This is a genomic window from Nocardia sp. NPDC003726 (genome assembly GCF_053586955.1).
Window position 1 is genome coordinate 112,483 of sequence record NZ_JBSFNF010000010.1, and the last position, 110,055, is coordinate 222,537.

Here is a 110,055-nt window from a genome sequence, read left to right on the forward strand (position 1 = left end):
ACGCCTCGCCGCGCAGCGGGACGGGTGCGCCGGAGCCGTCCATGACCACGCGCTCGACATAGCCGACGTGATAGCCGGTCACCGGCCCGACGATGTCGAGCACCAGGCGGTCGAAGCAGTCGTGCCGCCCGGCGCGGACCCCGGTCAGCGGCGCGAGCGTCCTGGCGCGACTCACCTTGGGTATCGAACCCCAGCCGGAGGCGCATCCAGGGGCGGCGGACGCGGGCGCGGGGGCGATGAACAGACCGGCAAGGGTCACAGCGGAAACGAACAGGAGAAGCAAGCGACGCATGGCCGCACCGCCTTCTGGCACAGGAGGGATTGATGTATTACCTGCATCGGTCCAGGTCGGTGCCTCGTTACCGGCGGTGAGGACGAAAAACGTTGGCTCTCGCGACAACTCGGACACGAGGCGGCTCGCCGTTCGCTGGGTCGCGCCGCGCATTCGCCGTGAACAGTAGGATCGCTGCTGGCGAGGCCTATCCGACCAGGAGGTTCGAGGTTGCCACCCTTTCTCTGGGAGCAGCACTGCTGCCTGCCGCTGTCGCCCGCCGCGCGCATCGGCGATCTCGCGCGCTACCCGGCCGGATCGTATCTGTCGGTGAACGTCGGCTACTCCCGGCAGTCGACCGCCGACTCGATCGCACTGCTGGAGCGATTCCGCCGAGATGCCCTGGCCGACGGCCGGTTCCGTCTGGTCGAGACCGTGGCGGACGTCGGCGCCGCCGACACGATCGCGCTGGCCTTCGATCTGGAGGACGCCGGGCCGCTCGGTGGCGATCTGGACAACGTCGCGCGGTTCTACGGCCTCGGCGTGCGGTCGCTGCTGCCCACCTACAACCACGCCAACGCCGCGGGCTGCGGCTGCCTGGACACCGAGGACACCGGGCTCACCGGTTACGGACGCGATCTGGTCCACGCGCTCAACGAAGCCGGCATGTTCGCCGACGGTTCGCACTGTTCCCGGCGCACCGGCCTGGAGCTGGCCGAGTTGAGCGTCGTCCCGATGATCTACAGCCACGCGAATTTCGCCGCGCTCTGGGACCACCCGCGCAACATCACCGACGACCAAGCGCGGGCCTGCGCCGCCACCGGCGGCGTCATCGGCGTCAACGGCGTCGGCATCTTCCTCGGCCGCAACGCGCCGCACGAGCGCGCCGAGCGCGTCGCGGCGATGGCCCGCCACATCGAGTACGGCGCCGAATTGGTCGGCATCGAGCACATCGGCATCGGCTCGGACTACTCCTTCGACGCCGACGACTTCAACGCCGAACTCCAGCAAAACCCCGACGCCTTCTCCGAGGCCTACACGCAGTGGGGTCCACTCCAATGGACCCCGCCCGAAGACCTCATCGGCCCCTCCGACGTCCCCACCCTCGAAGAGGCCCTCACCGACCGCGGCTTCACCCCCTCCGACCGAGCCGCGATCTTCGGCGGCAACTTCCGCCGCGTCGCCGCCCAGGTCTGGCGCACCGCCTGACCTTCCGCGAGTGGCACATCACCGCGGCGTCTACTCGCGTTTCGCCGCAGCCGTGCGCCGCTCGCGCACAGCGGCGGAGGTCCGGCTCGCGAGGAGTTCGCGGGTGGGTGTGGGCCACGCCTCACCTGGGTGGGGGATGGGTGGGTGAAGTTCCCGGTGCGGAGTTAGGCTCGGGGCGTGACTTCCCACTACGATGTCGTCGTTCTCGGTGCTGGTCCCGGCGGATACGTCGCCGCGATCCGCGCCGCTCAACTCGGCCTGCGAACAGCGATCGTCGAGCAGAAATACTGGGGTGGTGTGTGCCTCAACGTCGGCTGCATCCCGTCCAAGGCGCTGCTGCGCAACGCCGAGCTCGCCCACATCTTCACCAAGGAGGCGAAGACCTTCGGCATCTCCGGTGAGGTGAACTTCGACTTCGGAGTCGCCTTCGACCGCAGCCGCAAGGTCGCCGACGGCCGGGTCAAGGGCGTCCACTTCCTGATGAAGAAGAACAAGATCGACGAGTTCGACGGAAAGGGCACCTTCACCGGCCCGAACTCGCTCTCGGTCGAGCTCACCAAGGGCGGCGCCGAGTCGATCACCTTCGACAACGCGATCATCGCGGCGGGTACCGTCACCAAGCTACTGCCCGGCACCCAGCTCAGCGCCAACGTGGTCACCTACGAGGAGCAGATCCTCACCCGCGAGCTGCCCGGCTCGATCCTCATCGTCGGCGCGGGCGCGATCGGCATGGAGTTCGGCTACGTCCTGAAGAACTACGGCGTCGATGTGCGGATCGTGGAGTTCCTCGACCGCGCGCTGCCGAACGAGGACGCGGACGTCTCCAAGGAGATCACCAAGCAGTACAAGAAGCTCGGCATCACCATCACCACCGGTGCGGCCGTGCAGTCCATCGAAGACGACGGCGCCAAGGTCACCGTCTCGATCAAGGACAACAAGTCCGGCTCGATCGAGACCGTCACCGTGGACAAGGTGCTGCAGGCCGTCGGCTTCGCCCCGCGCGTCGACGGCTACGGCTTGGAGACCACCGGCGTGCAGGTCACCGATCGCGGCGCGATCGGGATCGACGACTACATGCGCACCAACGTGCCGCACATCTACGCGATCGGCGACGTCACCGGCAAGCTGCAGCTCGCGCACGTCGCGGAGGCGCAGGGCGTGGTCGCGGCCGAGACCATCGCGGGAGCGGAGACCGTTCCCCTCGGCGACTACCGCATGATGCCGCGCGCCACCTTCTGCCAGCCGCAGGTCGCCAGCTTCGGCCTGACCGAGCAGCAGGCCCGGGACGAGGGCTACGACGTGAAGGTCGCGACCTTCCCGTTCACCGCCAACGGCAAGGCGCACGGCCTCGGCGACCCGACCGGTTTCGTCAAGCTGATCGCCGACGCCAAGTACGGCGAGCTGATCGGCGGGCACCTCATCGGCCCCGACGTCTCCGAACTGCTGCCCGAGCTGACCCTCGCGCAGAAGTGGGACCTGACGGTCAACGAGCTGACCCGCAACGTGCACACGCACCCGACGCTCAGCGAGGCCCTCCAGGAAGCCTTCCACGGCCTGGCCGGCCACATGATCAACTTCTGATCCTTCGCGGAGAAGGGGCGTGCGGTCGGTGATCGCACGCCCTTTCGGCTGTAGGGCAAGGGTTTCCGCGCCGGTAGGGTCGTCGGCGATCGGCATCGGCGCGAGCGTTCTGCTATACAGCGTGCATGTTTCGCAGGTGGCTGATCGGAAGTGTGCCCGTGCTCGTCGTGGTGGTGCTGCTGGGGACGGGCACCTTCTACCTGATGAAGGCGCGCACCTTCCAGTTGGCCGGTCACGTGGTCAGCCGGGTGGACACCGACGCGCGGGTGGTCGCGCTGACCTTGGACGACGGCCCGTCCGATCGCGCGCCCGAGGTGCTGAAAGTGCTCGCCGACGCGCAGGTTCCGGCCACCTTCTACCTGAACGGACGTGATCTCGCCGAACACCCGGAGTACGGGCGAGCCATCGCCGCGGCGGGCCACGAGATCGGCAACCACACCTATTCACATCGCCGGATGGTCTTCGTCACGCCCGGCACGGTGCGCGACGAAGTGGAGCGCACGGACGCCGAGATCATGAAGACGGGTTACGCGGGCCCGATCACCTTCCGTCCGCCCTACGGCAAGAAGTTGTGGGTGCTGCCGCACTACCTCGCCGAGCACGACCGCGTCACGGTGACCTGGGACGTCGAGCCCGACTCCGGCCGGGCGGACGTCACCGCGGACGACATCGTCGCCGAGACGCTCGGCAAGGTGCGCCCCGGGTCGATCGTTCTGCTGCACGTCATGCACGGCAACGCCGAGCCTTCGATCGCCGCCATCCCGCGCATCGTCGCCGAATTGCGTGCGGCGGGATACCAATTCGTCACGGTGTCGGATTTGATGTCGCGCTGACCGACCGGCCCGCGGACGGTCGTGCGCGGTGCGCGGTGGGCTGAGCAACGGCGCGATTCCACGCAGCGAAAGTCGACCGCGGCGCCGGGCGACGGCCGGTGCGGCGAAGTCGGGGTCGGCTGCGAGCATCGCCTGCACGCGGTGGACGCGATATGGCGTCCGAATCGCCGTACACGACGCGGGCTGGGGGATTGTGCCGGATGTCGACCAGCAGCGCGAGCATCGGCTGCATGGGCGCTGTGGTGCCGGTCGATGGTGCGGCGAAGACACGGCCGCGCAGTATCTTGTCCGGGGCTCGAACGCGGCCTGCTCGGTAGGCGCGTGGTTGGTCAGCCGCTCCCGGACCGGCCGCCGGCGCGACAGGCTGCCGATGTGGCTTCGACTTCTGTTTTGTGCGCGGCAGATGGGCCGATTCCAGGGTGATCGCAGGCGCCGACGGACTCAGGAGCGGTGTTCGTGGCGGAATCCGCTCGGTCAACCGGCGGCTGGGAGCATGCCGTAGGCATGGGTCGGCGTGAACAGCACCAAAGCGCGGCGGTCGGTGACCATCGCGTTGCGGTACTCGTCCCAGTCGGGATGTTCGCCGGTGGCGGTGCGGTAGTAGTCGACGAGCGCGTCGACGGTGGGGTCGTCGGGCGCGGCGGCGACGGGGGTGAGTTCCACCGTGCCTTCGAGCACGGCATAGGCGAAGAAGTCTTCGCGGGTGACGTGCAGCGCCGCCCACGGGTCCCGGACGAGATTGTGATATTTCGCCCGGTCGGCGGTGATGGAGATGCGGATGCGGCCGTCGGCGCCGACGACGTGCAGGACGTTGGACAGTTGCGGGCGTCCGTTGCGGCGGATCGTGGTGAGCACGGACCTGCGGTGGTCGCGGGCGAAATCGACTGCGGCGGCGAGTTCCATGCCCGTGTAACCCGGGGCCGCGTCGCTCTCTTCCCGCGGGCCGGTCAGTCGCGGTGGTAGGCCGCCTGCGCCTCGCGCACCCTCGGCATGTTGGTCTCCAGCACCCGGATGAGCGCCTCCAGACGGTCGGCGACCTCTACGCCCAGGTCGGTGAGGGTGTATTCGACCCGGGGCGGAATGGTCTCCTGCACCTCCCGGTGCACCATTCCGTCGCGTTCCAGTGCTTGCAAGGTCTGCGACAACATGCGTTCGCTCACGCCGTCTACCCGCCGCCGCAAGGCGCTGAACCGGTACGGCCCCTCACGCAGCGCGACCAGCGCCAGGGTGCCCCAGCGGCTGGCGACATTCTGCAGGACCGGTCGCGAGGTGCAGTTCCGGGCGAAGACGTCGGCTTCCAGCGTGGGATCGTCGGCGTCCGCCGAGGCAATGCGCTGGCTGGACATGCCTCGATAGTACCCACCTTGACCAAAGTGGGTCCAGAATGCATAGTGCTTACGAATAGTTAGTACTTGCGAACATGCCGAACTTTGGAGGTAGTCATGACCGTCGCGGTGACCGGAGCCAGCGGGCAGCTGGGCCGACTCGTTGTGGAGTCGCTGTTGAAGGTGGGATCGACACCGGTCGTGGCGATCGTGCGCGACCCGGCGAAGGTGGCCGACCTTGCCGAGCGCGGCGTCGACGTCCGGCAGGCCGACTACGGTGACGCGGACGCGCTGAACCGGGCGCTCGCCGGTGTCGATCGAGTGCTGCTGGTGTCCGGCAACGAGTTCGGCGCGCGAGTCGAGCAGCACGCCAACGTCATCCGCGCGGCGGAGCGAGCCGGGGTGGAATTGCTGGCCTACACCAGCATTCCCGCCGCGACCGGCAATCCGCTCATCCTCGCGCAGGAGCACGCGGGGACCGAAGCGGTGCTCGCCGAATCGACTGTGCCGCACACTCTCCTGCGCAACGGGTGGTACTGGGAGAACTACGTGGGCGGTCTGGCGCACGCGGTGGAGTCGGGTGTGCTGCACGGCGCGGCGGGTGAAGGCCGCGTGGCGGGCGCGGCGCGGGCCGACTACGCCGAAGCCGCCGCCAGAGTGCTCACCACCGACGGCCACGCGGGCCGGGTGTACGAACTGGGCGGCGACGAGCGGCTCACCTATGCCGAACTGGCCGAGGCGATCTCGGAGGCATCGGGCAAGCCGGTGCGCTACGAGAACCTTTCGCAGGCCGATTACGCGGCCGGATTGGTCGCGGCGGGACTGCCCGCCCAGATGGCCGAGGCGCTCGCCGACGCCGACGCCGGTATCGCGCAGGGCGTCCTCGACGTGCGCTCCGGCGACCTGGCGCGCCTGCTCGGCCGCCCGGCGACCCCGGCGGTCGACGTCTTCCGCGCGGCACTCGCCTGATCGGGCGTTCGCCGTCACCCCCCGCGGTGATGGCGTCGACTCCGACGCGGCATCGCGAAGGCCGGGTGTGGTGGCTCATCGCCGCTACACCCGGCCCGTGAATCCGCAGCGCCGAGCCGCTGCGATCACCCGCGACTCACACCCATTGCACCAGTTGGATGATGATCCCGTTCGGGTCGCTCATCTGGAAGTATCGCTCGCCCCACTCCTCGGTTTCGATGGGCGTCACGATCGGCACGCCCTCGGCTCGCAGCCGGCTGTACTCCGCGTCGATGTCGTCGACGACGAAGACGACGAGCAGGCCCTCGCCCGCGCTGCCCGCAGCGCTCTTCGGTTTGAAGCTCGCCAGCCCCGTGCGCAGGTAGATGACGTTCAGTCCGGCGTCGCCGCGGTCGAGCGAGACGAACCCGTCGGCCGACATCTTCTCCTCGAAGCCGAGGTGCTCGATGAGGAACCGCGCCGAGACGGCCGGGTCGGGGACGTTGAGCGAGATGGCGGAAGCGGTGATGTTCATGGGCCCTCCTCGACAGCAAAACTCTGTACTAAGTACATTGTACTGTGTAGAGCATTTAAGGGCGGGCCGCATCATGAGCTGGGTCACATCGATACGATCGGTGGTTCGAGGAGGTGGCGATGGGACAGCCCAAGGAGCGCAGCGGTGCGGGCGACCCGGTGCGCACGCTGGAATTGCTCTGGCGGGTGCGGTCCGAGCCGGGCACGGGCCGTGGGCCGAAACAGCGCAGCAGCGTCGAGGCGGTCGTCGCCGCCGCGATCGAGATCGCCGACGCGGAGGGGCTGGCAGCGGTCACGATGCGCGCGGTCGCCAACCGGCTCGGCCTGACCCCGATGGCCACCTACACGTATGTGCCGGGCAAGTCCGAGCTGATCGACCTGATGCTGGACGCGGTCTACGCGCGGATGGAGCGGGCCGACCTCACGGGTCTGCCATGGCGCGAGCGGGTGGCCCTGATCGCCGCCGAGAATCGCGCCATGCTGGCTCGTCATCCGTGGGTGGCGTATCTGCCGACCACCCGTCCGCCGCTGGGGCCCGGCCTCGCCGCCAAATACGACCACGAACTCGAAGCCTTCGCTGACCTCGGTCTCGACGACGTCGCGATGGACGCCGCCCTGACCTTCGTGCTCGGCTTCGTCACCTCCGTCGCCCGCATCGCCATCGACAGCGCGCGGGCGGCGGCCGACAGCGCCATGTCCGACGAGCAATGGTGGGAGCGCGCCGCGCCGGTTCTGGCGCAGGTCTTCGACGCGCGGCGATACCCGCTCGCCGCGCGCGTCGGCACGGCCGCTGGCCAGGCGCACGACGCCGCCTACAGCGCCGACCACGCCTACGAGTTCGGGCTGACGCTGGTGCTCGACGGACTCGCGCGCCGCATCGAGGGCCCGTCCGCCTAGAGGCGGTCGCGCTGGATCCGCAGGGCGGTGATGGTGGTGGCCAGCCCGTCGTACTGGTTGATCAGCAGCACGATCTCGATCAGGCTGCGCTCGTCGTAGTGCTTCGCCAGTTCGGCCCAGGTGTCGTCGTCGAGATCGCGGGTCTCGACCAACTGGTCCACGGCCGCCAGCAGCGCCCGGTGTTTGTCCGACCACCCCGGCGCATCAGGGCCGGTGCGCAGCCGCTCCAGGATTTCGCTCGTCACCCCCGCGCGGCGGCCGAGCCGGATGTGATGGTCCATTTCGTATTCGCAGCCGCGCAGATGCGCGACCCGGATGATGACCAGCTCGGACTCGTGCCGGGGCAGCCGCCCGCCGGGCATGAGCTTGCCCGAGTAGTGCAGCCAGCCGCGGAACAGACCCTTGGTACGCCCGAGCGTGCTGAACAAATGGGCGTCGTGCGTCCCCGCGGCGCGGGAGAGTACCTGCCAGACAACCCAATTGAGCGCACCGAGTTCCCGGAGCCGTCCGGGCGAGATGCGTGGTTGCAGCGCTGAAACCATGCCGGTTGCCACCTCCGCGTGGTCGTGCGGCCGGCGTCGGTGCCGACCGAGATGAGAGCCTACTTGGCAGTATCCCGTCCGGCGCGCCACCATTCTTTTGCTTTCCAGTGGTTTTCGGCGGGGTACCCCGTCATCATCAGTACCGGTGCGGGTCGCCGCGGCCGCAGCGCGTTTTCCGCGGCGTCAGGTGTGGACAACAGGTCGGCAGGGGAAAAGATGCTGGTGAGGATCAGGCCGGGAGCGGAGCTGTCCGGTGCTGAGCGGGAATTCGTCGCGTGCCTGCGGTCGTATCCGACGACGGGTCTGGCCGTGATCGATCTCGAGGCGGACAACCGGCGTGTCGACGCGGTGGTGTGGACCCCGCGCGGGCTGACCGTGCTGGAGGTGCACGGTTTCCAGCGCAGGCAGAGCGGCATCCTCAGCACCCCGGCCGAAGGACCGTGGAAGATCAGCGACGCGCCGGTGGAACTGGACGACCCGGAGAACGGAAGCCCCGCCGAACGGGTGGAACACGGCATCTACGCGGTCAAGCACATGCTTCAGCGGGCACTGCAAGATCCGGGGCACATCAGCGGCGCGGTCGTGCTCGTCCCGTTCCGCGGCGCGGTGGTGCGCCCGGCGCGCACGAACCTGCGTCCGGGGCTGGACGTGGTGGTCGGGAACGTCACCGACGCGACCGAACTGCGCATCTATCTGGAAGGGTTCTCCGCGGGACCGCGCGACTGGACCGCGGACCGGGTGATCGGCGCGTGCGGCGCGCTCGGTCTGGCGGAACTCGCCCCGTCCCGCGCGGAACTGCTCGAGGCGGGTTTCGAGGAGAACGCGCCGGAGCCGGTCACGACCATTCCCCGCACACCGGCGCCGCGAGTCGCGCCCACGCCGGGGCCCGCGACGAAGAGCCAGGCCTACGCGGGGTGGTCCGTCATCGTGATCGCCGTGGTGGGGGTGCTGTTCGTGCTCGGGGTGATCGCCACCGCGTTGGCGCACGACTCCGCGCAGCCGATCCCGGCGACCGGCACGACGAGTCCCACGCCGTCGCCGCCCGCCTACCGGCCCACCCAGTGCTTCCCGTTCCAGCAGAGCTGCTGACCGGTCAATCCCGCACGGCGCGGCCGAGTTTGGTCAGGCGCATGGCGTGCTGCGCGCGGGCCAGCACGTGCGTGCGCGAGGTGTCGATATGGGCGGTGAGCGTCGCCAGCGCCGCGTCCACCGCGCCGGAGACCAGCTGTTCGGCGATGGCGATGTGCTCGGCGGTCATCGTGGCGATGCGTTCCGGGGTCGGCATGTCCAGCGTGCGCACCGGACGCACCCGGATGTGCACGGCGGTGAGCGCGTCGGCGAGCGCTGCGTTGCCCGCGGCCGCGAGCAGGGTGGTGTGGAACCGTTCGTCGGCGGCCACCAGCGCGGGCCCGGGTTCGGGCGGGTGGTCGCGCAGTGCGCGCCAGGTGTCGAGTTCCGCCCGCACGAGTGCCAGATCGTGCGCGGGCTGCTCGCCGGGGACGGTCACCCGTTGCATGCCCCTGGCCTCCAGCACGAGCCGCAGCTCGTAGAGGTGATCGAGTTCGTCGAGCCGGGGCCGATACGGGTAGAGGCCGTCGGCGAGCCGCTCGACCAGGCCGTCGGCCTGCAATCGGGCCAGCGCCTCGCGCACCGGGGTGCGCGAGACTCCGTACGCCTCGGCGAGGCGTTCTTCGCCGAGCCGTTCGGTGGGCACGATGGCTCCGGTGGCCAGATCCCGGCGCAGCGAGTCGTACACCTGCTCGCGCAACGGAATCCGGCCCCTGTCGCGGGGCACGGCGGCGCTCAGATCGCCATCGCCGAGCGGACCTCGCGCTCGGCGCCGGCGCCACCCGCGCCCGTCGAGGTCACCCGGCCCGATCGCAGCACGTAGTAGCGCTGCGCCGCCTGCAACGCGAAGCCGATGTGCTGTTCGACCAGCAGCACGCTCAGCCCGCCGCGCCGGGTGAGATCGATGATGGTGCGTTCGATCTCGGCGACCACCGACGGCTGGATGCCCTCGGTCGGCTCATCCAGGATGAGCAGCTTGGGCTCGGTGATCAGCGCCCGCGCGATGGCGAGTTGCTGGCGCTGGCCGCCCGACAGCAGGCCCGCCTTGCGGGTGAGCAGTTCGCGCAGCGCGGGGAACAGGTCGAGCGATTCATCGATCAGCGCTTTGCCGCGTTTGCGGCCGTCGGCGACCACTTGCAGATTCTCCGCGGTGGTCAGTTGCGGGAAACTCTGCTGGCCTTGCGGCACGTACGCGATTCCGCGGCGGACCCGGCGCGACGGCGACAGTTTGGTGATGGTCTGCCCGTCGAACTCGATCCGGCCCGACTTCGCGCCGATCAGCCCGACGGCGGTGCGCAGCAGCGTGGTCTTTCCCGCGCCGTTGTGGCCCATGACGGCGACCACGCTGTCGTCGGGGACGGTCACCGAGACACCGTGGATCACCTCGGTGCGGCCGTAGCCGGAGTGGATATCGGTGAGTTCAAGCATCGCTGGCCTCCTTCTGGGCGGATTCCGGACCCGGCGCGATCGACGCGTCCTCCAGTTCGGTCCCGACGGCAGCGGCGGTGCCGAGGTAGACCTCCTGGACCTTCGGGTCCGCCTGCACCTGTTCGACGGTTCCCTCGCTGAGCACGCGGCCCCCGGCGAGGACCGTGACGGAGGTGGCGAAGGCACGCATGAAATCCATGTCGTGCTCGACCACCACGACCACCCGGTCGCCGCCGATGCGGCGCAACAGGTTCCCGGTCTCCTCCCGCTCCTCGGCGCTCATCCCGGCCACCGGTTCGTCCAGCAGCAGCACCGACGCGTTCTGCACCAGCAGCATGCCGATTTCGAGCCATTGCTTCTGCCCGTGTGCGAGTACCCCGGCGGGTTTGTCGCGCAGGTCGGCCAGGCCGGTCGTCTCCAGCGCGTCCTCGATCGCGGGCAGCACGGATTTGCGGCGGCGCAGCATGGTGAGCGCCGAACGGCCCGCGCCCGCGGCGATGTCGAGGTTCTGCAGCACGGTCAACTGCTCGAACACGCTCGCGGTCTGGAACGTTCTTCCGACGCCGAGCCTTGCGATCCGGTGTACCTTCTGGCCGAGCAGTTCCACGCCGGTCTTCTGCGCCGACCCGGTCGCCGGGACCAAGCCGGTGATCGCGTCGATGAGCGTCGTCTTGCCGGCGCCGTTGGGTCCGATGAGGAAGCGCAGATCGCCTTGCAACACCGTCAGATCCACATCGGTGACCGCCTTGAAACCGTCGAAGCTCACCGAGAGGCCGCGGATCTCCAGGTACTCGCTGGACATTCCGGCGTTGCCGCCGAGCTTCGGTTCGTGGGTCGTCTCGGTCATCGCGATTCCACCTTCTCCGTCGCGGGTTCCGGCAGCGTCTCGACCACCGGCGAGGGTGGGGTCGCGCGACGCCTGGTGTCCAGCAAGCCCTTCAGCATCGGCCACAGTCCGGCGAGCCCTGCCGGGACGAAACCGACCACCACGATGAACAGCACGCCTTGCAGATATGTCCACCCCGACGGGAACTCCTCCGACAGCGCTGTCTGCGCCCACGCCACGCCGATCGCGCCGAGCACCGGCCCGAGCAGGGTGGTCCGGCCGCCGATCGCGACACCGATGAGGAACGCGATGGACGGGACGACGCCGATATCGGCGGGGGAGATGATGCCGACGATCGGGGTGAACAGCGCCCCGGCGATGCCGGCGAAGAACGCGGCGACCACGTAGGCGACGATCTTGACGTTCGCCGGGTCGTAACCGAGGAAGCGCACCCGCTCCTCTTGATCGCGCACCGCCACGAGCAATTCCCCGTAGCGGCTGTGCATCAACTGCCGCACCAGCGCGACCACCAGCAGCAGCGCGGCCGCGGCGAAGAAGAACAGCATGCGCCGGTTGACCGGATCCGACAGCTTGAACCCGAAGAACGCGCGGAAATCCGACAGACCGGTGAACCCGCCGATGCTCTGCTGACCCGTGAGCAGGATGGCCAGCGCGGCGGCGAGCGCCTGGCTGAGGATGGCGAAGTAGGCGCCCTTCACCCGGCGCTTGAACACGCCGTAACCCAGCGCGGCGGCGATCAGCGCGGGCAGCACGAGGATGCCCAGCAGCGCCACCGGAGCCGACGCGAACGGCTTCCAGAACGACGGCAACTCGCGAATGCCCGCGATCTCCATGAATTCCGGCACGTCGTTGCCGAGCCTGGCGGCGTCGGCCATCTGCAGATGCATGGCCATGATGTAGGCGCCGACGCCGAAGAAGACGCCTTGGCCCAGAGTGAGCATTCCGCCTCGCCCCCAGGCCAATCCGATGCCGACCGCGACGATCGCGAAGCACAGGAACTTCGCCAGCAGGTTGAGCCGGAAGTCGCTGAGCACGGCGGGCGCGACCGCGAACAACAGGACGGCGGCGACGGCGAATCCGGCCGGCGCGCCGAACGAGGAGCGTACGCGCCACCGTGGTACCAGCGTGGTCATGCCAGGCTCCTTGTCCGGACGGTGAACAGGCCCTGCGGGCGGACCTGCAGGAAGATCACGATGACGACGAAGACGATGACCTTCGCGATGGACGCGGTGGTCGAGTACTCGATGTAGGAATTGAGCAGCCCGAGCGCGAACGCGGCGATCACCGTGCCCTTGATCTGGCCGAGCCCGCCGATGACCACCACGAGGAACGCGTCGATCAGATAGCTCTGGCCGATGGTGGGGCTGGTCGAGCCGATCAGCGTCAGCGCGACGCCGGCCACGCCCGCCAGCCCGGAGCCGATGAAGAACGTGCTGATGTCGGTGAAACGGCTCGAGACGCCAGAGGTTTCGGCCAGGCCGCGATTCTGCACCACCGCGCGGATGCGGCGGCCCAGCGGCGTCGCCTTGAGCACCGCCGCCAGCGCGGTCACCGCGACGACGGCCAGCACGAGGATGAAGATGCGCGTCTTCGGCACCACCGCACCGAGGATCGTGACGCCGCCGCTGAGCCACTCCGGCGCGATCACGTTCTTGGCCGGTGCGCCGAAGATGTCGCGCGCCAGCTGTTGCAGCACCAGCCCGACGCCGAAGGTGACCAGCAGGGTGTCCAGCGGCCGGTCGTACATCCAGCGGATCAGGCCCATCTCCAGCGCGGCCCCGAGCAGGCCGCCGACGAGGAAACCGATCAGTAGCGACACGACGAGCGAGACGCCTGCCGACGAAATAACCTTCTGCACGACATAAGTGGTGTAACAGCCGGCCATGATGAACTCACCGTGCGCCATGTTGATCACGCCCATCTGACCGAAGGTCAGCGACAGACCGAGCGCGGCGAGCAAGAGAATGGATCCCAGACTCAGCCCGGTGAAGAGCTGTCCGATCACAACATCCATGGGGAAAGCTCCTGTGTTCATTGTCCGATGCTGTCCGCGGCCCCCCTCATTACGCTCCGTGTGACCGCCGGGGCGGGCGCTGGGAGCTGGGCCGCGGACAGCCGCGGACTACTTCAGGCCCTTGGCCCAGTCGTAGGACTTCAGGTAGGGGTCCGGCGTCACGGCTTTGCCGGAATCCCACACGGTGTAGATCAGGCCGTCGGGGCGGATTTCGCCGATGCGGGCGGTCTTGGTGATGTGGTGGTTGGAGCCGTCGATGGTGACCAGGCCCTCGGGTGCGTCGAAGCTGACGCCGTCGGCGGCGGCCTGAATGTCCTCGACCTTGAACGACTTCGCCTTCTCGACGGTGTTCTTCCACAGGTAGACCGACGCGTAGGCGGCTTCCATCGGGTCGGAGGTCGGCTTGTCGGCGCCGAAGGCGGCCTTGTAGTCGGCGACGAACTTCCGGTTCACCGGGCTGTCGACGGTCTGGTAGTAGTTCCACGCGGTGAGCTGCCCGGCGATGTGCTGCGCGCCGATGCCCGCCACTTCCTCTTCGGCGATGGACACCGAGACCACCGGCATTTCCGCTGCTTTCAGGCCCGCGTTGCTGTACTCGCGGAAGAACGCGACGTTGGAGTCACCGTTCAGGGTGTTGAACACCGCGCCCGCCTTCGCGGCGCGGACCTTGTTGACGATGGTGGAGAAATCGGTGGAGCCGAGCGGGGTGTAGTCCTCGCCCTTGATCTCGATGCCGTTGGCGGCGGCGTACGCCTTGATCTCGCGATTGGCGGTCTGCGGGAAGACGTAGTCGCTGCCGACCAGGTAGAGGGAGGTGATGCCCTTCTGCTTCAGGTAGTCCAGCGCGGGGACGATCTGCTGGTTGGTGGTCGCGCCGGTGTAGAAGATGTTCTTGCTGTCCTCCAGGCCCTCGTACTGAACCGGGTAGTAGAGCAGTGAGTTCAGGCTCTCGAACTTCGGCTTCATCGCCTTGCGGCTCGACGAGGTCCAGCCGCCGAATACCGCGGCGACGCAGTCGGAGCTGATCAGCTTCTCGGCCTTCTCCGCGAAGGTCTTCGGGTCCGACGCGCCGTCCTCGAGCACCAGCTCGATCTTCTTGCCCAGCACGCCGCCCGCGGCGTTGATCTGGTCGACGGCGAGCTTGGTGGAGTTGGCGACGGTGACCTCGGAGATGGCCATCGTGCCGGACAGGGAGTGCAGAGAACCGACCTTGATCGTGTCCTTGGAGGTGTCGACGCAGGACGCGGCGCCGGAGCCGGTGGTGGAGGCGTCGTCCTTGGCGCCGCAGGCGGTCAGCAACAGGCCGGCGAGCGCGATCGCGGTGGGTACCGTCATCGCTCGCACCAAACGCCCGGAGCGATGGGTGGCACGGAAATCTGGCATGGGGCGAGCCCTCTCCTCATCAGGTGTCGCGGCGGCGTCGGCAGGGCGCCGCATCGAACACCGCCGCCTTCGCCCCGGTCACGGCTGTAGACGGGGCTGTATACAGCGGCTGTATTCGTGATGCGAACGGTAGACAGGAGTTGTTGCGCCGGAATATCTCTCGGTGACAAGTCCGTTTCGTCTGTTTCGCCGGTGTGAACCTTTTCCGTAAACGGACGGTGAACAGTTGTGAGATCCGGGCAAACCCGCTGGCCGGGGCGGATGTGGCTACGGTTGCGTAGCGTCGCCGCGATACGGCACGCTTCGATTCGTATGACGTCTGAACCGTCCCATGCCGCGGCGGCGGGCCGCGGACTCGAGTCGAGGAGGACCAGGTGGGCCACTACAAGGCGAACCTGAGGGATATCGAATTCAACCTGTTCGAAGTGCTCGAACTGGACAAGCTGCTCGATACCGGAGCCTACGGCGACCTCGATTCCGACACCGTCCGGGAAATCCTCTCCGAGGTTCAGCGACTGGCCGAGGGGCCGGTGGCGGACTCCTTCGCCGCGGCCGACCGCGATCCGGTCGCCTACGACGCGACCACCTTCTCGATCACTGTTCCGGAGCCGCTGCGTAAGACCGTCGCCGCCGTGCGGGCCGCGGACTGGAGCAGGCTCGGCATGCCGGAGGGCATGGGCGGCACTCCGGCCCCCGCGGCGCTGGTCTGGGCGGTCGCCGAGATGATCACCTGCGCCAATCCGTCGGCGTCGTTCTTCAACATGGGCCCGGTGATGGCGTCCGTGCTGTACAACGTCGGCACCGAGCAGCAGCGGCGCTGGGCCACGGCCGGCTTCGAGAAGGGCTGGCAGGGCACCATGGTGCTGACCGAGCCCGACGCCGGTTCCGACGTCGGCGCGGGCCGCACCAAGGCGATCCGCCAAGAGGACGGCTCCTGGCACATCGAGGGCGTCAAGCGCTTCATCTCCGGCGCCGAAGTCGGCGACACCGCCGAGAACGTCTTCCATCTGGTGCTCGCCCGCCCCGAGGGCGCGGGACCGGGCACCAAGGGCCTGTCGCTGTTCTACGTGCCGAAGTTCCTGTTCGACCCCGAGACGTTGGAACTCGGCGAGCGCAACGGCGTGTACGTCACCGGGGTGGAGCACAAGATGGGCCTGAAGTCCTCGCCCACCTGCGAGCTGACCTTCGGCGGGCACGGCAGGCCTGCCAAGGGCTGGCTGGTCGGCGAGGTGCACAACGGCATCGCGCAGATGTTCCAGGTGATCGAGAACGCGCGCATGATGGTCGGCGTCAAATCCTCCGGCACCTTGTCGACCGGCTACCTCAACGCGCTGGACTACGCCAAGCAGCGGGTGCAGGGCGCGGACCTGACGCAGATGACCGACAAGGCCGCGCCGCGCGTGCCCATCACCGCCCACCCGGACGTCCGTCGCTCGCTGGCCATGCAGAAGGCGTACGCGGAGGGTTTGCGCGCGGTGTACCTGTACACCGCCGCCCATCAGAACGCCGATGTGGCGCAGCTCGTTTCGGGCGCCGACGCGGAGCTGGCGCACCGGGTGGACGATCTGCTGCTGCCGATCGTCAAGGGCGTCGGCTCGGAGCGGGCCTACCAGTACCTGACCGAGTCGTTGCAAACCTTGGGTGGCTCCGGCTATCTGCAGGACTACCCGATCGAGCAGTACATCCGGGACGCGAAGATCGACTCGCTGTACGAGGGCACCACGGCCATCCAGGCGCAGGACTTCTTCTTCCGCAAGATCATTCGCGACCAAGGCGTGGCGCTCGGCCACGTCAACGCGCGGATCGCGGCGTTCCTGGACGCCAGGACCGGCCGGTTCGACACCGAGCGCGAGCTGCTGCGCACGGCCGCGGAAGACGTCCAGGCGATGGCCGCCTCGCTCACCGGCTTCCTGATGGCCGCGCAGCAGGAGCCCACCGAGTTGTACAAGGTCGGCCTGGGTTCGGTGCGTTTCCTGCTCGCGGTCGGCGATCTGCTCATCGGCTGGCGGCTGCTGGTCCAAGCGGAGATCGCGGCGGCCGCACTGGCCGCAGGCCCCTCGGAGAAGGACCGTGCTTTCTACGCGGGAAAGGTCGCCGTCGCGAGCTTCTTCGCGAAGAACGTGCTGCCGACGCTGAGCGCGGTGCGCGGCATCGTCGCCACGCTGGACAACGACATCATGAACTTGGACGAGGCTGCGTTCTGATTGCAGCGCCTGCGGCGCTGCGAACGGCGCATGCTAGGTCTCGCTTCGCTCGAAAGACGTGGTTCGGTGAGCCGGGCACGTTGGTATACGAAATCAGGGACCAAGTGCGCACCTGGCTCGTGGCGGGTGACGGCGATCAATGCTCGGTAGGAGGTAGGTCAAGGCTGGGGCTCGGGCTGGGACAGGAGTTTGAGCACCACGGGCCGCGACAGTGTGCCGGATACCTGACGGGCGAGCTGATTGGCGCTCGCGCCCGCCGCGTGCGCGGCGCGTAGGGCGGTAGCGAGTTCTTCGCGGGCGGCGTCGGCGGCGGCTTGAGCGTCGCGCAGGCGCTGGGCGGCGCGGTCGACTGCTGACGACTCGTCCTCGTCGGTCAAGTCCTTGACCAGTTCTACCTCGGGGAGGCGTGCTTCCCGTTCGCCGGGAGCCGCGTCGCGGCGCATGGCGGCCCTGGCGAAATCCATCAGGAACGCCCTTGTGGCGTTCCTGTCCTCCGCGGCGGCCTCGCCGAGCAGCAGCTTGGTGGTCTGCGGGACGGCGAGCGACCAGTTGGCCAGGCCGCACAGGGCCAGCAGCAGACGGCCCGCGTCGGCGGAGTCCACGTCGAACTGCTCTTGCGCGCGGTCGAATTTGCGCACGTAGTGCGCGGCGCGCCAGCCGTCGATGTCGTGCGCGTCTGCGCCGCGGTGCAGCGCCTCCCAGAGCATCAGGCGCAGTAGCTGCGGGTTGTCCCGGTGGTAGTCGTACAGCTTGCCGACGTACGCGCCGGGTTCGGTGTCGGCCAGCGGCTTCACCACGTCGATGAACTCGCGCAGCGTGTCGATCAGGATGACGTCGAACAGCTTGTCCTTGCTGCCGAACAGACCGTAGATGCGCTCCTTGTTGACGCCTGCCGCGTCCGCGATCCGGTCCACCCGCGCGCCGGCCAGCCCGTGCTGCGCGAATTCGTCGCGGGCGGCGCGCAGCAGGGCCTGCCTGGTCGCGTCACTGCGTTTCATCGTGGCGGTCATGACGGACACTTTACCATTTCATTAAACCAACTATTTGGTTGACAACTCGGTTCGTCCGGGCCTACCTTCAACCCATGGCAATGCTCACTCTCCAGTCCGCGGCTCCGGTCCGGACGCGCACCCGAGTCGTCTCGCCGCGTGCCCACACCGGGCGCACCGTGCCCTTCTTCGTTCTGGCCGCCCTGCTGGCCACCGGGCAGATGTACGTCCCCATCCCGCTTTTCACCGCAATGCAGGCCGACTGGCACGTCGGTCCCGGCGTGATGACCTGGATCATCAGCGCGTTCGCCTTCGGTTACGCCGGTGGCTTCGTCCTGTTCGGGCCGCTGTCGGATCGCTATGGTCACCGCCGAGTGCTCGTCACCGGCATGCTGGTGGCCGCAGTGGTCACACTGTTGACCGGTTTGGCGGTCAGCGCTCCGCTGGCCGTCGGCCTGCGGGTGGCGCAGGGGCTGGTGGTGGGCTCGATCCCGCCCGCGATCATGGCCTACGTGGCCACCCGCGTCGCTCCCGCGCACCGTTCGGTCGCCACCATGTCCGTGGCCACGTCGTTCCTCGCGGCGACGGTGATCGCGCAGATCGTGTCGCAGTGGATGATCGGCGCGTTCCCGTGGCGCACCGTGTTCGTCGCCTCCGCGATCGGGTTCGCCGTGCTGGCCGTGGTAGTGCGGACCGCGCTGTTGGCCGACGCGCCCACGGATCTGGACAAGCCGCTGCGGCACAGCTACGCCGCGATTCCCGCGGTGTTGCGCATCCGGGCGCTGGTGCCGATGCTGATCGCGGGCGCGATGAGCATGGCGGTGATGGTCGGCGTGTACACCGGCCTCGAGCTGACCGGAGTGGTTCGCGGCTCGGGTGAACTGCTCGCGCTGCGTGCGGGCGCGCTGCCGGTCATGGTGGCGCTTCCCCTGCTCGCGGTGCCGCTGGCCCGGCTGTCCAAGCACGGCCAGATCGTGCTCGGCGGGTTGGTCGCCGCCGCGGCGATGGTGATCGCCACCTTCGAGGGGACGCATCCGGCCGTGCTCGCCGTGCTGCTCGCGGTGCTGGTCGGCGGACTGGGCGTGATCGCTCCCGCGGTGTTGCAGAGCGCGGGCGAACTGGGCGGCGAATCCAGGGCCGCCGCCATGTCGGTCGCGATGTTCTCCTTCTACGTGGGCGCGACGATCGGTCCGCTGGTCGCGGCGACCGCCGCGCCACACGGCTTCGCTGCCCTGGCCTGGACGCTGGCGCTACTGCTCGTCGCAGCGCTGGGGATGACGCTGGTCGGTCTCCGCATGCAACGCAGGGCGCAAGCCGCCTGACCCTGACGTCCGGCCGGTCTCGATGTGGCGAGACCGGCCGGACGTGTCTTCAGGATCGGTCATGTAGCGCGATCACCCTGCCGGTCAGCGGTTCCTGGGCGTCCCAGGCGACGTCGATCTCCACGCCGCGGAACTGCCGAGCCACTTCTCGCAGCATCGCGACAGCGGCTGCCCGCGCCTGGTCTGGCGCGGCATCGGCGGGGACATGTGCCAGACGCCCACAGAGCATTCCACCTCGCGTGTCCTGGACGCTGTGGCGCCAGCCCTCCGGCGTCGCGATCAGCGCTATCGAGGCGGGCATGGGGTAGCGCGGTCCTGCCATGGCGACAACTTACGGAACCCGCGCGGCTACTTCAGCACGTAAGGGGACACGGAACTGCGATGTTCGCTGATGTCGAGCACTTTGCCCAGGGGCGGGAAAGCGCGTTGCGGGCAGTTGGCGCGTTCGCAGACTCGGCAACCCGCGCCGATCGGCGTCGGCTGCACTTCGTCCAAGTCGATGCCGTCGGCGTAGATCACGCGGGCGGCGTGCCGCAATTCGCAGCCGAGGCCGATGGCGAAGGTCTTGCTCGGCTGGCCGAAACGGGTGGCTCGGCGTTCGACCGTGCGCGCCACCCACAGGTATTTGCGGCCGTCGGGCATCTGCGCGATCTGGGTCATGATCTTGCCCGGGTAGGCGAAGGTCTCGTACACGTTCCACAGCGGGCAGGTGCCGCCGCTGGAGGAGAAGTGGAAACCGGTGGCGGACTGGCGCTTGGACATGTTGCCCGCCCGGTCCACCCGCACGAACGAGAACGGCACGCCGCGCAGCGACGGGCGCTGCAACGTGGAGAGCCGGTGGCAGATCGTCTCGTAGCTCTGTGTGAAGAACGCCGACAGTCGTTCGATGTCGTAGCGGAAGTCCTCGGCCACTTCGTGGAAATGCGTGTACGGCAGCACCGTCGCCGCGGCGAAATAGTTGGCCAGCCCCAGCATGGCGAGCTTGCGGGCGTCCTCGGAGGCGAAATTGCCTTCCTCGACGAGCTTTTCCAGCAATTCGCCGCACTCGAAGTAGGCCAGCTCGGCGGCCAGTTTGAACGTTCGCTGCCCGCCGGACAGGTGCGGGGCGATCTCCAGATTGCGGGTCTGCGGGTCGTAGCGGTGCAGCACGCCTTCGCCGAGGTCGATGCGCTCGGTGATCCGCACGTCGTGCGCGCGCAGCATCCTGGCGACCTCGCTGTTGACGTCGCCGCCGTGGAAACGGATGCGCGCGGTGAGCTCCTCCGCGGCGGTGTCCAGCTCGTGGATGTAGTTCTGGCGCTGGTAGAAGTAGTCGCGCACTTCCTCGTGCGGCTTGCTGATCGCGCCGCTGCCCGCGCCGTCGGCGAAGCGGTCTTCGGTGGCGGCGGCCAGCTGGGCGGAGGTGTTGCGGTAGCGGTTGTGCATGTTGACCAGGGCGCGGGCCATGCTCGGGTGCGCCGAGACGATGTCGGCGATCTCCTGGGCGTCGGCCTCGATGCCCAGTTCCTCGTCCATCACGACCTCTTGCAGTTCCGCGATGAGCCGGGTGTCGTCCTGGGCGGAGAAGAAGGTGGCGTCCACGCCGAACACGTCGCTGATCTTCAGCAGCACCGGGACGGTGAGCGGGCGCACGTCGTGCTCGATCTGGTTCAGGTAACTCGCCGAGATCTCCAGCTGCTGGGCCAGCGCGACCTGGCTCAGCCCGCGTTCGGTCCGCAGTTGACGCAGCCGAGCGCCGACATAAGTCTTGGCCATGCGTCCAGTTTATGGGTGCTTTCGCATCCGTGCCAATCAGCGATTAACACTCCTTGCAGACAGGTGTCGTACCCGGCGGCTACCGTCGGCAAGGTGCTGTTCTCGGATGTCGTGCTCGCCTCGGAGACCGTCCGGGCGACCAGGTCGCGCAAGACGAAGATCGCCACGCTGGCCGAGCTGCTGAGCGCGGCCGCGCCGGAGGAGCTGGCGCCCGTGGTCGCCTGGGCGTCCGGCGAGCTGTCGCAGGGGCGGATCGGCACGGGATGGCGCACGCTCATCACGCTCGACCACGCGCCCGCCCCGGCGCCCACGCTCACCGTCTCGGCGGTGGACGCGGCGCTGAGCGAGCTGGCCGTCACCTCCGGCGCCGGTTCGACGGCCAGGCGCAAGCAGTTGCTGGCGGCGCTGTGGTCCGCGGCGACGGAGGACGAGCAGGGCTTCCTGGTGCGCCTGCTCACCGGGGACCTGCGCCAAGGAGCGCTCGCGGCCGTGGTCGCCGAAGCCGTGGCGGTGGCCGCCGACGTGCCGCCCGATCTGGTGCGCCGGGCGTACATGTTGTCGGGGCGGTTGCCGGTCACCGCCGTCGCGGCGCTGTCCGGCGGCGCGGCGGCGCTCGGGGAGTTCCGGCTCGAGGTCGGCCGCCCGATCCAGCCGATGCTGGCCTCTCCCGGTGCGACGCTGGACGAGGCGCTGGTCGAGTCGCACGGCGAAGTGAGCGTCGAGCACAAACTGGACGGCGCCCGCATCCAGGTGCACCGGGACGGCGACCGGGTCCGGATCTTCACCAGGACGTTGCGCGAGATCACCGCGAGCGTTCCCGAACTCGTCGAACTGGTCGCGGGCCTGGACTGCGCCAGCGTGGTGCTGGACGGGGAGACACTGGCGCTCACCGACGCAGGACGGCCGCGCCCGTTCCAGGAGACCATGAGCCGCTTCGCCGAGGTGAGCTCCACCCGGGAGTTGCTGCTGCATCCGTACTTCTTCGACTGCCTGCACCTGGACGGGCGTGACCTGCTCGACGCTCCGCTGTCCGAGCGGCGCGCCGCGCTGACGAAGGTGGCGGGCGAGCACACCATCCCCGCGTTGCTGCGGCCGGATGCCGAAGCGGCGGCGGAATATTTCGACGCCGCGCTGGCCGCGGGGCACGAGGGCGTCATGGTCAAGTCGTTGACCGCGCCGTACGCGGCGGGCAGGCGAGGCCGGGCCTGGCAGAAGATCAAGCCGACGCACACCATCGACCTGATCGTGCTGGGCGCCGAATGGGGCTACGGACGCCGCACGGGTTATCTGTCGAACCTGCACCTCGGCGCGCGCGACCCGGACGGAGGGGAGCCGGTCATGGTGGGCAAGACCTTCAAAGGTCTCACCGACGCTCTGCTGCGATGGCAGACCGAGGAATTCCCCCGTCACGAGCGCTCGCGCGATCAGCACACCGTGTATCTGCGGCCGGAACTCGTCGTGGAGATCGCCTTGGACGGCGTGCAGGTCAGTTCCCGCTACCCCGGTGGTGTCGCGCTGCGTTTCGCGCGGGTCGTGCGGTATCGCCCCGACAAAGAACCCGCCGACGCCGACACCATCGACACCGTGCGTGCGTTGCTGCCGTGATGTGAAGCGCGGTCGCTCCCGCGCCGGGCGCGTGTCGCGCGTGCCACCCGCGTCGAGCCACGGTAGATATGGGCGCGCAAGGTTCCGGATGGCCGCCACAATGCAGTGGTCCGGCCGGTTCGTGCTTCCGGACATGGAATCGGCGGGCGGGCGGGATGATGCGGAAATCACTGTGTGGACGATTTGCCCGGCTGGTGGCGGCGCTGCTGGGCGCTTTGGCGGTGAGTGCGGTCGGCACACCCGCGCAGGCCAATCCGATCGAGCTGTTCCTCACGCCGTCGCGCGAGTACTCCGGGATCCTGCCCACACCGCTGGACGATCCGTTCTACACGCCGCCGCCGGACTTCGAGAGCTTGCCGCCCGGCACGATTCTCGCTTCTCGTGCCGGGGGCACGGGCCTCACCGTGTTCCCGTTGCGGTCGACCGAACTGCTGATCCGGTCCACCGATTCGAAGGACCAGCCGGTGCCCGTGGTCGCGACCTTGCTCGTGCCGCAGGCGCCGTGGACCGGACCGGGGCCGCGGCCGGTGCTGTCGTTCAATGCCGCGATCGACTCGCTCGGACATCGGTGCGCACCGTCTTACAAACTCAGGAACGAGCCGACGGTCGAGTTGTGGGCCGCTCAGATTCCGCTGTCCAAGGGCTATGCCGTGCTCGTGCCCGACCATCAGGGCCCCCGGCAGGCGTACGCGGCGGGACTGATGGCCGGGCACGCGGTGCTCGACTCGATCCGGGCCGTGGTGCACACGCCGGAGTTCGGATTGCGCCCGGATGCGCCGACGGTGGTCACCGGATACTCCGGCGGGGCCATCGCGAGCGGCTGGGCCGCGCAACTGGCCCCGCGATACGCGCCCGAGTTGAATCTGGTGGGGGCGGCGTTCGGCGGCGTCCCGGCCGACTTCGACCTGCTGCTGGCCACCATGAACGGGCGCAACGCCGCGTCCGGAGTGTTCCTCGCCGCGACCCTCGGACTGGCGCGGGAGTATCCCGAACTGCTCGCCTTGATGAACGACGACGGCTGGCGACTGGCCCAGGTCGGCAAAGACCTGTGCATGACCGCGGAGGAGTTCGGCGGAGCCTTCGCGCCGATTCCGGTCCAAGCCCTGACCCATGCCGCCGCGCCCACCGAGTTGCCGATGGTCAGGGAGATCCTGGCCGCCAACCGGCTGGGTGCGAGCGCGCCGACGGTGCCGGTGTTCCTCTATCACGCCACACACGATCCGTGGGTGCCGCTGGCGGGCGCGGAAAAGCTCTACGCGGATTGGTGCGGCGCCGGGACGCCGGTGGACTTCCAGGTCTACTTCGGCGAGCACTTCTCGGTCGGGCTCAGCGGCATCCCGGGCGCGAACTCGTGGATCGATGATCGGTTCGCGGGAAGGCCGGTCGCCGCGCACTGCACCCGATCTCGCTGACCAGGACTGATCAGACTAGTCCATGCAGGTCGCGCGAACTTCCGGTAACCGGCATGGCTGTGCCATCCGGGGGTGCAGCACACTGGAGGCGTGACCGTCGAATTACTGGTTCTCCTGATCGTCATCGTCACGGCGCTCGCATTCGATTTCACCAACGGCTTCCACGACACCGCCAACGCGATGGCGACCTCGATCGCGACCGGCGCGCTGCGGCCTCGGGTGGCTGTCGCGCTCTCGGCGGTGCTGAACCTGGTCGGCGCGTTCCTGTCGGTGGCCGTCGCCGCCACCGTCGCGAAGGGCATCGTGCGGCTCGACGCCGTCGGCGGCCAAGACCTGATCGTCATCGTGTTCGCCGGCCTGGTCGGCGGGATCCTGTGGAACCTGCTCACCTGGCTGTTCGGCCTGCCGTCGAGTTCGTCGCACGCGCTGTTCGGCGGTCTGATCGGTGCGACGCTGGCCGCGCTCGGCTGGGACGGGGTGATCTGGGCGTCCGGGTCGGACGGCGTGCTCACCAAGATCGTGCTGCCCGCGGTGCTCGCGCCCATCGTCGCCGCGCTGGTCTCGGCGATCGGCACCTGGCTGGTGTACCGGATCACCCGCGGCGCCGAACAGGACAAGGTCACCGAGGGGTTCCGCTGGGGTCAGATCGGGTCGGCCTCGCTGGTCTCGCTGGCGCACGGCACGAACGACGCGCAGAAGACGATGGGCGTGATCTTCCTCGCCCTCGTGGCGCACGGGACGCTCACCAAAGACGACGACCTGCCGTTGTGGGTGATGGCCGCGTGCGCCTTCGCCATCGCGGCGGGCACCTACCTCGGCGGCTGGCGGATCATCCGGACGCTGGGCAAGGGCCTGGTCGAGATCGACTCGCCGCAGGGGCTTGCGGCGGAATCCGCCTCGGCCGCGATCATCCTGACTTCCGCCCATTTCGGGTTGCCGCTGTCCACCACGCAGACCGCCACCGGTTCCATCCTCGGCACCGGGCTCGGCAAGGGCGCCGAAGTGCGCTGGGCCGTGATGGGGCGCATGGTGGTCGCATGGTTGCTCACCCTGCCGCTCGCCGCGGTCGCCGGGGCGATCTGCTGGGCCATCGCCCACCTCATCGGCGGGCTGGCCGGTGTGCTCGTGGTCTTCGCCTTGCTGATCGGCTTGTCGGCGTTGATGTACCTGCGGTCGCGGCGCGACCCGGTGCACACCGGCAACGTCAACGAGTGGCCCGGCGAGGGGACCGACCCGCCCGCGGGCGACCCGGCGGCGTCACCGGACCCGAACCGATCCGCTCAGGTGTAGGAGGACCAGGCGTGCACACTCTCGTCACCAATCTGAACGCCCTGTGGAAAGTCACCGTGGCCGGGCTGGTCCTCGGCGCTGGCCTGCCGATGATCTTCTCGATCGGGGTGCGGTTCTGGTCGATGACCGTGACGACCGACGCCGGTACCGGCGCGGTGCGGCGCAACTATCCCGCCCTCGCGGTCGCGCTGGCGTGTTTCGTGCTGGTCGTGGTGGCGATCGTCAGCGGCATCCTGTACACGGCGAAGGCGTTCATCGCAGCGAGATTCGGCATCCATCTGTTCGGGCAGGCGTGAGGAGTAGCCAGCGTGACCGATCCAGTGAAACCAGTTCCGGACCGGCCGAAACTGCTCGGCAAGGTCGTGGGTTGGCTGCGCGCGGGATACCCGCAGGGCGTGCCGCAGTCGGACTACGTGGCCCTGTTCGCCGTGCTGCACCGGCACCTCACCGACTACGAGGTGGTCGCGATCGCCGAGGAGTTGGTCGCATCGAACTCGGGCAGCGAGATCACCCACACCGAGATCGAGCAGGCCATCGCCCGGCTCGCCAAGGAGCAGCCGGACGAGCGTGACGTCGCTCGCGTCGCCTCCCACCTGGCCGCGGGCGGCTGGCCGCTGGCCGATCCGCCGGCCGATTCCGACTGACCGAGCCGCCGCCGATGCCTCCCTTCCTGCACGCGATCATCAGCTGGCTGCGGGTGGGATACCCGGACGGTGTCCCGGAAGCCGACTACATCCCGCTGCTCGCCCTGTTGCGCCGCCGCCTGTCCGATGAGGAGGTGGCCAGGATCGCCGCCGAGCTGGCCGGCTCCGGCGGGGCGGACATCGATCAGACCGACATCCAGGTGATGATCACCAAGATCACCAACGACATGCCGTCCGAAGCCGACGTGGCCAGGGTGCGCGCTCGGGTCGAGGCCAACGCGTGGCCGGGCGAGGACTGATCACGGCTGCTCGCGCGGGCCGCTGAGATAGGGGAGGCGGCGCACGCCCGCCACCACCTCGTAGGCGAGATCCTCATAGCCGAGCGCCAGTTCGGCGAGGCGTTCCCAGGCGTTGTGCACGGCCCATTCCGGCGCGCCGGCGAGGATGTCGTGCGCGCAGGCGGAGAACTGGGCGAGCCGGTCGACCACCATGCCCACGGTCTCGGTGTGCATGTGCGCGCCGCCGTGCGGCGGTGGGGTCTGGGTGGCGACCCAGCGGTCGATGGCGAGCACGAGGCGGGCGCGGTGCCGATCGATGTCGCTACCGAGTTCACGGCGCAGGCGGCGCTGGTGTAATCCCGCGAGAAGGTGCGCGGACTCCAGGACCGGGTGGGCGCGGCGCGGCGCCGTGCGGCAAGCCTGCAGGACGAGTTCTTTGGTCGGCAGTGGTTCCACCGCGTCAACCCCCTGAATCGAATGGTCGCGCCGGGCGCGAACGTCATCGCCGATGCCGCCCGCCCGGACGCGGCAATCGGTACCGAGTGTGCGAAGGCGCGGCGTCCCACGGTGATTCGAGGACGACGAGGCCGACTGCCTCCAGGGCGGTCAGCCCGAAAGGGCGCACCAAGTCCTCCGTCAGCGAAACCATTTCCGCCGCTTGGATAGCCGCCGTCGCCTGCTCGGTGTTCACCATGCGCCCCCGCAGATAGGACACCACCCACGCGTCGTCACTGACCCGCCGCGCTTGATGCGGCGTCCGATCACTCACGATCCACGTGCGGTCGACGACATGCACGGACATCAGAACCCCTCCCCGCCGGAGCGGGGTCTGCCCAGAGCCCCCGCTGTGATGCGCAACACAAGAAGAGTAGGCGCCGGACTGCTGACAGGTCAAGTTGACAGGTCCATTTGACAAACTCGGCCACCTGTGGATGGGGGTACGGTCATCTGCACGAACAGCCGGAGCCGGGAAGGACTCATCGGACGATGGCACCACTCTCGCCCACGGTGGCGCGCTGGGAGCTCATGCTCCGGATCAAGCGCCGCCGCACCGAGTTCGACGTCTCCGCCTCCGTCATCGCCAAGGAACTCGGCTTCACGCTGTCGTACTGGTCGAAGGTGGAGAAGGAACGCGTGCTGGCCGAGGACAAGCTGCGAAAGCTGATGAGCTTGCTCGAATTCGACCAGGATGAGCGCGTGGAAATGTTGCGACTGCGCGACATCGCGAAGCGACGCGGATGGTGGTCGGAGTACGCGGATTTGCTGTCGGACGAGGTGATCCGTCTCTACGGGTTGGAGCACGGGGCGCAGAGTGTTCGGAGTTATACGAGCATATTGATTCCGGGCCTCTTGCAGACCGAGGACTACGCGCGAGCGGTGATCGCCAACGACCGGGCACGGATTCGGCAAGTGGAAATCGATCGCTGGGTAGAGATTCGCATGCGGCGCCAGAGACGGCTGACCGACTCGGAGCCGCTGCAGGTCACGGCGATCATCAACGAGGCGGCGCTGACCCAGCGCACCGGAGGTGCGGCTGTCTTGAAAGGGCAACTGCGCCACCTGCTATCGGTTGCCGAAACGCATGCCGACACGATCGACATCCGGGTCGTACCCTTCGACGCGCCAGGCGGTGTACTGCTCACCGGTGCGTCGTTCCATCTGCTCGGGTTCGACAACGCACTTCTTCCCGATGTGGCGTGGACCGAGACACTGGTCCATCTCGGGGTGACCGAGGAGGCCGAACCGGTGCGTCACCTCGCGACCATGTTCGCCACCACCGCGGTCGAGCACGCGCTCCCGCGGAACGAGTCGATAACGTTGATCGAACGCAGACTCGCCGCGCTGTAGCGTGAACGGCATGGGGCGCGCGCGCAGCTGGTTCAAGTCATCGCATTCGAACGACAGCACCGCATGCGTCGAAGTCTGTTTCGACGGCGGCCGGGTGTTGGTTCGAGACAGCAAGTTTCCTGGTGCGCCGGACGCGTCACCCACGCTGGCGTTCACACCGACCCAGTGGGCGGCATTCACCACGTCGATCCGCACCACCGCCCTCGCCTGACACGTTCTCCCAGCCGACTCTCAGCTTCACTACACCCGAAACACAGCTCCACCGGGAAGAGTGTCTCCGTCGATGCGAAGCGATCCATCGACTGCTTCACCGGTGGACAACTGCCCTGCCCACCACCCCGCTCGGCCGGCGGCGCGCCACCCTCGCACGCGCCGCCGGCCGAGCGCTTTCCGCGAGTGGCACATGGCTGCGGCAAAACGCGAGAAGAGTTCTCCATGGTGTGCCACTCGTCAGATGTCGGCGCCGTGGCGGCGGAGGGCGTCGAGGGCGCGGGTGGTGATGGTGTGGGGGCGGTGGGTCAGGAGGGCGGCGCTTACTCGGATGAGGGTCCAGCCGAGGGATTCGAGGGCGGCGGCGCGGTCGATATCCCAGGCGCGCTGGTCGCGGTCGGCCCAGTGGTGGGCTCCGTCGTATTCGACGGCGACTCGCCATTTGCGCCAGCCCATGTCCAAGCGTGCGAAAGTCATTCCGTCCGGGCCGAGGAGACGAATCTGGGTTTCCGGCGCGGGTAGTCCGGCTCGGCGCAGCAGCAAGCGCGTACGTGTTTCCTGGATGGACTCCGCGCCGCCGTCGATGTAGGGCAGCGCCCGCCGCAGGCTCTTGGCGCCGCGTGCGCGCGGGTGCCGAGCGGCCAGCCGTTCGATGTCCGCGGTGGTCAGCCGGGTCGCGTTGCAGAGGGCGTCGACGACTTCGACCGCTTCATCGAACTCGAGGCGTCGCGCCAGATCGAACGCGGTCCGCGCCGGTGTCGTGCAACGGAACCCGCCAACGGCGCACACTTCGTCGGCCGGAATGGCATCCCGGTATACCAGCACATGCCGTGGCGGCCTGGCACGAGTCGGGAGCACGATTTCAGCGGGCTTGTCGTCCAGCCACAGCGCCCCGTGCAGAGCCGCCGCGGAGAATCCGACCAGAATCCCGGCCCCCTTGGCCCAATGCCCGACCGCCTGCGCCCGACCCCGCGCGTCCAGCCGAACCCCCCTCCGCACATAAACATCCGGAAAAATCCGCTCGAAGTCCTTCCGCAACTCCCAAGCACCCACCACCCCCGCCCTTACCGCCCAACTCCCCGGAAAAACCTCCCCCATGATCTCCCCCATATCCCCATCCTCCCCGCCACCCCCGACAGGTTTCGCGAGTGGCACATGGCTGCGGCGAAACGCGAGAAGAGCTCTCGATGGTGTGCCACTCGTGGCGGGTCAGCCCGCGAGGAGGTGGAGGAAGTGCTCGACTTCCGACTGGATGGCTGTGCGGGCGGGGGTGAGGTATTCGCGGGGGTCGGTGAGGTGGGGCGTGGTGGCGAGGCGGTCGCGGATGGCGGCGGTCATTCGGATGTTGAGGCGGGTGGCGATGTTGACTTTTGTCATGCCGTGTTCTACGGCGGCGCGCAGGCCGTGGTCGGGGACGCCGGAGGAGCCGTGCAGCACCAAGGGGACGGGGACCTTCGCGGCCAAGTGGGCGATGAGGTCGTTGTCGAGTTCGGCGGTGCGGGTGTGCATGGCGTGGGAAGAGCCGACGGCGACCGCGAGCGCGTCGACGCCGGTAGCGCTCACGAATTCGACCGCCTCGTCGGGATCGGTGCGCGCGCCGGGCGCGTGGGCGCCGTCTTTGCCGCCCACTTCGCCGAGTTCGGCTTCGATATGCACGCCGCGCTCATGGCACCAGGCGGTGATCGCGGCGGTGGCGGCGAGGTTGTCGGCGTAATCGAGGGCCGAGCCGTCGTACATGACCGACCGGATGCCGAGATCGACGGCGGCGTGGATCAATTCGGCGCTGGTGGCGTGGTCGAGATGCACCGCGATCGCGGCGGCGCTGTCGGCGGCGATGCGCAGGCAGGCGAGCGCCAGCGGGGCGATGCCACGGTGATGCCGCGCGGTGTTCTCCGACAGTTGCAGCACCACCGGCCTTTCCGCTGCTTCCGCTGCGGCGGCGATCGCCTCGGCGTGCTCGAGGGTTATCACGTTGAACGCGCCGAGTCCGCCGGGTCGGGCGGTGGCGATCAGATCCGGTATCGGGGTCAGCGGCATGGGGTGCCGAGCTCTCGTACCTGGATGGTCGGGGTGAGGCGGGTGCGCAGGCCGCGGTCGATCTCACCGGCCACCGGGACGACCACGGCGGCCGCCGAGGTCGCGACCACGTCGGCGAGCACGGCGGGCCAGTCCGGGCGTGACGCGGAGGCGAGGGCGGCGATCACCGCCGCCACCGCGGCGTCGCCCGCGCCGGTGGGATTTCCGGCGAGCGGTTCGGCGAGCGCCGCCGACCACGCGCCGTCGGCGGTCGCCGCGACGATCCCTTCGGCACCGCGAGTCGCGATCACGGCGCGCACTCCGTTGTCGATCAGCGGCTTCGCGGCGATGACGATGTCGTCGGCGGTCGTCGGCCGGGTGCCGGTGAGGCGCTGCAGTTCGGTCTCGTCCGGGATGAGCACGATCCCTGGCACCTGGGCGGCCAAGCGCAGCGCCTCGCCGTCGACGTCGCAGATGGTCGGCACGTCGGCCGCGATGGCGGTGCGGGCGATCTCGGCGGGCAGCGAGGGCTCGATGCCGCCCGGCAGCGACCCGGAGATGACCAGCCCGGCGATTTCCGGGAGCATGCCCGCCACCCGCACCGACAACTGTTCGGCGGCGTGCGGATTGGAGACCCGCGCGCCGGGCTCCCACAGCGCGGTGGCCGTGCCGTCCTCGGATTCGCTGATCACCACCGTGCGGCGCACCCAGGGCAGCGCGTGCACGAAGTCGACCGGCATCTCCAGTTCGGCGGCGGCCGCGAAGGCGTGGTCGGAGAACCCGGTGGCCCTGGCGTATTTGCCGAGCTGATTCAGCACCCGGGTCACGTTGATGCCCTTGCCGCCGATGCGCTGCTCCACCGACCGGACCCGGTGGGCCTGCCCGCGTTCGAAGCGTTCGACCCGATAGGTCATGTCGTACGCGGGATTCATTGTCACGGTGAGGATCACCTCAACCACTGTCCACGTCTGAGCACCCCGCGCAAGTGGAGATTGTCACTGACTGTCAATATGTCGGCGTGATACCCGGGCCGCAGGTCACCGACGTCGGCGAGCCCGAGCGCGGCGGCCGGAACCGAGGTGGCCGCCAGCACCGCCTCGCGCAGCGGGACGCCGGCGTCGCGCACGGCCCGCGCGACGCATTCCAGCAGCGTGCAGACGCCCCCCGCGATCGACCCGTCGGCGATGCGCGCCACCCCGGCGCGGACGCTCACCTGCTGCGGTCCGAGCTGGTACTCGCCGTCACCGAGTCCGGCCGCCTGCATGGCGTCGGTGACCAGCGCGACTCGTCCCGGCGCGGTCGCGAACGCCAGCGCGGCGAAGCCCGGTTCCACGTGCACGCCGTCGTTGATCAACTCCACGATCACGTCGCCGGCCGCCGCGGCCACCAGCGCGGCGGCGACAGGGCCGGGACGCCGGTGATGCAGCGGCGGCATCCCGTTCGCCAAGTGCGTCACGAGGCGTCCTGCACCATTGGGCGGCAAGGCATCACGGAACGACGCGTAGTCGGTGTCGCTGTGGCCGAGTGCGACCACTACACCGCTGTCGGCCAGCCGCCGCGCGACGGCCGCGTAGCCGGGTCGCTCCGGCGCGAGCGTCATCGCGCGCAGGCGCGTGCCGCCTGCGGCCAACAGTTGGTCGGTCAGGCCGAGATCGGGGTCGCGCAGGTATCGGGGGTCCTGGGCCCCGCAGCGCGCCTCGGACAGGAACGGCCCCTCGATGTGGATACCGCCGAGCACGCCTTCCTCGGCGAGTTCGCGCAAGGCGGCGGTCTGCGCCACCATCTCCGTTGCCGGCCCGGTGACCACGCTCGCCACCACCGTGGTCGAGCCGCGCATGTGGTGGCCTTGCGCCGCCGCCCGCGCGTCCTCGCCGCGCACGGTATCGAACCGGTGCCCGAAACCACCGTGATTGTGAATGTCCACAAGCCCCGGCAGCACGGTTCCCGAAAATGGCGGCTCAGGTAAATCGCGATGTGTCGCACGCCACTGCGCGAACGATCGCACCGCCTCGATCCGGTCCCCGGAAATCAGCACCACGCCGTCGTCCACCGTGACGCTCGCCGAGACGATGCGTCCCCGGATCAACTGGCTGCGTGCTGTCATGTGAATGCCCCTCGTCTCGTGACCCGCGCGGTATGAGCTGAATAGGGATGTCCACCGTTGCCGACCGGGCTCGCCGAGCGACGAACGGTGGTACACCCGCAACGGTCCAGGAGTGGTGCGTCGGATGCGCGACCGCGCCGCGGGTGCCGCGGTTCGATCAGCGACACGCTCGCCGTGACGAGGTGCCGGCGGATCGTCGGCTCGGCGCCCGGTGTCATGCCGACGTTCCACACCGGGCGAGAAGGGCGGCGTCTGCGGGGCGGGTGCGCCCAAGTGATCGAGAACGCTTCCGCTCGCGGCCGATGCGAGGCAATCGTCGCGCGTGGCGGTTGCGCCCGATGTGCGTGCGCGTCGTACCGATCCCCCGCACCTAGCGGAAAAGGCAGCGCCTGCCCACGGGTGCGCCGAAGCAGCCCCGACGGTCTGTGCGAGGCCGTTGTCGTGTGTGCGGGTTCTCTCGATGCGCGTGGCCTCATGTCAACGCCCCGTGGCGAGCGAAGAGGGCGGCGCCTGTCAGGCCCGCGCGTGCGCCGAAGTGGCCGAGGACGACTCGGGGCGCGGGGACCAGGCGGAGGCGGTCGGACAGGGCGCGGTGCAGCGGGTCGGTCAGCGCCGCGCCCGCTCCGGCGAGTCCGCCGCCGAGGACCACCAGTTCGGGGCAGGCCGCGTGGACGATGCCGACCAGGCCGTCGGCGAGCGCGTCGACCGCGTCGGCCACCACGGCAGCCGCGTCGGGGTCGGTGGACATGAGCGCGAAAACCTCTGCCGCGCCGCTGATCTCGCGTCCGGTGCGCCGGGTGTAGGCCCGCGCGATGGCCGCGCCGGAGGCGACCGTCTCCACGCACCCGGTGTTGCCGCAGGGGCAGGGCAATCCGCCCGCGCGCCGCACCGGCACGTGCCCGTACTCGCCGACCTGCCCGTAACCGCTGCGCACCAGCCTCCCGCCGACCGACAGCGTGCCCGAGATGCCGGTGCCGAGAATGACGACGCACACGTTCTCGTGACCTTGCCCGGCGCCGTACCGCCATTCCGCCCAACCGGCGACGGCGACATCGTGCTCGATCAGCGTGGGCAGATTCCAGCGCGCGGGGAAAAAGTCGCCAACGTGCACGTTTCGCCAGCCGACATTGCTGCTGAACACGGCGACGGATCTGGCGGTATCGACGATGCCGGGCAGTACGACTGCCGCGCGACCCACTCGGCGGCGATCGGAGTCAGTTAGTTCCGCGAGCAACCGCTCGCCCAGCTCACCCATGGCATCGAAGGCCGCTGGACCGAGTGGCGTGGCCACCGTCCCCACGGCCAGCGCCGTGCCCGCCGCGTCGGTGATCTCGCCTTTGATGGTGGTGCCGCCGACATCCATGCCGAGCACGAGCGCGTCGTCCGGCAGCGCCGCCGCGCCGGACACGTTCGCGGGTTGCACAGCCGAATGTCGCCGCGTGGTCGTCCGGTTGTCTGGGCGTGCGCGGTCTGTCTCGGTACGGGGTGAGTCGGGCATGTCGGCGGGTCGCTGGGTTGATTCTTGTCGCGTGGTCGTCCGGTCGTCTGGGTGCGCGTAATTCGTTCCGGCACGGCGTGATGCGGGCATGTCGGCGGATCGCCCGGCCGTATCTCGTCGCGTGGTCATCCGGTCGTCCCGGCACGGTCCGTGCCCACGCGGGGTGATCCGGACGCACCCGACTGTTCGGTTCCCATTCTCGGCACAGTAGTTCGTGGCCGCTTCCACGACGGCGCGGTTCGGCCTGCTGCGATGTCGTGCCGCGCCGCGCGCATTCCGGCGGGCGTTCGATAGGTGCCGGTGCGCGTGTGGCGTTGCGGCCAGGGGTGGGGGTCGTGTGGGCGTGCGGTGCGCGTGTGGCGTTGCGGCCAGGGGTCGGGGTCGTGTGGGCGTGCGGTGCGCGTGTGGCGTTGCGGCCAGGGGTGGGGGTCGTGTGGGCGTGCGGTGTGCTTGGGGCGCTGTGGCCAGGGATGGCCGTCGTCCGGACATGCCATGCGGGTGAGCCCCCACGGCGACGGGTCGCCGTCGTGCGGACGTGCCCCGTCGCCGACGGCAGGCGAGTTTTCGCGGAGACCATCGCCGGGCAGCGGAAGCCGCCGGAACAGGGCGGGCCGAGATCCCGGCCCATGCTCACCGCGCGTCCTCGGTCACGACTTCAGAACCACCGAGCGATTCAGGCCGCGCGGGTGGTCGGGGTCCAATCCGAGGTCGGCGGAGCGCAGCAGGCAGAGCCGGTGCACCCGGATCAGGTCCGCCATCGGGTCGATGTCGCGATGTTCCAGATGGGCGCCGGTGGCGGCGACGTCGTCGGCGAAGCCCGGCTCCAGCGGCCCGAACGCCCAGACCGCTCGTCCGGGCGCCGAGATGGCGATCGGGCCGTGGCGGTACTCCGTCGCCGGATACGCCTCCGTCCAGGACTGGCAGGATTCGCGCAGCTTGAGCGCCGCCTCGTCGGCGATGGCCGCCGCGAATCCCATGCCGACGAAACTGATCTGCTCGGCGCGGCGCACCGCGGCCAGCGACACGACGGGGTCCTCGGCGAGCACCGCGCGGGCCTGGGCGATCACGGAGGTGAGGTCATCGCCGAGATGGGTGCGGAGAATGGCCAGGGTGGTCGTCGCGAAGCGGGTCTGCACCACCGACCGCTCATCGACCTGCTCGATGAGGATGGGGTCGCCGAGTTCGAGGACGGGCGTGCCGGGACTGGAGCAGATCACCGCCCGCGGGATGCGCGCCGGGATGCCGCGCATCGCGCGCACCACTTCCGTGGTCGTGCCGGAGCGGCAGATCACCAGGTAGCGGTCGTATTCGCGAGCGCGGACCGCGCTGGCGGGCCACGCGTCGGTGATCCCCTGTCCCGCTCCCTCGCGCAGTGCCGCGATGGCACGAGCCATGAAATATGAGGTGCCGCAGCCGATCACGGCGACGCGCTCGCCCGGCTTCGGCAGCACGGCGCGATGATCCGCGGCGACGGCCGCGGCGCGCGTCCAGTCGTCCGGCTGGGTGGCCACCTCGGCAGCCAGATGCGGCGTGTGGTCGGCAGACGTAGGCACTCCGACAGCTTCACGCCAAGTGATCATTTATGTCAAATATCTGACGAAATCGGTCACATATGATCACAATTCGGACTAGATTGAGCCGCACCGACGGTGCGTCCTCCCATCATCGGCGGCTCCGCTGGCGCCCGGTGGGTAAATCTGAAAGGTTCTGCTCGTGAAAAGACCATTCCACCGCGTGCTTGCCGGACTCGCGATGGTCACCGGCGTCGCGCTGACCCTGTCCTCCTGCGGATTCGGTTCGAAAAGCGGTGCGGACTCGGCCACCACGATCAATTTCCTCGCCCCCGCCTACAGCGACGGCGCCACGGGCACCAAGGCGCTGTGGGACGGCATCATCGCCGAATTCCAGAAGCAGAATCCTGGCATCACCGTCAATCTGCAGATGGAGTCGTGGAACTCGATCAACGACGTGGTGCGCACCAAGCTGCAATCGCAGTCGACCACGCCGGACATCCTCAATATCGACGCCTATGCCAGCTTCGCGGGCGACGGTCTGCTCTACCCGGCCACCGACATCGTCTCCGCGCCGGTCCTGGCCGACATCCAGCCCGCTTTCGCGCAGAACGCTTCGCTGAACGGCACGCAATACGCGCTGCCGCTGTTCGCCTCCACCCGCACCCTGTTCTACAACACCGAACTGTTCGAGAAGGCGGGCATCGCCCGGCCGCCGAAGACCTGGGCCGAACTGACCGACGCGGCGAAGAGGATCCAAGCGCTCGGCGGCGGCGTCTCCGGGTACGGGCTTCCGCTCGGCAGCGAGGAGGCCCAAGGCGAAACCTCCATCTGGACCTTCGGCGCGGGCGGCTCGTGGGCCGACGGCGATCGGATCACCGTGGACACCCCGCAGAACCTCGAAGGGGTGCGGGCCATGCGTGATCTGATCGACGCCGGCGCGACGCAACCGAATCCGGGCGCCACCGACCGCAAGGACGTGCTCAACGCCTTCATCCAGGGCAAGATCGGCATGGTCGAAGCCCTGCCGCCCACCATCGGCCAGATCGCGGCGAAGAATCCGGGCCTGCGCTACGCGACCGCGCCGTCGCCGACCAAGACCGGGAATCCGGTCACGCTCGGGGTGGCCGATCACCTGATGGCGTTCAAGAAGGACGGCGCCAAGGCCGAATCGATCAAGAAGTTCCTCGACTATTTCTACTCGGCGGCGGTGTACGCGGATTTCGTCAAGCACGAGGGATTCATCCCGATCACCCACAGCGCCGCCACCGCCCTCGCCGAGGACCCGGTGACCAAGGCATTCGCCGCCACGCTGCCGGTGGCGCGGTTCTACCCGAGCGACAACCCGAAATGGGCGGTGGCGCAGGGCGTCATCCGTCAGCAGATGGGCACCATCGCACAGGGCGCCGACCCCGCTCAGGTGCTGCAACGGATCCAGGAAGCCACGAAATAAGGTGCGACGCAGAGGAATAACGGCGGCGCTGCCGTGGATCGGGCCGTCGCTGGTCCTGATCGCGGCGGTTGTCGCCTTTCCGGCCTGCTACATGGTGTGGACCAGCACCAGGGATCTCAGCGCCTACGGCCAGGACCGCGGCAGCGCCGGACTGGCCAACTACCGTGCCCTGTTCGCGATCTCGGAACTCGGCTCGGTGCTGGGCCACACGGTGGTCTGGGTGGTCGGCGTCGTGCTGATCACGCTGCTGCTGTCCGCGGCGCTGGCCCAGTTCCTGAACAAGGATTTTCCCGGACGCACCGCGGTGCGGATGGCGATCCTGGTGCCGTGGGCGGCATCGGTTGTGATGACGACCACGATCTTCTACTACCTGCTCGATCCGGACGTGGGCATCGCCAATCGGTTCCTGGTCGACATCGGCCTGCTCGACCGCGGTTACGGCTTCACCAAGCAGCCGACGCAGGCGTTTCTCGTCGCGATGGGCGTGGCGGTGTTCGTCTCGGTGCCGTTCACCACCTACACGATCCTGGCCGGGCTGCAATCCATTCCGGCGGAGATCGAGGAGGCGGGGCGGGTCGACGGGGCGAGCGCGTGGCAGCGCTACCGCCATCTCACCCTGCCGCAGCTGCGTCCGGCGATCGCGGTGGCGACCATCATCAACATCATCAACGTGTTCAACTCGCTGCCGATCCTGCAGGTGATCACCGGCAGCATCGCCGGGTTCTCCGCCGACACCACCACGACGCTGACGTTCAAGCTGATCCGGCAGAACCAGCAGGTCGACACCGCCGCGGCGATGAGCGTGCTGAACTTCGCGCTGATCGCCGTCATCATCGCGATCTACGTGAAACTGGTCCGCCCGGCCGCGGAGACCGACCGATGACGACGCGGACGCGGGTACGCGAGCAGACCACGGTGACGCCGGTCGCTCCGGCGGCGCCAGCGCGACGCCGTTGGGAGCTCACCGCGGTCGGCGTGGTGCTCGCCGCGGTGTTCCTGCTGCCGTTCGTCGTGATGGTGCTCGGTTCGCTGAAGAGCCGCGCCGAGATCCTGCGCATCCCGCCGACGTATCTGCCGCAGTCCTGGCATCCGGACAACTACGCGACGATGTGGGACACCCCCGAGACGCCGCTGCCGTTCAATCTGGTCAGCACGATCGTCATCGCGGTCTGCGCCACCCTCTTGGTGCTGGCCGTGGCGATCCCGGCGGGGTACTACACGGCGCGGCACCGCTTTCCAGGGCGCGCGGTGTTTCTCGGCGTGGTGCTGGTGACCCAGATGTTGCAGCCGACGGTGCTGGTGACCGGGTTGATCCGGGAGTTCTTCGCGCTCGGCATCAACGACACCTGGCTGGCGATGATCCTGGTGAACGCCGCGTTCAACTTGTCCTTCGCGGTGTGGATCCTGCACAGCTTCTTCGCCGCGATCCCGGTGGAGATCGAGGAAGCCGCGATGCTCGACGGACTCGGCCGCGCGCAGATCCTGCTGCGGGTGAGCCTGCCGCTGGTCTGGCCGGGCATCGTCACCGCGACGATCTTCGTCGCGGTGGCGTGCTGGAACGAATTCGCCGCCAGCCTCGTCGTGCTGACCACGCCGGAGAATCAACCGCTGTCGGTGGCGCTGACCAAGTTCGTCGGCCAGTACGACACCGCGTGGCAGTACGTGTTCGCGATCTCCACCGTCGGCATCGTTCCGGTGGTGCTGCTGTTCGCTCTCATCGAGAAGCGACTCGTGGCCGGATTGACCGCGGGCAGCGTGAAATAGCCTGCGAGCACTGGCGGCGCAATCGCCGCGACGCCGGCGTTCGGCGCGCTGCGGCGAGGTAGCCGCGCGGTAGCATCGAACGGTGACACGGCGGGATCACGGACCCAAGGACGGTCGCAGCTACGGCGGGCTGTCCAAGGAGCAGCGGGTTGCCCAGCGGCAGACCCGCCTGATCGACGCCGCCCTCGAACTATTCGGCACCCAGGGTTACGCGGCCACCTCGATCGAGCGCCTCTGCTCGGTGGCGAACGTGTCCACGCGCAGCTTCTACGAGGACATGGGCAGCCGCGAGGCTCTGCTCATCGCCTTGGCGAATCGCATCACCTCCCGCGCGCTGGAATGCGCGCTCACCGCACTCGCCGCCACGCGCAACGAGCCGTTGCCCACCCGCGTGGTGGCGAGTTTCCGCGCGTATCTGGGCGTCACGTGCGCCGACGCCAGGACCGCGCGGGTGCTCTATGTCGAGGTCGTCGGCGTGAGCGCGGCGGTGGAGGAGTGGCGCAGGCAGCAGCGCCGTCTGCTGTCGGCGTTGCTGATCAGCGAGGCCGAACGCGCCGTCGGCCGCGGCGAGACCGGTCCGCGCCGTTTCGATCTGTTCGCGCTGGCCGTGATCGGCGCGGTGACCTCGCTCGCCCAGGAATTGGTGCAGGGCACGGCGCCGGATTCGGTGGTGAGTCTGGACGAGATCTGCGAAGAGATCGCCTACTTCGTGAATTCCGGTCTTTCCCGCACGCGGGGTGATGTTCCCGCGGCGCTTCCGGACCGGCCCATCGTCGAGGCCGATGTGTTCTAGACCGTGCAGGTACCGGCGGTACGGATTTCCGCGGTCGGCGGGTGCGTGTGTTCCTATTGTTCGCGTGTTCACCGAAACAGTGGGGGTCCCGCGCGGCCGGGGCGGTGCGCGATGACCGGACCGACGGACCGTCCGCAACGGTGGAACCGGCTGCTGGAACTGCTCGCCGAATCCGGGCGGCTCTCGGTGGAGGAGGCAGCCGAGCGGCTCGGCGTGTCGGCCGCGACGGTGCGCCGCGATTTCACCGCGCTCGCCGAACAGCAGCTGGCCACCAGGACGCACGGCGGCGTTGTGGCCACCTCGGTGGCCTACGACCTGCCCGCCCGCTACCGGCAGAGCGCGGGCGAGGCCAAGCAGCGCATCGCCGAACACGCCGCGTCGCTGGTCGATCCGTGCGCGGTGGTCGGGATGAACGGGGGCACGACCACCACGGCGGTGGCCAGGGCGCTGGCCGGGCGCACCGACCTCGGGTCGGCCGGTGACGAGCAACTCACCATCGTCACCAACGCGCTGAACATCGCGGGGGAGATGGTGCTGCGGCCGCATGTGCGCACGATCGTCCTCGGCGGCGTGGCCCGGCGGGAGTCCTACGAACTGCACGGCCCGCTGGCCGAACGGGCGCTGGCCGAACTGCGGCTCGACGATCTCGTGCTCGGCGTGAACGCGATCTCCGCCGACGGCGGCGCCCAATGCAGGCACCTCGACGAGGCCGGGGTGACCGCCGAGATGGTGCGGCGCTCCGGCCGGGTGATCGTGGTGGCCACCGGGGACAAGCTCGAACGCACCGCGCTGGCCCGCATCTGCGGCATCGAGCAGGTACGGGTGCTGGTCACCGATACCGGCGCCGATCCGGCCGCGGTGGAGGCGATCCGGGCGGCGGGCGTGCGGGTCGAGGTGGTCTAGCCGGGAACACCGCCCGGCGCGATGTCGACTTCCCGATCTACTTCGCGGTGACCGGCGCCAGCGGTGGCGAGACCTCCGCGGCGGACCGGATGCCGCGTCGCCAGACCAGGTATCCCCAGGCCACGAAGCCCGCGTAGACGAGGTAGAGGGTGGCCGAGGGGTAGTAGCCCGCCCGCACCAGCAGGGGAATGCCGACCAGGTCGACCGCGATCCAGATCAACCAGAACTCGGCCAGACCCCTGGCCATGCCGTAGGTGGCCAGCACCGAGCCGGTGAAGATCCACGCCTCGGCCCACGGGCCGTAGGAACCCAGCCACTCGAAGAGCTGGGCGAAAACCGCCGTGCCCGCGAACATCGCCGCCACGAGCACGACGCGTTCGCGGGTGCTCGCCCAGCGCGGATCGACGCCGCGGTGTTCGAGGGCGGTCCCGCGCGCCGCGTGCCGGTGCCAGCTCCACCAGCCGTACACGCTGACCGCGATGAACATCACCTGGCGTCCGGCCTGCCCGGCCATGTTCAGCTGCTGCGGCGTATGGAACACCCCGCCGACGAACACGGTGAACAGCAAGGCGTTCCCGGCGATGCCGACCGGCCAGGCCCAGACCCGCCGCCGCATGCCGCCGATCGCGGAGGCCAGGCCGAAGCCGTTGCCGATCACCTCGCGCCAGAGGATCTCCGAGCCCGCGATGTGCAGCTTGGCGTCGAGCAGCGTGAGGATCGGGTTCACCTGTCGTGTAACCCGCGGCGGGGCGCATCTCATCCGATCGGATCGCCGCGATCGGAAATGTGCGGTGCGAACCGTAACGATTGCGCAATCCGGCGACGCGATTCGCAATGTCCGTGCAACGGGGTGCTCCTATGGTGGCCGTCATGAGCACGGAGAGCGGTACCGCCGGGGGGACCGGAATTCATCTCAGCGGATTGACCAAGACCTTCCGGGTCGGGCGGAAGACCGTGCAGGCGTTGGCGAGCGTCGATCTGCACACCGAGCGGGGCGCGTTCCTGTCGCTGCTGGGACCGTCCGGCTGCGGCAAGTCGACGGTGCTGCGCATCCTCGCGGGGCTGGAGACGCCGACCGCAGGGACGGCCCTGATCGACGGCGCGACGCCTGCCGAGCTGCGCGGCAGGCACGCGTTCGGCATCGCGTTCCAGGATTCGGCGCTGCTGCCGTGGCGGTCGGTGGCGTCGAATATCGCGCTGCCGCTGCAGGTCGCGGGCATCGCGCCGAAGCACGGGCAGATCGAAGAGCTGATTCGCCTGGTCGGGCTGGATGGCTTCGAGAAGGCCAAGCCCGCGCAGCTGTCGGGCGGTATGCGCCAGCGCGTCTCGATCGCGCGCGCACTGGTGGTCGAGCCGACCGTGCTGCTGCTGGACGAACCGTTCGGCGCGCTCGACGACATGACCAGGCAGCGACTTAATCTCGAGCTGCTGCGGATCTGGACCGAGAAGCCCGCGACGACGCTGATGGTCACCCACGGCATCGCGGAGGCGGTGTTCCTGTCCGACGTGGTGGCCGTGATGAGCCCGCGGCCGGGGCGGATCCTGGAGCTGGTCGACATCGATCTGCCGCGCCCGCGACTGCCGGAGATGATGCGCACACCGGAATTCCACAAACTGCACGACTATCTGTCGGAGCTGCTGTTCGGCACCGCGGGCAAAGGAGGCGTCGCGTGAACGCCGATCAACCGGAACGCTGCCGGCGCCAGGCCAGACCGCGCCGGCAGCGGACGAGCCGCCCGGCCCGGTGGTATCGGTTCGCGCGCTGCGCACGGCGAACGGGGGACACGGCGTGAAGCGTTTCGGCGGTGTGGTCGGCGTGCTGGGGTTGCTCGCGGTGTGGTGGGCTCTCGCGTCGTTCGAGGTCGCGGGCGGCACCATACCCAGCCCATGGAAGGTGCTGCACACCATGTACACCGACGGATGGGACCTGTACGGCCCCAATTTCCGGATCACCGCGCTCGGCGCGTTGCAGGGCTTCGTCTGGGGCAACGGCCTGGCCATCGCGCTGGCCGTCCTGATCGTGCTCGTCCCGCCGATCGAGTCGCTGGCCACTCAATTGGCGATCCTGAGCTATTGCACCCCGTTGCTCGCGCTGGGCCCGATCATTCTGGTGGTGTTCGGCGGACGCACCCCGACGGTCTTCCTGGCCGCGATGTACTGCTTCTTCACGACCATGGTCGGCACCGTCGCCGGGCTGCGCTCGGCCGACCGGACCAGCCTGGAACTGGTGCGCGCCTACGGCGGCGGACGCTGGCAGCAGCTGTACCGGGTGCAAGCGATCTCGGCGCTGCCGAGCACGTTCGCGGCGTTGAAGATCGCCGCGCCGTCGGCCGTGCTCGGCGCGATCATCGGCGAGTACCTCGGCGGCGTCGACAGCGGCATCGGGGTGGCGCTGACCGCCGCGCAGACCTCCTACAACGTGCCGCGCACCTGGGGCATGGCACTGGCCGCCGCGGGCCTGGCCGGACTCGGTTACGCGCTGGTGGCGCTGGCCGCCCGCCTGGCCGCGCCGTGGACCGCCAGGGATGCGCGATGAAGAGTGCGCTGGACTGGATGACGGGGGCCGCCCGATGAAGCTGCTGCGCCGGATCGGGATCTTCCTATTCCCGCTGTGCACCTCGCTGCTGCTGATGCTGGTGATCTGGTACGTCTTCCTGAAGGCGTTCCCGCAGGTCGGCCCGCGGGTCGGCAAGACGCCGGGCGATATCTGGACCTACCTGGTGACCGCGCCCAACGCCGCGACCGCACGGCAGGCGATCCTGGACGACTTGCAGATCACGCTGCGTGACGCGGCCATCGGGTTCGGCGCGGGCATGCTCGCCGCGCTGGTGGTGGCCGCGCTGTTCGTGTCGATCGCCGCGGTGGAGCAGACGTTCCTGCCGGTGGCGATGCTGCTGCGCTCGGTGCCGCTGGTGGCGCTCACGCCGATCATCGTGCTGGTGTTCGGTCGCGGTCTGGCGGGCGTAGCGGTGCTCGCCGCGATCGTCGTGTTCTTCCCCGCGCTGGTCATGATCATGGCGGGATTGCGCGCCGCGCCGCGCCAGGCCCTGGAGCTGGTGACCGCGTACGGCGGGTCGCGCTGGACCGGGTTGCGCATGGTGGCCGTGCCCGCGGCGCTGCCGTCGGTGTTCGCCGCCGCGCGGATCTCGGTGCCCGGCGCGCTGATCGGCGCGTTGCTCGGTGAGTGGCTCGGCAGCGGCACGGGTTTGGGCGCTGCCCTGATCCGAGCGATCCCGACGTTCCAGTACAGCAAGTTGTGGGCTTCGATCGTCGTCGTCACGCTGGTCTCGGTGGTGCTCTACGCGATCGTCGGCGTCGTCGAGAACCTGGTGCTCGCCCGGTTCGGGCCGGAAGCGGGGCGACTCTGACCGAAACGAATTCCTCGCTCGGAACGCCGAAGTAAAGAAAATGAAACGCGCTGCCCTTAGATTCGGCCCATGACACCCGCGCACCGCTCCACGTCCGGGCACCTGAACCGACGCTCGTTCCTCCGTTACTCCGCGTTCGCCGGCGCGGCGCTCGGCGGTGCGGGCGCGCTGGCCGCCTGCGGCGGGAGTTCCGGTGATGCGCCGGGCGGTAGCAGCGCGGACGGCTCGAAATACGGCCGCGTCGCGGTTCAGTTGTCGTGGCTGAAGAACATCGAATTCGCGGGAGAATACTTCGCCGACTCGAAGGGCTATTTCAAGGAGGCCGGTTTCGGTTCGGTCGACCTGATCGCGGGCGGCGCGGCCAGCACGTCGGTGGAGGCCGGATTGGACACCGGGAAGGTGTGGCTCGGCCTGTCCGCGCCGCAGACCACCGCGCCCGCGATCCTGGAGGGCCTGCCCGCCAAGATCGTCGCCACCACCTATCAGAAGAACCCGTTCGCGATCGTGTCCGCCGCGGCGAAACCGATCAAGACGCCCGCGGACATGAAGGGCCGCAAGATCGGTGTGCAGGACACCAACCAGCTGATCTTCAACGCGCTGCTCACCGCCAACGGGATGAAGCCGGGGGATGTCACCGTCGTGCCCGCGCAATTCGACCCGACCCCGCTGGCCAACGGGGAGGTCGACGGGTGGGTCAGCTATGTGACCAACGAGCCGATCACGCTGGCTGCCAAGGGCTTCCCGACCGCCCATTTCTTGTTCGCCGACTACAACCTGCCGCTGGTCGCCGAGACGCTTACGGTCGCACAGTCGACCATCGACAAAGAACGCGACAAGCTGAAGGCGTTCCTCACCGCGGAGATCAAAGGCTGGAAGGACGCGGTGGCGAACCCGGCCGAATCGGCCCGGCTCGCGGTCGAGGTGTACGGCAAGGATCAGAAGCTCGATCTCGCCGAGCAGACGAAAGAGGCTGCCGCACAGAACGATCTGGTGGTCTCGGCGGATACCGCCACCGGCGGCCTGCTCTCGATGACCGATGCGCTGATCGAACAGAACATCGCCGCGCTGCGCGCCGCGAAGATCGACATCAAGGCCGCCCAACTGTTCGACCTGTCCGTCCTGCGCGAGGTGTACGCCGAGAATCCCGGCCTGAAATAGCTACAGTCCCACAGCGGTTTTCGGCGTCATCGGGATTTCACCGCTGTAGGGATCCACCGCTCGCACCGGCTGCGCGGCGCGGGCGGCCAGCAGTTCGGCCGCGATCGCGACGGCCATCTCGGGGGCGGTGCGCGCGCCGATGTCGAAGCCGGCGGGTGAGTGCAGCCGCGACAGCGTCTCCTCGCCGAAACCGCCCGCGCGCAGGTCCTCCATGCGCCGGATGTGCACCTGGCGTGACCCCATGGCGCCGAGATAGCCGAGCTCGGGTAGTCGCAGCGCCACGGTGAGCAGCGGAATCTCGAACGTAGGATCGTGCGACAGCACCACTATGGCCGTGCTGCTGTCGATCTCCCCTGCGGCGGAGAGGATGTTGAGGTAACGGTGCGGCCAGTCGACCACGACCTCGGCGCCGGGAAACGACTCCGGCGTGGCGAAATTCGGGCGGGAATCGCAGATGGTCACCCGGTAGCCGAGCAACTTCGCCTGCACGGTGAGCGCGGCGGCGAAGGAATTGGCGCCGAAGATGATCAGGCGCGGCGGCGGGGCGAACGAGCTGACGAAAACGTCGGAATCGGGTAGCGCCACCAATTCGGTGGCGTGCTTCTTGTCGGTGATCAGGTGCTGGCCGATCAGGTCGGCATCGGAGTTCCACACCACCGTGAACACGGTGACCCTGCGGTGCGCCGCGATCTCGGCGGCGACATCCGGGAACTCCGGGAAGTGTCTTCGGGAGAACGGCTCGGTGAAGACGTCCATCATCCCCTCGCCGTCCAATCCGCCGCCCACGCCGAAGCGGTGCATCGCGCGACGGCCGGTACGCGCTGCCTGCAGCACGGCCTCGTACGCGATGTCCTCCAGCCCGCCTCCGGCGACCGATCCGTAGACGCCCCCGTCCGGGTCGACCAGCATCGCCGAGCCCACCGGTAAGGGCGCGGCGCCCACGGTGCGCACGATGGTGCCGAGTCCGCCGGTACGGCCCGAGTGCCACACCCGCAACAGGTCGTCGACGATGTCCCGCATCAGCTAGCTCCGATCACCGTGCGGTCGTGGCCGGGAAGTCACGATCGACGCCCGTCGCCAAATCGTCGCACGTGACGCACACCATATCGTTTCTGCCGGTCAAATAGGTGCGGGCGCCGGAATCTCCTGAGGCCGATCCGCAAACGGCGTTCCAGTGCTTGTGGGCGATGACAACGGGGTGTCCCGGTGTGTTGTGGAACACGGCACGAGCCAGTCCGCTGGGGGCCGAGAGGGCGGCGGCGAGCACTCGGGCGACCGCGGCGGCGCCGACATCGGGGGTGTCGACCGGCATGATCGCGGCATAGCGGGCAGGGGTGCTCGCGGCGGCGATCAAGCCCGCCCGCAGCGACGCGCTCAGGCCGGTCGCCCAGTCCGCCGCCCACACGTGCCGCACGCCCGGCGGCAGATCGACGATCCGCGGCGTCGGGCCGGTCGCGCCGAGCACGACGATGACCGGGTCGCAGCCGCCGTCGCGCAGCGCGGCGACCGCGGACCGCAGCCAGGCGCCGCCCTCGGCGAGCGCTTTCGGTTTTCCGTAGCGGGCCCCGGCGCCCGCGGCGAGCACGACGCCGGCGCAGGCCGCGACGGCGGAGCGATCAGGGTCGGCCATGCCTAAAAGGTAATACCGGCCGGTCTGCGCCGCACGGGGGGAAACCGGTGGTCAAGGGCGTTTCGTGAGCGACACGCCGAAGGCGATCCCTCCGCTTCCGGTGGCGGCGGCCCCGGTCGTATTCGATGCTGGTCCGATGACGGATCAGCGACGCGGAATCACAGCGTTCGACGCGCTGTCCGACGACGCGGCCTACCGGGCGGTGCTCGGGTGCTGCTCGTCGCCGGACTTCGCGCGGGCGCTGGTCGCGGGCCGTCCGTACGGGAGCGTCGAGGCGCTGCTCGACGCGGCGGACGAGGTGCTGGCGGGGTTGCCGGAATGGGAGCTGGACCGCGCGCTGGCGGGACACCCCAGGATCGGGGAGCGGCCGCATTCCGGTGCCTCCGCGCGGGAGCAGGCCGGGGTGGCGGGCGCGGGCGAGGCGGTGCGCGCGGCGCTCGCCGAGGGCAATCGCGCGTATGAGGAACGGTTCGGGCACGTCTATCTGGTGAGTGCGAGCGGGAAGTCGGGCGAGGAGCTGCTCGCGCTGCTCACCGCCCGGTTGCGCAATGATCCCGAGACCGAAAGGCGGGTAATGCGAACTGAATTGGGCAAGATCAATCGGATCCGGCTGCACGCGCTGCTGGAGCGGTCGTGAGCACGCTGAGCACCCATGTGCTGGACGCGATGCGCGGTGTGCCCGCCGCGGGCGTCACGGTGACGTTGTACCGGCAGGCGCATCGGCTCGATTCGGGCGAAACGGACGCGGACGGCCGGATCGGGGCGTTGGGCGAAGCGCTCGCACCCGCGACCTATCGGTTGGTGTTCGACACCGGCGCCTACTTCGCGGGCCGAGGGGTCGAAACCTTCTATCCCGAGGTGAGCATCGCTTTCGCGGTGCGCGAGGAACGGCACTATCACGTTCCGTTGCTGTTGTCGCCCTTCGCCTTTTCCACCTATCGAGGGAGCTGAGCATGGAATTGACCGGGCCCATCGTGCTGACCGACCACCGCTACGGCAAAGCGGAGAACCGGATCGTCCGGATCCACCGGCGCGGCGCACGGCACGAGATCCGCGATGTGAACGTCTCCACGGTGCTGCGGGGGGATTTCGCCGACGCGTACGTAGCGGGCGACCAAGCGAAGGTCCTGCCCACCGACTCGCAGAAGCAGACGGCCTACGCCTTCGCGAAGCGTCCCGGGCTGCGGGCCATCGAGGACTACGCGCTCGCGCTGGCCGATCATTTCGTCACCGAGATCGAGCCGGTGCGCAGCGCGCGCGTCGAGGTCGACGAATACGCCTGGCAGCGCGTCACCGTCGGCGGTGTGGAGCACGACCACACCTGGGTGCGGCAGGGACCGGAAGTGCGCACGGCGGCGGTCACCGTGGCGGGGAAAGGCGCCGAACGGCAGGCTTGGGTCGTCGGCGGGGTGAAGGACCTGACCATCCTCAAGTCGACCGGCTCGGAGTTCGCCGGCTTCCTGACCGACGAGTTCACCGTGCTCGCGCCGACCAGCGATCGAATGCTGGCCACCGCGCTGGTCGCCGAGTGGCGGTTCGCGAGCAGCACGGGCGTCGACTGGGACGAGGTCTACACCGGCGTGCGGGCGCGGCTGGTGGAGACCTTCGCGACGCTGCACTCCAAGGCCCTGCAGCAGACGCTGTTCGAAATGGGCAAGGCCGCGCTCACCGCCTACCCGGTGCTGGCCGAGATCCGGCTCGCCGCGCCGAACAAGCATCACTTCGACTACGACCTCGGCCGCTTCGGCATCGAGAACCACGGCGAGGTCTATCACGCCGACGACCGTCCCTACGGACTGATCCATGCCACCGTGGCGCGGGCAGACGCGCCGGAAGCGGGTCCCGCGTGGACCAGGTGACCGTCATCGCGGGCTGCGCCGTCGCGACCGTCGACGCCGAGGGGACCGAATACGCCCGCGGACACGTCGTCGTGCGCGGCAACCGGATCGACGCGGTCGGGGCGGGCGATCCGCCCGACCTCGGCCCGGACGCGCGGCGCATCGACGGGCGCGGCTGCCTGCTGACGCCCGGACTGGTGAACACCCACCAGCACCTCTACCAATGGATCACCCGCGGCCTGGCCACCGACCACACCCTGTTCGAATGGCTGAACACGCTCTACCCGGTCTGGGCCGGTATCGACGAGGACGGTGTGCGGGTGGCGGCCACGGGCGCGCTCGCCGCCCTCGCCCGCACGGGATGCACCACCAGCACCGATCACCACTACGTGTTTCCGCGCGACGGCGGTGACCCGCTCGCCGCCGAGATCGAGGCGGCGGCGCGAGTGGGCCTGCGGTTCCATCCCTGTCGCGGCTCGATGGATCTCGGCGCGAGCGCGGGCGGGCTGCCGCCCGACCACTTGGTGGAGCGCCTGGACGACATCCTCACCGCGAGCGCGGCGGCCGTCGCGCGCTGGCATGACCCGTCGCCGGACGCCATGCTGCGGATCGCGCTCGCGCCGTGCTCGCCGTTCTCCGTCACGCCCGACCTGCTGCGCGAGTCGGCGGCGCTGGCCCGCGACACCAAGGTCCGGCTGCACACCCACCTCGCCGAGACCATCGATGAGCAGGACTACTGCCTGGCGACTTTCGGCTGCGCGCCCGCGCAGTACCTGCGGCGGATGGACTGGTTCGGCCCCGACGTCTGGTACGCGCACGCCGTCCACCTGGACGACGACGCGATCGGCGTCATGGCGGCGACCGGCACCGGCGTCGCGCACTGTCCCACGTCGAACGCGCGGCTGGGCGCGGGCGTCGCCCGCGTCGCCGACCTGGTCCGCGCGGGCGTCCCGGTGGGGCTCGGCGTCGACGGGGCGGCGAGCAACGAGGCCGGGTCGATGATCGAGGAACCGCGCCACGCCTTGCTGTGGGCCCGCAACCGGGGCGGACCACACGCGATGACCGTGCGCACCGCCCTGGAACTGGCCACCATGGGCGGCGCGCGGGTGCTCGGCCGCGCCGCCGACATCGGCTCGATCGAGGTGGGCAAACTGGCGGACCTGGCGCTGTGGCGGCTGGACACCGCCGCGCACGCCGGGATCGCGGATCCGGTGACCGCCCTGCTGCTCGGCTCGCCACCACCGCTGGCGGCGTTGCTGGTGAACGGGCGCGAGGTGGTGCGCGACGGCGAGGTCAGGACGGTGGACACGGACGTGGTGGCCGCCGAGGTGAGGCGCGCGCAGGCGGCGCTGCTGGCGAAGGCAGGTTGAGCGACTCGCGCGGGTCGGGTCGAGACCGGAACGCCCGGAGTGGCTCTCAGCGGCGTTTCGGGGGACGCCCGGCGGCGGTGAAGCCGCGTCATCTGTCCGCGTTCCCACTCCGGCCCCCGGCGTGGGCGACTACGAGATCAGCAGCGGGGCGGACGGGGCGAACCTCCCGTTCATCGCCACCGTCCAGGGTGTGGTTGCCGGGCGGGTCACCGACGCTCGCCTCGCTGATCTGGGCGAGGTGTCGAGCCTGGTCAGGCGGGACGAGCAATACTGAAGCAGTGTCGGCTCGGACGGCCCGCCGAGGCGGGAGCCGTGGTGTCGTGAACGGCACCGCCCCACAGTGTGCGGCCGGGACGGCTCCCGCTCGCGGGTGGCCGCCGCGCGGCGAGGTAACAGCCGCGCAATCCGACATGCGTCGCGCGCAATATGGCGGCAACCGACTGGCTCTACGGTGACCGAGAGGCAGGAACGAGGTGAGACGTGGACCTGGACACGATTCGCGAGGTGGTGATCGCGCGCGAGCGCGAAGACCTGGCCGCGCTCGGCGCTTCCACCGCGGTGCTCGCCGGAGGAACCTTCCTGTTCTCCGAGCCGCAGGATCAGCTGCTGCGCTTGGTCGACATCACCGGCCTCGGCTGGCCCGCGTTCGACATCGTGGACGGGGGACTGGACATCGCCGCGACCTGCACCTTGGCCGAGTTCGCCGGCGCAGCGCCCGGCCGTGAGCTGGGGGCCCGGGTATTGCGCGACCCGTGGCCGGGGACCGCGCTGTTCGCCCCGGCCTGCCGGGCGCTGCTGGCCTCGCACAAGATCTGGCGCACCGCGACCGTCGGGGGCAACGTCTGCCTCGCGCTGCCCGCGGGCGCGGTGCTCGGCGCGCTGGCGGCGCTCGACGCGACGGCGCTGGTCTGGGCCGCGGACGGTTCGGATCGGCGAATCCCGTTGCGGGAGTTCGTCCTCGGGCCGGGACGAACGGCGTTGCGGCGCGAAGAAGTGCTGCGCTCGATTCGGGTGCCGCGGTCGAGTCTGCTGGCGCGAACCAGCTTTCGGAAGATCGCGCTCGCCCCGCTCGGCCGGTCCGGCGCCGTCGTCATGGGGCGGCGGGAAGGCAGCGGCCGCAGCGCTGTCACGATCACGGCCGCCACGATCAAGCCCGTCGTCCTGGACTTCGCCGCACCGCCCACCGATGGCGAGATCCGCGATGCCGTGCACACGATCGATCCGGCGCTGTGGTTCGACGATCCGCACGGGTCACCGGAGTGGCGCGGACATGTCGCGGGATTGCTCGCCCGCGAGGTTGCCGCGGAATTGCGGGGTGGTTGATGCGTTTCGAAGTGGACGGCAGGCCCGTCGACATCGAGGCGCGGCCGGGGCAGTGCCTGCGCACCGCGCTGCGGGACGGTGGCGCGCTGGCGGTCAAGAAGGGCTGCGACTCGGGCGACTGCGGGGCCTGCTCGGTGCTGGTGGACGGAATGACGGTGCACTCCTGCGTCTTTCCGGCCTATCGCGCCGCCGGACGATCGGTCACCACCGCCGCCGGACTCGGAACCCCCGAGCACCCGCATCCGGTGCAACGCCGGTTCCTCGCCGAGGCCGCGTTCCAATGCGGGTTCTGCACCGCGGGCATGGTGGTCACGGCGGCGGGGCTCGGGTGTGCCGCCGAAAATCAGGTCGGCGTGCCGGGCGACGAACTCGCCGAGTTGATGAAAGGCAACCTGTGCCGCTGCACGGGTTACCGCGCCATCCGCGCCGCGCTGGGCGAACAGCTCACTCCGGACGATCCCGCCGCCGCCCCCGATCCGGCCGCGGCTGTCGTGGCCCCGGCCGGGCCGCGCATCGTCTCCGGACGCGAACCGTTCACCTTCGACCTGCCGCGACCGGGCGAGGCCGACACCGCGCCGCCGGCCGCCCCGCTGCACATCGCGGTGCTGCGGAGCCCGCACGCCCATGCGCGGATCCGCTCGATCGGCACCGCCGCCGCCGAGGCGCTGCCCGGCGTGCACGCGGTGCTCACCCACGCCGACGCACCGGACACGCCGTTCTCCACCGCACGGCACGAGCTGCGCACCGACGACCCCGACGACACCTACGTGCTCGACCGGACGGTCCGATTCGTAGGACAGCGGGTGGCCGCGGTGGTGGCCGACAGCGTCGCGATCGCCCGCGAAGCGTGCCGTTTGCTGGAGGTCGACTACGAGGTCATGCCCGCGGTGTTCGATCCGCGGGACGCGCTGCGCGCCGACGCGCCGAAACTGCACGGCGACAAACCGGCCTCCGCCCGTATCACCGATCCCGGCCGCAACCTGGCAGCCGAGCTGCACGGCGAGGTCGGCGACGTCGCCGCGGGCCTGGCCGCCGCGGCGCACGTCGTGCGCGGCGTATGGGATTCGCCGCGCGGCCAGCACGTACATCTGGAGACGCACGGCGGGGTCGGCTGGCTCGACGACGCCGGACGCCTGGTCATCCGGTGCAGCACCCAGGTCCCGTTCCTGGTCCGTGACGAACTGTGCCGCCTGTTCGGCCGGTCGCCGGCGCAGGTGCGGGTGTTCACGGCCAGGGTGGGCGGCGGATTCGGCGCGAAACAGGAGCTGCTGGCCGAAGACCTGATCGCGCTGGCCGTGCTGCGCACCGGCAGGCCGGTGCAGTACGAATTCACGCGCTCCGACGAGTTCGTCGCCGCGACCTGCCGTCATCCGATGCGCGTCGAGGTGACAGCCGGGGCCGACGCGCGCGGTGTGCTGACCGCCTTGGCCGTCGACGTGCTCGCCGACACCGGCGCCTACGGCAATCACAGCGGCGGGGTGATGTATCACGGCGTGGGCGAGTCGGTGGAGCTGTACCGCTGTGCCAACAAGCGGGTCGACGCGCGCGCGGTGTACACCAACAACGTTCCTTCCGGAGCGTTCCGCGGCTACGGCCTCGGGCAGGTGATCTTCGCGGTGGAATCGGCTCTGGACGAACTCGCGCACGCGCTCGGCATGGACCCCTTCGAACTGCGCCGCCGCAACGCGGTGGTACCCGGCGACCGGTTCGTCGGCGCGGCGGTGAACGAGAGCGATCTGATGTTCGGCAGCTACGGCCTGGACCAGTGCCTCGACCTCGCCGAACGAGCCCTGCTGCGCGGCAACGACGTGCGCGCGCCCGGCCCGGGGTGGCGGGTGGGCACCGGCATGGCCGCCGCGATGATCGCGACCGTCCCGCCGCGCGGTCACCGATCCACCGCGACAGCCGCGCTGCTGCCCGACGGCCGTTACGAGATCAGGGTCGGCACAGCGGAATTCGGCAACGGCACGACCACGGTGCACGCCCAGCTCGCCGCCACCGCGCTGGAGACCGAGGTGGATCGCATCGTGATCCGGCACGGCGACACCGACCTGGTCGACCACGACACCGGCGCGTTCGGCTCCACCGGCATCGTGGTCGCGGGCAAGGCCGTGTACGCGGCGGCGTGCGCGTTGCGCTCGCGGCTGCTGGCCAGGGCGGCGGAACTGGCGGGCGTCGCGGAGCGGGACTGCGTGCTGAACCACGGCGGCGTGCACTGCGGCGACCGGATGCTCACCGCGGCGGAGCTGCTGACCGGCGGCGACCTCGTCGCGCACGCCGAGCACGGCGGCAGCCCCAGGTCGGTGAGCTTCAACGTGCACGCCTTCCGCGTCGCCGTGCACCCCGAAACGGGGGCGGTGCGCATTCTCCAGTCGATCCAGGCGGCCGACGCCGGCACGGTGCTCAACCCGGCGCAGTGCCGCGGACAGGTAGAGGGCGGCGCGGCGCAGGCCATCGGCACCGCGCTGTACGAGGACATGCGCAGCGCGGACGGGGTGATCGGCGCACAGACCTTGCGGCACTACCACATACCGCAGTTCGCCGACGTGCCGCGCACGGAGGTCTACTTCGCCGAGACGTCCGACGCGCTCGGCCCGCTGGGCGCCAAGTCGATGAGCGAATCGCCGTACAACCCGGTCGCGCCCGCGCTGGCCAACGCGATCCGCGATGCGGTCGGCGTACGGCTGTACCGGCTGCCGATGACCGCGGACCGGGTGTGGGCCGCCTTGCGGGAGAGGGAGTCACGATGACGAAGGTGCCGGAGAACGTCCGCGCCCGGATCGAGGCGCTGCTCGACGGGGTCGACGCCGAGCTGCGCCGCAGGTATCCCGGCTCGAACGGCCGCGCACAACCGATCCACACCGTGTACGTCCCCGCCGACCGCGTCGCCGAGGAGACTCCCGAAGCCTGGGGCGCGGCCGCGGTCGAACTGCTCGACCGCCACCGCGATCTGCTCGGCACGCTCGACGGCACCGATTCGCTGCCCGAGGTGCGCAAACGGCTGGAAGCCGATCCGGTGCAGGACCTGCGCATCGATTTCGAGGACGGCTACGGTCTGCGCGCCGACGCCGAGGAGGACCGCGCGGCCACGGCGGCGGGCGAGGTGCTGGCGGCTTGGGCGCGGCGGTCCGGCGGCCCGGCGAGCAGCGGCATCCGGATGAAGGGTTTGGGCGGCGGTGAACGCCGTCGTGCGCTGCGCACGCTCGACCTCGTGCTGACGGGCGCAGGCGGCGTGCCCGGGGGATTCGTGTTCACCGTGCCGAAGATTCGCGCGGTGCAGCAGGTCACGGCGTTGGTGCAACTGTGCGTCGGGCTGGAACGCGGGTACGGCATCGCGGAGGGCAGCCTGCGCTTCGAGCTACAGATCGAGAGCCCGCAGGCGATCATCGCCGCCGACGGCACCGCTCCGGTGGCCGCCATGCTCGCCGTCGCCGAAGGACGTTGCAGCGCATTGCATTTCGGTACCTACGACTACACCGCCGCCTGTGGCGTCGCCGCGCCGGATCAGGCGCTCGACCACCCGGCCGCCGATCACGCCAAGGCGGTGATGCAAGTCGCGGCCGCGCAGACCGGGGTGTGGGTGTGCGACGGTTCCACCCAGATCGTGCCCGACTCCGACCCGGAGGCGGCGCTGCGCAACCACCACCGATTGGTCGTCCGGGCGTTGCGGCGCGGGTACTACCAGGGCTGGGACATGCATCCGGGTCACCTCGTCACCCGATGGCTGGCCACCTACGACTTCTTCCGCCGGGCGATGGACGTCGCGGTGCCGCGTCTGCGGGACTATCTCGCCCGCCGCGGCGGCGACGTCGTCGACGAGCCCGCCACGGCCGAAGCGCTGGCCGCCACGGTGCTGCGCGGCATCGACTGCGGCGCCCGCCCGGACGCGGGCGCGCCGGAACTCACCGAGCCGGTGCTGCGGGCCTTGGCGGCCCGCGCGCCGCTACCGGAGGCACCGTGACCGTCCATCCGAACGGGGCGATCCCGCACGACACAGGAGGCGCGATGCGCGACCGGGGCGACAACGAGGAGTTCACGCTGCTGCCGGACCTGGCGGTCCGGCCGCTGGGCGGCTCGGTGATCTGGGCGAACGACGAATTCTTCGCGGAGAAGGAGAATTTGATCAATCCGGGTCCCGCCCGGCACCGGCCCTCCGACTTCGGGCACAAAGGGCAGATCTACGACGGCTGGGAGACCCGCAGACATCGCGGGCAGCCCGGCGACGATACGGCGATCGTGCGGCTGGGCGTGCCGGGCGTGATCCGCGGGATCGTGGTGGACACGGCCTGGTTCACGGGCAACTACCCGCCCGCCGTCTCGGTGTCCGCGTTGGAGATCGAGGACTATCCGCCCGCCGAGACCATCGCCGCGCGCGACGATTGGGTGATGCTGGTCGATCGTTCCCCCGTGGCGGGCGACAGCCGCAACCTGTTCACCGTCGAGAACGAGAAGCGCTGGAGCCATGTGAAGCTCACCATGCACCCCGACGGCGGCGTGGCCAGGTTGCGGGTGCACGGAGAGGGCAGGCCCGATCCGCGCCTGTTCGGCCTCGGGCCGCTGGACCTGGCCGCCCTGGAGAACGGCGCGCTGGTGCTGGACTGCTCCAATCGCTTCTACAGCTCACCGAACCAGTTGCTGTATCCCGGCCGGGCCAGGTCCATGGGCGAGGGCTGGGAGACCGCCCGCCGCAGGGACGACGGGAACGACTGGGTGCGCATCCGCCTGGCCGGGCCGGGACTCATCCGGCTCGCCGAACTGGACACGTCGTACTTCCTGGGCAACAGTCCCGGCGCGGCCCGGCTGACCGGTCGCACCAACGACGGCACCGAGTTGGAGTTGTTACCGCGCACCACACTGCAACCCGACACTCGGCACCGGTTTCCGATCGCGCCGATGGCCGCGTCGGTGGAGGAGGTGCGCTTGGACATCTATCCGGACGGCGGCTTGGCGCGGCTGCGCCTCTACGGCGAGCTGGGCGCATGAACGCCGGGGCATCGGCAGGGCATGCGGTCGCGCCTTTTCGGCCGACTCGGCGTTCGAGCGCGTCGGTGCCGCGTGCGGTCGCGGCTTCTCGGCGAATGTGCCGCCCGCCCGTGCGCACATCGGCGGCGCGTGCAGCTGTGCGTTCTCGGTCGACTCGGGGTCTGAGCGCGTGGACGACGGTGTCGCGTGCGGTCGCGTCTGTCCGGCGAGTGCGGCGCTCGATATCGGCGGGGCGTACGGAGCCGTGTGTGCGTGAGGCGCGGCTATGAGGGATTTCGTCGGCTACGGCCCGCGTCCGCCGGACCCGAAGTGGCCGGGGGAGGCGCGGATCGCGGTGCAATTCGTGCTCAACTACGAAGAGGGCGGCGAGAACAACGTCCTCGACGGTGACGAGTTCTCCGAGACGTTCCTGTCGGAGATGACTCCTGCCGAAGCGTTCCCGAACCGCCACATGAGCATGGAATCGCTCTACGAGTACGGCTCACGCGCCGGGTTGTGGCGGGTGCTGCGCGTCTTCGAGCGGCGTGGGCTGCCGCTGACGATCTTCGCGGTCGCCCGCGCTTTGCAACGTAACCCCGAGGCGGTGGCGGCCTTCCGCGAACTCGGCCACGAGATCGCCTGCCACGGGCTGCGCTGGAAGTCCTACCAGCTCACCGACCGCGAGACCGAGCGCGCGCACATGGCCGAGGCGGTGCGTGTGCTGACCGATCTGACCGGCTCGGCGCCGCTGGGCTGGTACACCGGCCGCGACTCGCCGAACACCAGGGAGTTGGTGGTGGAGCACGGCGGCTTCGTCTACGACTCCGACTCCTACGCCGACGACCTGCCCTACTGGGTGCGCGTGCACGACCGCGACCACTTGGTGGTGCCGTACACGCTGGACACCAACGACATGCGCTTCGCCTCGCCCGCCGGTTTCCCCACCGGCGAGCAATTCTTCGCGCACGTCCGCGACGCCTTCGACGTCCTCTACCGCGAAGGCGCCGAAGACACCCCGAAAATGCTCTCCATCGGCCTGCACTGCCGCCTCATCGGCCGCCCCGCCCGCACCGCCGCCCTGGAACGCCTGCTCGACCACATCCAGTCCTACGACCAGGTCTGGATAACCCGCCGCATCGACATAGCCCGCCACTGGCGCACGGTCCACCCACCACCCGCGTCGTCCTGAACGGCCGAAGCCGGACCACCGACAGCGATCGACTTTCCGATGCGCCGGAGGCGGAGACAGCGCAACCCTGAAACTGCGGTCTATGTGCGGGATTCGGTGATTCGTAAGCTTCGTGGCGTCAAGGGCCAAGTGCTGGACCTGGCCCTCGCGCCTTCGCTCAGGAGAACCCATGGCCGCGAAATTCACCGCCACCGTCCTGGTCACCGCCGCTTTGTTGCTGCCGATCGCAGCGACCGCCCCCGCCGCGATCGCCGAGACCCCCAGCACGGGTTCATCCTCCGGCTCCGGCAAAACGGTGAACAACCTGATCTGCTCCATCCGCAGCTACCTCGGCATGGGCGGCTGCGTCTACCTCCCCTGACTCGACCACGAGTGGCACAGGGCCGTGGCGAATCGCGAGAAGCCCTCTCGCTGATGTGCCACTCGTCGCACTGGTCGGGTGGATGTCAGGGCTCGGCGCGGCGTTCGCGGGGGCGTAGGTGGCGGGTGAGGGTCGTGAGGGCGTCGAGGACCTCGCGCAGGGCGGCCGGGTCGTTGTGGGGCAGCGCCGCCGCCACCGCTTCGTCCACGGGGGTTGCCCGCACTTCGGCGACGCGTGGGGAAGGCTGGTCGGCCGCGCGGATCAGGGTGCGCCTGCGGTCGCGTGGGTCGACCGTCGAAGTGGCCGCGCCGGTCTCCTTGAGCCGGGCGACAGCGGTGGATACCGCGCTTTGCGGTAGTCCGGTGCGCGCGGCGATTTCGCCCACGGTGCTGTCGGGGTGTTCGAGGATGTCGCTCGACACCACGAGCACCGGGCGGTGCCCGCCGCCGAGTCCGGCCGTCGGCAACGCCTGCTCGCCGATCTTCATCAACGCCCGGCCCAGCAGGAACAGTTCGACTCCGTCCACGAGTGAACTTTACATCAATCCAGATGTATCAATATTGATGTATCTTAATTGATGGATTAGCCTTCTCTGCATGAACACGATTTCCGCCGGGACGCTCCAGGTCCCCGGAGCCGACCTGTATTACGAAGTGCGCGGCAGCGGTCCGATGCTGCTGATCGCGCAGAGCGGAGAGGGGGACGCGCGGCGCAGCGAAGACCTCGTCGGTCATCTGGAGCGGCGCTTCACCGTCGTCACCTACGACCGACGCGGCCTGTCTCGCAGTGTCCTTCGCGATCCCGTCGCGCCCGCCTCGGTCGCGACGCACGCCGACGACGTCCACCGCCTGCTCTCGGCATTGACCGACGAGCCCGTGGCCATGCTTGGTTGCAGCATGGGCGCGGCCATCGGATTACATCTCGCGGTCGAGCGCCCGGACCGGCTGCACACTGTCATCGCGCACGAGCCCGTCACGCCGTGGCTGCTCGCCGCCGCCGACCGCGCCACCCAACTCGGCGAACTCGAACACTGCGAACAGGTGTTCGCCGAGCGCGGATGGCAGGCGGCGCTCGCCCCGATGGTGCGGACGCTGGGAATAGATCCGCAGAACCAGGACCGCGAACCCGGTGTGACCGCTGCCCCGCTCGGCCCAGAGCGCGCCGCGAACTTCGAATACTTCCTCGGACACGACTTCGCCGCGATCCGCGCCGACCACCTGGACGTCGCGGCCTTGCGGCAATCCCCGGTGCGCATCGTCCCGGCCTGTGGGGAGACCACCCCACGACACGTCTTCGACTACAAAGCCGCCCACGAGTTGGCGGCACTGCGCGGCGTGCCGGTGGTGGAATTCCCCGGCGGGCACAACGGGAACCTGACGCATCCGGCGGGATGGGCCGCGCGCGTCGGCGAAACCCTGTCAAACCACTAGCTCTTGGCGGGATAGAGCCCGCTCGGCTCGTCACATCATGGTGCGGACGGACAGAGCCTTCGGGAGCGCCCCTGGCACATGCCCACGCGCATATCGGCTCAGCGACCGAGCCTGCCGTACGGCACTGGATACCCTGGTTCCGTCCGGCTTCGCCAACCGCGCTCGGTCGGTTCCAGTGCCCGGCCGCTGGCGGCGGGATCCTTCGGCCACGGCTCACGTATGTGAATTTGGATGTCGTCCTGAAGGATTCGCGCCAACTCCATCGCGAATCCCTCGGCCGTGCCGCTGCCCGACTTGGTGGGGTCGAGCGCCGCGGAGGTGCCGGCATCCGGCACACCGATGCACACCCAAGCTTTCGGCACCGGGCGACCGGACTGCACGCCGAATCTCCGCCAGTTCTCGGTGTACTCAGTGCTGATCTGCGTCGAGTACCCCAAGGATTCTCCGATATCAGCGGCCAGCAGCCGGGCGCCTCGGAGCCCTTCGTCTATGTCCACAGTCTCATCGTGCGGTTCTACGGAGTTCCGCGATACGACAGCGGCCCGGACCTGAGAATGCGTGTCCGAGTACGGGCCGGGTGTCGGCGAGCAGGAAGCGTGCTCACTCTGCGAAATCGAACCCACCATCGGTGATGGTTGACGTGAAGGCGTCCCAATCGGAGGGCGTGAAGATCAACGCTGGCCCGGAGGAGTTCTTGGAGTCACGGACACCGACCATGCCCCCGGTGAGATGTGCGACCTCGACGCAGTCTTTGCCAGTGCCGCTGCGACTGCTTTTGAACCACTTCGCCGTCGATAGGTCGGCACTCACGCTCCGTACTCCTCTGCAATTGCCACCAGCAGCGCTCGGGACTCGTCCTCGCTCAGTGCCGCACTCTCGACACTTGACCGCGCGGTCTGGTACTGATCGATCTCGTCGGGTTTGTCCAGGTACAGGGCCCCAGTGTAGCCCTCGACGTAAATAACGGGCGGCTCGGTCAACGACGGGTTCGGGTGTTCGGGAAACTCGAGCAATACAAAGGAACCTGCCTCCAGTCCGAGGTAGGAACCGGCGCTCAGTGGAACGATTCGGATGGATACGTTCGGAAAGCCGCTCAGTTCCGCCAAATGACTGGACTGGGCTGCCATGACCGCAGCGCCACCGATCTGGTGGCGCAACGTCGCCTCGCTCAGTCTCACGTCCAGGCTGAATCGGTCAGGTGGTTCCTGAAGCCGTGCTTGTCGTTTGGTGAGCAACTCTATGTGCCGGTCGATTGCGTCATCGGTCAACGCTGGGATGAAAGCCTTGGCAACGGCACGTCGGTAGTCGGCTGTCTGCACCAAACCTGGCAGCAAGGTCAATTGGAACGACGTGACATGGCAGGCAGCCTGTTCCAGGACGACGAACAAGTCTGTGTTCGCGAACATCGCGTCGCTGTAGGACTGCCACCAGCCCGTCTTGCGTGCCTCTTCCGCCAGCCAGAGCAGCGCTTGCCGGTCGTCGTCACCGGCGTCGTACACGTCGCACAGTGCTCGGATCACCATCTTCTTGACCATGGCGACCTGGCCGTTCTCCAAGCGCCACAACGTTTGTGAACTCATCTCGGAAAGTTTGGCCGCCTTGTCCCTGGTGAGTCCGGCGTGCTCGCGCAGTTCGAGCAGGCGTCGAGCCAGCAGTCTGCGCGGAAGAGTCGTCGTTTGGGCTGCCACGCGAACCCTCATCTTTCGTTAGCAGTGCTATGAAGTCATTCCAGTTGATCTGGAGTGAATCTGTTTGTGTCCAATCATATTGTTATCACTCCATTTTCGGGCGGAATGGTGCTGTACTCGGTGTGCGCCAGGCGGCTGGGGCGCTCGCGGGAATCGCGCCGGTGACGCAGGTCGGACGTATCGCTACGAAAATGCCGGGGGTTATGGATGAACAGGCAAGTCATGGATGTCGGGTCGGGTCTCCGCTCGGCCGCGAGTGGGGAAGAGTCGAAAGCGATCGGGCTCGTTCGCGGTGACGTGTCCGGTGCGGACGCACCGCGGCATGCCGACGCGGTGCAGCGGCATGCTCGCACGCTCGGCTATCAATACGTCTACACGGTTCGTCCACCGGCCGATGTCGATGATCCGATCGGGTACGTGCTCGCGATCGCGGGCGGGCTCGAGATCGAAGTGCTCGTTGTCTTCGATCTCGAGCAGGTGGACAACCGGCCCGCGTTGGTCTGTGATGCGGGGTTCGATCTGGAAACCGTTTGCCCGCAGTGCACCTGGGCGCGGTCGGCGAAGGCTGCGCCGAGGGCCGGAGCGGGGGCGGCGTGATGAATCGACAGGTGATCCTGGCTCCGCCGCGTGTCTGCGCGTCCGCTGATCTCGGGTTGGCGCACCGGCAGATGCAGCGTCACCGTGCCTGCCGGATCGAGCAGTGCGCCTGGAAGTGGGTCGCCTACCGCACGCTGGTGCAGAGCGGCCGGATCGTTCCGCAGCAGTTCAGTCCGCGCGAACGTGCTCATCGTCGCGGTATCGCTTTCCCGCTCGACGACAGCGAGCGTGGACCGGCGCTCGGGGGGACGCCGGACGTGGTGACCTTTCAACAGGTGCTCGACGGGCTCGCGCAGTTGGCGCTGCCTCCGGCGGGCGCGGACAACGGCTGTGTCGCGGAAGGCGAGCGGCCGTGGGCATGTGGCAAATAGTGCACAGCATTCTCGCCGTGGTCGGAGGTGGCGCGTTCGCCGCGGTCGGTGTCGCATGCGTCTGGCCGATCGCCCGACCGCGCCGTCCCGACCGCCCGCGTAATCCCGCCCGTGCCCGTTGTTCCTTGCGGCCGGTGACCTGGCCGGAGGCGTGGACGTGTAGCCGACCGCGGCAAGCCTTCACGCTCGCTGACGCTCATCGCGCGATGCAGTTGCATCGCGACCACGACTGCCCCCGCAAGCGCGCCGCCTTCGCGGCATTGATCGCGGCCGGGCGCATCACGCCGGACTCCGCGCGCCGACCCCGGCTATGGGGATGGTCCGAGGAATCCGACTGACGGCCTTCGGGCGCATGGCGGGTGCTGAGCGGCGGGCATGGCGGGCAGCTGCGGGGTGCGCATGGCGGGTGCTGAGCGGCGGGCATGACGGGCAGCTGCGGAGCGCGCAGGGCGGCTGCCGAGCAGCGGGTATGACGGATAGTTGCGGAGCGCGCAGGGCGGGGTGCTGAGTGGTGGGCGTAGCGGGCAGCTGCGGAGCGCGGATGGCGGTGCCGGGCGGCGGGCATGGCGGGCAGCTGCGGAGCGCGGATGGCGGTGCCGGGCGGCGGGCATGGCGGGCTGCTGCGGAGCGTGGATGGCGGTGCCGGGCAGTGGGCGTGGCGGGCGGCTGCGGAGCGCGCAGGGCGGGCGGAGCAGGCACGCTCCGGGGTTCGGAAACCGAGGAGGCCGGGTGATCGGAGCCGGTGATCGACGCGTGGCATGGACCACAGGAGTTCTGTGAAGGTCCTCACAGTTGGGAATGGCAGCGCCGGGGTAAAGGGGGCCGCTCGCCGATCGCTAACAGTACGAGCGTTACGCTAAAACCCCATGTCAGAGCTACCGGCCGGTAGATTGCACTGCTGCAATTCAAGGGCAAATTTTGCAGGGTTAGCAAAGAGGGTGGAAAACCTAGCTTAGATTCACACTAACAACAGGTAGACGGCTATTTCTTCGTGTGCCATCGTGTGGAAGTACACCCCAAGGGCCTAGCAAGCCTGCAAATCGCCGCTCCAGCAGTACGAGCTGTTTCGTAGCTCGAACCGGGCGGCGGCACCGAACGAAGAAGTGGAGTCACAGATGTCGACCACCGGCACCCCGAGGACCGCCGCGGAAATCCAGAAGGATTGGGACACCAACCCCCGCTGGAAGGGCGTCACCCGTAACTACACCGCGGAGCAGGTGTCGAAGCTCCAGGGCACCGTCGTCGAGGAGCACACCCTCGCCCGCCGCGGCTCGGAGATCCTTTGGGATCTCGTCAACAACGAGGACTACATCAACTCCCTCGGCGCCCTCACCGGCAACCAGGCCGTCCAGCAGGTCCGCGCCGGTCTGAAGGCCATCTACCTGTCGGGTTGGCAGGTCGCCGGTGACGCGAACCTCTCCGGCCACACCTACCCCGACCAGTCGCTGTACCCGGCCAACTCGGTTCCGGCCGTGGTCCGCCGCATCAACAACGCGCTGCTGCGCGCCGACGAGATCGCCAAGATCGAGAACGACACCTCCGTGTCGAACTGGCTGGCCCCCATCGTCGCCGACGCCGAGGCCGGCTTCGGTGGCGCGCTGAACGCCTACGAGCTGCAGAAGGCCATGATCGCCTCCGGCGCCGCCGGTGTGCACTGGGAGGACCAGCTGGCCTCCGAGAAGAAGTGCGGCCACCTGGGCGGCAAGGTGCTGATCCCGACCCAGCAGCACATCCGCACCCTGACCTCCGCGCGTCTGGCCGCCGACGTCGCCGACGTGCCGTCGGTGATCATCGCCCGCACCGACGCCGAGGCCGCCACCCTGATCACCTCGGACGTGGACGAGCGCGACCGTGAGTTCCTGGACGGCACCCGCACCCCCGAGGGCTTCTTCGGTGTGAAGAACGGCATCGAGCCCTGCATCGCGCGTGCCAAGGCCTACGCCCCCTACGCCGACCTGATCTGGATGGAGACCGGCGTGCCGGACCTCGAGGTCGCGCGCAAGTTCGCCGAGGCCGTCCGTGGCGAGTTCCCGGACCAGCTGCTGGCCTACAACTGCTCGCCGTCCTTCAACTGGAAGGCCCACCTGGACGACGCGACCATCGCGAAGTTCCAGCGTGAGCTCGGCGCGATGGGCTTCAAGTTCCAGTTCATCACCCTGGCCGGCTTCCACTCGCTCAACTACGGCATGTTCGACCTGGCCTACGGCTACGCCCGCGAGGGCATGACCGCCTTCGTCGACCTGCAGGAGCGCGAGTTCAAGGCCGCCGCCGAGCGTGGCTTCACCGCCATCAAGCACCAGCGTGAGGTCGGCGCGGGCTACTTCGACACCATCGCCACCACCGTCGACCCGAACACCTCGACGGCCGCGCTGAAGGGCTCGACCGAAGAGGGTCAGTTTCATTAAGCCGCGACTCCGCGCGGCGTGTTCGCGGCCCCTGTGAGTCTCGCGTCCGAGCGTCCGCTGCTCGCGCCTGCGGCGCATGCGCACCGGACACTCGGACGCGAGACGGGCCGCGAACGGCGCTCGATGGCCTCGCGCGTGGGTGGTTGCGTAAGCAGCCGAACTCACGAACCGATGCCCACAACCGGTACTAGCCGAGGGAAGTGAGGTTCCCGACGTGAAAACCGACATTCCTCTACTCCGGTAGGGGTGTACTGCCCTCCCCGCTGAACAGCCCCGGCGGGGAGGGCATCCCTATACCTTGGACCATCGAAGGACGCGCTCACACCGGAGCGAAACCTTCGCAGACCAGCCACCCCAGAGCCAGACAACCCAGCAGGAGCGGGACGTGAGCAGCGAAAAGATCCAACGCGTCGGCATCATCGGCGCCGGCCAGATGGGCGCCGGAATCGCGGAGGTGTGTGCCAGGGCGCACGTCGACGTACTGGTGTACGAGCAGACCCGGGAACTGGCCGCGGCGGGCCGCGCACGCATCCTGCGGTCCCTCGATCGCGGTGTGAGCAGCGGCAAGATCACCGAGCGCGAGCGCGAACAGGCCGCGTGGCGGCTGCGGTTCACCTCCGACCTCGGCGACTTCGCCGACCGCCAGCTGGTGGTCGAGGCGGTGCTCGAGGACGAGAAGGTGAAGACGAGTATCTTCGCCGAACTCGACAAGGTCGTCACCGACCCCTCGGCCGTGCTGGCCTCCAACACCTCATCCATCCCGATCATGAAGATCGCGGTCGCCACGGCGAACCCCGAGCGCGTGGTCGGCATGCACTTCTTCAATCCCGTCCCGGTGCTGCCGCTGGTCGAGCTGGTCACCACGCTCAAGACCAGCGAGTCGGTCTCCGCGCGGGCCGAGGCCTTCGCCGGCGACGTGCTCGGCAAGCAGGTCGTTCGCTCGGCCGACCGCTCCGGTTTCGTCGTCAACGCGCTGCTGGTGCCGTACCTGCTGTCGGCGATCCGCATGGTGGAGTCCGGTTTCGCCACCAAGGAAGACGTCGACAAGGCGATGGTGCTCGGCTGCGCCCACCCGATGGGCCCGCTGGCGCTGACCGACCTTGTCGGCCTGGACACCGTGAAGTCCATCGCCGACTCCATGTACGGCGAATTCAAAGAGCCGCTGTACTCGGCCCCTCCGCTGCTGATGCGCATGGTGGAGGCGGGACTGCTCGGCAAGAAGACCGGCGCGGGCTTCTACCAGTACCGTGCTTGATTTGCAGCGCCTGCGGCGCTGCATGTTCGCGGCCCCTGGGAGTCTCGCGTCCGAGCGTCCGCCGCTCGCGCCTGCGGCGCATGCGCGACGGACACTCGGACGCGAGACGGGCCGCGAACGGTGCTCGTAAGACTCGCACCCGACGGGGCTGAGAATGCGAGCACAACTATCTGCCAGCGGGTGCGCCGCGGCGATGGCTCCCAGCCGGTGGCGCTGTCCGACCTCGACGCGGAGCCGACCAGATCGGTGTCGCCGAGCCGGTGACGGCAATCGGCATAAGCTGCAACAGCCGGGCAATGGCGACGGTTCGGCTGGGTATCCGGAGCGCAGCGCCGGATCGATCCGTCGATCCCGGCAAGGGCCGCGCAGGTGATCGAAAGAAGGTATCCCGCTCATGGTGAACGTGACCGACGGCTACGGGTCGAGCATCCTCGGCTATCCCAGGATCGGGCCGCACCGGGAGCTCAAGCGGGCGCTGGAGGCCTACTGGCACGGTTCGCTCGAGCGCGAGGAGCTGCTCGCGGTCGGCCGGGAGATCCAGGAGACCCAGTTCAACGAGCTGGCCGCCACCGGATTGACCCAGGTGCCCGGCAACACCTTCTCCTTCTACGACCACGTGCTCGACAACGCGCTGCTGTTCGGCGCGGTGCCCAAGCGGTTCGAGCCGTATCGCGAAGGCCTGCATCCACTGGACTTCTACTTCCTGATGGCCCGCGGCCGGCCGGACCTGCCGCCGCTGGAGCTGGTCCGGTTCTTCGGCACGAACTATCACTACCGCCAGCCGGAAGTCGACGCCGACACCGAGTTCTCGCTGCACCCGGAGGCGCTGCTCGACGAATTCGACCGCGCGAAGGCGGTGGGCATCGAGCTGCGGCCGGTGGTCATCGGCCCGGTGTCGCTGCTGCTGCTGTCCAAGGCCGGGCACATCCCCGGTGAGTCCGGCGGATTCGACACGCTGAGCCTGCTGGACAAGCTGCTGCCGGTCTACGAGGAACTGTTCGAGATCCTCGCCAAGCGCGGCGCCACCTGCGTGCAGCTGGACGAGCCCGCGTTCACCAGCGAGCGCACGCCCGCGGAACTGGCCGCGTTCGAGTCGGCCTATCAGCGGCTCGGCAAGGCCCCGCTGCGCCCGCGCATCCTGGTCACCGGACAGTACGGCGACTTCGGCGAGGCGCTGACCATCCTCGCGAGCACGAACATCGAGGCGATCGGCCTCGACCTCGCCAGCCACCGGATGCGCCCGGAGGATCTGGCGCGGGTGCCCGGCATCCGCCGCAAGCGCCTGTACGCGGGCGTGATCAGCGGACGCAACGTCTGGCGCGCCGACCGCTACGTCACGCTGGAATACCTCAACGAGCTGGCGCAGGTGTGCCCCGATCTGGTGGTCTCGACCGGCACCACGCTGCTGCACGTGCCCTACGACCTGCTGGTCGAATACGACCTCGACGGGCACGTCGCCGACCGCCTCGCGTTCGCGAAACAGAAGGTGGGCGAAGTGGTCTCGCTCGCGAAGGCGCTCACCGAAGGCCCCTCGGACAAGTGGCGCAAGCGGCCCACGGAGGTGCACTTCAAGCAGAAGCACGCCGTGCGGCAGCGGGTCTACGCCATCACCTCGGACATGCGCTCGCGGGAGCCCTACGAGGTGCGCCGGGAAGCCCAGCAGCGCAAGCTGAACCTGCCGCCGGTGCCCGCCACCACGCTCGGCTCCTTCCCGCAGACCGCCCGCATCCGCCAGGCGCGCTATGAACTCGGTCAGGGCCGGTTGTCCTACGAGGAGTACCGCAAGCGGATCGAGGCCGAGATCGAGGCCACGATCCGGTTGCAGGAGGACATCGGCCTGGACGTGCTGGTGCACGGCGAGCACGAACGCAACGACATGATCCAGTACTTCGCCGAGCTGCTCGACGGTTTCGCGACCACCCACTTCGGCTGGGTGCAGGTGTACGGCTCCCGCTGCGTGCGGCCGCCGATCATCTACGGCGACGTGTCGCGGCCCGCGCCGATGTCGGTGGACTGGATCACCTACGCGCAGTCGCTCACCGACAAGCCGGTCAAAGGCATGGTCACCGGGCCGGTCACCATGATCGCCCGCTCCTTCGTCCGGCAGGACCAGCCCCTGCACGAGACCGCCGACCAGGTGGCGCTGGCCATCCGCGACGAGGTGGTCGACCTGGAGAAGGCTGGCATCGCGATCATCCAGGTCGACGAGCCCGCGATCCGGGAGATGCTGCCGCTGCGCCCTGAGGGCCGCGCCGAGTACTTGCGCTGGGCGATCGGCGCGTTCCGCCTGGCTACGTCCGGGGTGCAGGCGGAGACCCAGATCCACACGCACATCGGGTATTCCGGCCGCGCCGAGGTGGTCGAGGCGATCGAAGAACTGGACGCCGATGTCACCGCCATCGTCGCGACGCGCTCGATCGACTGGGTGCTGCGGGCGCTGAAGGAGGACTGCGCCACCGGTCACGGACTCAGCCACGGCGTCGGCCCCGGCGTGTACGAGAGCCGGTCCGCGCGGATCCCGGATATCGACGAGCTGGACGAATTGCTCACCGCGGCAGCCGAAGCGGTGACGCCGCAGCGGTTGTGGGCGAATCCGGACGGCGGCCTGAAGACCCGGCACTACTGGCAGCTGGAGCCGTCGCTGCGCAACATGGTCGCGGCGGCGCGTCGCGTCCGCAGGCGCGTGGAGTCCGCCGAGTGAGCTGATCAGAAGGTGCCGAGGGCCGTCTTCGTTCGATCGAACGGGGACGGCCCTCGGCATTTCTTCGGTGCCGATTTCAGTACAGTCCGTACTGTATCGTTGAACTATGGACACCGATGACAGCTGGCCCGACTCTCTGCGCGTCGCTCAGGTCCGTATCGCCCGCCCGACCGACCGGCTCGACGAGGTGGTGCGGTTCTATGTCGAAGGGCTCGGCCTGCGCGAGCTCTACCGCTTCCACGACCACGCGGGCTACGACGGGGTGATGGTCGGATTGCCAGGAGCCGGGTACCACCTGGAATTCACCACGCATGTGCACGGCAGCCCTGGCGACGCGCCGAGCCGGGAGAACCTGCTGGTGCTCTACTTCGCGGGCGAGTCGCACATGTACGACGTCGCACAGCGGCTCGGTGAGTTCGGCGTCGAACCGGTGGAGGCGGAGAATCCGTTCTGGGCCGCCAACGGAGGCTTGACCTTTCCCGATCCGGACGGCTGGCGTGTTGTCCTGATGCCGCGCCCGGTGTTCTGATGGCGGGGCGAACCCGTGACGACCGCATCGACACCGCGGTGCTCGCCGCCGCGCGTGAACTGCTCGACGAGGTGGGATACGCGGACTTGTCCATCGGCCGGGTCGCGGCGAGGGCGGGCCTGCACCGACCGGCGATCTACCGCAGATGGCCGTCGAAGCGGCACCTGGTGGTGGACGTGGTCGCCGGACTGCTCGGCGTGCGACCGACCCCCGACACCGGCGACCTGCGCGCCGACCTGACCGGCGCCATGCGAGATCTGGTTGCGGCCCTGCGCGATACGTCGCTGCACCGGGTGCTGCCCGCGCTGGTCGCCGACCTGTCCGGTGACGAGCGGTTGCGCGCCCATTTCCTGGCCACCGTCTTCGAACCGCGGCGGCAAACCACCGCGACGGCGTTGCGCTCGGCCATCGCGCGCGGCGAAGTGGACCCGGACATCGATCTGGATTTCGTGCTGGACGCGGTCGCCGCGCCGATCTACTACCGGGCGTTGTTCGGGCACCTGCCGCTCACCGACGAACTCGCCGAGCGGTCGGTCGCGGCCGTGCTGCGCGCGATCAGCCGCTGACGGCGGGCAGCGTGCTGAGCGTCGCGAGCACCTCGGTGGCGGCGTCGGCCACCGCGGCGGCCTCGGCCATGGCCAGCGCGGCCGCGGTGGCGGCACGCACGCGCGGCAGCAGCGCCAAGCAGGCCGCGGCGGCGGCGCGGTCGGCCGGGGTGAGCTCGGCGTCGTCCTCGGCGGCGGATTGCCATGCCGCGGTGGCGATCACCTCGTGCAGCCAGTTGAGCAGATCCAGGCGCAGCGGTTGCGGCTCGCGCAGCCAGGCGCGGGCGTAGGTCACGTCGGTGCGCTCGTGCAGCAGGGCGCCGAGCACGACCTCGGCGGCGGGCGCGGTGACGGAGTAGATCGAACCCTGGTGCAGCACGGCGGAGTACAGGAAGACGATCCCGCGCGCCTGCTCCTCGACGACGGCGCTGATCAGGTCGGCGAGCATGGCGGGAGCGTCGCTCGCCGATCCGTGGGCGTGCGCCAGCCCGGCCCAGTCCGTCTCGCGCAGCACGGTCGCCGCGCGTTCGTGGTAGATCGGCGCGAGCGCCGCCGCCGTCCGGACGCGGGCTTCGGCATCCGTCGAATCGAGGGCGCGCTGGAAGGCCGCCAGCGCCACGTCCGGCTCGCCGAGCTGCTCGCTGAACACCCCGATGTCGAAACTGGCCCGCGCGGCCACGGCGGGATCGTCCGCTTCGGCCAAGGACCGGCTGACCTCCCTGGCCCCCGCCAGATCGCCCGCCTCGCTCAGGTGCTGGACCAGGTCGCCCGCGACGATGAGCGACTGCTCCGCCGGCCAGCCGTCGATGACGGTGCGGTAGGCGGCTTTGACGCCGTCCAGGTCGTCGGCGGTGCGCAACAGGTAGGCCAGGTTGGACAGGGCGAGCCGCGCGATGTCGCCGGGGCCCGCGTCGATCGCGTGCTGGTAAGCCAGGCGCGCCGAGTCCGCGTCCCCACGCTTGGCGCGCGAATAACCGAGATTGATCCAGGCCCGCGGCGCCGCGTCGGGATGACCGGATTCGGCGGCGCGCTCGTACATCGCTTCGGCCGCCGCGGTGTCGCCGCGCTCGGCCAGCAGCAGGCCGAGGTTGTAGGCCGCGCGCGGCGCCGCGTCCTCATGGCCCGAGTCGACCGCGACGTGGTAGGCGCCTTCCGCGGCCGGTTTGTCACCCGTCGCGCTGAGCAGCCCGCCGAGCTCGGCGGCGGCCAACGGCGCCCAGTTCGGATGGCCGGAGGCGATGGCGATCTGGAACGCCTCGCGCGCGGCCGCCACGTCGTTGCGCCTGCGGTGCATCTTGCCGAGGTCGAAGGCCAGGTCCGGCGGCCGCTTCAGCATTGTTCCCATCCAGCCTCGGCACCGAGTGGTGCGATCCTTTTCCGAGAAGTTCTACATCGGCGGGCGACCCATGGCTACCCGAGGCGTGGGATACGCCGGGACGACCGGCGGTTCAGTCGCCGAGTTCGGTTGCGAGAGCGCGCAATCCGGCGATCACCTCGTCGGGTGACGGCGCGTGTTCCGGATCGACCAGCCACTGGGCCATGAGACCACCGATCAACGCGTGCAGCACAGCGCCGACGGCGCGGTCGGTCGCCGCGCCTCGGGTCGGGCCGAACAGCTGCCAGAGCTGCTCGCGAGCGTTTTCCTCCGCGATCGCCAGCTCGGCGCGCACCTCGGGGGAGTGCAGCGCCTGCGCCATACCTTCGATATTCGCCGACCAGAGCGGACGGTCCTCGACGAACGAAGCGATGAGCTCGCGCCAGAAGACTTCCAGGCGCGCCGCCGGTGTCACGGGGTCGTCCTGCGGCAACGCCGCGGCGATCCGCTGTACCGCTTCCGCGCTGGATTCGATCATCGCCTGGTTGAGCAGCTTGTCCCTGGTGCCGAAGTGGTAGTTGATCGCGGCCAGGTTGCTGCCGGAGGCGGCGACTATCTCGCGCACGGTCGTGCGCGCGTAGCCGCGCTCGGCCAAGCACCGCTTGGCCGCGGCGAGAAGGTCTTCGCGGGTTCCCACCCCAGCACCTTAGCAAGGGGCCATACGAACGTTTATGACGATCGTTTCAAACATTTGTATGTGACAAGTGTTTGAAACATGCGTATGTTGGGCTCATCCCCGCGAGAAGGAACGAGATGATGACCGATCAGCGCCCCCTGTCCCCCTTCGAAAGCAGCTACTTCGGCTCCGACACCAGAATCGGCAGCATCCCGGTGGGCGGCATGCCGCTGTTCATCGGTTCGACCGTGCGAGGCGACCTCGACGTGTCCGCGCTACGCCGCGTGATCGCCGACTTGGCGGCCGCGCATCCGCTCCTGCGCAGCGAACAGGTGGACGCCGGGGGAGTGCGATGCTTCCGGCGCGACGACTCCTACCGGCCCCGCTTGACGATCACCGAGGGCGGCGAGCCGGAGTACCTGAATTTGCTGAACACGCCGCAGGACTGGACCGGAGGGCTGTTCCACGCGCATCTCCTGCGCGACGGCGAGCACGATCGGATCGTGCTGGCCATCCACCACGGCATCGCCGACGGCAGATCCGCTTTCGCGTTGCTCGCGCAACTGTGGGAGCGGTACACCGCCCAGGTGACGGGTGCGCCCGCACCACACGCGAATCCGGATCAGAGCTTGCCCGAGGCGATGGACACCAGGCTGGCGCGCATCGTCTCCGCCGAGGAGGTCGCCGGGCTGCTCGACCTGATGCGCGCGGGCGCGGAAATGATGACCGCCGATCTCACGCCGCGACAGCTGCCCCATCTCGGTGAGGGCGCGCACCGGCCGAACCGGTTGACGCTGGAGCGCATCGAATTGGACGACATCGAGACCGCCGCGGTGATCGCCGCCGCCCGAGTCCACGGCGTCTCGGTGAACAGCCTCGTCGCGGGAGCGGCATTCGCCGCCTTCCGAGCCCGGCTGCAGCCGTCGGCGGGAGCGCTGCCGATGGTCTGCGGCCACGCGGTCGACGTCCGGGCGGATCTCGTGCCGCCGCTGCCCGCGAGCACCGTGCTCAACTGCGTGTCGGGGGTGGGCACATTCGCGCTCGTCGACGCGGACGCCGACCCGATCGCGCTGGCACACGCGGTGGCGTCGGGCATGCGCGCCTCGGTCGAGCGCAAGGAGGCACTGCTGATGATGCTCGCCGCCCAGCAGGTCGGCGACCCGGCGACCGCCGCACTGCTCTCGGCGCCGAATACCTTCGCCATCTCGAACATCGGCCGCCTGCAGGCCCTTTCGGTTCCGCCGCGGTTGCGGATCGTCCGCAACGACGTCTTCGCGATGGTGGCGGGCATGCCGCCGAAACTCACCGTGTTCACCATCGGCGACCGGATGACCATCCAAGTGGAATACGACACCGCGCGCCACAGCCCGGCGCAGCTGGGCGAAGTACGCCAGGCGCTGATCCGGACCTTGGCTACCGTCCGCGCCGCCTAGCTACGCGCCGACGCACCACCGACAGCTCGTGACTTCAGCGGATCACGCAGGGAGCGCCCGGCCGGGTTCGGCCGGATCATTCGAACGCCACGGCATGCGTCGTCTCACCCGGTCGCGAGTCAGTCCGAGCGGTCGTGACGACCCGCGAAACGAAGCGTCAACTGCCTGGCGAACTTCTTGCGGCGCTTTGGCGAGCCCGTCCGGCGATCGATGTCGGCCTCCACGTCGGCCGGGACGTCGTAGCGGCGGATGTACGCGCCGGAGAACGCCTGCACCGTCGCGGTCACCGGGATGGCGAGCAGCGCGCCCGTCGCGCCGAGTAGCGCGGCGCCCGCCAGCACCGCCCCGAACGCGACGGCCGGGTGCATGTCCAGAGTGGTGGCGGTGATGCGCGGTTGCAGCACATAGTTCTCGAACTGCTGGTAGAGCACGATGAAGCCGAGGATCCACAGCGCGGTGCTCGGCCCGTGCACCAGACCCACGATCACCGGGAGCGCACCGGCGAGATAGGTGCCGACCGTGGGGATGAACTGGGAGACCACGCCGACCCACAGCGCGAGGGCGAACGCCGACGGCACGTCCAGCAGTCGCAGCATGACGTAGTGCGCGAGCGTCGAGGCGAGCGCGAGCAGTCCGCGGGAATAGATGTAGCCGCCGGTCTTGTCCACCGCGATGTCCCAGGCGCGCAGGACGTGCCGCTGCCGCCGTGGCGGCAGGAGCGAGCAGACGGCGGTGCGGATCCGGGGCCCGTCGGCGGCGAAGTAGTAGGTGAACAGCAGGATGCCGAGACCCTGGAACAGCGCCCCGAGAGCGGCCGTGCCGATGCCCCAGACGTTGCCCGCCAACCCGGTGAGATAGCCCTCCAGGGTCGAACTCCAGTCGGTGGCGTACTTCTGGATGTCCGTACTGGACAGATCCTTGTGGAAAGTGTGGTTGATCCAGTCCACGCCCCGGTCGGCGTATTCGGGCGCGTGCTGCACCAACGTGGTGACCTGCTCCACCAGCAGCGCACCGAGCGTCCAGAAGAAGGCGACGACGAGGGCGGTCAGGCCGAGGAATACCAAACCGGTCGCGGGGCCGCGCCGCATGCCGCGCCGCGCCAGCGAATTCACCGCCGGTTCGATCGCGAAAGCCAGGAACAGGGAGACCAGCAGAATCGTCAGCAGGCTCCGCAGTCGCTCGAGCACCCAGAAGGCGGCCAGCAACCCGGTGACCGTCGCGGCGGCGAGCAGGAACGCGCGTGGCAGCCACGGCGGCATGCCGGGTGCGGCGATGGCCGGTTGTGGCGTCTCGTCTTCGTCCTCCGCGGGCACAAGGCCAAGGTACCCACGCCGCGAGCGGTTCGCGGCCAGACACCGCGCGGCCGCGCCGGTGCGGAGAGCGGGCTCACATGGTGGAGACGTCGATGACGAACCGGTAGCGCACGTCGCTGGCCACGACCCGGTCGTAGGCGCCGTCGATCTCGTCGGCGGCGATCAGCTCGATCTCCGCGCCGATGCCGTGCTCGGCGCAGAAGTTCAGCATCTCCTGGGTCTGCGCGATCCCGCCGATCATCGAGCCGGCCAGCGAGCGGCGGTACGCGGCGAGGTTGAACGGCTTGACGCTCATCGGGTGCTCGGGCAGGCCGAGGATCACCAGGGTGCCGTCCAGGTTCAGCAGGCGCAGGTAGTCGTCGATCGGCAGGTTCGCCGAGACCGTGTTGAGGATCAGGTCGAACCGGCCGCGCAGCTCGCGGAAGGTCTGCTTGTCGCTGGTGGCGTAGTAGCCGGTCGCGCCGAAGAGCTTGCCGTCGTCCTGCTTGCTCAGCGAGTGGCTCAGCACGGTGACCTCGGCGCCCATCGCGGCCGCGAGCTTCACCCCGACGTGGCCGAGCCCGCCCATGCCGATGATGGCGACCTTCTTGCCCGGCCCCGCGCCCCAGTGCCGCAGCGGGGAGTACAGCGTGACGCCCGCGCACAGCAGCGGCGCCGCGACGTCCAGACCGATGCCGTCGGGGATGGCGACCACGAAGTTCTCGGTCACCACGATCTGCGTCGAGTAACCGCCGAGCGTGTGCCCGCCGGGCTCGACCGCCGGGTCGACCGGCGTGTTGTAGGTCATGGTCGCGCCCGCGGTGCAGTACTGCTCCTCGTCGGCCAGGCACGGCGCGCAGACGCCGCAGGAATCGACCATGCAACCGACGCCGACGCGATCGCCGACCCGATGCTTGGTCACCGCGGATCCGACCGCGGCGACCACGCCCGCGATCTCGTGACCGGGCACGCAGGGGTAGCGGGTGCGGCCCCACTCGTCGCGCGCGGTGTGGATGTCGGAATGGCAGATACCCGCGAACTTGATGTCGATCAGCACGTCGCGCGGGCCCAGGTCCCTGCGTTGGATCGTGACCTTCTCGAACGAGCCATCGGGAGTGGACAGGGCGTAGGCGGCGGCAGTGCTCATGAGGACATGCCTACCGCCGCATGGGTGCGGTTGCCAACTGTGACACGAAAAGGACACGCTCACGGGCCGTTTTTCCGGCGGGCTGCCCGGTTCGATGATCTTCGGCGCGCGCAGCGGCGACAATGGGTTCGGGAGGTTCGGCCGAGGCGGGAGAGCCATGGACGAAGAACGGCAGCAGTGGATCGGGGCGCGGCGCGCGCCGGGCGGTGGCCGGGTGTTCGTGCTGGTCGTCACGCTCATGATCATGATCGCCGCGTTCCTCGGGTATCGCGGCGATCTCCCCGCCCGCGATCGGACCGGCCCGGCCGGGACGGCGGCCTCGGTCGTGTTCGCTCCGCCCGAGCCGCTCGACGCGGGAGTGGTCACCGCGGCGGTGCGGCCCGCGCTGGTCAACATCAACGCCTCGGCCGAACGATCCGGGCCGGGTGCGGCGGGGTCGGGCATCGTCCTCACCGCCGACGGCGAGGTGCTCACCAGCCATCACGTGGTCAAGGGCGCCGACACCGTGACCGCGACCGATGTGGGCAACGGCAAGGCCTACGACGCGGTGGTGCTCGGCTACGACGCCGAGGCCGACATCGCCCTGCTCGACCTGTCGGCGGCCGACGGGCTGCCGACCGCGACCATCGGCAGTTCCGGCGCGTTGCGGCTGCGTGAGGAGGTGCTCGCCATCGGCAACGCGGGCGGCGCCGGCGGGCCGCCCACCGCGGTGCACGGCCCGCTCACCGACCTGGACAGCGCCATCGTGGCGATCAACGCCGCCGATCTGTCGCGCAAGGCGCTCAACGGGATGCTGGAGGTGGCGGCGGCGGTCACGCCGGGACAGTCCGGCGGAGCCCTGGTCGACCACAAGGCGTCGGTCGTCGGCGTGATCGCCGCGGCGTCGGGCGACGGGGCGCGCACCGCCGACCATCCGGCGAACGGCTACGCGGTGCCGATCGACGCCGCGATGCGAGTGGTCCAGCAGATTCGCTCGGGAACCCCCACCGACACCGTGCACATCGGCCCGACGGCCACGCTCGGCGTGCTCGTCTCCAACGCGCTGCCCGCCGGGACCGGTGCCCGCGTGGACATGGCGATCTACGGCATGCCCGCCTTTGCCGCCGGTCTGGCCGCAGGAGACGTGATCACCTCGCTCGACGACCACACCGTCACCAGCGCCCAGTCGCTGCGCACCGCGCTGAACAGGCGCAAGCCCAACGAGACCGTCCGATTGGGCATCACCGGCGCCGGCGGCGCGCGCACCGTGCCGGTGGCGCTGGTCCAGGGACCGCCGAACTGATCGGTCTCAGACCAGCGACAGCCAGTAGTCCTGGAAGCGCAGGAACACCAGCACCAGCACGACCGCGAAGAACAGCGCGACGATCGTCCAGCGCCACTCGGCGAGCACGCCGAGCGGACCGCGCGAGCGCCCCCACAGCTGGTCGGTGCTCACCGCGAGCAGCGGCGTGATGATCGCCCACACCACCATGCAGTACGGGCACAGCGCGTTGATCCGGTACAGGCTCTGGAAGATCAGCCAGCAGATGAACCCGACGCCGAGCAGGGTGCCCAGCCACATCCCGCCCCAGACCCAGCGCGGGAAGCCGACGCCGGCCACCGACAGCACGCCCAGTGTGACGACGACCGAGAACCCCACGATGCCCATCAGCGGGTTCGGGAACCCGAAGATCGAGGCCTGATCGGTCACCATCACCGACCCGCAGGACAGGATCGGGTTGATGCTGCACGACGGCGTGTAACCGGGATCGGTGAACAGCTTGAACCGTTCCACGGTCAACGCCACCGCGGCCAGCCAGCCGGCCAGCCCGCCGATCAACAGGACCCACGCGGCCCGGGGCCCCGCGGCGATCACTGGCCCGCGGCGGCGCTGATCACGGGTGCGAGGCCGCCTGCGCCGAAGATCTGCTGGCTGGACTCGACCTTCTTGCCGTTCACGAACACCGACGGGGTGGACTGGATGCCGCTGTCCAGCACTTCCTTGGTGCGGGCCTGGACGTACTTGTCGTACTTGTGGTCGGTGATGCACTGGGCGACCGCGTCGTCGGTGTAGCCGGCGCTCTTGGCGATCTGGACCAGCTGATCGTCGGGCAGGCCGGCGCCGCCCTCCGCGGGCTGCTGGGCGTACATCGTCTTCAGCCAGGCCTGGTACTTCGACGGGTCGGCTTCGGCGACGCAGTAGGAGGCGTTGGCCGCGCGCGAGGAGTAGCGCGTGGTGGACGCCTTGTCCAGGAAGGCGATCACGTTGTATTCGACGACCGCGGTGCCGCTGGCGACCGCGTCCTCGAGCACCTGCCCGTTCGCCGCCTCGAACGCCTTGCAGGCGGGGCACTGCAGATCGGCGACGACCCGCACGGTGACCTTCGCGTCCGGCTTGCCGACGCGGACGGCGCCGTTGTCGGTGATCGAGGCGGGCACGGCGCCCGCGGTCGCGGCGATGGACGGGGTGGGTCCTGGATCGTCCTTGCGGTTCTTCTTCACCGCGATGCCGATGCCGATCGCCGCGATCAGCGCGACGAGCACGGCGGCGACGGCCACCTGGATCAAGATCTTGCGGTTGCGGTCGGCGCGTTCCGCCGCCAGCAGCGGGTTCGACTTCCCACCCTGGTTCTTGCTCACCGTGCGCTCACCACGCCTTTCGCTCGCCGGACGGTTTTCCTGCCGCCACGATCGTAGATCCGCCGACCATCTCCCCGGGTGATCGGCCCACAGCCGTCATCATCGTCGGCCTACCTGAGAGATTCCGAAATATCCGGTCCTGCTGCCGCGAACCCGATCCGGCCCCGTTCAGCGCGGCAGGATGCCCATAAGCACGAGCGCGACGGCGTCGCGTGCCAGGTCCGGCGGCAGCTCGCCGTCGAACTGGGTGACGTACAGGTGGACCAGCCCGCCGAGGGCCAGCATGGTCAGCCGGGGATCCACGGTCGCCGCCACGTCGCCGCGTGCGACGGCGCGCCGGACGATCTCTTCGGACGACGCCAGCCGCCGGACCCAGAATTCGCGCCGGATCGCCTCGACGTCGGGATCGGATTCGACGAGCACGCTGCCGCGGATCAGGGCCCGGCCGGACGGCGTGCGCGCGAAGCGGATGAGATCGGTCGTGAACCGCTCCAGATCGCCGCGCAACGACCCGGTGTCCGGCAGCGGGATCTCTTCGGCCACCCGCGACAGCAAGGCGTCCAGCAGCAAGCGGGGCAGCGTCTTCCAGCGGCGGTAGATCGATGTCTCGTGCACGCCCGCGTCGGCGGCGACGTCGGCGACCCGCACGGCGCCGATGCCCGCCGACTCGATCCTGGCCAGGGTCGCGTCCAGCACGGCTTCGCGCAGACGCGCGCCGCGGATCTGCGCGGGGGGCTTACTCACCGGGCGATTATCGCAAGTTTTCTTGCGTTATGTGGCGGCGGCCCTTAGCGTGTGCTATCGCAAGTCGACTTGCGATAGAAGGCGAGAGTGGTATGGACGAGGTGATCGCGCCTTCCGGGCGCTGGCGGGGTGAGGCTCGCGGCGAGGTCGCGGTGTTCCGTGGCATCCCCTACGCGCGGGCCGAGCGATTCGGTGCGCCCGAGCCGGTCGCGCCGCCCGAGGGGGTGTACGACGCGACGCGCCCCTACGCGATCGCGCCGCAGCTGCCGGGACGGCTCGAGAGTGTGATGGGGCGGGCGGACCCGCTCGAGCAGTCGGAGGACTGCCTTGCGGTCACCGTCACCGCACCCGTGGCCGCCGAGCCGGGCGGACGTCCGGTGCTGGTGTGGTTGCACGGTGGCGCCTACCTGGCCGGCAGCGGGCAGTGGAACCTGTACGACGCGGTCCGGTTCGTGGGCGAGACCGGCGTTGTCGTCGTGTCGGTGAGCTACCGGCTCGGCGTGCTGGGTTATCTCCGTGCCCCTGGCGTGTCGGCGGGGAATCTCGGCTTGCTCGACCAGATCGCGGCGCTGCGGTGGGTGCGCGCGCACATCGCCGAATTCGGCGGCGATCCGCGGCGCGTCACCGTGGCGGGACAGTCCGCGGGCGGGCAGTCGGTCGTCGCGCTGCTGGGGATCGCGACGGCACGGTCGCTGTTCGCCGGGGCTGTCGTGCAGAGCGCGCCCTTCGGCATCGGATTCCACAGCCATCGGAGGGCCGAGAGGGTGGGAGCGATGTTCCTCGCCGAACTCGACGCCGATCCCCGCACCGCGTCCCTGCGCGAACTGCTCGCCGCGCAAGGACGCACCGTTCGCCGCTGCGCCGGGCCCGGCGCGCTGAATTCGGCGCCGCCCTTCTTGCCCGTGGCCGACGCGGGACCGCTGCCCGGCGAGCACACCTGGCGAGCAGCGGTGCGCGCCGCCGCCGCCGATCTGCCGGTCCTCCTCGGTTGCACGCAAGAAGAGGCGCGCGCCTTCTACGGTGGCCCGCATCCGGTCTTCGGCAGGCTCCGGCGACTACCGGTGCTCGGAGCCCGGCTGGACTCGGCGGCACAGCGGCTGATCGGGCGAAAGGCGTTCGAGGACGGCATGTTCCGATTCGCCGATGAACTGGCCGGCGCCGGGGCGCGCGTGTACTGCTATCGAATGGGACAGCTGCACCCGGAGAACCCCTACGGCGCCTGCCACTGCATCGATCTGCCGCTGCTGTTCGCCGACGGCGACACCTGGCGCGCCGCCCCGATGCTCGCGCCGCTCACCCCTGCGCAGATCGATGAGCTGGGTGCCGGAACCCGCCGGTACTGGGGTGAATTCGTGCGCACCGGCCGGATCGGCGACACCGGCTGGACGCCGCATCGACCGGGCTCGCGTTTCGTCCGGCACTTGCCATGACCGCGCTCGTGCCGCCGGACGCTAGGCCTGCGCCAGGCGCCACTTCTGGAGTTCGACGTCGAAGGTCGGCGGGGGCCAGTCGAGTTCCAGCCGCTCGAGTGTGGCGATCAGCAGTTCGGTGACGGCGAGGCGGGAGTACCACTTGCGATCGGAGGGCACGACGTGCCATGGCGCGTACTCGGTGGACGTGCGGTCCAGCATCGCCTGGTAGGCGTCCTGATAAGCGGGCCAGAACGCGCGCTCGTCGATGTCGGACGGATCGAACTTCCAGAACTTGTCCGGGCGTTCCAGCCGCTCGGCCAGGCGTCGCTTCTGTTCGTCGAGCGAGACGAACATGGCCACCTTCACCAGCGAGGTGCCCTCGTCGACCAGTTCCCGCTCGAACGCGTTGATCTCGTCGTAGCGCGGCTCCCACACCGTCGGCGGGACCAGATTGTGCACCCGCACCACGAGCACGTCCTCGTAGTGCGAGCGATCGAACACACCGAGCTGGCCCGCGCGCGGCAGCGCCTTGCGGATGCGCCACAGATAGTGATGGCGGCTCTCCTCCGGCGTCGGCACGCCGAACGCGGCGTGGTCGACGCCCTGCGGGTCGACCGAGCCGATGACGTGCCGGACGATGCCGCCCTTGCCCGCGGTGTCCATGCCCTGCAGGATCAGCAGCACGTTGCGCCGGTCGCCGCCGGCTCGGCCGTTGGCGTACAGCTTCTCCTGCAGATCCGACAGCACCTGGGCGCGTTCGGCGAGCAGGGCGACGCCTTCCTTCTTGCCGCCGGTGAACCCCGGCGTCCCTGAGGTGTCCAGCTCGGCCACGCGCAAGCCGTCGGCTCGCAAAGCCTCGGTCGGCGGCACCGTCCACTGCTCGGGCATGGCTCAACAGTAGTTGTCGCGCCCGCCTCACACTTGCGCGAGCCGCAGCAGCTGTGTGGCGAACTCCTCGTCGGACACCGGGGTGAGGGCGAGATCGTGCGCGGTGGTGAGCAAGTAGCGGCCGTCGCCGGTGAAGTCGAGCCAGGTGCGATGGCGGGTGGGCGGGGACATCGGGTTCTCCGGTTCCACCGTGACGGTGATGAAGCCACGCCCGTCCACCGGCTTGCGCAGGACTTGGCGGAACTTCGCCGCGCCGCGATGGCCATTGGTGACGAACGGCTCGGTGCGATCCGCATTCAGCACGGCGTCCTGCGGCTCGCGCATCGGGGCGAGTCTTCCCGGCCGCGCCGGGCCGATGACCTGCACCAGTCGTTCGCCCACGGCACGGGCGTGGCACATCTGTACGGTCACTCGCTGCGGTGTGGCGACCAGAATGCTCGCGTGATTGTGCACCACGGCGGCGAACGCGAGAATCCGTTCGGACTCGGCGCCGTCGCCGTCGCGCGCGAGCGCCGTGCGTTCGCCGGAGACGGTGATGGTGGTCGCGTCGTTGCGCGCGCAGAGCATCAGGGCGGCGGCCAGGTCCGGGTCGGCTTGGCGGGCGAAGCGCTGCGGCAGGCGGAGGGCGTGGTATTCGGACTCGGTCCGCGCCGTGGCCGACGGGACCATGTTGACCGGGTAGGGCCTGCGGTCCAGGCCGGTTTCGTTCGTCCAGACATGCGTGAACTCGTCCGGGCTGAGCACCCATTTCACCGCGTGCCGCCTCCGCGGACGGAATCCGGATCGCCGGGTGCGTTGTCGGAACCTTCGCGCGGCCGGGGGAATCGGGGAACGCGGTCGCCGGTGGCGGGCATGGTCGGGGTGTAGACGTAAGTCATCGTGTCCCGGACATCCGCCTCGATGTCTGCCGCCGCACTGTCGTGTTCCATCCTACGTTTTCCACCGTAAACCGCTTCGGCGGCCGGGTCCGCCAGCGGCCGATACCGCTGCGGCGGCGCGATCGCGCCCCGGACCGTCTGCGCGGCATCGCTATTCAACTCCATCAGCCGGGCGACCGCCCGGCACACGTCGTGCACATCCCCGCCCGCGCGGACGAACTGCCTGGTCGCGCCCACGGCGGCGTCGGCAGCCCGGCCCGACCAGCGCGCGAACTCGCGGTTGGTGGCATCGGAGAAGGCCTGGAACGCGTCGGCCACCGCGGTAGCGTTGGCCTGCCATGCCGCGGCGATGCGGCCGAGCGCCGCCGGGTCGAGCGCCTCGTGCACCAGATCCCAGATCTGCTGATGGGTGTAGGCGCCGAACAGTTCCCGATCCGGCGCGTAGGCGGGATCGGTCGCGTCGTCGGTGAATCCGGCCAGTTCCTGCCGGATGCCGTCGGCGGCGGCGCGTGCCGCGGGGTCTGCCATCCGTCGTCCCCCTCAGTCGGTCCCGGCGCGCGGGTGCGCGCTCACCGGGGCTCCAGATATTCGGCGACCAGCCGCAGCGCGGCCTGATTGGCCGCCTCGGCGTCGGCCAGCCGGTTGGCCGCGGCGAGATACGCGGCCTTGAACAGCAGCGCCGTCTCCTGGAACGCGGCCAGGGTGTCCAGGTATTGCCGTCCCTTCGCGGCGAACCCGCGGGTGAGGCCGTGTCCGGTGGGCAGATCGGGAAAACCGCTCACCTCGGTGACGAGGTGTTCGTCGGCCATCGCGCGGCCCAGATCGTCGACCAGCCGGTCGCACGCGGCGGCGAGATTCTCCGCGACCGCGGTGTCCAGTTCGAACCTCTCGCCCCCACCTGCGCCGATGGCCGCCGCGTACAGCTCTCGCGCCGCCCCCTGCCCGGTATCGGGTACCGCCACCTGGAAGCCCCCTTCCGCTCGGTCCTGTTCGTACCGCGCTGTACTGGCGTCGCACTTTACCGGGCGGTACAGCGCGGCGGACGGCCTCGGTGCGCGCTTGTGCGCAGGCCCCGGCGCCCGGCTCCGCCGTTGTTACACTGACCAGCGGTCCGAGGGGTGGTGTGGGGAAGGCGACCGGTGGCCGGAATCGACGGGGCAGTCCCGAAATATCTACAGATCGCCGAGCATTTGCGGGATCTGATCGAGCGCGGGGAACTGGCTCCCGGCGCCGAGGTGCCGTCGGAGCGCGAACTCGCCGCGCGCTGGCAGGTGGCCAGACCCACCGCTGCCAAGGCGCTGAATGCGCTGCGTCAGCGGGGAATCGTCACGTCCCGGCGTGGGTCGGGCACCTATGTGGCCGAGCGTTCGGCGTTGATGCGGGAGAGCGCGCCCCGATACGGACCCGCGCCCGAAAGCGAATCGGTGACCGTGCTGAGAGCCGAAATGCTGGAAGGGTCGCGGTATGTCACCGAATCGCTCGGCTTACCCGCGTCGAGCGCGGTGTTCACGCTGGAAACAGTGTGCGCGAACGACTCTCGGAACAATCGCCTGATGACCTGTTGGTATCCCGGTGAGCTCGCCGAGGGTGCGCTCGGGTCTGGGCCCGCGTCCGATTCGGGTGGAGTCGCGCGGTATTTGGCAGACGCCATCGGACGCGCCGCCGTGGTGGTGCGCGAGAGCGTCGGCGCCCGGCTGGCCACGGATGACGAGCGGCGCCGTCTCGCGCTGCCGGATCCGGCGGCGGTGCTGGTCGTGCGGCGCACGGTTCTGGACGGACGCGGCGTCGCGCTGGAGTACCGCGAAAGCGTCCACCCACCCGGCCACCCGATCGAGACACGCGAGTATCCGGCCAGGTCAGCGGCCGATTTCCGCCGTTGACACCCCCGCTCCGCAACTGGCATAGTCCACTTGTCGGGAGTGGCGAAGGGTGGGAGGGGCGATGTCCGATCAGTTGACCGTCGGCGGCTGGGTGGTCGTGGGGGAGCAGTGCTCGGTCCGGCTGGCCCCGGTGCCGGGCGGCGACTTGCTGGCCTTCGTCTTCGAAAGCAGCGGAACCGAATTCGAATTGGCCCTGGCCCCGGCGATCCTGCACCGCATGGTGGATCTCGGCGCCGCCTCGTCGGCACGGTGACAGCGCGGGCCGTCACGGCATCCGGAAACCTTGTGCCCGAGACCGCTTTTCGGCTGAGTAGGCAGTGGTTTCAGGCGTCGATGAAAAGGTCGTTGGCCAGCTCGCCCGCGCCCGGCACGACCCGATAGTGGTCCAAGTCGATGCGCCCATGGGAAGCGAGGACTTCCTCGTCCAGCAGCAGCTGGCCGGTGTAGGCGTTCGCGGGGCTGGTCACGATCAGCAAAGCGGCATCCGCGCAGATGAACGGGTTGCGGGACGCGGCGACGGCCTCCGCGCCGCCGAGCAGGTTGCGCACCGCGGCGGTGTCGATCTTCGTGCGCGGCCACAGCGAGTTCACGGCGATGCCGTAGCGCCGGAACTCGTGTGCCAGACCGATGGTCGCCACGCTGACACCGTATTTGGAGACGGTGTAGGCCACCCCGTTGCCCACGTGCTCGGGATTCATGTTCAGGGGCGGGGAGAGGGTGAGGATGTGGGGATTCCGCCCGGCCAGGGCGGAGGCGCGCAGATGCGGCAGCGCCAGCTTGGACAGCAGGAACGGCGCGCGGACATTGACGGCTTGCATGTGGTCGTAGCGCTGCATGCCGATCTGCTCGGCGCCGGTGAGGTCGACCGATCCCGCGTTGTTGACCAGGATGTCGATGCCGCCGAAGCGCTCGGCGATGCGATCGACCGCCTCCGCCATGGCCTTGTCGTCGCGCACATCGGCCACCAGCGGCAGCACGGCGCCGCCCGCCGCCTCCGCCTCCGCGGCGGCGGTGTGAATGGTGCCGGGCAGTTTGGGGTGTGGCTCCTGGGTGCGTGCGATCATCGCGACGTTCGCGCCCTCCGCGGCGAACCTGATCGCGATCGCCAAGCCGATGCCACGGCTGGCGCCGGTCACGACGGCGGTCCTGCCCGCGAGCAGATCCCCGGTCGCCTCTCCTGGAGCGGACGCGGGCGTGGGTAGGGGACTGTTCATGGCTGGGTCCTCTGGCTGGAACTCGATCTTGTCGAGTGAGGCTAGCTGGCATTCGCCGGGCGCGGGGACGGATCGTCGTCCACACGTCGTTCGCCCCAGGAGGAGGCGGCCGCATCCCCGGCGTGCTCGAAGGCTGGTACGCGGCAGCGGTCGAAAGAGCAATCGAATTTTCTGTGTGATCCATGGAACCGGCGATAGTCGGGATGCGTCAGTAACAGTGACGAACTTTTGCCTGGACGTGAACAACGGAGGTGCGATGGCTACCCGGACGGTGCCGCGGCCTCCATTCCCGCCGGCGCTACTCGCCGATCTGCATGCGGGCAATGTGACCGCGGCGCAGCGCGAGCGGTTGTGGCCGATCGTCTCGTGTGATCCAGAAGCGTCGCGGTATCTGCGCGGGCTGGACGAGATCAGCGCCGAGCTGGGTGCGCTGAATCGGGACGAACGCGCCATCCACGCCATGCCGGAGGACGTCACCGCTCGGCTCGCCCGATTCATCGGCACCCTGACGGCGCCCGAGAACGCCACGGTTCATGAGCTGTCGCGTGTCCGTGCGGGCCGATTCCGCCGCGATGGCAGATGTTCCCGTTCCGGCGCGGTTCCCGCGTCCACTGTCGACGAGCGCCGCCGCACCGGGGCGCGCAGGTTCGCCGCGGCAGCCGCGGTGATCGTCACCGTCGCCGCGGCGGGCTCGGTCGTCTCGACGATGGACGGCCGTGACGCCCCTGTCCCCGCCGCGCGTCTCGCCGTCGGCGACGACGAACTCACCGCCACCCTGGCGCTCGGCACGCTGGGCCGCCACACCGTCACCGGCTTCCTGTCCGACCCGGAAGCGTTACGGCGCTGCGTCCGCGCGAACGGGCTCGACCGCGCCGTGCTCGGTTCTGCCGACATCGCGTTCCAGGGTGATGACGCGGTGCTCGTCCTGCTCAACGGTCCGCGCCCGCCCGCCATCACCGTGCTGGTCGTCGGAACCGGCTGCGACACCGGTGCGCCGCAGCGAAAGGTGGTGCGGGACATCGGCTGATCTCGTCGCGGCAGGTCACCTGTGCGCAGCGCACGGCAGCCTGGCCGTAGCGCGGTAGGCTATGACAGTCGTCATGGCCGAGGGAGGAGAAGGGGTGGCCGAAACGCCGCAGGCGCGGGATCGGATGGTGGCGGGCGCGGCCGACATGATCCGCCGCCACGGTTTGAACGCGACCAGCGTGCGGGAACTGGCCAAGCACGCCCAAGCGCCGCTCGGCTCCACCTACCACTACTTTCCCGGCGGCAAAGCGCAACTTGCGGCCGAAGCCGTGCGCTTCGCCGACACCCTGACCGCCCGCGAACTGGCGCAAGGACTGGCGGCCGGACCGGTCACCGGATTGCGGACGTTCGCGGACATGTGGCGAAAGGTGCTGGAAGACAATAATTTTCAGGCCGGATGCCCGGTGCTCGCGGTCTCGATCGAGGCGCAGGGGGATGACGGCGGGCCGCAGCGGGCCGCGGCGGCCGCGTTCGAGAACTGGACCCGGCTGTTCACGCGGTCGTTGCGCGACCAGGGCGCGAGCGCGTCCGACGCCGAGCAGACCGCCACCCTGATCATCGCCGCGGTCGAGGGCGCGGTGGCGATGTGCCGGGTTGAGCGCGGCACCCGCCCGCTCGACCGCACCGTGGACAAGCTCGAATTCCTGATCCGAGCCATCACCGGCGCTCGAGCGCCGCGCCCGAACGCGGCGACCTAGCGTGCGGGTTTCGTCGCGCTGACGTACTGCAGCAGGCGATGGACCCGCTGGTCGATCTCCACCAAACCCTCCTCGGCGAACAAGGCGGGAAAGGTCCGGCCGCCGAACACCCGCAGTCCGCTCAAACCGCCCACCACGCGGCTCACCTCACCGATCGGGTTGGCGGCACGGTGGCTGGTGGTGATGGCGATGCGGCCACCGGGTGCGAGGACGCGGATCATCTCGCGAGCGGCGACGAGCGGGTCCGGGATGAGGTAGAGGGCGCCGAAACAGCAGACCGCGTCGAAGGTTCCGTCCGCGAACGGGAGTCTGCGCGCGTCGCCGCGCAGATATCCGACGCGCGGTCCGGCGTTGTCCGCGACGGCGCGCGCCAGCATCGGCTCGGAGTAGTCCAGGCCGATCGCGTAGCCGTCGCCGGACAGCTTCTCACTCAGGTACCGGGTGAAATTGCCCGGCCCGCAAGCGATGTCGAGCACCTTCTGCGCGCCGCCGAGCCGCAGGGTCGCGACCGCGTCACGCCGGTCGGACGCGGTGGTCCGCCCGCTGGCGAGGTAGAACAGGGCCGGCCGCCACGCTCGCTCGTACACCGCGGCGAGCGCGGGGGCGTTCATCGTCTTCCGTGCGAGATTCACCGGAATGCGTCCCTCAGGCGCGGTCGACGGTGATCGTCATGCCCGCACCGCGCAGCCGCTCGGTGAGCGCGTCGCCCATCGCCGCGGCCGGGGTGAGGATGCCGGCGAGCTCGGGTTGCTTGTCGGTGTCGAATGCCAGGCACAGGCCGCTCTCCCCGAGCAGCACGGCGGTGGCCTGGTAGCCGGGGTCGCCGGAGCCGGAGAAGGTGGCGACGTACTTCGCGCCCGAGGTGGTGTGCGCGAACGTCTTCATGGTGAACCAGCCGCTCTTGCGCGCCTGCTCGCTCGGCCCGGTGCCGGGCTTGGGCAGCACGCGATCGAGCAGTTTGCGGCCCACCGCTGCCCGCGACAGCAGCGCTCCCGCGGTCATGCCCGCCACGATGCCGCCCGCCATGCCCGCCGCGACCAGCGGCGCCATCCGCGACTTGCCCGCGCTCATCACCTCGCGGTAGCGGAAGTTCTTGCCGTACACCCAGCCGAGCAGGCCGTTGGAGCGGCGCACGATCTTGGTGTTGTGCGCGGCCATGACGAATGTGCTCACCCATCCGTCCAGGCTCGGGTCGATGGCGCTCGCTCGCGACAGCGCCTGATCGGACTGGCGGCCGACGTCGGGATCCATCGACTTGTCCGGGCTCAGCGAGTACGGGTGCGACATCACCTTGCCCTTGGCCGGGTCGGCGGCGATCGCCTCCATCATGGCGCGGCCGGAATCGATGGTTCCGCCGCTGACGCCGCCCTTGAGCGAAGCCACCAGCGTGGTGTCGGCCAGCTCGCCGGTGTTGTCCTCGACCGTGCGGCGATAGAGCTGGTACACGCTCAGATCGGACGGGATCGAGTCGTAGCCGCAGGAGTTCACGATCTTCGCGCCCGTGGCGGCGGCCTGTTCGTGGTAGGCGTCGATGGCGTCGCGGATGAACAGCGGCTCGCCGGTGAGGTCGGCGTAATGGGTGCCCGCCTTGGCGCACGCCGCCACCAGCGGCATCCCGTAGCGCAGGTATGGGCCGACCGTGGTGACCACGACCTTGGTGCGCGCCGCCAGCTCGTCCAGCGCCGTCTGGTCGTTCGAGTCGGCCACCACCAAGCCCCACTTCGCGGCCTTCGGGCCGAGACTCTCGCGCACAGCGGTCAACTTGTCCAGCGATCGTCCGGCCAGCGCCATCCGGGCGGATTCCGGCGCGGCCCCGACGAGATATTCCGCGGTCAGCTTGCCGACGAAACCCGTCGCGCCGAAGAGGACCAGGTCGTATTCCCGTGTGTCTGCCATGGTTTTCCGTTCTGCGGTCGTGTCGCCGGGCGGCGGCTACTCGGTGGTCTTCTTGCGCGGCCGTTGCGGCGCGGCGCGGGGACGGTCGGCGAGCCAGGCGTGATGGGCCCGGCCGAGTTCGGTGACCGGTGGTTCGTCGTAGAGCCATTCCCTGGCGATGCGATGCCAGTTCGCGGTGCAACCGAGGTGCCCGAGCATGCCGAAGGTCAGGAAGTCGGCGCGGCGCGAGAAGAGATGCTCCGGCGGCAGATTCTGCTGCTTCATGCCGGTGAACTCGCTGGCTCTCGGATCGACCGCGAGCAGGAAGGCGCCGCTGGCCAGCTCGGGGGTGATGGTCAGTTCCTCGTCCACCAGACACCATTCCGAGGCGGCCAGCACGTATTCCAGGCACTCCTCCGCGCCGATCTCCTGCGGCGAATCGATGACGCCGCGCTTGATCATCAACTCGCGCAGGTCTTCCGCGCGATCTTCGGCGGCGGCCCGCAGGCAGACCAGCTCGAACTGCACGTGCTCGGCATCCATACGGTTGAACAATCCGAAATCCAGGAAGCCGACCCGGCCGTCCGAGGCCAGCAGCACGTTGCCCGGATGCGGATCACCGCAGAATTCGTTGAAGGTGAACAGCGATCCCACGTAGAACCGGTAGATGATCTCGCCGATGCGGTCGCGCTCCGCCTGGGGCAGCTGCCGGATCTCATCGAAGCCCTTGCCCTCCACGTATTCGGTGACCAGCACTCGCGTGGTGGAGAACTCCGGCAGCGAGCGCGGCACGATCACGAACGGATGCCCGGCGTACAGCTCGGCGATCTGCAACTGGGTGGCCGCCTCGGCTCGGTAGTCGAGCTCGGCCTCCATGTTCAGCCGCAGCTCGTCCAGCACCGCGGGCGTCACCCACGGCATCGCGGACTGCAGCACGCGCCGGAACATGGCTAGATTCTTCAGATCCGCGCGCACGGCGGCGTCGATGCCCGGGTACTGCACTTTCACCGCGACCTGGCGGCCGTCGTGTAGTCGGGCCCGGTACACCTGGCCGATCGAGGCGGCGGCGACGGGCTCGGCGTCGAACTCGGCGAAGACCGCGTCGAGCGGCTTGCCGAAATCGTCCTCGATCACCTGGCGCATGGCCGCGAAGGAGACCGTCGGGGCCGCGTTGCGCAGCACGGCCAGGCGTTTCTGGAATCGCTCCCGATGATCCTCGGGCACCAAGTCGAGATCGAGCACCGACATCATCTGCCCGAGCTTCATGGCGACGCCCTTCATGGTGCCCAGCACCGTGACCACCTGCTCGGTGGTGCGGATCATCGACTCCTCGGCCATCTTCGCCCGGACCGCCTCGGATCTGCCCCGCATGGTCAACCGCGTGCGCTGGTTGCGAAGCACCGAACTGGCTGCCACCGCGCCCAGCTTCGTGCCACGAGCAAGCCGAGAGGTCGGTACTTGCTTCGCCATCGAGGTACCTCCGTTGGTGCCGCGGTCGGAGCGACGGACACGCGGGCGGCAGCGTGCGGGACCATGGTGTCCCGCGCGGACCGCCGTCGAGTACGGCGCCGGCGGTGACGCAACACACTCGGCGCACCGCTCGGGTTCAGACTAACCAAGGTTCCGGCAAAGTCGACAGTGCCGGTGAACTTTTGCAAGCGGTCCAGCTAGCACCGGGGGCCGATGGCTCGATTCAGTCTTGGGCGGGCGTCTCGGGGGTGGGCAGCACGTGCGGCTGCGCGTTGAACGCCGCGGGCGAACCGCCTGCCCGGGCCATGCCCTCGATGGCGCTCCAGGCGAGCATGGTGAGGTAGTCGATCACGTCCTCGCGCGACAGCGACTTGTTGGTCGACCACCAGTGCGTGGCCAACTGAATGCCGCCGACCAGCACATACGACGCCAGCGCCGCGCCCTCGGTCGCCACGCCCCGGTCCTTGGCGCGCTCGGTGATGACCGCGCACACCACCTCGGCGAAAAGCTTCTCGAACTCCGCCAGCGAGGACTGGTCGGCCGAGCCGTTGCCCATGATGAAGCGGTAGACCTCGGGGTCCTCGTCGACCGTGCCGACGTACTCGGCCAGCGCGGAGCGCACCAGCTGGTATTCGTCGGCGTCCAGGCTGATCGCGCCGTACACCCGCGGCATCAGCGTGGTTTCGATGAACCGCTGCATGGTCGCGTGGACCAGGTCGTTCTTGTCGGAGAAATAGCGGTAGAGCACGGTCTTGGAGACGCCGATCTCCGCGGCGATCTCGTCCATGCCCGCGTTGCTGCCCCTGGTGCGCACGGCGGCGAGGGTGCCGTCGACCAGTTCCTCGCGGCGATCGATCTTGTGTTGCCGCCACCGGCGCTTGCGGCCGTCCATCCGGCCGCTGCGCACCGCCGACGGTCGCTCGCCGACATCGACAAGGTCTTCGGTGGACAGCGTGGGCTCCCTCGTTCGTAAGTGCTCCGGTGGCTACCAGCTTAGGTCCCCGCTACCCGTGATATGCGCTTTTGAGCCCGGATGCGGTAGGAACCACAGTCCGCAGGCCCGGTGCGTCCGATTTGTGTGAAGTCGCTCGCCCCGCTCGCCACTGCGCCGGGCACAGCAGAATGGGAGGCATGGAGAAAGCTCCCGGCAATACCGCGGTGCTGGACGCCCCTGCCGCGCCTGCCGCCGCGCCCCTCGGCTTCGCCGCCGTGCTCGACGAGGCGGCCAAGCGTCGTGACCTGTGGCGGATGAAGGCGTTCGCCACCGGCCTGCTGGCCATGGCCACCGCGATCTATCTGTTCTGCCGCTGGACCGAATCGCGCGGGGCGGGCGGCGACTGGGTCGGTTACCTGCGGGCCGCCTCGGAGGCGGGCATGGTCGGCGCCCTGGCCGACTGGTTCGCGGTGACCGCACTGTTCCGGCATCCGCTCGGCCTGCCCATCCCGCACACGGCGATCATCCGGCGAAAGAAAGACCAGCTCGGCGCCAGTCTCGGCACCTTCGTGGGCACCAACTTCCTGGCGCCGGAAGTGGTGTCGGCGAAGTTGAGTTCCGCGCAGGTCTCCCTGCGGGTCGGGCGCTGGATGGCCGATCCTGGTCACGCCGCGCGCGTGGCGCAGGAGAGTTCGACGATCCTGCGCGCCGTCGTCGGCGTGCTGCGCGACGAGGACGTGGAGCAGGTCATCGACAACACCATCGTCAAGCGGATCGCCGAGCCGCTGTGGGGTCCGCCGATCGGGCGGGTGCTCGCGGAACTGCTCGCCGACAACCGGCAGCTGGCGCTGCTGGACCTGCTCGCCGAGCGCGCGCACCAGTGGGCCCTCGGATCCCAGGAGACGATCGATCGGATCGTCCTGCGGGACGCGCCGCAGTGGGCGCCGAAATTCGTCAACATCCTGCTTTCCGAACGGATCTACCGGGAACTGGTGGAGTTCACCTGGAAAGTCCGCTCCAACCCGGAGCACGAGGTCCGTCTCGCCGCCAATCGGTTCCTGGAGGAATTCGCCGAGGACCTGCAATTCGACGACGCCATGATCAAAAAGGCCGAGCGGGTCAAGGCGCAGATCATGGGCCGGGAGGAGATCACCGGACTGGCCTCGGCCACGTGGCGCGCGGCGAAGCGGCTGATCCTGGAATCCGCCGACGATCCGAACAGCACGCTGCGGCGCAAGGTCGCCGAGAACGTGCAGCAGCTCGGCGAGCGCCTGCGCGACGACGCGGATATGCGGGCCAAGGTCGACGGCTGGATCGATCGCGGCGCGCGCTACTTGGTGGAAAACTATGCCGGTGAGATCAGCACCCTGGTCACCGACACGGTTGCCCGGTGGGATGCCGATGAAGCGAGCAAGAAGATCGAATTGCAGGTCGGCCGGGATCTGCAATTCATCCGCATCAACGGAACCGTCGTCGGTTCGCTTGCCGGACTGGCGATCTACACGATTTCCCACGTGATGTTCGGCGGTTGATCCGCGGCGTGCGGAACGTTTGCCGAAACTCTGCTAGCAGACTGCTTGCAATAGCTAGCACCCTGACCTAGAATCGAATTCGTACAACCCGCCAGAAGGTGAGTGATGGCTGACCAGCCCGAGGTTTCCGCCGAGTACACCGACAGATCGGACGAGCACTCGTCCGGCGCCGGGGAACGAGGGGGTCGCGTCGTCAGTGCGGCGCACGACATCGGAGGCTTCATCAGGGCGCAGCGAGAAGCCGCGCAAGTCTCGCTGCGTCAGCTCGCCCAGCTGGCGGGGGTGAGCAATCCGTACCTCAGTCAGATCGAGCGCGGACTGCGCAATCCGTCCGCCGAAGTGCTCACGCAGATCGCGAAGGCGCTGCGGGTCTCTTCGGAGGTCTTGTACGTACGGGCTGGCTATCTCGAGCAGCGGCCGCACAGTCCGGTCCGGGACGCACTGCTCGCCGACACGTTCATCAGTGAGCGGCAGAAGCAGGTGCTGCTGGACATCTATGAATCGTTTCGCCGGGAAAACGGAGGAAACGAGGCAGGGGGGGATGTATGGGACAGCGACGTTCCGCGCACGACAACCGAAACTCCGCCACGCCAGGAGAACGAAACACCATGACCGAGAAGAACGCCACCGTCACCAAGCCCTTGCTCGCCACCGTCGGCGCGGGTGACGCCCTCTACACCGCCGTCAACGACGCCTTCGCCCAGGTGCGCGAGCGCGCGGCGGCCACCGAGGTGCAGGCCCGGGTGGAGGAGGCGCGCGAGCGCTTCGCCAACGTTCCCGCCGATGTCCAGGACCGATTCGAGTCGCTGCGCGAGCGGCTGTCGGGTCTGCCGTCGGAACTGCCCGACGACCTCGCCGAGCTGCGCGAGAAGTTCACCGCCGAGGAGCTGCGCGCGCTGGCCGAGAAGTACTACCGGCAGGCGCTCGACCTCTACGCCGACCTCGCCGTCCGCGGTGAGGAGGCCATCGAGCGGCTGCGCGCCAACCAGGTCGTCGATGAGCGGATCGGCAAGGTCGAGACCCTCTACGGCGACGCGGTCAGCCGCGCCGAGGACGTGCTCGAGCGCGTCAACGGGCTGCTCGGCCGCCCGGTCAAGGCCGAGGTCGAGGTCGAGGCCGACGCGGTGGCCGACCCGGCGCCGGTCGTCGAGGCCGAGGTCGTCGAGGTGACCACCGAGGCCACCCCGGCTCCGGTCACCAACGGCGCGCCGAAGAAGGCGCCGGCCAAGAAGGCCGCCACCCCGGTCGCCAAGAAGGCTCCGGCGAAGAAGGCCGCCCCCAAGAAGGCCTGATCCGCCCGCGGCAGAGACGATTCGACGCCCTCGCGCACCCCTGGTGCGCGAGGGCGTTGCTTCTATGATGGGTGGGGTGAATATGGTGCACGGATTGACCGGGATGATCCTGCTGGTGCTGTGGCTGGCGGCGCTCGGTGCGACGATTTTCGCGCTGATCCACGCCGTGCGTCAGCGTCCGGACGCGTTCACCGCGGTTGACAAGCTGACCAAGCCGATCTGGCTGGCGATTCTCGGGGCGGCCGTGCTCGTGCTCCTGCTCTCGCCCGCGGGTCTTGGCCTGCTCTCCTTCGCGGCGATCATCGCCACGGGTGTCTACTTGGCCGATGTGCGGCCCAAGGTGGACGAGGTGCAGCGGGGTCCGCGCTGGTGAGGGTGGAGTTCGCCGACGAGTAAGGGTGCTTGCACTAGCAAGCGGCGCGAATCGGGGTTACTGTATCTAGCAGTAACACAAAGGAGTGTCCGATGCGTGCCATGCTGCCGACCGCGTTGACGAGCTTCCCGGCCCTGCTCCGGAGCTTGCGCGACGCGCACAGCGCCGACCTGCGTTCCCGTACCTACCGGACCGCCGCGTTCAACCCGCCGACCGCGCCTCGCGAGGTGATTCCGGTCCGGGCCGGTGACGGGGCGCGGCTGCGCGTGCACGCCTACGGCCCGTCGGACGCCCCGGCCGTCGTGCTCGTGCACGGCTGGACCTGCTGCCTCGAATACTGGAATCCGCAGATCAACGCGTTCGCGGGCGAATACAGGGTGATCGCGTACGACCAGCGCGGTCACGGGGAGAGCGAATACGGCTCCAGCGAGCTGACCATGGACCTGCTGGCCGACGACTTGGCCGCCGTGCTCGACGCCGCGCTCGCGCCGGGACAGCGCGCGGTGCTGGTCGGACACAGTCTCGGCGGCATGACGCTGCAGGCGTGGGCCGGGCGCTACCCGGAGCGGGTCGCGCGCCAAGCGCTCGCGGTGCTGCTGACCAATACCGCGGCGGACCGGCTGATCCTGGAAACTACGGTCGTGCCGCTGCTGAACCGGCCGCTGCGGCTGCTGCAACTGAAAGTGCCGCTGCCGTTCCTGTTCGGCAGGCTGGGGCTCGCAGCCCCGATCGTCTTCCCCCCCATCGCGCCGGTGCGCTGGCTGTTCGCGCGCCAGATCCTCAACACCGCGGCCAAGGGCGAGTTGTTGGATTTCAGCATGGCCATCGTGCGGTCGTGTCCGGCCTGGGTGCGCTCGAAGTTCGGTTTCCTGCTGGCCACGATGGATGTCGGTGAGTCGGCCCGCGACCTGGTCGTGCCGACGACGGTGATCTCGGGACAGTTCGACGACATGACGCCGCCGGTGCACTCCGAACGCATCGTCGAACTGCTCCGGCAGACCGGCAGCCTCGCGCGTTACCAGGTGCTGCCCACCGGCCATCTCGGGAATGTCGAAGCCTACGAGCGGTTCAACGAGGAACTCGCGCGCGTTCTGACCGCGGCGAACAAGCCGAGCCGCGCCGATCTCGCGGGCTGACGCGCCGGGGGTTCGCGCCCCTCAGGAGAAGACGACCGTCCGGCGGCCGTGTACGAGGACCCGGCCCTCCAGATGCCAGCGCAGCCCCCGCGCCAGCACCACCCGCTCGATGTCGCGACCCTGGCGGACCATGTCGCGCACTTCGTCGGCGTGGTCGATGCGGATGACGTCCTGCTCGATGATCGGGCCCGCGTCCAGTTCGGCGGTCACGTAGTGGCAAGTGGCTCCGATCAGCTTCACGCCACGGGCGAACGCCTGGTGGTACGGGCGAGCGCCGACGAACGAGGGCAGGAAGCTGTGGTGGATGTTGATCGCCCGGCCCGCCCAGTGCTCGCACAGTTCGGCGGGTAGCACCTGCATGAACCGCGCCAGCACCACCGCGTGCGGGTCGTGCGCGTCCACCAGGGCGCGCACCTCGTCGAACGCTGGGCCGCGCTCGGCCGGGTCCTTGGGGAACGGCACGTGATGGAACTTCACCCCGTGCGCCTCCGTCATCGCGGCCAGATCCGGGTGGTTGCCGATCACCGCCTCGATGGTGGCGGGCAGTTCACCGCTGGCCGCGCGCCCGAGCAGGTCGTGCAGGCAATGGCCGTCCTTGCTCACCAGCAGGACCGCGCGGCGGCGCGCGCCGGAGTCCAGCAATTGCCATTCGGTATCCGGTCCGAGATCCGCGGCCACCCCGGCGAACCGGTCGCGCAGTTCCGCGATACCGAACGGCACCGTCGCGGCCCTGATCGCCTGACGCGTGAAGAACCAGCCGGTATCCGCGTCGGAGTGATACCCGGCCTCCACGATCGAGCCGCCGAACTCGGCGATGAACGACGTGATCCTGGCGATGATGCCCGGCCGATCCGGGCAGCCGAGAGTCAGCACATAGCGGCGGTCGTCCAGGGCGGATGGAGCGGAACTCATGAGCACATCCTCCCAGGCGCGCTGTGCGTTGATCATCGAGCCTCTGGGGCTATGATTGAAGTCAGTGAAGGCAATGGCGCTATTGCTGTCAAATCGGAGCAGGTGAGTGGATATGGCAAGGCTGACCGTTCGCGATCTACCCGACGACGTCCGCGAGGCGTTGCGTGTACGTGCCGCGCAGCATGGACGCAGCACCGAGGCGGAGGTGCGGGCAATCCTTATCGAAGCCGTTTCTCCCGTGGCGCAGGTGGAGCTCGGGTCGTTGCTCGCGGAGATCGGGCGCGAGGTCGAACTCACCGACGACGAATTCGAAGCGCTGAACGCGCGTGATCGACGGCCGGGTAGCCCCGTGGAGTTCGAGTGATCGTTCTCGATACGAACGTCATTTCCGAACCGCTGCGCAAAGCTCCAGACCCTGGCGTAGTCGCTTGGATCAATGCGCAACCTCTGCGCACTCTCTACCTGTCAGCTGTCACTGTCGCCGAGTTGCGGTTCGGCATTGCCGCGATGCCTCCCGGTAGGCGGCGAGACAACTTGCGCGACAAATTCGAAACTCGTGTGTTGCCCCTATTCGCAGGACGAGTACTCGCCTTCGATATCACCACCTCTGCGGTGTATGCCGAACTCATGGCTGCCGCCCGCGCCACCGGAGCTGCGATCGGTACTGCCGACGGCTATATCGCCGCGACCGCCAGCGCTGCTCGGATGGCCGTCGCCACTCGCGATACCGCGCCGTTCCGAGCTACCGGAGTGCCCGTCATCGACCCGTGGGCCTAGCGCCCGCTGCGCACGACCAAGCGCTGAGCCGGGGCTCAGAGGTGGTAAAACGGCTCCGCGTAATGGAATTCGCCGGTGATCTGGGAGTCGTAGGCCGACAGGGAGCGGACCTGGAAGTGGCTGATCCAGGCCGGGTCGTCGGGGGTGATGCCGAGACGGGCGGCGGGCACGAAACCGAAGCGCGGGTAGAACTCCAGGCTGCCGAGCAAGCCGATCAGTGGTTCGTCGAGCGCGTCGGCGGCGCCGAGCGCCGCGTGCATGAGGGCCGAGCCGACTCCGGCGCCCTGATGGTCGGCGAGAACGCCGATCGGGCCGAGGGCCAGCACGGGGAACGGGCCGACCGCGGCTCTGGTCAGGCACACGTGGCCGATCACGCTGTCGTGCTCGATCGCCACCAGCGACAGCGTGGGGATCCAGCCCTCGTCGCTGCGCAGCTTCGCGACCAGATCCACCTCTGGCGGGGCGGCGCCGGGACGATCACCGGACGCGGCGGCGTGGGCATAGCGAGGCGCGAATGCGCTGCGATGCACCGCCGCGATCGCAGTGGCGTCGTCGACGCGTTCGCGACGGATCAGCACGGTCGTCTCCTCCCGGACGAAGTAGGGCCCATCCGCGCACGTCGGTCGGTCGACCGTGGCGTCACGTGGTCCGATGCGCCATCAGCTACGAGTGTGCGGGAACTGCCGCCGGGCGCGCAACGGAATTCGCGTCCGGTATGCCAGACTCTCACCCCATGGCAAGTTCCGCGTCGCTGACCAGGGCCGAAGTGGCCGCCATGATCGATCACACGCTGCTCGCCCCGGAGGCGACGCCCGCGCAGGTCGGCGCGCTGATCGAAGACGCGCGGGCGTTGGGCGTGCTCGCGATCTGTGTGTCGCCGTCCATGTTGCCGGTGCGCGCGCCGGGACTGGTGGTCGCGACGGTCGCCGGATTCCCTTCCGGGAAGCATCATTCCCTGGTCAAAGGCGCCGAGGCGCGGCTGGCGGTGGACCAGGGCGCCGCCGAGGTGGACATGGTCATCGATGTCGGCGCGGCGCGCGCGGGTGATTACACGGCGGTGTTGTCGGACATCGTCACGGTGCGCGAAGCGGTCGGCGATCGAGCGCTGTTGAAAGTGATCATCGAATCCGCCGCGCTGCCGGACGAAGCGATCGTGCGGGTGTGCCAGGTCGCCGAACGCGCGGGCGCCGATTTCGTGAAGACCTCCACGGGATTTCATCCCGCGGGCGGCGCGAGCGCGCACGCGGTGCGGTTGATGGCCGAAACGGTCGGCGACCGGCTGGGTGTCAAGGCCAGTGGCGGTATCCGCACCGCCGAGGCGGCCGCGGAGCTGATCGCGGCGGGCGCGACCCGGCTCGGGCTGTCGAGATCGCGCGAAGTGCTCGACGGCTTCCCGGCCTGACCAACAGCGGAAGACGTTCGCCCACATCGCCGAAGCGTTTGCGTGCGGCCGAAATGCCGTGCGGCGCTGCGGGTCAGCAGCGCATGTCGGAGCTGTCGCCGGAAGACTCGAGCTGGGTTCGCCCACCGGAGAGGTGGACATCGACGCCTGAGTCGGTGACCTTCAGGTCGGTCGCCGTCATGCCGAGCGGGTAGCTCTGCAGGCTCTTGGTGAACAGGTCGACGATGCCCTGCACCAGATCGGAGGGCAGGCCGATGCCGAGCAACTGCGCCGACATCGTCTCCACCTGCACCGTGCCGTTGACGATCTGCGGCTTCAGTTGGAGTTCGGCGAAACCGCCGAGCACCGACAGAGTGAGCATGCCGGTGCTCGCCGAGGAACTCACCCCGCTGACCATGCCGCCGAGGGTTTCCTGAATGCCTTCGTTGCTCCAGGTGACGTCGGCCGAGGAGCTGCCGATCACGCTTCCGTTCCGATCGGAGACGTCGACGTCGCGGAAGACGGCGTGCACCACCATCCCGACGGCCGGACCGAACTTGGAGTCGTCGCTGTTCACCTTCACCGAGGGCACCTTGCCGTCGATCCAGGTGAGCAGCATCGGCTTGGGCCCGAAGCCCACGTCGATCTTCGACCCCATCTCCTTCTCGAACTGCGAGCTGATGCAGTTCGAGACCGTGTGCCTGGCATAGGCCTCGCCGCCGACCAAGACCGTGGCGAGCAGAATCGCTACCACGGTCAGCGCGATCAGCAGGCCCCGCCGGTTGATCGTCGAGGTTGAGGTTGCGTTCGTACTCATGGCCAAAATTCTTCCCGACCTTTCTGTGCCGTCTCTGAGGAGGCAGTGAGGGGTTCGAATGTGACATGAAGCACAAAAAGCGAGCGTAGCCTGATGCCCATGGCTGGCGAAGCGGCAAGCCGCGCGATCGGATCCGCGGAACAAGGATGGCGCGTTCTGCGTCGCTGGGCCGGTCGGCACGCCGGTTTCTTCACGACTCGTCAGGTGCTGCGCACCGGGTGTGGGGCCCGGGTGCGGGCAGGTCTCGGTGACGGCTCGGTGACCAGGGCCGGAGTGGGCATGCTCCGGTTGGCCGGGTGGCGGGACGGTCCGCTCGACGAATACGCGATGTGGGCGGCCTGGTTCGACGGCGCCGCGGTGGTCTCCCATCAGAGCGCGGCGGAGCTGCACGGGCTCGGCAGTCTGCGCCCGCGGTTCCTGCATCTGTCGGCGCGGGCGGGACGCCCGCCGGTGACGCCGCGGCTTGTGGTCGTGCGCCGCGCGCTGACCGGCGCCGAGGTGGAATCGGCTGGTGCGTTCCTGGTGACGACGCCGGTGCGTACGGTGCTCGACCTGGCCGAGTCCGATATCGGGCAATCCGCCTTGAACGAGGTGGTGGCCGACGCGGTGGCCATCCACCGCTGCGCGGGCGAGGAGATCACCGACGCGGGGGCGCGCCTGTCGCCACGCGCCGCGCGCCGGGTGTACCGGGCGCTTGCCGTAGCGTGACGAAACCGCGCCGGCGTCAACCGAGCGGCGCGACCGCCGACCACGGCACCGAGAGCACGTTGTCGCGCAGGCGGCGGCGGTAATGGCGGATCGGGAACCCTTCGGCGTGCAGCGCCCGCGCCGCCGCGCGCCAGCGGACGCGGGGACCGTACGGCCCCAGCGGCGCGGCGTGCGCCCAGGCGCGATCCGCGGCGGCGAGCAGCGTGTGGATCGGTTCACCGGGAATGTTGCGGTGGATCAACGCCTTCGGCAGGCGTTCGGCGAGGTCGGAAGGGCGCTCGACGGTGAAGGGATCCCAGGCCAGGGTGAGCGAGCGCGGCCCGTCCCGGTCGAGCAGAATCCAGGCGCAGCGCCTGCCCAATTCGTCGCAGGTGCCGTCGACCAGCAGCCCGTCCGGCGCCAGCCCGGCCAGCACCGTCGACCATGCCGCGCCGACCGCCGATTCCGGGTACTGCCGCAGCACGTTGAAGGCGCGCACCAGAACCGGTCGCAGCCCGGCCAATTCGAATCCGCCGCGGGCGAAGGTGACGCCGTCGCGGCCGGGCACCACGCGCTGCGGGTCGATCTCCAATCCGACGACCCGCACGTCGGCGCGGATCATGCGCAGCCGGGCGGCCAGCTCGAACGTGGTCCACGGGCTCGCGCCGTACCCGAGATCGACGACCAGTGGATCGGGCGCGACGCGCAGCCGACCGGCGACGAGGTCGTCGTTGATCAGCCAGCGGTCGCTGCGGCGGAGACGGTTGACGGCGGTGGTGCCACGAGTGATGGTGCCGACCGGTCTGGTCAGCGAGTGGGGTGCTGTTCTTCCAGCCACTGCACCGTGAACTCTGCCTCGCCGCGGAACAGGTCGACCAGGTTGACCAGCATCAGCTGTTCCAGGCGCGGGCCGACCATGGGGATGAACACCTTCGCCTCGGACGAGAAGCGCATCGTGCAGCCGGTGTCGGTGGGGAACAGGCGGATGGTGCCGCCGAGGCTGCCGGGGCCCGCCGGGATGGACGCCGAGTACTTGCCGGTGGTCTCATCCTCGGCGTACGGGCTGTAGAACTCCTTGCGGGTGATCACCATGTCCTTGCGCATCACCGTCTGGGCGATCTCCGGGAGCATGTCGCGGGGCAGTACGTGGTGCAGTTCGACAGAGATTCCGTCGTCGCCTGCCTCCAGCCGGGCCACTTCGTTGCCGGGGGTGTACTTCCGCATCTCTTCCATCCGCGCGTCCCAGTAGTCGCGGTTCGACAGCGCCGCGTACAGCTCTTTCGTGGTGTGCAGCGGATAGCGGGCGGAGTAGTCCAATCGGCGTGCCATGGGCTCACAGGTTACCGGGACCGGCGGCGCCGACCTCGCCGGGCGGGTGGAGTGCGGAACTCACACGAATGCCGGGACGGCACGATGTGACGTCGAACAGTGACCGCGCTGCGCGGCCGGTCAGTGCGCCGCGAGCCAGTTCTCGGTGAACTCCGCCTCGTTCTTCAGCAGCTCGGTGAGGTGCTCGGCGATCGCCTTCTCGATCTTGCTGCCGAACAGCGGGATCTTCACCTCGATGGTGCCGTCGACCGTGGTGACGGCGCCGGAGCCCTCGGCGGCCAAGGCGATGGCTCCGCGCACCTCGGCGGGCGCGCCATCGACGCGCGCGGTGAAGGTGGCCTGGTCTCCGGTCCAGTGCTCGACGCGCGGGATGATCAGATCGCCCGGCCGCACCGCCGTGATCGCGGCGGGGAGCAGTTCGGCGGCGATGGCCTGCACCATCTCGACACGCACTTCGTCACCGCTGATGGTGACCGAATCCAGCCGGGCGTTGGGGCCGCCGACCTGCGCGATGCGATCCTTCCAGTACTGGTCGTTCGCGAAAGCCGCGCGCACCGCGGCGGTCGGATGGGTATAGCGGGCCGTGTACGCCAGCGGTGTAGCCATGGCTCCACACGCTACCGTGTGGCGCTCGCGCTCCACGAGCCGTGCTGTCCGATCTGCTCGTGGGCTGAATACGCCAGCTCGTAGCCGATAGCGCGCACGCTACCGTTTACCACCGTGCGAACTTCACGAGTGGTTCCGTCGGATCTTCTCGCCGGCACCGGCGCGCGGCTGCGCGCAGGCGTGCGGCTGGCGGAGCTGACCACGCTGCGCGTCGGCGGCCCCGCGCTGGTCGCCGAATGCGCGACGACCGAGTCGCTGGTCGCCACGGTCCGCGCGCTGGACGCCGCCGGTGTCCCGGTGTTGCTGCTCGCGGGTGGTTCCAATCTGCTGATCAGTGACGACGGCTTCGACGGCGTGGTGGTGCGGATCACGACCACCGGCGTCGAGATCGGCGACGGCGGTGTGGTGGCCGAGGCGGGCGCGAACTGGGACGCGGTGGTGCGCGCGACGGTCGAGGCCGGTCTCGGAGGATTGGAGTGCCTGTCCGGCATTCCCGGCTCGGCGGGTGCGACGCCCGTGCAGAACGTGGGCGCCTACGGCGCGGAGGTGGCGAACCTGCTGCGCCGGGTGCGTCTGCTCGATCGCGCCGGCGGCGAGATCCGGTGGGTGGAGCCGGGCGAACTCGGTTTCGGTTACCGCACCAGCGTGCTCAAGCACCGCGACGACGCCGTGGTGCTCGCGGTCGATTTCGCGCTGCGCGCCGACGGTTCCAGCGTGCCGCTGCGGTACGGCGAGCTGGCCTCAGCGCTGGGCGCTTCGGACGGCGAGTCCCGCCCCGCCGCGCAGGTGCGGGAGGCGGTGCTGCGGTTGCGCGCGGGCAAGGGCATGGTCCTCGATCCCGCCGATCACGACACCTGGAGCGCGGGTTCGTTCTTCACCAATCCGGTGGTCGCGCCGGAGCGGGTGGCGCAGGTGCGCGCCGCGATCGCCGCCCACGTGGGCGACGTCGCGGTGCCGACCTACCCCGCGCCGGACGGGGTCAAGTTCTCCGCGGGCTGGCTGATCGAGCGGGCGGGTTTCGCCAAGGGCTTCCCCGGCGACGGCGCGCCCGCCCGGCTGTCGACGAAACACACACTGGCACTGACCAATCGCGGCGGCGCGGCGGCCGACGATGTGGTGGCGCTTGCCAGGACCGTCCGCGACGGCGTGGCAGAGCGTTTCGGGATCCGGCTGGAACCCGAACCGGTCACCGTGGGCGTCACGCTCTGACCCGTTGAGGCCGACACCACACGCTGCGCCGACGGGGCGCGGCGGGCGGCGCGCGTAGATTCGACGAAGTGAACCACCGCACCATGATCCGCCGATCGGTTGCCGTGGTGTCGGCCGTCCTGCTCGTGGTCGTCGCCGCGGTGGCCGGCTGCACGATAGACCGCGGCTCCGGCAAGCCGGGTCCCGCCGCGGGCCCGATCGCCAAGGCGACGTTGGCTCCCGCCGACGACGCGACGAACGTCAACCCGACCGCCCCGGTCTCGGTGACGATCAGTGACGGCACGATCGATCAGATCGCGCTGACCAACGCCGCGGGCAAGCAGGTCCGCGGCGAACTCGCACCGGACCGGCGCGCCTACACCATCACCGAGCCGCTCGGCTACGACGCCACCTACACCTGGTCGGGCACCGCCGTCGGCACCGACGGCAAGCCGATCCCGATCGACGGCTCGTTCCACACCCTGACGCCGAAGAGCACCGTCCCCGCGACCCTGAACATCGGCGACAACCAGGAGGTCGGCATCGCGGCGCCGATCATCCTGCAGTTCAAATCCTCCGTGTCGAACAAGGCGGCGGTGGAGAAGGCGCTCACCGTCACCACCGACCCGCCCACCGAGGGCGCGTGGGCCTGGTTCCCCGACGACGGCGGCTCGCGCCTGCACTGGCGTCCGAGGAACTACTGGACGCCGGGGACCAGCGTGCACGTCTCGGCCCGGCTCTACGGCCTTGACCTGGGCGGCGGCAACTACGGCGATTCCGATCTGACCACCGATTTCCGCATCGGCCGCAGCCAGATCGTCAAGGCGAACGCCCCGAGTCACCGCATGCAGGTGGTCCGCGAGGGGCAGACGATCTTCGATTTCGCGGTGAGTTACGGCGAGGGCAACGAGGCGCGCAACGTCACTCGTTCCGGCATCCACGTGGTCACCGAGAAGTACGAGGACTTCATGATGTCGAATCCGCCGTACTACACCAACGTTCGCGAGCGCTGGGCGGTACGTATCTCCAACAATGGCGAATTCATCCACGCCAACCCGGAATCGCTGTCGGCGCAGGGGTCGGCGAACGTCACCAACGGCTGCATCAATCTGTCACCCGCTGATGCCCAGGCGTATTTCCCCACGTCCTTGTACGGCGATCCGGTCGAGGTGACCGGCACTTCGATCCCGCTTTCGGCCGCCGACGGCGACCTCTATGACTGGACCATCGACTGGGACACCTGGAAAACCATGTCCGCGTTGCAGGGCGCGCCCTCGGCTGTGGTCTCCGCCACCCCCCTGCCGCCGCGGCCCGCCGGAGCACGCTGACCGGTTCTAGCGCACCTTCACGTTCTGCTCTTCGGTCGCACCGTCGGCGTGTTCCGCCTCGACCTTGCGATCGGCCTCACGTTGGGCGCGCACCGCATCGTGCCGCTCGGCGAGCAGGTCGCGGATCTCGGTCAGCAACTCGATCTGGGAGGGCTCGGCCGCCTTGGGCGTGCCGAAGCGGTTCTTGATCGTCTTCATGGGCAGGATCAGCACGAAATACAGCACCGCGGCCACCATGACGAAATCGATGGTGGCCGTGATGATCGGGCCGACGGCGATGAAGGTAGCGGGCTTGGACGGGATCAACTGCACGCCGAGGCCGAGCTGATTGGTGCTGCCGAACACCGCCAGCAGCGGATTGATCACACCTTTCGTCACCGAGGTCACCACGGAGGTGAACGCGGTGCCCATGACGACGGCGACCGAGAGGTCGATGACGTTCCCGCGCATCAGGAACTCTTTGAAGCCCTTGAGCATGTGCCGAGTCACTCCCATCCGATGTCCTTACGCTTGCGGCTTCTCGGATGCTAACGGCTCGGGGCGAAGAGCGAAGGTCCAGCGATTCGCGGCCGGACCGGACGATACCCCGCGCTATGAGGTGCGGCGGGCGAACCGGCCCGCATCCGCCTGGTCGCGCGGCTTGATGATGATCTGGTCCAAGTTGACGTGCGCCGGCCGCGACGCGACGAACCCGATGACCTCCGCGATGTCCTGGGCGACCAGCGGATCGATGCCTTCGTACACCTTGGCCGCGCGCTCGGCGTCGCCGCCGAAACGCACCAGCGAGAACTCGGTCTCCACCGCGCCGGGCGCGATCTCGGTGAGCCGCACCGGCTGCCCGAGCAGCTCGCCGCGCAGCGTGCGGTGCAGCACGGCCTGGGCGTGCTTGGCGGAGGTGTAACCGGAACCGTTGTCGTAGGCGGTGAACGCGGCCACCGACGTGACGGTGACGATCAACCCGTCACCGGAGGCGATCAGCTTCGGCAGCAGCGCCTTGGTGACGCGCAGCGTGCCGAGCACGTTGGTCTCCCACATCCAGCGCCAGTCGTCCAGGTCGGCCTCGGCCACCGTGGCCAGGCCCTTGGCGCCGCCCGCGTTGTTGACCAGCACGTCGACGCGCTCGACCGCTTCGGTGAACGCCCGCACCGACTCGTCCGAGGTGACGTCGAGCGCCACTGCCGTGCCGCCGATCTCGTCGGCGAGGCGGCGCAGACGATCGACCCTGCGCGCACCGACGTAGACGTGATAGCCCTGCTTCGCCAGTTCGCGGGCGGTGGCCTCGCCGATTCCCGAGCTGGCTCCGGTGACGACGGCGGTGCGAGTGCTCATGCGAACAGATCCTAGGTGCGCGTGGTTCGCCGGGGCCGTGCGGTCACCGCGAGCACGGTTAGCCTCGGTGCATGGCTATACGGGACGTGGTGAGCGCGGACGGAACGAACATCGTCTACCGGGTGAGTGGTCCGGCGCAGGGCAGGCCACTGGTGCTGCTGCACGGCTGGTCGGCGAACCTGCGCTGCTGGGGCGGCGCCGCCGACGACCTCGCCGCGCTCTTCCGGGTGATCGCCGTCGACCTGCGCGGCCACGGTTACTCCGACACGCCCGCGGCGGGCTACGACGATCCGAAGAACTGGGCCGCCGACGTCGCGGCGGTGCTGGCGGCCGAAGACATCGAGTCCGGCGCGGTGCTGCTGGGCTGGTCCTACGGCGGGATCGTGCTGTCGGACTATCTGACCGCCTACGGCACCGGAGCCGTGGCGGGCGTCGTCTACACCGGCTCGATGGCGAACATCGGCCCCGGCGTGCCCGGCGCGGCCACGGGCAGCATGATGCAGGAGGCGATTCCCGGCGTCTTCGAGGAGAGCGCGGGGCGGGCGGTGCGCGCCTTCGGTGTGTTCGGCAACGCCAACACCGGACCCGGCACGGACAAGGGGCCCGATGCCCAACGCTTGTTCGGAGCCGGTCTCGCGACCCCGCCCGCGGTGCGCAAAGCGCTGTTCTACCGGACCGTCGACAACACCGAGACCCTCCGCACGCTGGACGTTCCGGTGCTCGTCCTGCACGGGACGGCCGACAGGGTCGTCCCCGTCGACAACGGCCGCTACATCGCGGAGGCGGCGCCGAACGCGCGGATGTCGTTCTGGGAGGGCGCCCAGCACGGCTTGTTCATCGAGGACCGCGCGCGGTTCGTCGCGGAGGTGAGCGCGTTCATCGAGAGCTTGTGATCGGAATCATGTCTGCTCTGTGATAGCTCTCACTTGCCGCGGATAGCGTGTCTGGGCCGGGGAACGCAACGTGCACTATGGATAGTGTGAGTCAGCGCCTGGACCTACGGCCGAACCGTATCGCCGTGTTATCGGTGCACACCTCACCACTCGCTCAGCCCGGTACCGGCGACGCGGGCGGCATGAACGTCTATGTCCTGCAGACGGCCGTCGAGCTGGCTCGCCGCGGCACCGAGGTGGAGATCTTCACCAGGGCCACCGCGTCGAACGTTCCGCCCGTCCAGGAGGCCGCGCCCGGCGTGCTGGTGCGCAACGTGGTGGCGGGCCCGTTCGAGGGGCTCGACAAGCACGATCTGCCCACCCAGCTGTGCCCGTTCACCGCGGAGGTGCTGCGTCAGGAGGCCAGGCACCTGCCGGGCCACTACGACCTGGTGCACTCGCACTACTGGTTGTCCGGCCAGGTCGGCTGGTTGACCAGGGATCGGTGGCGGGTGCCGCTGGTGCACACCGCGCACACCCTGGCGGCGGTGAAGAACGCCGCGCTGGCCGAAGGCGACTGTCCGGAACCGGCGACCCGCGAGATCGGCGAGAAGCAGGTGATCGCCGAATCCGACCGGCTGGTCGCCAACACCGCCGAGGAGGCCCGCCAACTGGTCGAACTCTATGGCGCCGACGCCGAGCGCATCGACGTCGTGCCGCCCGGCGCCGACCTGGCCCGCTACCGCCCCGGTGACAAGGCCGCCGCCCGCGCCGAGCTCGGGTTGGCCGCCGATGAGCGGATCGTCGCGTTCGTCGGCCGCATCCAGCCGTTGAAGGCGCCCGATGTGCTGGTGCGCGCCGCGGCCGAGGTCTTGCGCGTCGACCCGGAACGAAAACTGCGCGTGCTGATCGTCGGCGGTCCGTCCGGCAGCGGGCTGGAGCGGCCCGACGCGCTGATCGATCTGGCCGCCGAACTCGGCATCGCCGAGCGGGTCAGCTTCCTGCCTCCGCAGCCGCCGCAGCGGCTGGTGCTGGTCTACCGCGCCGCCGACCTGGTCGCGGTGCCCAGCTACAACGAGTCCTTCGGCTTGGTCGCGATCGAGGCGCAGGCCAGCGGCACGCCGGTGCTGGCCGCCGACGTGGGTGGTCTCGGCACGGCCGTGCGGCACGAGGTGTCCGGGCTGCTCGTCCCCGGCCACCGCACCGCCGATTGGGCCGACGCCCTGCGCTACCTGCTCGACGACCCGGACCGGCTGCACCGGATGGGTGAGCGGGCCGTCACGCACGCGGCCAATTTCTCCTGGGCGCACACCGCCGACGGACTGCTGGCCAGCTACGCCGCGGCCATGGCCGGTTTCCGGGACGAGCGGGCGGTCTTCGGCGGTCGCGGCTTGGCGCACAGCGATGTGCGGGAGGATGCGTACGACCGGGTGTCCGCCGACCGCACCGGCCTGGCCGGCGAGCGGACGGCCGCCCTGCTCGGTGAGAACAGTCAGGCGAGATCGCGGGCGCTGTGGCGGCGCCGGATGGGAGTACGCCGATGAACGAGGTGCAGACGACCGCGCGACTGATCGACGAGACGCTGCGGGATCGGGAGATCGAATACACCCGGCCGGGGGAGGAGACCTTCGTCGTCGTCCTGCCCGGCGAACGCAAGCTCAAGACCACCGTGATGGTGACGGTGGGCAAGCACGGGGTTCGCTTCGAAGCGTTCGTCTGCCGCAAGCCCGACGAGAACTTCGAAGGCGTGTACAAGTTCCTGCTGCGCCGCAACCGCAGGCTTTATGCCGTCGCGTACACCCTCGACCGGGTCGGCGACATCTATCTGGTCGGCCGCATGTCCGGGCACGCCGTCACCGCCGACGAACTGGACCGGGTGTTCGGGCAGGTGCTCGAGGCCGTCGACGCCGACTTCAACGTGCTGCTGGAACTCGGCTTCGCGGAATCCATTCGGCGCGAATGGAAGTGGCGCGTCTCACGGGGCGAGTCGCTGCAGAACCTGCGCGCCTTCGAGCATCTGGTCGATTCCGCCGACAAGCCGTAGCCGGTCGTCGCCGGGTCCGGCCCGCCGGGTGACAATCGCGGGTGGTTCGGTTCGGCGAAGGGACGGCATTGGCGATTCTCGCTCTGGACATCGGCGCGACGAAGTTCGCGGCCGGGGTGGTCGGCCCCGGCGCCGAGGTGTGCGAGGTGCGCCGGGTGGACGTGCCCGGCGCGGGAGTGTGGGACGTCTGTCGCGAACTGCTGCTCGCGGTCGCGGGGGCGGAGCCCGTCGGCGCGGTGGGGATCGGCGCGGCCGGGCCGGTGGATGTGCGCACCGGCGTCACGGGTCCGTTGAACATTCCCGAGTGGAGAGCCGGCTTCCCCATCGTGGCCGCCGTGCGTGAGCTGTTTCCCGCCGCCGCCATTCGTTTCGCGATCGACGGCGCCTGCCTGGCGCTGGCCGAGCACCGCATGGGCGCGCTGCGCGGGGTGTCCGACGCTCTGGCCATGACGGTGTCGTCGGGAATCGGCGGCGGAATCGTGGCGGACGGGAAGGTGCTGCTCGGGCGCACCGGAAACGCCGGGCACGTCGGGCACATCGTCGTGCCCGGCTGGGACACGCCGTGCGGCTGCGGCGGCCGCGGCTGCGTCGAGGCGGTCGCGAGCGGCATGTCGTCGGTGCGGTGGGCGCGCGAGCAGGGCTGGTCGGGCACCACGGGGGCACGGCTGGCCGCGGACGCGCACGCGGGCGACGAGATCGCCGTCGCCGCGCTGCGCCGGGCGGGCACCGCGCTCGGCGCAGCGATCGCCTCGGCCGCCGCCCTGCTCGACGTCGACCGGGTGGTGATCGGCGGCGGTTTCGCGCAATCCGGTGCGCCGCTGTGGGATCCGCTGCGCGCCGCCGTGCACGCGCACGCCGGGCTGAGATTCCTGCGCGGACTGCGTGTGGAACTCTCCGCGATCAGTCACGGGGCGACGCTGGCGGGCGCGGGCGTGCTCGCCGCGGAAGAACTCGCCTGACATGGCGCTTTCCCGCGGGCGCAGCGACGGGCGGACGGGAACCGATGCGACCGCCGCGAGCGCACATGGGAGGATGGCCGCATGACGTACACCCTCGTGCTGCTGCGCCACGGCGAAAGCGAATGGAACGCCCTGAACCTGTTCACCGGCTGGGTGGACGTGCATCTGACCGACAAGGGCATCGCCGAGGGCAAGCGTGCCGGGGAGTTGCTGGCCGAGCACGGCATCCTGCCGGACGTCGTCTACACCTCGCTGTTGCGTCGCGCGATCTCCACCGCCAACATCGCGCTGGACGCCGCCGACCGGCACTGGATCCCGGTGATCCGGGACTGGCGGCTCAACGAGCGCCACTACGGCGAGCTGCAGGGCAAGAACAAGGCGCAGATCCGGGAGAAGTACGGCGACGAGCAGTTCATGCTCTGGCGCCGCAGCTACGACACCCCGCCGCCGCCGATCGACCCGGCCAACGAGTACAGCCAGGAAGGCGACGCGCGCTACGCGGGCATCGACGTGCCGAAGACCGAGTGCCTGCTCGACGTGGTCAACCGGATGGTGCCGTACTGGGAGTCGACCATCTCCAAGGACCTGCTGTCCGGCAAGACCGTGCTGGTCGCCGCGCACGGCAACTCGCTGCGCGCGCTGGTCAAGCACCTCGACCAGATCTCCGACGAGGACATCGCGGGCCTGAACATCCCCACCGGCATCCCGCTGCGGTACGAGCTGGACGAGAACCTCCGCCCGGTGCGCCCGCACGAGTACCTCGACCCCGAGGCGGCCGCCGCGGGCGCCGCCG

At 69.2% G+C, this 110,055-nt stretch carries 120 protein-coding genes (2 of these 120 cut by a window edge); 68 read left to right on the forward strand and 52 right to left on the reverse strand.

The features are described from left to right. Nucleotides 1-259 carry the 5' portion of an AMIN-like domain-containing (lipo)protein gene (locus tag ACWDMM_RS15895; RefSeq protein WP_323124537.1) on the reverse strand. The gene continues 251 nt to the left of window position 1, outside the view, so 259 of the gene's 510 nt are visible here — the first part of the coding sequence; the start codon lies at nt 257-259; its stop codon lies off the left edge, out of view. A 243-nt stretch (nt 260-502) separates the two neighbouring features. On the opposite strand from ACWDMM_RS15895, the gene ACWDMM_RS15900 reads away from it, so the two are divergent. The 3 genes from ACWDMM_RS15900 to ACWDMM_RS15910 all read left to right on the forward strand — a co-directional run bounded on the left by ACWDMM_RS15900 (nt 503) and on the right by ACWDMM_RS15910 (nt 3,894). Further along, a complete protein-coding gene (locus ACWDMM_RS15900) occupies nt 503-1,480 on the forward strand; it encodes a dipeptidase (protein ID WP_195080724.1) in 978 nt (325 codons plus the stop codon). Between the two features lie 177 nt (nt 1,481-1,657). Continuing rightward, on the forward strand, nt 1,658-3,061 hold the full coding sequence (lpdA, locus tag ACWDMM_RS15905) for a dihydrolipoyl dehydrogenase (RefSeq protein WP_195080723.1): 1,404 nt from the start codon (nt 1,658-1,660) through the stop codon (nt 3,059-3,061). Nucleotides 3,062-3,186: 125 nt separating this feature from the next. Continuing rightward, entirely contained in the window at nt 3,187-3,894 is a 708-nt protein-coding gene (locus ACWDMM_RS15910) for a polysaccharide deacetylase family protein (protein ID WP_195080722.1), read from the forward strand. Nucleotides 3,895-4,368: 474 nt separating this feature from the next. Here ACWDMM_RS15910 and ACWDMM_RS15915 read toward each other — a convergent pair whose 3' ends face one another. Together ACWDMM_RS15915 and ACWDMM_RS15920 are read right to left on the reverse strand one after the other, a co-directional pair. After that, nucleotides 4,369-4,797 carry a PPOX class F420-dependent oxidoreductase gene (locus tag ACWDMM_RS15915; RefSeq protein WP_195080721.1) on the reverse strand — a complete coding sequence of 143 codons (429 nt, stop codon included), beginning with the start codon at nt 4,795-4,797 and terminating at the stop codon, nt 4,369-4,371. Between the two features lie 44 nt (nt 4,798-4,841). Next, nucleotides 4,842-5,240, reverse strand: a complete 399-nt coding sequence (locus ACWDMM_RS15920; RefSeq protein WP_195080720.1) for a winged helix-turn-helix transcriptional regulator — start codon at nt 5,238-5,240, stop codon at nt 4,842-4,844. A gap of 96 nt (nt 5,241-5,336) precedes the next feature. On the opposite strand from ACWDMM_RS15920, the gene ACWDMM_RS15925 reads away from it, so the two are divergent. Then, entirely contained in the window at nt 5,337-6,188 is an 852-nt protein-coding gene (locus tag ACWDMM_RS15925; RefSeq protein ID WP_195080719.1) for an SDR family oxidoreductase, read from the forward strand. 136 nt (nt 6,189-6,324) lie between these two features. On the opposite strand, the gene ACWDMM_RS15930 is transcribed toward ACWDMM_RS15925, so the two are convergent. Beyond that, complete coding sequence (locus ACWDMM_RS15930) at nt 6,325-6,702, reverse strand: VOC family protein (protein ID WP_357109279.1); 378 nt, start codon at nt 6,700-6,702, stop codon at nt 6,325-6,327. A 119-nt stretch (nt 6,703-6,821) separates the two neighbouring features. Between ACWDMM_RS15930 and ACWDMM_RS15935 the strand changes: the two genes are divergently transcribed. Beyond that, complete coding sequence (locus tag ACWDMM_RS15935) at nt 6,822-7,598, forward strand: TetR/AcrR family transcriptional regulator C-terminal domain-containing protein (protein WP_195080717.1); 777 nt, start codon at nt 6,822-6,824, stop codon at nt 7,596-7,598. Here the strand turns inward: ACWDMM_RS15935 and ACWDMM_RS15940 are convergent. Beyond that, complete coding sequence (locus ACWDMM_RS15940; protein ID WP_397069609.1) at nt 7,595-8,140, reverse strand: carboxymuconolactone decarboxylase family protein; 546 nt, start codon at nt 8,138-8,140, stop codon at nt 7,595-7,597. The two genes, ACWDMM_RS15935 and ACWDMM_RS15940, sit on opposite strands and share 4 nt — an antisense overlap. A 216-nt stretch (nt 8,141-8,356) precedes the next feature. On the opposite strand from ACWDMM_RS15940, the gene ACWDMM_RS15945 reads away from it, so the two are divergent. Continuing rightward, entirely contained in the window at nt 8,357-9,229 is an 873-nt protein-coding gene (locus tag ACWDMM_RS15945; RefSeq protein ID WP_195080716.1) for an NERD domain-containing protein, read from the forward strand. A 4-nt stretch (nt 9,230-9,233) separates the two neighbouring features. Here ACWDMM_RS15945 and ACWDMM_RS15950 read toward each other — a convergent pair whose 3' ends face one another. The 6 genes from ACWDMM_RS15950 to urtA form a co-directional block, all read right to left on the reverse strand. Beyond that, on the reverse strand, nt 9,234-9,935 hold the full coding sequence (locus ACWDMM_RS15950; protein WP_195080715.1) for a GntR family transcriptional regulator: 702 nt from the start codon (nt 9,933-9,935) through the stop codon (nt 9,234-9,236). 8 nt (nt 9,936-9,943) lie between these two features. Further along, nucleotides 9,944-10,636, reverse strand: a complete 693-nt coding sequence (urtE, locus tag ACWDMM_RS15955) for an urea ABC transporter ATP-binding subunit UrtE (protein WP_195080714.1) — start codon at nt 10,634-10,636, stop codon at nt 9,944-9,946. Beyond that, nucleotides 10,629-11,483, reverse strand: coding sequence for an urea ABC transporter ATP-binding protein UrtD (gene urtD, locus ACWDMM_RS15960; RefSeq protein WP_195045863.1), 855 nt, complete (start codon nt 11,481-11,483; stop codon nt 10,629-10,631). Before urtD ends, urtE begins: the two co-directional genes overlap by 8 nt. Further along, nucleotides 11,480-12,616 carry an urea ABC transporter permease subunit UrtC gene (urtC, locus tag ACWDMM_RS15965; RefSeq protein WP_449938036.1) on the reverse strand — a complete coding sequence of 379 codons (1,137 nt, stop codon included), beginning with the start codon at nt 12,614-12,616 and terminating at the stop codon, nt 11,480-11,482. The genes urtD and urtC overlap by 4 nt, the downstream gene beginning before the upstream one ends. Continuing rightward, on the reverse strand, nt 12,613-13,497 hold the full coding sequence (urtB, locus tag ACWDMM_RS15970) for an urea ABC transporter permease subunit UrtB (protein ID WP_195080712.1): 885 nt from the start codon (nt 13,495-13,497) through the stop codon (nt 12,613-12,615). Before urtB ends, urtC begins: the two co-directional genes overlap by 4 nt. 108 nt (nt 13,498-13,605) lie before the next feature. Then, the gene (gene urtA / locus ACWDMM_RS15975) at nt 13,606-14,832 is read right to left on the reverse strand and encodes an urea ABC transporter substrate-binding protein (protein ID WP_323124538.1); all 1,227 of its coding nucleotides are present in this window, start codon (nt 14,830-14,832) and stop codon (nt 13,606-13,608) included. A 422-nt stretch (nt 14,833-15,254) separates the two neighbouring features. Here urtA and ACWDMM_RS15980 point away from each other — a divergent pair, with 422 nt between their 5' ends. Next, a complete protein-coding gene (locus ACWDMM_RS15980; RefSeq protein WP_357109295.1) occupies nt 15,255-17,084 on the forward strand; it encodes an acyl-CoA dehydrogenase in 1,830 nt (609 codons plus the stop codon). 158 nt (nt 17,085-17,242) lie between these two features. On the opposite strand, the gene ACWDMM_RS15985 is transcribed toward ACWDMM_RS15980, so the two are convergent. Continuing rightward, nucleotides 17,243-18,094, reverse strand: a complete 852-nt coding sequence (locus ACWDMM_RS15985) for a TetR/AcrR family transcriptional regulator (protein ID WP_323124539.1) — start codon at nt 18,092-18,094, stop codon at nt 17,243-17,245. 74 nt (nt 18,095-18,168) lie between these two features. Between ACWDMM_RS15985 and ACWDMM_RS15990 the strand changes: the two genes are divergently transcribed. Beyond that, on the forward strand, nt 18,169-19,395 hold the full coding sequence (locus ACWDMM_RS15990; RefSeq protein WP_449938040.1) for an MFS transporter: 1,227 nt from the start codon (nt 18,169-18,171) through the stop codon (nt 19,393-19,395). 49 nt (nt 19,396-19,444) lie between these two features. Here the strand turns inward: ACWDMM_RS15990 and ACWDMM_RS15995 are convergent, their stop codons facing one another. Continuing rightward, nucleotides 19,445-19,717: a hypothetical protein gene (locus ACWDMM_RS15995; protein WP_195080708.1), complete on the reverse strand. Its 273-nt coding sequence runs from the start codon at nt 19,715-19,717 to the stop codon at nt 19,445-19,447. Between the two features lie 26 nt (nt 19,718-19,743). Further along, a complete protein-coding gene (gene ramB, locus ACWDMM_RS16000; protein WP_195080707.1) occupies nt 19,744-21,150 on the reverse strand; it encodes an acetate metabolism transcriptional regulator RamB in 1,407 nt (468 codons plus the stop codon). Between the two features lie 93 nt (nt 21,151-21,243). Here ramB and ACWDMM_RS16005 point away from each other — a divergent pair, with 93 nt between their 5' ends. The 6 genes from ACWDMM_RS16005 to ACWDMM_RS16030 all read left to right on the forward strand — a co-directional run bounded on the left by ACWDMM_RS16005 (nt 21,244) and on the right by ACWDMM_RS16030 (nt 26,400). Continuing rightward, entirely contained in the window at nt 21,244-22,755 is a 1,512-nt protein-coding gene (locus tag ACWDMM_RS16005) for an ATP-dependent DNA ligase (RefSeq protein WP_195080706.1), read from the forward strand. A gap of 194 nt (nt 22,756-22,949) precedes the next feature. Next, nucleotides 22,950-24,167 carry a lipase family protein gene (locus tag ACWDMM_RS16010; protein ID WP_449938043.1) on the forward strand — a complete coding sequence of 406 codons (1,218 nt, stop codon included), beginning with the start codon at nt 22,950-22,952 and terminating at the stop codon, nt 24,165-24,167. Between the two features lie 90 nt (nt 24,168-24,257). After that, entirely contained in the window at nt 24,258-25,457 is a 1,200-nt protein-coding gene (locus ACWDMM_RS16015; RefSeq protein ID WP_357109309.1) for an inorganic phosphate transporter, read from the forward strand. An 11-nt stretch (nt 25,458-25,468) separates the two neighbouring features. After that, complete coding sequence (locus ACWDMM_RS16020; RefSeq protein ID WP_449938046.1) at nt 25,469-25,753, forward strand: hypothetical protein; 285 nt, start codon at nt 25,469-25,471, stop codon at nt 25,751-25,753. 12 nt (nt 25,754-25,765) lie between these two features. Beyond that, nucleotides 25,766-26,101 (forward strand): DUF3349 domain-containing protein, encoded by a 336-nt coding sequence (locus tag ACWDMM_RS16025; protein ID WP_449938049.1) that lies wholly within the window; start codon nt 25,766-25,768, stop codon nt 26,099-26,101. A 14-nt stretch (nt 26,102-26,115) separates the two neighbouring features. Next, complete coding sequence (locus ACWDMM_RS16030) at nt 26,116-26,400, forward strand: DUF3349 domain-containing protein (RefSeq protein ID WP_067797124.1); 285 nt, start codon at nt 26,116-26,118, stop codon at nt 26,398-26,400. Here ACWDMM_RS16030 and ACWDMM_RS16035 read toward each other — a convergent pair whose 3' ends face one another. Together ACWDMM_RS16035 and ACWDMM_RS16040 are read right to left on the reverse strand one after the other, a co-directional pair. Then, nucleotides 26,401-26,835 carry a DUF4254 domain-containing protein gene (locus ACWDMM_RS16035; RefSeq protein WP_195080701.1) on the reverse strand — a complete coding sequence of 145 codons (435 nt, stop codon included), beginning with the start codon at nt 26,833-26,835 and terminating at the stop codon, nt 26,401-26,403. A 43-nt stretch (nt 26,836-26,878) separates the two neighbouring features. Beyond that, nucleotides 26,879-27,181 (reverse strand): hypothetical protein, encoded by a 303-nt coding sequence (locus ACWDMM_RS16040; RefSeq protein WP_357207368.1) that lies wholly within the window; start codon nt 27,179-27,181, stop codon nt 26,879-26,881. A 185-nt stretch (nt 27,182-27,366) separates the two neighbouring features. Between ACWDMM_RS16040 and ACWDMM_RS16045 the strand changes: the two genes are divergently transcribed. Together ACWDMM_RS16045 and ACWDMM_RS16050 are read left to right on the forward strand one after the other, a co-directional pair. After that, entirely contained in the window at nt 27,367-28,227 is an 861-nt protein-coding gene (locus ACWDMM_RS16045; protein WP_195080699.1) for a DUF5753 domain-containing protein, read from the forward strand. A 10-nt stretch (nt 28,228-28,237) separates the two neighbouring features. Continuing rightward, nucleotides 28,238-28,438, forward strand: a complete 201-nt coding sequence (locus ACWDMM_RS16050; RefSeq protein ID WP_449938052.1) for a DUF397 domain-containing protein — start codon at nt 28,238-28,240, stop codon at nt 28,436-28,438. A gap of 239 nt (nt 28,439-28,677) precedes the next feature. Here the strand turns inward: ACWDMM_RS16050 and ACWDMM_RS16055 are convergent, their stop codons facing one another. From ACWDMM_RS16055 to ACWDMM_RS16080, 6 genes are all read right to left on the reverse strand, one after another. Further along, nucleotides 28,678-29,436, reverse strand: coding sequence for a type IV toxin-antitoxin system AbiEi family antitoxin (locus ACWDMM_RS16055; RefSeq protein ID WP_449938054.1), 759 nt, complete (start codon nt 29,434-29,436; stop codon nt 28,678-28,680). A gap of 210 nt (nt 29,437-29,646) precedes the next feature. Beyond that, nucleotides 29,647-30,474: a class II fructose-bisphosphate aldolase gene (locus ACWDMM_RS16060; protein WP_195080697.1), complete on the reverse strand. Its 828-nt coding sequence runs from the start codon at nt 30,472-30,474 to the stop codon at nt 29,647-29,649. After that, the gene (locus ACWDMM_RS16065; RefSeq protein ID WP_323124542.1) at nt 30,465-31,391 is read right to left on the reverse strand and encodes a hexose kinase; all 927 of its coding nucleotides are present in this window, start codon (nt 31,389-31,391) and stop codon (nt 30,465-30,467) included. Before ACWDMM_RS16065 ends, ACWDMM_RS16060 begins: the two co-directional genes overlap by 10 nt. An 8-nt stretch (nt 31,392-31,399) precedes the next feature. Then, the gene (locus ACWDMM_RS16070; RefSeq protein ID WP_449938058.1) at nt 31,400-32,557 is read right to left on the reverse strand and encodes an N-acetylglucosamine-6-phosphate deacetylase; all 1,158 of its coding nucleotides are present in this window, start codon (nt 32,555-32,557) and stop codon (nt 31,400-31,402) included. A 472-nt stretch (nt 32,558-33,029) separates the two neighbouring features. Then, entirely contained in the window at nt 33,030-33,980 is a 951-nt protein-coding gene (locus ACWDMM_RS16075; RefSeq protein WP_357109329.1) for an ROK family protein, read from the reverse strand. A 722-nt stretch (nt 33,981-34,702) separates the two neighbouring features. Then, nucleotides 34,703-35,608, reverse strand: a complete 906-nt coding sequence (locus tag ACWDMM_RS16080) for an SIS domain-containing protein (protein WP_449938060.1) — start codon at nt 35,606-35,608, stop codon at nt 34,703-34,705. Between the two features lie 160 nt (nt 35,609-35,768). On the opposite strand from ACWDMM_RS16080, the gene ACWDMM_RS16085 reads away from it, so the two are divergent. The 5 genes from ACWDMM_RS16085 (at nt 35,769) to ACWDMM_RS16105 (ending at nt 40,479) form a co-directional block, all read left to right on the forward strand. Continuing rightward, nucleotides 35,769-37,019, forward strand: a complete 1,251-nt coding sequence (locus ACWDMM_RS16085) for an extracellular solute-binding protein (RefSeq protein ID WP_357109332.1) — start codon at nt 35,769-35,771, stop codon at nt 37,017-37,019. Between the two features lies 1 nt (nt 37,020). Then, the gene (locus tag ACWDMM_RS16090) at nt 37,021-37,902 is read left to right on the forward strand and encodes a carbohydrate ABC transporter permease (RefSeq protein ID WP_195080694.1); all 882 of its coding nucleotides are present in this window, start codon (nt 37,021-37,023) and stop codon (nt 37,900-37,902) included. Beyond that, nucleotides 37,899-38,783: a carbohydrate ABC transporter permease gene (locus ACWDMM_RS16095; protein ID WP_449938063.1), complete on the forward strand. Its 885-nt coding sequence runs from the start codon at nt 37,899-37,901 to the stop codon at nt 38,781-38,783. Before ACWDMM_RS16090 ends, ACWDMM_RS16095 begins: the two co-directional genes overlap by 4 nt. Nucleotides 38,784-38,865: 82 nt before the next feature. Next, a complete protein-coding gene (locus tag ACWDMM_RS16100; RefSeq protein WP_449938065.1) occupies nt 38,866-39,576 on the forward strand; it encodes a TetR/AcrR family transcriptional regulator in 711 nt (236 codons plus the stop codon). A gap of 111 nt (nt 39,577-39,687) precedes the next feature. Continuing rightward, nucleotides 39,688-40,479, forward strand: coding sequence for a DeoR/GlpR family DNA-binding transcription regulator (locus tag ACWDMM_RS16105; RefSeq protein ID WP_195080691.1), 792 nt, complete (start codon nt 39,688-39,690; stop codon nt 40,477-40,479). Between the two features lie 37 nt (nt 40,480-40,516). Here the strand turns inward: ACWDMM_RS16105 and pnuC are convergent, their stop codons facing one another. Then, the gene (gene pnuC / locus ACWDMM_RS16110) at nt 40,517-41,239 is read right to left on the reverse strand and encodes a nicotinamide riboside transporter PnuC (protein ID WP_397069635.1); all 723 of its coding nucleotides are present in this window, start codon (nt 41,237-41,239) and stop codon (nt 40,517-40,519) included. Between the two features lie 110 nt (nt 41,240-41,349). Between pnuC and ACWDMM_RS16115 the strand changes: the two genes are divergently transcribed. From ACWDMM_RS16115 to ACWDMM_RS16130, 4 genes are all read left to right on the forward strand, one after another. Continuing rightward, the gene (locus ACWDMM_RS16115; RefSeq protein WP_357109337.1) at nt 41,350-42,153 is read left to right on the forward strand and encodes an ABC transporter ATP-binding protein; all 804 of its coding nucleotides are present in this window, start codon (nt 41,350-41,352) and stop codon (nt 42,151-42,153) included. Nucleotides 42,154-42,268: 115 nt separating this feature from the next. Then, entirely contained in the window at nt 42,269-43,015 is a 747-nt protein-coding gene (locus tag ACWDMM_RS16120; protein WP_449938069.1) for an ABC transporter permease, read from the forward strand. A gap of 34 nt (nt 43,016-43,049) precedes the next feature. Continuing rightward, entirely contained in the window at nt 43,050-43,847 is a 798-nt protein-coding gene (locus ACWDMM_RS16125; protein WP_357109343.1) for an ABC transporter permease, read from the forward strand. A gap of 69 nt (nt 43,848-43,916) precedes the next feature. Further along, complete coding sequence (locus tag ACWDMM_RS16130; RefSeq protein WP_357207397.1) at nt 43,917-45,005, forward strand: ABC transporter substrate-binding protein; 1,089 nt, start codon at nt 43,917-43,919, stop codon at nt 45,003-45,005. Here ACWDMM_RS16130 and ACWDMM_RS16135 read toward each other — a convergent pair whose 3' ends face one another. Both ACWDMM_RS16135 and ACWDMM_RS16140 read right to left on the reverse strand, forming a co-directional pair. Next, a complete protein-coding gene (locus ACWDMM_RS16135) occupies nt 45,006-46,025 on the reverse strand; it encodes an XdhC family protein (protein WP_357207399.1) in 1,020 nt (339 codons plus the stop codon). It lies immediately after the preceding gene. Between the two features lie 13 nt (nt 46,026-46,038). Then, entirely contained in the window at nt 46,039-46,635 is a 597-nt protein-coding gene (locus ACWDMM_RS16140; protein ID WP_357207401.1) for a nucleotidyltransferase family protein, read from the reverse strand. Nucleotides 46,636-46,771: 136 nt separating this feature from the next. Between ACWDMM_RS16140 and uraD the strand changes: the two genes are divergently transcribed. From uraD to ACWDMM_RS16195, 11 genes are all read left to right on the forward strand, one after another. Then, complete coding sequence (gene uraD / locus ACWDMM_RS16145; RefSeq protein WP_195080684.1) at nt 46,772-47,272, forward strand: 2-oxo-4-hydroxy-4-carboxy-5-ureidoimidazoline decarboxylase; 501 nt, start codon at nt 46,772-46,774, stop codon at nt 47,270-47,272. Then, the gene (gene uraH, locus ACWDMM_RS16150) at nt 47,269-47,586 is read left to right on the forward strand and encodes a hydroxyisourate hydrolase (RefSeq protein ID WP_357207404.1); all 318 of its coding nucleotides are present in this window, start codon (nt 47,269-47,271) and stop codon (nt 47,584-47,586) included. The genes uraD and uraH overlap by 4 nt, the downstream gene beginning before the upstream one ends. A gap of 2 nt (nt 47,587-47,588) precedes the next feature. Next, nucleotides 47,589-48,494, forward strand: a complete 906-nt coding sequence (gene pucL, locus ACWDMM_RS16155) for a factor-independent urate hydroxylase (RefSeq protein WP_195080682.1) — start codon at nt 47,589-47,591, stop codon at nt 48,492-48,494. Next, nucleotides 48,482-49,843, forward strand: coding sequence for an 8-oxoguanine deaminase (locus tag ACWDMM_RS16160; protein WP_449938075.1), 1,362 nt, complete (start codon nt 48,482-48,484; stop codon nt 49,841-49,843). Before pucL ends, ACWDMM_RS16160 begins: the two co-directional genes overlap by 13 nt. Nucleotides 49,844-49,964: 121 nt before the next feature. Next, a complete protein-coding gene (locus ACWDMM_RS16165) occupies nt 49,965-50,117 on the forward strand; it encodes a hypothetical protein (RefSeq protein ID WP_195080680.1) in 153 nt (50 codons plus the stop codon). Between the two features lie 206 nt (nt 50,118-50,323). Continuing rightward, on the forward strand, nt 50,324-51,166 hold the full coding sequence (locus ACWDMM_RS16170; RefSeq protein ID WP_357109359.1) for an FAD binding domain-containing protein: 843 nt from the start codon (nt 50,324-50,326) through the stop codon (nt 51,164-51,166). Beyond that, nucleotides 51,166-53,916 carry a molybdopterin-dependent oxidoreductase gene (locus ACWDMM_RS16175; RefSeq protein WP_357207411.1) on the forward strand — a complete coding sequence of 917 codons (2,751 nt, stop codon included), beginning with the start codon at nt 51,166-51,168 and terminating at the stop codon, nt 53,914-53,916. Before ACWDMM_RS16170 ends, ACWDMM_RS16175 begins: the two co-directional genes overlap by 1 nt. Further along, nucleotides 53,913-55,127, forward strand: a complete 1,215-nt coding sequence (locus ACWDMM_RS16180) for a DUF6986 family protein (protein WP_449938080.1) — start codon at nt 53,913-53,915, stop codon at nt 55,125-55,127. The genes ACWDMM_RS16175 and ACWDMM_RS16180 overlap by 4 nt, the downstream gene beginning before the upstream one ends. 44 nt (nt 55,128-55,171) lie before the next feature. Next, complete coding sequence (gene alc, locus ACWDMM_RS16185; RefSeq protein WP_449938083.1) at nt 55,172-56,149, forward strand: allantoicase; 978 nt, start codon at nt 55,172-55,174, stop codon at nt 56,147-56,149. 265 nt (nt 56,150-56,414) lie between these two features. Beyond that, on the forward strand, nt 56,415-57,317 hold the full coding sequence (gene puuE, locus ACWDMM_RS16190; RefSeq protein WP_357109371.1) for an allantoinase PuuE: 903 nt from the start codon (nt 56,415-56,417) through the stop codon (nt 57,315-57,317). A gap of 169 nt (nt 57,318-57,486) precedes the next feature. After that, the gene (locus ACWDMM_RS16195; RefSeq protein ID WP_357109374.1) at nt 57,487-57,678 is read left to right on the forward strand and encodes a hypothetical protein; all 192 of its coding nucleotides are present in this window, start codon (nt 57,487-57,489) and stop codon (nt 57,676-57,678) included. A gap of 85 nt (nt 57,679-57,763) precedes the next feature. Here the strand turns inward: ACWDMM_RS16195 and ACWDMM_RS16200 are convergent, their stop codons facing one another. Then, the gene (locus tag ACWDMM_RS16200; RefSeq protein ID WP_357109378.1) at nt 57,764-58,204 is read right to left on the reverse strand and encodes a MarR family winged helix-turn-helix transcriptional regulator; all 441 of its coding nucleotides are present in this window, start codon (nt 58,202-58,204) and stop codon (nt 57,764-57,766) included. Between the two features lie 70 nt (nt 58,205-58,274). On the opposite strand from ACWDMM_RS16200, the gene ACWDMM_RS16205 reads away from it, so the two are divergent. Further along, the gene (locus ACWDMM_RS16205) at nt 58,275-59,108 is read left to right on the forward strand and encodes an alpha/beta hydrolase (protein WP_449938087.1); all 834 of its coding nucleotides are present in this window, start codon (nt 58,275-58,277) and stop codon (nt 59,106-59,108) included. Nucleotides 59,109-59,708: 600 nt separating this feature from the next. On the opposite strand, the gene ACWDMM_RS16210 is transcribed toward ACWDMM_RS16205, so the two are convergent. Both ACWDMM_RS16210 and ACWDMM_RS16215 read right to left on the reverse strand, forming a co-directional pair. Then, nucleotides 59,709-59,918: a DUF397 domain-containing protein gene (locus ACWDMM_RS16210; RefSeq protein ID WP_195080668.1), complete on the reverse strand. Its 210-nt coding sequence runs from the start codon at nt 59,916-59,918 to the stop codon at nt 59,709-59,711. Next, nucleotides 59,915-60,796: a helix-turn-helix domain-containing protein gene (locus tag ACWDMM_RS16215; protein WP_357109384.1), complete on the reverse strand. Its 882-nt coding sequence runs from the start codon at nt 60,794-60,796 to the stop codon at nt 59,915-59,917. The genes ACWDMM_RS16210 and ACWDMM_RS16215 overlap by 4 nt, the downstream gene beginning before the upstream one ends. Before the next feature lie 207 nt (nt 60,797-61,003). On the opposite strand from ACWDMM_RS16215, the gene ACWDMM_RS16220 reads away from it, so the two are divergent. The 8 genes from ACWDMM_RS16220 to ACWDMM_RS16255 all read left to right on the forward strand — a co-directional run bounded on the left by ACWDMM_RS16220 (nt 61,004) and on the right by ACWDMM_RS16255 (nt 69,220). Then, nucleotides 61,004-61,393, forward strand: coding sequence for a hypothetical protein (locus ACWDMM_RS16220; protein WP_357109387.1), 390 nt, complete (start codon nt 61,004-61,006; stop codon nt 61,391-61,393). Beyond that, nucleotides 61,393-61,764, forward strand: a complete 372-nt coding sequence (locus ACWDMM_RS16225; protein ID WP_357109390.1) for a hypothetical protein — start codon at nt 61,393-61,395, stop codon at nt 61,762-61,764. The genes ACWDMM_RS16220 and ACWDMM_RS16225 overlap by 1 nt, the downstream gene beginning before the upstream one ends. A 206-nt stretch (nt 61,765-61,970) precedes the next feature. After that, complete coding sequence (locus ACWDMM_RS16230) at nt 61,971-62,102, forward strand: hypothetical protein (RefSeq protein WP_323124547.1); 132 nt, start codon at nt 61,971-61,973, stop codon at nt 62,100-62,102. Nucleotides 62,103-62,879: 777 nt separating this feature from the next. After that, nucleotides 62,880-64,169 (forward strand): isocitrate lyase, encoded by a 1,290-nt coding sequence (gene aceA, locus ACWDMM_RS16235; RefSeq protein WP_067797205.1) that lies wholly within the window; start codon nt 62,880-62,882, stop codon nt 64,167-64,169. 385 nt (nt 64,170-64,554) lie between these two features. Further along, nucleotides 64,555-65,424, forward strand: coding sequence for a 3-hydroxybutyryl-CoA dehydrogenase (locus ACWDMM_RS16240; RefSeq protein ID WP_063017438.1), 870 nt, complete (start codon nt 64,555-64,557; stop codon nt 65,422-65,424). A gap of 394 nt (nt 65,425-65,818) precedes the next feature. After that, nucleotides 65,819-68,125 carry a 5-methyltetrahydropteroyltriglutamate--homocysteine S-methyltransferase gene (gene metE, locus ACWDMM_RS16245; RefSeq protein WP_195080664.1) on the forward strand — a complete coding sequence of 769 codons (2,307 nt, stop codon included), beginning with the start codon at nt 65,819-65,821 and terminating at the stop codon, nt 68,123-68,125. Between the two features lie 106 nt (nt 68,126-68,231). Continuing rightward, a complete protein-coding gene (locus ACWDMM_RS16250; RefSeq protein WP_195080663.1) occupies nt 68,232-68,654 on the forward strand; it encodes a VOC family protein in 423 nt (140 codons plus the stop codon). Beyond that, nucleotides 68,654-69,220: a TetR/AcrR family transcriptional regulator gene (locus ACWDMM_RS16255; protein WP_195080662.1), complete on the forward strand. Its 567-nt coding sequence runs from the start codon at nt 68,654-68,656 to the stop codon at nt 69,218-69,220. The genes ACWDMM_RS16250 and ACWDMM_RS16255 overlap by 1 nt, the downstream gene beginning before the upstream one ends. On the opposite strand, the gene ACWDMM_RS16260 is transcribed toward ACWDMM_RS16255, so the two are convergent. Together ACWDMM_RS16260 and ACWDMM_RS16265 are read right to left on the reverse strand one after the other, a co-directional pair. Then, nucleotides 69,210-70,535 (reverse strand): tetratricopeptide repeat protein, encoded by a 1,326-nt coding sequence (locus tag ACWDMM_RS16260; protein WP_449938096.1) that lies wholly within the window; start codon nt 70,533-70,535, stop codon nt 69,210-69,212. The two genes, ACWDMM_RS16255 and ACWDMM_RS16260, sit on opposite strands and share 11 nt — an antisense overlap. Before the next feature lie 112 nt (nt 70,536-70,647). Then, nucleotides 70,648-71,211, reverse strand: coding sequence for a TetR/AcrR family transcriptional regulator (locus ACWDMM_RS16265; RefSeq protein ID WP_195080660.1), 564 nt, complete (start codon nt 71,209-71,211; stop codon nt 70,648-70,650). Nucleotides 71,212-71,330: 119 nt separating this feature from the next. On the opposite strand from ACWDMM_RS16265, the gene ACWDMM_RS16270 reads away from it, so the two are divergent. Further along, entirely contained in the window at nt 71,331-72,623 is a 1,293-nt protein-coding gene (locus ACWDMM_RS16270) for a phthiocerol/phthiodiolone dimycocerosyl transferase family protein (RefSeq protein ID WP_195080659.1), read from the forward strand. 119 nt (nt 72,624-72,742) lie between these two features. Here ACWDMM_RS16270 and ACWDMM_RS16275 read toward each other — a convergent pair whose 3' ends face one another. Further along, nucleotides 72,743-73,936 (reverse strand): AI-2E family transporter, encoded by a 1,194-nt coding sequence (locus ACWDMM_RS16275; RefSeq protein ID WP_323124548.1) that lies wholly within the window; start codon nt 73,934-73,936, stop codon nt 72,743-72,745. Nucleotides 73,937-74,009: 73 nt separating this feature from the next. Then, nucleotides 74,010-75,062, reverse strand: a complete 1,053-nt coding sequence (locus ACWDMM_RS16280; protein ID WP_195080658.1) for an NAD(P)-dependent alcohol dehydrogenase — start codon at nt 75,060-75,062, stop codon at nt 74,010-74,012. A 157-nt stretch (nt 75,063-75,219) separates the two neighbouring features. Here ACWDMM_RS16280 and ACWDMM_RS16285 point away from each other — a divergent pair, with 157 nt between their 5' ends. Continuing rightward, nucleotides 75,220-76,344 (forward strand): S1C family serine protease, encoded by a 1,125-nt coding sequence (locus ACWDMM_RS16285; RefSeq protein WP_195080657.1) that lies wholly within the window; start codon nt 75,220-75,222, stop codon nt 76,342-76,344. A gap of 6 nt (nt 76,345-76,350) precedes the next feature. On the opposite strand, the gene ACWDMM_RS16290 is transcribed toward ACWDMM_RS16285, so the two are convergent. The 3 genes from ACWDMM_RS16290 to ACWDMM_RS16300 form a co-directional block, all read right to left on the reverse strand. Further along, nucleotides 76,351-76,917: a vitamin K epoxide reductase family protein gene (locus tag ACWDMM_RS16290; RefSeq protein ID WP_195080656.1), complete on the reverse strand. Its 567-nt coding sequence runs from the start codon at nt 76,915-76,917 to the stop codon at nt 76,351-76,353. Then, complete coding sequence (locus tag ACWDMM_RS16295; RefSeq protein WP_195080655.1) at nt 76,914-77,681, reverse strand: DsbA family protein; 768 nt, start codon at nt 77,679-77,681, stop codon at nt 76,914-76,916. Before ACWDMM_RS16295 ends, ACWDMM_RS16290 begins: the two co-directional genes overlap by 4 nt. Nucleotides 77,682-77,849: 168 nt before the next feature. Next, a complete protein-coding gene (locus ACWDMM_RS16300) occupies nt 77,850-78,425 on the reverse strand; it encodes a TetR-like C-terminal domain-containing protein (protein ID WP_449938103.1) in 576 nt (191 codons plus the stop codon). Nucleotides 78,426-78,517: 92 nt separating this feature from the next. Between ACWDMM_RS16300 and ACWDMM_RS16305 the strand changes: the two genes are divergently transcribed. Next, nucleotides 78,518-79,855, forward strand: a complete 1,338-nt coding sequence (locus ACWDMM_RS16305) for a carboxylesterase family protein (RefSeq protein ID WP_357112621.1) — start codon at nt 78,518-78,520, stop codon at nt 79,853-79,855. Between the two features lie 21 nt (nt 79,856-79,876). Here ACWDMM_RS16305 and ACWDMM_RS16310 read toward each other — a convergent pair whose 3' ends face one another. The 4 genes from ACWDMM_RS16310 to ACWDMM_RS16325 are packed head-to-tail and all read right to left on the reverse strand — an operon-like array spanning nt 79,877 to nt 82,565. After that, nucleotides 79,877-80,725, reverse strand: coding sequence for a polyphosphate kinase 2 family protein (locus ACWDMM_RS16310; RefSeq protein ID WP_449938108.1), 849 nt, complete (start codon nt 80,723-80,725; stop codon nt 79,877-79,879). 27 nt (nt 80,726-80,752) lie between these two features. Continuing rightward, a complete protein-coding gene (locus ACWDMM_RS16315) occupies nt 80,753-81,478 on the reverse strand; it encodes an ESX secretion-associated protein EspG (RefSeq protein ID WP_195083177.1) in 726 nt (241 codons plus the stop codon). After that, entirely contained in the window at nt 81,475-82,131 is a 657-nt protein-coding gene (locus ACWDMM_RS16320) for a hypothetical protein (protein WP_323124658.1), read from the reverse strand. The genes ACWDMM_RS16315 and ACWDMM_RS16320 overlap by 4 nt, the downstream gene beginning before the upstream one ends. Nucleotides 82,132-82,172: 41 nt before the next feature. Continuing rightward, nucleotides 82,173-82,565 (reverse strand): hypothetical protein, encoded by a 393-nt coding sequence (locus ACWDMM_RS16325; RefSeq protein ID WP_195083176.1) that lies wholly within the window; start codon nt 82,563-82,565, stop codon nt 82,173-82,175. A 177-nt stretch (nt 82,566-82,742) separates the two neighbouring features. On the opposite strand from ACWDMM_RS16325, the gene ACWDMM_RS16330 reads away from it, so the two are divergent. Together ACWDMM_RS16330 and ACWDMM_RS16335 are read left to right on the forward strand one after the other, a co-directional pair. Then, nucleotides 82,743-83,483, forward strand: coding sequence for a GntR family transcriptional regulator (locus ACWDMM_RS16330; RefSeq protein WP_357112614.1), 741 nt, complete (start codon nt 82,743-82,745; stop codon nt 83,481-83,483). 61 nt (nt 83,484-83,544) lie between these two features. Then, the gene (locus tag ACWDMM_RS16335; RefSeq protein WP_357112611.1) at nt 83,545-83,736 is read left to right on the forward strand and encodes a hypothetical protein; all 192 of its coding nucleotides are present in this window, start codon (nt 83,545-83,547) and stop codon (nt 83,734-83,736) included. A gap of 70 nt (nt 83,737-83,806) precedes the next feature. Here the strand turns inward: ACWDMM_RS16335 and ACWDMM_RS16340 are convergent, their stop codons facing one another. Beyond that, entirely contained in the window at nt 83,807-84,697 is an 891-nt protein-coding gene (locus ACWDMM_RS16340) for an SDR family oxidoreductase (RefSeq protein WP_195083173.1), read from the reverse strand. Between the two features lie 256 nt (nt 84,698-84,953). Here ACWDMM_RS16340 and ACWDMM_RS16345 point away from each other — a divergent pair, with 256 nt between their 5' ends. Next, entirely contained in the window at nt 84,954-85,724 is a 771-nt protein-coding gene (locus ACWDMM_RS16345) for a hypothetical protein (protein ID WP_195083172.1), read from the forward strand. A gap of 73 nt (nt 85,725-85,797) precedes the next feature. Beyond that, nucleotides 85,798-86,421: a TetR/AcrR family transcriptional regulator gene (locus ACWDMM_RS16350; protein ID WP_449938115.1), complete on the forward strand. Its 624-nt coding sequence runs from the start codon at nt 85,798-85,800 to the stop codon at nt 86,419-86,421. Here the strand turns inward: ACWDMM_RS16350 and ACWDMM_RS16355 are convergent. The 4 genes from ACWDMM_RS16355 to ACWDMM_RS16370 all read right to left on the reverse strand — a co-directional run bounded on the left by ACWDMM_RS16355 (nt 86,418) and on the right by ACWDMM_RS16370 (nt 90,658). Continuing rightward, a complete protein-coding gene (locus tag ACWDMM_RS16355; protein WP_449938118.1) occupies nt 86,418-87,053 on the reverse strand; it encodes a class I SAM-dependent methyltransferase in 636 nt (211 codons plus the stop codon). The genes ACWDMM_RS16350 and ACWDMM_RS16355 overlap by 4 nt on opposite strands. A gap of 13 nt (nt 87,054-87,066) precedes the next feature. Next, entirely contained in the window at nt 87,067-88,317 is a 1,251-nt protein-coding gene (locus tag ACWDMM_RS16360) for a saccharopine dehydrogenase family protein (RefSeq protein ID WP_195083169.1), read from the reverse strand. A gap of 36 nt (nt 88,318-88,353) precedes the next feature. Continuing rightward, nucleotides 88,354-89,766 (reverse strand): ABC1 kinase family protein, encoded by a 1,413-nt coding sequence (locus ACWDMM_RS16365; RefSeq protein ID WP_195083168.1) that lies wholly within the window; start codon nt 89,764-89,766, stop codon nt 88,354-88,356. Between the two features lie 223 nt (nt 89,767-89,989). Further along, a complete protein-coding gene (locus ACWDMM_RS16370) occupies nt 89,990-90,658 on the reverse strand; it encodes a TetR/AcrR family transcriptional regulator (protein WP_084485797.1) in 669 nt (222 codons plus the stop codon). A gap of 239 nt (nt 90,659-90,897) precedes the next feature. Between ACWDMM_RS16370 and ACWDMM_RS16375 the strand changes: the two genes are divergently transcribed. The 5 genes from ACWDMM_RS16375 (at nt 90,898) to ACWDMM_RS16395 (ending at nt 95,033) form a co-directional block, all read left to right on the forward strand. Continuing rightward, complete coding sequence (locus ACWDMM_RS16375) at nt 90,898-92,232, forward strand: DUF445 domain-containing protein (RefSeq protein WP_195083166.1); 1,335 nt, start codon at nt 90,898-90,900, stop codon at nt 92,230-92,232. A gap of 105 nt (nt 92,233-92,337) precedes the next feature. Continuing rightward, entirely contained in the window at nt 92,338-92,844 is a 507-nt protein-coding gene (locus ACWDMM_RS16380) for a helix-turn-helix domain-containing protein (protein WP_067797276.1), read from the forward strand. Beyond that, on the forward strand, nt 92,841-93,524 hold the full coding sequence (locus ACWDMM_RS16385; protein ID WP_195083165.1) for a heparin-binding hemagglutinin: 684 nt from the start codon (nt 92,841-92,843) through the stop codon (nt 93,522-93,524). Before ACWDMM_RS16380 ends, ACWDMM_RS16385 begins: the two co-directional genes overlap by 4 nt. An 82-nt stretch (nt 93,525-93,606) precedes the next feature. Beyond that, nucleotides 93,607-93,897, forward strand: coding sequence for a DUF2516 family protein (locus tag ACWDMM_RS16390; protein WP_040870424.1), 291 nt, complete (start codon nt 93,607-93,609; stop codon nt 93,895-93,897). Between the two features lie 92 nt (nt 93,898-93,989). Then, nucleotides 93,990-95,033 (forward strand): alpha/beta fold hydrolase, encoded by a 1,044-nt coding sequence (locus tag ACWDMM_RS16395; protein ID WP_195083164.1) that lies wholly within the window; start codon nt 93,990-93,992, stop codon nt 95,031-95,033. Between the two features lie 21 nt (nt 95,034-95,054). Here the strand turns inward: ACWDMM_RS16395 and purU are convergent, their stop codons facing one another. Then, nucleotides 95,055-95,945, reverse strand: a complete 891-nt coding sequence (gene purU / locus ACWDMM_RS16400) for a formyltetrahydrofolate deformylase (RefSeq protein WP_195083163.1) — start codon at nt 95,943-95,945, stop codon at nt 95,055-95,057. A 112-nt stretch (nt 95,946-96,057) separates the two neighbouring features. On the opposite strand from purU, the gene ACWDMM_RS16405 reads away from it, so the two are divergent. Next, complete coding sequence (locus tag ACWDMM_RS16405) at nt 96,058-96,309, forward strand: FitA-like ribbon-helix-helix domain-containing protein (protein WP_195083162.1); 252 nt, start codon at nt 96,058-96,060, stop codon at nt 96,307-96,309. Next, the gene (locus tag ACWDMM_RS16410) at nt 96,306-96,722 is read left to right on the forward strand and encodes a type II toxin-antitoxin system VapC family toxin (protein WP_195083161.1); all 417 of its coding nucleotides are present in this window, start codon (nt 96,306-96,308) and stop codon (nt 96,720-96,722) included. The genes ACWDMM_RS16405 and ACWDMM_RS16410 overlap by 4 nt, the downstream gene beginning before the upstream one ends. A gap of 35 nt (nt 96,723-96,757) precedes the next feature. On the opposite strand, the gene ACWDMM_RS16415 is transcribed toward ACWDMM_RS16410, so the two are convergent. Beyond that, nucleotides 96,758-97,300 (reverse strand): GNAT family N-acetyltransferase, encoded by a 543-nt coding sequence (locus ACWDMM_RS16415; RefSeq protein ID WP_195083160.1) that lies wholly within the window; start codon nt 97,298-97,300, stop codon nt 96,758-96,760. A gap of 155 nt (nt 97,301-97,455) precedes the next feature. On the opposite strand from ACWDMM_RS16415, the gene deoC reads away from it, so the two are divergent. Beyond that, nucleotides 97,456-98,124 (forward strand): deoxyribose-phosphate aldolase, encoded by a 669-nt coding sequence (gene deoC, locus ACWDMM_RS16420; RefSeq protein ID WP_357112592.1) that lies wholly within the window; start codon nt 97,456-97,458, stop codon nt 98,122-98,124. A 73-nt stretch (nt 98,125-98,197) separates the two neighbouring features. Here deoC and ACWDMM_RS16425 read toward each other — a convergent pair whose 3' ends face one another. After that, complete coding sequence (locus ACWDMM_RS16425) at nt 98,198-98,920, reverse strand: LmeA family phospholipid-binding protein (RefSeq protein WP_195083158.1); 723 nt, start codon at nt 98,918-98,920, stop codon at nt 98,198-98,200. Between the two features lie 99 nt (nt 98,921-99,019). On the opposite strand from ACWDMM_RS16425, the gene ACWDMM_RS16430 reads away from it, so the two are divergent. Continuing rightward, entirely contained in the window at nt 99,020-99,628 is a 609-nt protein-coding gene (locus ACWDMM_RS16430) for a hypothetical protein (protein WP_357207446.1), read from the forward strand. A 16-nt stretch (nt 99,629-99,644) separates the two neighbouring features. Here the strand turns inward: ACWDMM_RS16430 and ACWDMM_RS16435 are convergent, their stop codons facing one another. From ACWDMM_RS16435 to ACWDMM_RS16445, 3 genes are all read right to left on the reverse strand, one after another. Then, nucleotides 99,645-100,445, reverse strand: a complete 801-nt coding sequence (locus tag ACWDMM_RS16435) for a class I SAM-dependent methyltransferase (protein WP_449938129.1) — start codon at nt 100,443-100,445, stop codon at nt 99,645-99,647. Then, nucleotides 100,415-100,936: a DUF2505 domain-containing protein gene (locus ACWDMM_RS16440; RefSeq protein WP_195083156.1), complete on the reverse strand. Its 522-nt coding sequence runs from the start codon at nt 100,934-100,936 to the stop codon at nt 100,415-100,417. The genes ACWDMM_RS16435 and ACWDMM_RS16440 overlap by 31 nt, the downstream gene beginning before the upstream one ends. A 120-nt stretch (nt 100,937-101,056) precedes the next feature. Continuing rightward, entirely contained in the window at nt 101,057-101,542 is a 486-nt protein-coding gene (locus ACWDMM_RS16445) for a DUF2505 domain-containing protein (protein ID WP_195083155.1), read from the reverse strand. A gap of 129 nt (nt 101,543-101,671) precedes the next feature. Between ACWDMM_RS16445 and ACWDMM_RS16450 the strand changes: the two genes are divergently transcribed. Both ACWDMM_RS16450 and ACWDMM_RS16455 read left to right on the forward strand, forming a co-directional pair. Continuing rightward, entirely contained in the window at nt 101,672-102,751 is a 1,080-nt protein-coding gene (locus tag ACWDMM_RS16450; protein WP_449938189.1) for a UDP-N-acetylmuramate dehydrogenase, read from the forward strand. 83 nt (nt 102,752-102,834) lie between these two features. Continuing rightward, nucleotides 102,835-104,058, forward strand: a complete 1,224-nt coding sequence (locus tag ACWDMM_RS16455) for a L,D-transpeptidase (protein ID WP_195083191.1) — start codon at nt 102,835-102,837, stop codon at nt 104,056-104,058. 6 nt (nt 104,059-104,064) lie between these two features. Here ACWDMM_RS16455 and mscL read toward each other — a convergent pair whose 3' ends face one another. After that, nucleotides 104,065-104,553 (reverse strand): large conductance mechanosensitive channel protein MscL, encoded by a 489-nt coding sequence (gene mscL, locus ACWDMM_RS16460; protein ID WP_449938132.1) that lies wholly within the window; start codon nt 104,551-104,553, stop codon nt 104,065-104,067. A gap of 96 nt (nt 104,554-104,649) precedes the next feature. Then, nucleotides 104,650-105,387, reverse strand: coding sequence for an SDR family NAD(P)-dependent oxidoreductase (locus ACWDMM_RS16465; protein WP_195083154.1), 738 nt, complete (start codon nt 105,385-105,387; stop codon nt 104,650-104,652). A gap of 71 nt (nt 105,388-105,458) precedes the next feature. Between ACWDMM_RS16465 and ACWDMM_RS16470 the strand changes: the two genes are divergently transcribed. The 5 genes from ACWDMM_RS16470 to ACWDMM_RS16490 all read left to right on the forward strand — a co-directional run. After that, the gene (locus ACWDMM_RS16470) at nt 105,459-106,280 is read left to right on the forward strand and encodes an alpha/beta fold hydrolase (protein ID WP_357207455.1); all 822 of its coding nucleotides are present in this window, start codon (nt 105,459-105,461) and stop codon (nt 106,278-106,280) included. A 77-nt stretch (nt 106,281-106,357) separates the two neighbouring features. Continuing rightward, nucleotides 106,358-107,803 (forward strand): D-inositol-3-phosphate glycosyltransferase, encoded by a 1,446-nt coding sequence (mshA, locus tag ACWDMM_RS16475; RefSeq protein ID WP_449938134.1) that lies wholly within the window; start codon nt 106,358-106,360, stop codon nt 107,801-107,803. Then, nucleotides 107,800-108,303, forward strand: coding sequence for a type III secretion system chaperone family protein (locus tag ACWDMM_RS16480; RefSeq protein WP_195083151.1), 504 nt, complete (start codon nt 107,800-107,802; stop codon nt 108,301-108,303). The genes mshA and ACWDMM_RS16480 overlap by 4 nt, the downstream gene beginning before the upstream one ends. Nucleotides 108,304-108,371: 68 nt before the next feature. Beyond that, nucleotides 108,372-109,262: an ROK family protein gene (locus ACWDMM_RS16485; protein WP_449938137.1), complete on the forward strand. Its 891-nt coding sequence runs from the start codon at nt 108,372-108,374 to the stop codon at nt 109,260-109,262. 81 nt (nt 109,263-109,343) lie between these two features. Beyond that, nucleotides 109,344-110,055: the 5' portion of a phosphoglyceromutase gene (locus ACWDMM_RS16490; protein WP_195083149.1), read on the forward strand. 26 nt of this gene lie beyond the right edge of the window; 712 of the gene's 738 nt are visible here — the first part of the coding sequence; its start codon is at nt 109,344-109,346; the stop codon falls past the right edge of the window.

What these genes read in the sequence shown, in the direction of transcription:
- ACWDMM_RS15910 (WP_195080722.1), top strand. Translation starts at nt 3,187, where the DNA reads ATGTTTCGCAGGTGGCTGATCGGAAGTGTGCCCGTGCTCGTCGTGGTG.
- ACWDMM_RS15915 (WP_195080721.1), bottom strand. Translation starts at nt 4,797, where the DNA reads ATGGAACTCGCCGCCGCAGTCGATTTCGCCCGCGACCACCGCAGGTCC.
- ACWDMM_RS15920 (WP_195080720.1), bottom strand. Translation starts at nt 5,240, where the DNA reads ATGTCCAGCCAGCGCATTGCCTCGGCGGACGCCGACGATCCCACGCTG.
- ACWDMM_RS15925 (WP_195080719.1), top strand. Translation starts at nt 5,337, where the DNA reads ATGACCGTCGCGGTGACCGGAGCCAGCGGGCAGCTGGGCCGACTCGTT.
- ACWDMM_RS15930 (WP_357109279.1), bottom strand. Translation starts at nt 6,702, where the DNA reads ATGAACATCACCGCTTCCGCCATCTCGCTCAACGTCCCCGACCCGGCC.
- ACWDMM_RS15935 (WP_195080717.1), top strand. Translation starts at nt 6,822, where the DNA reads ATGGGACAGCCCAAGGAGCGCAGCGGTGCGGGCGACCCGGTGCGCACG.
- ACWDMM_RS15940 (WP_397069609.1), bottom strand. Translation starts at nt 8,140, where the DNA reads ATGGTTTCAGCGCTGCAACCACGCATCTCGCCCGGACGGCTCCGGGAA.
- ACWDMM_RS15945 (WP_195080716.1), top strand. Translation starts at nt 8,357, where the DNA reads ATGCTGGTGAGGATCAGGCCGGGAGCGGAGCTGTCCGGTGCTGAGCGG.
- urtE (WP_195080714.1), bottom strand. Translation starts at nt 10,636, where the DNA reads ATGCTTGAACTCACCGATATCCACTCCGGCTACGGCCGCACCGAGGTG.
- urtD (WP_195045863.1), bottom strand. Translation starts at nt 11,483, where the DNA reads ATGACCGAGACGACCCACGAACCGAAGCTCGGCGGCAACGCCGGAATG.
- urtC (WP_449938036.1), bottom strand. Translation starts at nt 12,616, where the DNA reads ATGACCACGCTGGTACCACGGTGGCGCGTACGCTCCTCGTTCGGCGCG.
- urtB (WP_195080712.1), bottom strand. Translation starts at nt 13,497, where the DNA reads ATGGATGTTGTGATCGGACAGCTCTTCACCGGGCTGAGTCTGGGATCC.
- urtA (WP_323124538.1), bottom strand. Translation starts at nt 14,832, where the DNA reads ATGACGGTACCCACCGCGATCGCGCTCGCCGGCCTGTTGCTGACCGCC.
- ACWDMM_RS15985 (WP_323124539.1), bottom strand. Translation starts at nt 18,094, where the DNA reads ATGACCGCCACGATGAAACGCAGTGACGCGACCAGGCAGGCCCTGCTG.
- ACWDMM_RS15990 (WP_449938040.1), top strand. Translation starts at nt 18,169, where the DNA reads ATGGCAATGCTCACTCTCCAGTCCGCGGCTCCGGTCCGGACGCGCACC.
- ACWDMM_RS15995 (WP_195080708.1), bottom strand. Translation starts at nt 19,717, where the DNA reads ATGGCAGGACCGCGCTACCCCATGCCCGCCTCGATAGCGCTGATCGCG.
- ramB (WP_195080707.1), bottom strand. Translation starts at nt 21,150, where the DNA reads ATGGCCAAGACTTATGTCGGCGCTCGGCTGCGTCAACTGCGGACCGAA.
- ACWDMM_RS16030 (WP_067797124.1), top strand. Translation starts at nt 26,116, where the DNA reads ATGCCTCCCTTCCTGCACGCGATCATCAGCTGGCTGCGGGTGGGATAC.
- ACWDMM_RS16040 (WP_357207368.1), bottom strand. Translation starts at nt 27,181, where the DNA reads ATGTCCGTGCATGTCGTCGACCGCACGTGGATCGTGAGTGATCGGACG.
- ACWDMM_RS16045 (WP_195080699.1), top strand. Translation starts at nt 27,367, where the DNA reads ATGGCACCACTCTCGCCCACGGTGGCGCGCTGGGAGCTCATGCTCCGG.
- ACWDMM_RS16050 (WP_449938052.1), top strand. Translation starts at nt 28,238, where the DNA reads ATGGGGCGCGCGCGCAGCTGGTTCAAGTCATCGCATTCGAACGACAGC.
- ACWDMM_RS16060 (WP_195080697.1), bottom strand. Translation starts at nt 30,474, where the DNA reads ATGCCGCTGACCCCGATACCGGATCTGATCGCCACCGCCCGACCCGGC.
- ACWDMM_RS16070 (WP_449938058.1), bottom strand. Translation starts at nt 32,557, where the DNA reads ATGACAGCACGCAGCCAGTTGATCCGGGGACGCATCGTCTCGGCGAGC.
- ACWDMM_RS16095 (WP_449938063.1), top strand. Translation starts at nt 37,899, where the DNA reads ATGACGACGCGGACGCGGGTACGCGAGCAGACCACGGTGACGCCGGTC.
- ACWDMM_RS16105 (WP_195080691.1), top strand. Translation starts at nt 39,688, where the DNA reads ATGACCGGACCGACGGACCGTCCGCAACGGTGGAACCGGCTGCTGGAA.
- pnuC (WP_397069635.1), bottom strand. Translation starts at nt 41,239, where the DNA reads ATGAGATGCGCCCCGCCGCGGGTTACACGACAGGTGAACCCGATCCTC.
- ACWDMM_RS16115 (WP_357109337.1), top strand. Translation starts at nt 41,350, where the DNA reads ATGAGCACGGAGAGCGGTACCGCCGGGGGGACCGGAATTCATCTCAGC.
- ACWDMM_RS16125 (WP_357109343.1), top strand. Translation starts at nt 43,050, where the DNA reads ATGAAGCTGCTGCGCCGGATCGGGATCTTCCTATTCCCGCTGTGCACC.
- ACWDMM_RS16130 (WP_357207397.1), top strand. Translation starts at nt 43,917, where the DNA reads ATGACACCCGCGCACCGCTCCACGTCCGGGCACCTGAACCGACGCTCG.
- ACWDMM_RS16135 (WP_357207399.1), bottom strand. Translation starts at nt 46,025, where the DNA reads ATGCGGGACATCGTCGACGACCTGTTGCGGGTGTGGCACTCGGGCCGT.
- ACWDMM_RS16140 (WP_357207401.1), bottom strand. Translation starts at nt 46,635, where the DNA reads ATGGCCGACCCTGATCGCTCCGCCGTCGCGGCCTGCGCCGGCGTCGTG.
- uraD (WP_195080684.1), top strand. Translation starts at nt 46,772, where the DNA reads ATGACGGATCAGCGACGCGGAATCACAGCGTTCGACGCGCTGTCCGAC.
- pucL (WP_195080682.1), top strand. Translation starts at nt 47,589, where the DNA reads ATGGAATTGACCGGGCCCATCGTGCTGACCGACCACCGCTACGGCAAA.
- ACWDMM_RS16175 (WP_357207411.1), top strand. Translation starts at nt 51,166, where the DNA reads ATGCGTTTCGAAGTGGACGGCAGGCCCGTCGACATCGAGGCGCGGCCG.
- ACWDMM_RS16180 (WP_449938080.1), top strand. Translation starts at nt 53,913, where the DNA reads ATGACGAAGGTGCCGGAGAACGTCCGCGCCCGGATCGAGGCGCTGCTC.
- alc (WP_449938083.1), top strand. Translation starts at nt 55,172, where the DNA reads ATGCGCGACCGGGGCGACAACGAGGAGTTCACGCTGCTGCCGGACCTG.
- puuE (WP_357109371.1), top strand. Translation starts at nt 56,415, where the DNA reads ATGAGGGATTTCGTCGGCTACGGCCCGCGTCCGCCGGACCCGAAGTGG.
- ACWDMM_RS16195 (WP_357109374.1), top strand. Translation starts at nt 57,487, where the DNA reads ATGGCCGCGAAATTCACCGCCACCGTCCTGGTCACCGCCGCTTTGTTG.
- ACWDMM_RS16205 (WP_449938087.1), top strand. Translation starts at nt 58,275, where the DNA reads ATGAACACGATTTCCGCCGGGACGCTCCAGGTCCCCGGAGCCGACCTG.
- ACWDMM_RS16220 (WP_357109387.1), top strand. Translation starts at nt 61,004, where the DNA reads ATGAACAGGCAAGTCATGGATGTCGGGTCGGGTCTCCGCTCGGCCGCG.
- ACWDMM_RS16225 (WP_357109390.1), top strand. Translation starts at nt 61,393, where the DNA reads ATGAATCGACAGGTGATCCTGGCTCCGCCGCGTGTCTGCGCGTCCGCT.
- ACWDMM_RS16230 (WP_323124547.1), top strand. Translation starts at nt 61,971, where the DNA reads ATGCAGTTGCATCGCGACCACGACTGCCCCCGCAAGCGCGCCGCCTTC.
- aceA (WP_067797205.1), top strand. Translation starts at nt 62,880, where the DNA reads ATGTCGACCACCGGCACCCCGAGGACCGCCGCGGAAATCCAGAAGGAT.
- metE (WP_195080664.1), top strand. Translation starts at nt 65,819, where the DNA reads ATGGTGAACGTGACCGACGGCTACGGGTCGAGCATCCTCGGCTATCCC.
- ACWDMM_RS16250 (WP_195080663.1), top strand. Translation starts at nt 68,232, where the DNA reads ATGGACACCGATGACAGCTGGCCCGACTCTCTGCGCGTCGCTCAGGTC.
- ACWDMM_RS16255 (WP_195080662.1), top strand. Translation starts at nt 68,654, where the DNA reads ATGGCGGGGCGAACCCGTGACGACCGCATCGACACCGCGGTGCTCGCC.
- ACWDMM_RS16260 (WP_449938096.1), bottom strand. Translation starts at nt 70,535, where the DNA reads ATGCTGAAGCGGCCGCCGGACCTGGCCTTCGACCTCGGCAAGATGCAC.
- ACWDMM_RS16270 (WP_195080659.1), top strand. Translation starts at nt 71,331, where the DNA reads ATGACCGATCAGCGCCCCCTGTCCCCCTTCGAAAGCAGCTACTTCGGC.
- ACWDMM_RS16280 (WP_195080658.1), bottom strand. Translation starts at nt 75,062, where the DNA reads ATGAGCACTGCCGCCGCCTACGCCCTGTCCACTCCCGATGGCTCGTTC.
- ACWDMM_RS16285 (WP_195080657.1), top strand. Translation starts at nt 75,220, where the DNA reads ATGGACGAAGAACGGCAGCAGTGGATCGGGGCGCGGCGCGCGCCGGGC.
- ACWDMM_RS16305 (WP_357112621.1), top strand. Translation starts at nt 78,518, where the DNA reads ATGGACGAGGTGATCGCGCCTTCCGGGCGCTGGCGGGGTGAGGCTCGC.
- ACWDMM_RS16310 (WP_449938108.1), bottom strand. Translation starts at nt 80,725, where the DNA reads ATGCCCGAGCAGTGGACGGTGCCGCCGACCGAGGCTTTGCGAGCCGAC.
- ACWDMM_RS16320 (WP_323124658.1), bottom strand. Translation starts at nt 82,131, where the DNA reads ATGGCAGACCCCGCGGCACGCGCCGCCGCCGACGGCATCCGGCAGGAA.
- ACWDMM_RS16335 (WP_357112611.1), top strand. Translation starts at nt 83,545, where the DNA reads ATGTCCGATCAGTTGACCGTCGGCGGCTGGGTGGTCGTGGGGGAGCAG.
- ACWDMM_RS16340 (WP_195083173.1), bottom strand. Translation starts at nt 84,697, where the DNA reads ATGAACAGTCCCCTACCCACGCCCGCGTCCGCTCCAGGAGAGGCGACC.
- ACWDMM_RS16345 (WP_195083172.1), top strand. Translation starts at nt 84,954, where the DNA reads ATGGCTACCCGGACGGTGCCGCGGCCTCCATTCCCGCCGGCGCTACTC.
- ACWDMM_RS16350 (WP_449938115.1), top strand. Translation starts at nt 85,798, where the DNA reads ATGGCCGAGGGAGGAGAAGGGGTGGCCGAAACGCCGCAGGCGCGGGAT.
- ACWDMM_RS16360 (WP_195083169.1), bottom strand. Translation starts at nt 88,317, where the DNA reads ATGGCAGACACACGGGAATACGACCTGGTCCTCTTCGGCGCGACGGGT.
- ACWDMM_RS16365 (WP_195083168.1), bottom strand. Translation starts at nt 89,766, where the DNA reads ATGGCGAAGCAAGTACCGACCTCTCGGCTTGCTCGTGGCACGAAGCTG.
- ACWDMM_RS16370 (WP_084485797.1), bottom strand. Translation starts at nt 90,658, where the DNA reads ATGGACGGCCGCAAGCGCCGGTGGCGGCAACACAAGATCGATCGCCGC.
- ACWDMM_RS16375 (WP_195083166.1), top strand. Translation starts at nt 90,898, where the DNA reads ATGGAGAAAGCTCCCGGCAATACCGCGGTGCTGGACGCCCCTGCCGCG.
- ACWDMM_RS16380 (WP_067797276.1), top strand. Translation starts at nt 92,338, where the DNA reads ATGGCTGACCAGCCCGAGGTTTCCGCCGAGTACACCGACAGATCGGAC.
- ACWDMM_RS16385 (WP_195083165.1), top strand. Translation starts at nt 92,841, where the DNA reads ATGACCGAGAAGAACGCCACCGTCACCAAGCCCTTGCTCGCCACCGTC.
- ACWDMM_RS16390 (WP_040870424.1), top strand. Translation starts at nt 93,607, where the DNA reads ATGGTGCACGGATTGACCGGGATGATCCTGCTGGTGCTGTGGCTGGCG.
- ACWDMM_RS16395 (WP_195083164.1), top strand. Translation starts at nt 93,990, where the DNA reads ATGCGTGCCATGCTGCCGACCGCGTTGACGAGCTTCCCGGCCCTGCTC.
- purU (WP_195083163.1), bottom strand. Translation starts at nt 95,945, where the DNA reads ATGAGTTCCGCTCCATCCGCCCTGGACGACCGCCGCTATGTGCTGACT.
- ACWDMM_RS16405 (WP_195083162.1), top strand. Translation starts at nt 96,058, where the DNA reads ATGGCAAGGCTGACCGTTCGCGATCTACCCGACGACGTCCGCGAGGCG.
- deoC (WP_357112592.1), top strand. Translation starts at nt 97,456, where the DNA reads ATGGCAAGTTCCGCGTCGCTGACCAGGGCCGAAGTGGCCGCCATGATC.
- ACWDMM_RS16425 (WP_195083158.1), bottom strand. Translation starts at nt 98,920, where the DNA reads ATGAGTACGAACGCAACCTCAACCTCGACGATCAACCGGCGGGGCCTG.
- ACWDMM_RS16430 (WP_357207446.1), top strand. Translation starts at nt 99,020, where the DNA reads ATGGCTGGCGAAGCGGCAAGCCGCGCGATCGGATCCGCGGAACAAGGA.
- ACWDMM_RS16440 (WP_195083156.1), bottom strand. Translation starts at nt 100,936, where the DNA reads ATGGCACGCCGATTGGACTACTCCGCCCGCTATCCGCTGCACACCACG.
- ACWDMM_RS16445 (WP_195083155.1), bottom strand. Translation starts at nt 101,542, where the DNA reads ATGGCTACACCGCTGGCGTACACGGCCCGCTATACCCATCCGACCGCC.
- ACWDMM_RS16455 (WP_195083191.1), top strand. Translation starts at nt 102,835, where the DNA reads ATGATCCGCCGATCGGTTGCCGTGGTGTCGGCCGTCCTGCTCGTGGTC.
- mscL (WP_449938132.1), bottom strand. Translation starts at nt 104,553, where the DNA reads ATGGGAGTGACTCGGCACATGCTCAAGGGCTTCAAAGAGTTCCTGATG.
- ACWDMM_RS16465 (WP_195083154.1), bottom strand. Translation starts at nt 105,387, where the DNA reads ATGAGCACTCGCACCGCCGTCGTCACCGGAGCCAGCTCGGGAATCGGC.
- ACWDMM_RS16470 (WP_357207455.1), top strand. Translation starts at nt 105,459, where the DNA reads ATGGCTATACGGGACGTGGTGAGCGCGGACGGAACGAACATCGTCTAC.
- mshA (WP_449938134.1), top strand. Translation starts at nt 106,358, where the DNA reads ATGGATAGTGTGAGTCAGCGCCTGGACCTACGGCCGAACCGTATCGCC.
- ACWDMM_RS16480 (WP_195083151.1), top strand. Translation starts at nt 107,800, where the DNA reads ATGAACGAGGTGCAGACGACCGCGCGACTGATCGACGAGACGCTGCGG.